The organism is Devosia sp. 2618, assembly GCF_040546815.1.
Taxonomy (GTDB): Bacteria; Pseudomonadota; Alphaproteobacteria; order Rhizobiales; family Devosiaceae; genus Devosia.
Genome location: NZ_JBEPOO010000001.1, coordinates 3,603,510 through 3,718,852 on the forward strand (window position 1 = coordinate 3,603,510; position 115,343 = coordinate 3,718,852).

General features: G+C 59.4%; 97 protein-coding genes, 1 tRNA gene and 5 pseudogenes (2 of these 103 cut by a window edge). 53 read left to right on the forward strand and 50 right to left on the reverse strand.

The window, feature by feature from the left end; all coding sequences use genetic code 11:
* A protein-coding gene (locus ABIE28_RS17830; RefSeq protein WP_354065262.1) for a CoA-acylating methylmalonate-semialdehyde dehydrogenase crosses the window boundary here: on the reverse strand, positions 1–382 show its beginning. It extends 1,115 nt beyond the left edge of the window; only the first 382 of its 1,497 coding nucleotides appear in the window; it begins with the start codon at positions 380–382; its stop codon lies off the left edge, out of view.
* A 93-nt stretch (positions 383–475) separates the two neighbouring features.
* Between ABIE28_RS17830 and ABIE28_RS17835 the strand changes: the two genes are divergently transcribed.
* The gene (locus ABIE28_RS17835) at positions 476–1,378 is read left to right on the forward strand and encodes a LysR family transcriptional regulator (protein ID WP_354065264.1); all 903 of its coding nucleotides are present in this window, start codon (positions 476–478) and stop codon (positions 1,376–1,378) included.
* A 56-nt stretch (positions 1,379–1,434) separates the two neighbouring features.
* Here ABIE28_RS17835 and ABIE28_RS17840 read toward each other — a convergent pair whose 3' ends face one another.
* Genes ABIE28_RS17840 through ABIE28_RS17865 form a run of 6 tightly spaced genes read right to left on the reverse strand, consistent with a single transcriptional unit; the run spans position 1,435 to position 8,966 of the window.
* Entirely contained in the window at positions 1,435–3,240 is a 1,806-nt protein-coding gene (locus ABIE28_RS17840) for an ABC transporter ATP-binding protein (protein ID WP_354065266.1), read from the reverse strand.
* Positions 3,240–4,160 (reverse strand): ABC transporter permease, encoded by a 921-nt coding sequence (locus ABIE28_RS17845; protein WP_354065268.1) that lies wholly within the window; start codon positions 4,158–4,160, stop codon positions 3,240–3,242. The genes ABIE28_RS17840 and ABIE28_RS17845 overlap by 1 nt, the downstream gene beginning before the upstream one ends.
* Positions 4,160–5,137, reverse strand: coding sequence for an ABC transporter permease (locus tag ABIE28_RS17850; protein WP_354065270.1), 978 nt, complete (start codon positions 5,135–5,137; stop codon positions 4,160–4,162). The genes ABIE28_RS17845 and ABIE28_RS17850 overlap by 1 nt, the downstream gene beginning before the upstream one ends.
* On the reverse strand, positions 5,131–6,366 hold the full coding sequence (gene metC / locus ABIE28_RS17855) for a cystathionine beta-lyase (RefSeq protein WP_354065272.1): 1,236 nt from the start codon (positions 6,364–6,366) through the stop codon (positions 5,131–5,133). Before metC ends, ABIE28_RS17850 begins: the two co-directional genes overlap by 7 nt.
* Positions 6,367–6,377: 11 nt before the next feature.
* A complete protein-coding gene (locus ABIE28_RS17860) occupies positions 6,378–7,589 on the reverse strand; it encodes a M24 family metallopeptidase (RefSeq protein WP_354065274.1) in 1,212 nt (403 codons plus the stop codon).
* Positions 7,590–8,966 carry a transaminase gene (locus ABIE28_RS17865; protein WP_354065276.1) on the reverse strand — a complete coding sequence of 459 codons (1,377 nt, stop codon included), beginning with the start codon at positions 8,964–8,966 and terminating at the stop codon, positions 7,590–7,592.
* A gap of 255 nt (positions 8,967–9,221) precedes the next feature.
* On the opposite strand from ABIE28_RS17865, the gene ABIE28_RS17870 reads away from it, so the two are divergent.
* The 3 genes from ABIE28_RS17870 to argH (ABIE28_RS17880) all read left to right on the forward strand — a co-directional run bounded on the left by ABIE28_RS17870 (position 9,222) and on the right by argH (ABIE28_RS17880) (position 13,235).
* Positions 9,222–10,787 (forward strand): ABC transporter substrate-binding protein, encoded by a 1,566-nt coding sequence (locus ABIE28_RS17870; protein WP_354065278.1) that lies wholly within the window; start codon positions 9,222–9,224, stop codon positions 10,785–10,787.
* A 90-nt stretch (positions 10,788–10,877) separates the two neighbouring features.
* Entirely contained in the window at positions 10,878–11,693 is an 816-nt protein-coding gene (locus ABIE28_RS17875; protein ID WP_354065280.1) for an IclR family transcriptional regulator, read from the forward strand.
* Between the two features lie 45 nt (positions 11,694–11,738).
* Positions 11,739–13,235, forward strand: coding sequence for an argininosuccinate lyase (gene argH, locus ABIE28_RS17880; protein ID WP_354065283.1), 1,497 nt, complete (start codon positions 11,739–11,741; stop codon positions 13,233–13,235).
* Positions 13,236–13,376: 141 nt separating this feature from the next.
* On the opposite strand, the pseudogene ABIE28_RS17885 reads toward argH (ABIE28_RS17880), so the two are convergent.
* The 14 genes and pseudogenes from ABIE28_RS17885 to ABIE28_RS17950 form a co-directional block, all read right to left on the reverse strand.
* Positions 13,377–13,987 (reverse strand): annotated as a pseudogene (locus ABIE28_RS17885) (IS630 family transposase); the annotation flags it as partial.
* Positions 13,988–14,021: 34 nt separating this feature from the next.
* Positions 14,022–15,224 (reverse strand): annotated as a pseudogene (locus ABIE28_RS17890) (IS256 family transposase).
* Positions 15,225–15,281: 57 nt separating this feature from the next.
* Positions 15,282–15,623, reverse strand: a pseudogene (locus ABIE28_RS17895) (helix-turn-helix domain-containing protein); the annotation flags it as partial.
* An 87-nt stretch (positions 15,624–15,710) separates the two neighbouring features.
* Positions 15,711–18,578 carry an FAD-binding and (Fe-S)-binding domain-containing protein gene (locus tag ABIE28_RS17900; protein WP_354065287.1) on the reverse strand — a complete coding sequence of 956 codons (2,868 nt, stop codon included), beginning with the start codon at positions 18,576–18,578 and terminating at the stop codon, positions 15,711–15,713.
* Positions 18,579–18,626: 48 nt separating this feature from the next.
* Positions 18,627–19,997 carry a 2-oxoadipate dioxygenase/decarboxylase HglS gene (gene hglS / locus ABIE28_RS17905; protein ID WP_354065289.1) on the reverse strand — a complete coding sequence of 457 codons (1,371 nt, stop codon included), beginning with the start codon at positions 19,995–19,997 and terminating at the stop codon, positions 18,627–18,629.
* A gap of 14 nt (positions 19,998–20,011) precedes the next feature.
* On the reverse strand, positions 20,012–21,544 hold the full coding sequence (gene argH, locus ABIE28_RS17910; protein ID WP_354065291.1) for an argininosuccinate lyase: 1,533 nt from the start codon (positions 21,542–21,544) through the stop codon (positions 20,012–20,014).
* Positions 21,545–21,560: 16 nt separating this feature from the next.
* On the reverse strand, positions 21,561–22,985 hold the full coding sequence (locus tag ABIE28_RS17915) for a transaminase (protein WP_354065292.1): 1,425 nt from the start codon (positions 22,983–22,985) through the stop codon (positions 21,561–21,563).
* Between the two features lie 51 nt (positions 22,986–23,036).
* Positions 23,037–24,041: a glucose-6-phosphate dehydrogenase (coenzyme-F420) gene (gene fgd, locus ABIE28_RS17920; RefSeq protein ID WP_354065294.1), complete on the reverse strand. Its 1,005-nt coding sequence runs from the start codon at positions 24,039–24,041 to the stop codon at positions 23,037–23,039.
* Between the two features lie 22 nt (positions 24,042–24,063).
* Positions 24,064–25,263: a diaminopropionate ammonia-lyase gene (locus tag ABIE28_RS17925; RefSeq protein WP_354065296.1), complete on the reverse strand. Its 1,200-nt coding sequence runs from the start codon at positions 25,261–25,263 to the stop codon at positions 24,064–24,066.
* Between the two features lie 79 nt (positions 25,264–25,342).
* The gene (locus ABIE28_RS17930; RefSeq protein WP_354065298.1) at positions 25,343–26,107 is read right to left on the reverse strand and encodes a FadR/GntR family transcriptional regulator; all 765 of its coding nucleotides are present in this window, start codon (positions 26,105–26,107) and stop codon (positions 25,343–25,345) included.
* 12 nt (positions 26,108–26,119) lie between these two features.
* On the reverse strand, positions 26,120–27,292 hold the full coding sequence (locus ABIE28_RS17935) for a M24 family metallopeptidase (RefSeq protein ID WP_354065299.1): 1,173 nt from the start codon (positions 27,290–27,292) through the stop codon (positions 26,120–26,122).
* 3 nt (positions 27,293–27,295) lie between these two features.
* A complete protein-coding gene (locus tag ABIE28_RS17940) occupies positions 27,296–28,300 on the reverse strand; it encodes an LLM class flavin-dependent oxidoreductase (protein ID WP_354065301.1) in 1,005 nt (334 codons plus the stop codon).
* A gap of 29 nt (positions 28,301–28,329) precedes the next feature.
* Positions 28,330–29,241, reverse strand: coding sequence for a succinylglutamate desuccinylase/aspartoacylase family protein (locus ABIE28_RS17945; protein ID WP_354066479.1), 912 nt, complete (start codon positions 29,239–29,241; stop codon positions 28,330–28,332).
* A 56-nt stretch (positions 29,242–29,297) separates the two neighbouring features.
* Positions 29,298–29,510 carry a tautomerase family protein gene (locus ABIE28_RS17950; RefSeq protein ID WP_354065303.1) on the reverse strand — a complete coding sequence of 71 codons (213 nt, stop codon included), beginning with the start codon at positions 29,508–29,510 and terminating at the stop codon, positions 29,298–29,300.
* 316 nt (positions 29,511–29,826) lie between these two features.
* Between ABIE28_RS17950 and ABIE28_RS17955 the strand changes: the two genes are divergently transcribed.
* From ABIE28_RS17955 to ABIE28_RS18000, 10 genes and pseudogenes are all read left to right on the forward strand, one after another.
* On the forward strand, positions 29,827–30,816 hold the full coding sequence (locus tag ABIE28_RS17955) for an ABC transporter permease (protein ID WP_354065304.1): 990 nt from the start codon (positions 29,827–29,829) through the stop codon (positions 30,814–30,816).
* Positions 30,813–31,658 carry an ABC transporter permease gene (locus ABIE28_RS17960; protein WP_354065306.1) on the forward strand — a complete coding sequence of 282 codons (846 nt, stop codon included), beginning with the start codon at positions 30,813–30,815 and terminating at the stop codon, positions 31,656–31,658. Before ABIE28_RS17955 ends, ABIE28_RS17960 begins: the two co-directional genes overlap by 4 nt.
* Positions 31,659–31,775: 117 nt before the next feature.
* The gene (locus ABIE28_RS17965; RefSeq protein ID WP_354065308.1) at positions 31,776–33,314 is read left to right on the forward strand and encodes an ABC transporter substrate-binding protein; all 1,539 of its coding nucleotides are present in this window, start codon (positions 31,776–31,778) and stop codon (positions 33,312–33,314) included.
* Positions 33,315–33,452: 138 nt separating this feature from the next.
* Positions 33,453–35,357 carry an ABC transporter ATP-binding protein gene (locus tag ABIE28_RS17970; RefSeq protein WP_354065310.1) on the forward strand — a complete coding sequence of 635 codons (1,905 nt, stop codon included), beginning with the start codon at positions 33,453–33,455 and terminating at the stop codon, positions 35,355–35,357.
* Positions 35,344–36,243: a coenzyme F420-0:L-glutamate ligase gene (gene cofE / locus ABIE28_RS17975; protein ID WP_354065311.1), complete on the forward strand. Its 900-nt coding sequence runs from the start codon at positions 35,344–35,346 to the stop codon at positions 36,241–36,243. Before ABIE28_RS17970 ends, cofE begins: the two co-directional genes overlap by 14 nt.
* A gap of 81 nt (positions 36,244–36,324) precedes the next feature.
* On the forward strand, positions 36,325–37,266 hold the full coding sequence (locus tag ABIE28_RS17980) for a putative F420-0 ABC transporter substrate-binding protein (RefSeq protein ID WP_354065313.1): 942 nt from the start codon (positions 36,325–36,327) through the stop codon (positions 37,264–37,266).
* Between the two features lie 26 nt (positions 37,267–37,292).
* A complete protein-coding gene (locus ABIE28_RS17985; RefSeq protein ID WP_354065315.1) occupies positions 37,293–38,279 on the forward strand; it encodes an iron chelate uptake ABC transporter family permease subunit in 987 nt (328 codons plus the stop codon).
* Positions 38,276–39,064, forward strand: a complete 789-nt coding sequence (locus ABIE28_RS17990) for an ABC transporter ATP-binding protein (protein ID WP_354065317.1) — start codon at positions 38,276–38,278, stop codon at positions 39,062–39,064. Before ABIE28_RS17985 ends, ABIE28_RS17990 begins: the two co-directional genes overlap by 4 nt.
* 215 nt (positions 39,065–39,279) lie before the next feature.
* Positions 39,280–40,707 carry an NADP-dependent phosphogluconate dehydrogenase gene (gene gnd / locus ABIE28_RS17995; protein ID WP_354065319.1) on the forward strand — a complete coding sequence of 476 codons (1,428 nt, stop codon included), beginning with the start codon at positions 39,280–39,282 and terminating at the stop codon, positions 40,705–40,707.
* A 245-nt stretch (positions 40,708–40,952) separates the two neighbouring features.
* A pseudogene (locus ABIE28_RS18000) lies at positions 40,953–41,258 on the forward strand (integrase core domain-containing protein); the annotation flags it as partial.
* 337 nt (positions 41,259–41,595) lie between these two features.
* On the opposite strand, the gene ABIE28_RS18005 reads toward ABIE28_RS18000, so the two are convergent.
* From ABIE28_RS18005 to ABIE28_RS18045, 9 genes are all read right to left on the reverse strand, one after another.
* Complete coding sequence (locus ABIE28_RS18005; protein WP_354065321.1) at positions 41,596–43,653, reverse strand: AAA family ATPase; 2,058 nt, start codon at positions 43,651–43,653, stop codon at positions 41,596–41,598.
* Positions 43,650–44,180, reverse strand: a complete 531-nt coding sequence (locus ABIE28_RS18010; RefSeq protein ID WP_305581535.1) for a hypothetical protein — start codon at positions 44,178–44,180, stop codon at positions 43,650–43,652. Before ABIE28_RS18010 ends, ABIE28_RS18005 begins: the two co-directional genes overlap by 4 nt.
* On the reverse strand, positions 44,180–45,499 hold the full coding sequence (locus ABIE28_RS18015) for an SIR2 family protein (RefSeq protein WP_354065323.1): 1,320 nt from the start codon (positions 45,497–45,499) through the stop codon (positions 44,180–44,182). Before ABIE28_RS18015 ends, ABIE28_RS18010 begins: the two co-directional genes overlap by 1 nt.
* A 344-nt stretch (positions 45,500–45,843) precedes the next feature.
* A complete protein-coding gene (locus tag ABIE28_RS18020) occupies positions 45,844–46,167 on the reverse strand; it encodes a DUF736 domain-containing protein (RefSeq protein ID WP_254674042.1) in 324 nt (107 codons plus the stop codon).
* Between the two features lie 833 nt (positions 46,168–47,000).
* Positions 47,001–47,933 (reverse strand): DUF2493 domain-containing protein, encoded by a 933-nt coding sequence (locus ABIE28_RS18025; protein ID WP_354065325.1) that lies wholly within the window; start codon positions 47,931–47,933, stop codon positions 47,001–47,003.
* A 337-nt stretch (positions 47,934–48,270) separates the two neighbouring features.
* Complete coding sequence (locus ABIE28_RS18030; RefSeq protein ID WP_354065327.1) at positions 48,271–49,305, reverse strand: DUF7146 domain-containing protein; 1,035 nt, start codon at positions 49,303–49,305, stop codon at positions 48,271–48,273.
* Between the two features lie 115 nt (positions 49,306–49,420).
* A complete protein-coding gene (locus ABIE28_RS18035; RefSeq protein WP_354065329.1) occupies positions 49,421–49,837 on the reverse strand; it encodes a hypothetical protein in 417 nt (138 codons plus the stop codon).
* Positions 49,838–49,923: 86 nt separating this feature from the next.
* A complete protein-coding gene (locus ABIE28_RS18040) occupies positions 49,924–52,005 on the reverse strand; it encodes a ParB/RepB/Spo0J family partition protein (protein WP_354065331.1) in 2,082 nt (693 codons plus the stop codon).
* 134 nt (positions 52,006–52,139) lie between these two features.
* Entirely contained in the window at positions 52,140–53,327 is a 1,188-nt protein-coding gene (locus ABIE28_RS18045) for a DUF932 domain-containing protein (RefSeq protein WP_354065332.1), read from the reverse strand.
* 180 nt (positions 53,328–53,507) lie between these two features.
* On the opposite strand from ABIE28_RS18045, the gene ABIE28_RS18050 reads away from it, so the two are divergent.
* The 16 genes from ABIE28_RS18050 to ABIE28_RS18125 all read left to right on the forward strand — a co-directional run bounded on the left by ABIE28_RS18050 (position 53,508) and on the right by ABIE28_RS18125 (position 71,076).
* Positions 53,508–54,305, forward strand: coding sequence for a hypothetical protein (locus tag ABIE28_RS18050; protein WP_354065334.1), 798 nt, complete (start codon positions 53,508–53,510; stop codon positions 54,303–54,305).
* A gap of 71 nt (positions 54,306–54,376) precedes the next feature.
* Complete coding sequence (locus ABIE28_RS18055) at positions 54,377–54,943, forward strand: hypothetical protein (protein WP_354065336.1); 567 nt, start codon at positions 54,377–54,379, stop codon at positions 54,941–54,943.
* A gap of 195 nt (positions 54,944–55,138) precedes the next feature.
* On the forward strand, positions 55,139–55,642 hold the full coding sequence (locus ABIE28_RS18060; RefSeq protein WP_354065337.1) for a hypothetical protein: 504 nt from the start codon (positions 55,139–55,141) through the stop codon (positions 55,640–55,642).
* A complete protein-coding gene (locus ABIE28_RS18065; protein WP_354065339.1) occupies positions 55,632–57,179 on the forward strand; it encodes a hypothetical protein in 1,548 nt (515 codons plus the stop codon). Before ABIE28_RS18060 ends, ABIE28_RS18065 begins: the two co-directional genes overlap by 11 nt.
* Before the next feature lie 126 nt (positions 57,180–57,305).
* On the forward strand, positions 57,306–58,157 hold the full coding sequence (locus tag ABIE28_RS18070) for a hypothetical protein (RefSeq protein ID WP_354065341.1): 852 nt from the start codon (positions 57,306–57,308) through the stop codon (positions 58,155–58,157).
* On the forward strand, positions 58,150–58,737 hold the full coding sequence (locus ABIE28_RS18075; protein ID WP_354065342.1) for a hypothetical protein: 588 nt from the start codon (positions 58,150–58,152) through the stop codon (positions 58,735–58,737). The genes ABIE28_RS18070 and ABIE28_RS18075 overlap by 8 nt, the downstream gene beginning before the upstream one ends.
* A 2-nt stretch (positions 58,738–58,739) precedes the next feature.
* Positions 58,740–60,416 (forward strand): type IV secretion system DNA-binding domain-containing protein, encoded by a 1,677-nt coding sequence (locus ABIE28_RS18080; RefSeq protein ID WP_354065344.1) that lies wholly within the window; start codon positions 58,740–58,742, stop codon positions 60,414–60,416.
* A gap of 104 nt (positions 60,417–60,520) precedes the next feature.
* Positions 60,521–63,106, forward strand: a complete 2,586-nt coding sequence (gene mobF, locus ABIE28_RS18085) for a MobF family relaxase (RefSeq protein ID WP_354065346.1) — start codon at positions 60,521–60,523, stop codon at positions 63,104–63,106.
* The gene (locus ABIE28_RS18090; protein ID WP_354065348.1) at positions 63,096–63,296 is read left to right on the forward strand and encodes a hypothetical protein; all 201 of its coding nucleotides are present in this window, start codon (positions 63,096–63,098) and stop codon (positions 63,294–63,296) included. The genes mobF and ABIE28_RS18090 overlap by 11 nt, the downstream gene beginning before the upstream one ends.
* 115 nt (positions 63,297–63,411) lie before the next feature.
* Positions 63,412–65,211, forward strand: coding sequence for a recombinase family protein (locus tag ABIE28_RS18095; RefSeq protein ID WP_354065350.1), 1,800 nt, complete (start codon positions 63,412–63,414; stop codon positions 65,209–65,211).
* Between the two features lie 112 nt (positions 65,212–65,323).
* Positions 65,324–65,575, forward strand: a complete 252-nt coding sequence (locus ABIE28_RS18100) for a hypothetical protein (RefSeq protein WP_354065352.1) — start codon at positions 65,324–65,326, stop codon at positions 65,573–65,575.
* A complete protein-coding gene (locus ABIE28_RS18105; protein WP_354065353.1) occupies positions 65,572–66,843 on the forward strand; it encodes a relaxase/mobilization nuclease domain-containing protein in 1,272 nt (423 codons plus the stop codon). Before ABIE28_RS18100 ends, ABIE28_RS18105 begins: the two co-directional genes overlap by 4 nt.
* Before the next feature lie 15 nt (positions 66,844–66,858).
* Positions 66,859–67,362, forward strand: coding sequence for a hypothetical protein (locus ABIE28_RS18110; protein ID WP_354065354.1), 504 nt, complete (start codon positions 66,859–66,861; stop codon positions 67,360–67,362).
* Positions 67,362–67,589 carry a hypothetical protein gene (locus ABIE28_RS18115; RefSeq protein WP_354065356.1) on the forward strand — a complete coding sequence of 76 codons (228 nt, stop codon included), beginning with the start codon at positions 67,362–67,364 and terminating at the stop codon, positions 67,587–67,589. The genes ABIE28_RS18110 and ABIE28_RS18115 overlap by 1 nt, the downstream gene beginning before the upstream one ends.
* Entirely contained in the window at positions 67,586–68,980 is a 1,395-nt protein-coding gene (locus tag ABIE28_RS18120; protein ID WP_354065358.1) for a type IV secretory system conjugative DNA transfer family protein, read from the forward strand. The genes ABIE28_RS18115 and ABIE28_RS18120 overlap by 4 nt, the downstream gene beginning before the upstream one ends.
* Before the next feature lie 128 nt (positions 68,981–69,108).
* A complete protein-coding gene (locus ABIE28_RS18125; RefSeq protein WP_354065360.1) occupies positions 69,109–71,076 on the forward strand; it encodes an endonuclease NucS domain-containing protein in 1,968 nt (655 codons plus the stop codon).
* Positions 71,077–71,080: 4 nt separating this feature from the next.
* Here ABIE28_RS18125 and ABIE28_RS18130 read toward each other — a convergent pair whose 3' ends face one another.
* Both ABIE28_RS18130 and ABIE28_RS18135 read right to left on the reverse strand, forming a co-directional pair.
* Positions 71,081–73,030 (reverse strand): UvrD-helicase domain-containing protein, encoded by a 1,950-nt coding sequence (locus ABIE28_RS18130; protein WP_354065362.1) that lies wholly within the window; start codon positions 73,028–73,030, stop codon positions 71,081–71,083.
* Complete coding sequence (locus ABIE28_RS18135) at positions 73,017–75,143, reverse strand: ATP-dependent nuclease (protein WP_354065364.1); 2,127 nt, start codon at positions 75,141–75,143, stop codon at positions 73,017–73,019. Before ABIE28_RS18135 ends, ABIE28_RS18130 begins: the two co-directional genes overlap by 14 nt.
* 204 nt (positions 75,144–75,347) lie before the next feature.
* On the opposite strand from ABIE28_RS18135, the gene dcm reads away from it, so the two are divergent.
* The 5 genes from dcm (at position 75,348) to ABIE28_RS18160 (ending at position 80,476) form a co-directional block, all read left to right on the forward strand.
* The gene (gene dcm, locus ABIE28_RS18140) at positions 75,348–76,559 is read left to right on the forward strand and encodes a DNA (cytosine-5-)-methyltransferase (RefSeq protein WP_354065366.1); all 1,212 of its coding nucleotides are present in this window, start codon (positions 75,348–75,350) and stop codon (positions 76,557–76,559) included.
* 2 nt (positions 76,560–76,561) lie between these two features.
* Entirely contained in the window at positions 76,562–77,014 is a 453-nt protein-coding gene (locus ABIE28_RS18145; protein WP_354065368.1) for a very short patch repair endonuclease, read from the forward strand.
* A gap of 1 nt (position 77,015) precedes the next feature.
* Complete coding sequence (locus tag ABIE28_RS18150; RefSeq protein ID WP_354065370.1) at positions 77,016–78,335, forward strand: MvaI/BcnI family restriction endonuclease; 1,320 nt, start codon at positions 77,016–77,018, stop codon at positions 78,333–78,335.
* A 23-nt stretch (positions 78,336–78,358) separates the two neighbouring features.
* Positions 78,359–79,423: a hypothetical protein gene (locus ABIE28_RS18155; protein WP_354065372.1), complete on the forward strand. Its 1,065-nt coding sequence runs from the start codon at positions 78,359–78,361 to the stop codon at positions 79,421–79,423.
* Positions 79,424–79,837: 414 nt separating this feature from the next.
* Positions 79,838–80,476: a GIY-YIG nuclease family protein gene (locus ABIE28_RS18160; RefSeq protein WP_354065374.1), complete on the forward strand. Its 639-nt coding sequence runs from the start codon at positions 79,838–79,840 to the stop codon at positions 80,474–80,476.
* Positions 80,477–80,496: 20 nt separating this feature from the next.
* Here the strand turns inward: ABIE28_RS18160 and ABIE28_RS18165 are convergent, their stop codons facing one another.
* Positions 80,497–81,135 (reverse strand): hypothetical protein, encoded by a 639-nt coding sequence (locus tag ABIE28_RS18165; RefSeq protein WP_354065376.1) that lies wholly within the window; start codon positions 81,133–81,135, stop codon positions 80,497–80,499.
* 269 nt (positions 81,136–81,404) lie between these two features.
* Between ABIE28_RS18165 and ABIE28_RS18170 the strand changes: the two genes are divergently transcribed.
* Together ABIE28_RS18170 and ABIE28_RS18175 are read left to right on the forward strand one after the other, a co-directional pair.
* Complete coding sequence (locus ABIE28_RS18170) at positions 81,405–81,728, forward strand: hypothetical protein (protein WP_354065378.1); 324 nt, start codon at positions 81,405–81,407, stop codon at positions 81,726–81,728.
* Positions 81,715–82,704, forward strand: a pseudogene (locus ABIE28_RS18175) (recombinase family protein); the annotation flags it as partial. The gene ABIE28_RS18170 and the pseudogene ABIE28_RS18175, both read left to right, overlap by 14 nt.
* Before the next feature lie 547 nt (positions 82,705–83,251).
* Here ABIE28_RS18175 and ABIE28_RS18180 read toward each other — a convergent pair.
* From ABIE28_RS18180 to ABIE28_RS18190, 3 genes are all read right to left on the reverse strand, one after another.
* A tRNA-Arg gene (locus ABIE28_RS18180) sits at positions 83,252–83,328 on the reverse strand.
* Positions 83,329–83,454: 126 nt separating this feature from the next.
* Positions 83,455–84,885 carry a sensor histidine kinase gene (locus ABIE28_RS18185; RefSeq protein ID WP_354065380.1) on the reverse strand — a complete coding sequence of 477 codons (1,431 nt, stop codon included), beginning with the start codon at positions 84,883–84,885 and terminating at the stop codon, positions 83,455–83,457.
* 45 nt (positions 84,886–84,930) lie between these two features.
* A complete protein-coding gene (locus tag ABIE28_RS18190; RefSeq protein ID WP_354065381.1) occupies positions 84,931–86,352 on the reverse strand; it encodes an FAD-dependent oxidoreductase in 1,422 nt (473 codons plus the stop codon).
* Between the two features lie 231 nt (positions 86,353–86,583).
* On the opposite strand from ABIE28_RS18190, the gene rpmH reads away from it, so the two are divergent.
* From rpmH to yihA, 4 genes are all read left to right on the forward strand, one after another.
* On the forward strand, positions 86,584–86,718 hold the full coding sequence (gene rpmH / locus ABIE28_RS18195) for a 50S ribosomal protein L34 (protein WP_108396167.1): 135 nt from the start codon (positions 86,584–86,586) through the stop codon (positions 86,716–86,718).
* 23 nt (positions 86,719–86,741) lie between these two features.
* A complete protein-coding gene (rnpA, locus tag ABIE28_RS18200; RefSeq protein WP_354065383.1) occupies positions 86,742–87,137 on the forward strand; it encodes a ribonuclease P protein component in 396 nt (131 codons plus the stop codon).
* The gene (gene yidC, locus ABIE28_RS18205; RefSeq protein WP_354065385.1) at positions 87,134–88,963 is read left to right on the forward strand and encodes a membrane protein insertase YidC; all 1,830 of its coding nucleotides are present in this window, start codon (positions 87,134–87,136) and stop codon (positions 88,961–88,963) included. The genes rnpA and yidC overlap by 4 nt, the downstream gene beginning before the upstream one ends.
* 74 nt (positions 88,964–89,037) lie before the next feature.
* A complete protein-coding gene (gene yihA / locus ABIE28_RS18210) occupies positions 89,038–89,682 on the forward strand; it encodes a ribosome biogenesis GTP-binding protein YihA/YsxC (RefSeq protein ID WP_354065387.1) in 645 nt (214 codons plus the stop codon).
* Between the two features lie 109 nt (positions 89,683–89,791).
* On the opposite strand, the gene ABIE28_RS18215 is transcribed toward yihA, so the two are convergent.
* The 7 genes from ABIE28_RS18215 to ABIE28_RS18245 form a co-directional block, all read right to left on the reverse strand.
* The gene (locus ABIE28_RS18215) at positions 89,792–90,187 is read right to left on the reverse strand and encodes a DUF1801 domain-containing protein (protein ID WP_354065389.1); all 396 of its coding nucleotides are present in this window, start codon (positions 90,185–90,187) and stop codon (positions 89,792–89,794) included.
* 1 nt (position 90,188) lies between these two features.
* Positions 90,189–90,896, reverse strand: a complete 708-nt coding sequence (locus tag ABIE28_RS18220; RefSeq protein WP_354065391.1) for a glutamine amidotransferase-related protein — start codon at positions 90,894–90,896, stop codon at positions 90,189–90,191.
* Between the two features lie 94 nt (positions 90,897–90,990).
* Complete coding sequence (locus tag ABIE28_RS18225; protein WP_354065393.1) at positions 90,991–91,236, reverse strand: hypothetical protein; 246 nt, start codon at positions 91,234–91,236, stop codon at positions 90,991–90,993.
* A 76-nt stretch (positions 91,237–91,312) separates the two neighbouring features.
* A complete protein-coding gene (gene msrB / locus ABIE28_RS18230; protein ID WP_354065395.1) occupies positions 91,313–91,807 on the reverse strand; it encodes a peptide-methionine (R)-S-oxide reductase MsrB in 495 nt (164 codons plus the stop codon).
* 183 nt (positions 91,808–91,990) lie between these two features.
* Complete coding sequence (locus tag ABIE28_RS18235; RefSeq protein WP_502913440.1) at positions 91,991–92,515, reverse strand: fasciclin domain-containing protein; 525 nt, start codon at positions 92,513–92,515, stop codon at positions 91,991–91,993.
* A gap of 279 nt (positions 92,516–92,794) precedes the next feature.
* Positions 92,795–93,514 carry an anti-sigma factor gene (locus tag ABIE28_RS18240; RefSeq protein WP_354065399.1) on the reverse strand — a complete coding sequence of 240 codons (720 nt, stop codon included), beginning with the start codon at positions 93,512–93,514 and terminating at the stop codon, positions 92,795–92,797.
* A complete protein-coding gene (locus tag ABIE28_RS18245) occupies positions 93,511–94,068 on the reverse strand; it encodes a sigma-70 family RNA polymerase sigma factor (RefSeq protein ID WP_354065401.1) in 558 nt (185 codons plus the stop codon). Before ABIE28_RS18245 ends, ABIE28_RS18240 begins: the two co-directional genes overlap by 4 nt.
* Before the next feature lie 190 nt (positions 94,069–94,258).
* On the opposite strand from ABIE28_RS18245, the gene argB reads away from it, so the two are divergent.
* Together argB and ABIE28_RS18255 are read left to right on the forward strand one after the other, a co-directional pair.
* Positions 94,259–95,161, forward strand: coding sequence for an acetylglutamate kinase (gene argB / locus ABIE28_RS18250; RefSeq protein ID WP_354065403.1), 903 nt, complete (start codon positions 94,259–94,261; stop codon positions 95,159–95,161).
* Positions 95,162–95,268: 107 nt separating this feature from the next.
* Entirely contained in the window at positions 95,269–95,934 is a 666-nt protein-coding gene (locus tag ABIE28_RS18255) for an outer membrane protein (protein ID WP_354065405.1), read from the forward strand.
* A 62-nt stretch (positions 95,935–95,996) separates the two neighbouring features.
* Here the strand turns inward: ABIE28_RS18255 and ABIE28_RS18260 are convergent, their stop codons facing one another.
* Positions 95,997–97,487 carry a DHA2 family efflux MFS transporter permease subunit gene (locus ABIE28_RS18260; RefSeq protein ID WP_354065407.1) on the reverse strand — a complete coding sequence of 497 codons (1,491 nt, stop codon included), beginning with the start codon at positions 97,485–97,487 and terminating at the stop codon, positions 95,997–95,999.
* Positions 97,480–98,112, reverse strand: coding sequence for a TetR/AcrR family transcriptional regulator (locus ABIE28_RS18265; RefSeq protein WP_354065409.1), 633 nt, complete (start codon positions 98,110–98,112; stop codon positions 97,480–97,482). Before ABIE28_RS18265 ends, ABIE28_RS18260 begins: the two co-directional genes overlap by 8 nt.
* Positions 98,113–98,370: 258 nt before the next feature.
* Between ABIE28_RS18265 and metK the strand changes: the two genes are divergently transcribed.
* The 3 genes from metK (at position 98,371) to ABIE28_RS18280 (ending at position 100,934) form a co-directional block, all read left to right on the forward strand.
* Entirely contained in the window at positions 98,371–99,627 is a 1,257-nt protein-coding gene (gene metK, locus ABIE28_RS18270; RefSeq protein WP_354065410.1) for a methionine adenosyltransferase, read from the forward strand.
* Between the two features lie 61 nt (positions 99,628–99,688).
* Positions 99,689–100,429 carry a tRNA (guanosine(46)-N7)-methyltransferase TrmB gene (trmB, locus tag ABIE28_RS18275; RefSeq protein WP_354065412.1) on the forward strand — a complete coding sequence of 247 codons (741 nt, stop codon included), beginning with the start codon at positions 99,689–99,691 and terminating at the stop codon, positions 100,427–100,429.
* A 121-nt stretch (positions 100,430–100,550) separates the two neighbouring features.
* Positions 100,551–100,934, forward strand: coding sequence for a winged helix-turn-helix transcriptional regulator (locus ABIE28_RS18280; protein WP_354065414.1), 384 nt, complete (start codon positions 100,551–100,553; stop codon positions 100,932–100,934).
* 44 nt (positions 100,935–100,978) lie between these two features.
* On the opposite strand, the gene ABIE28_RS18285 is transcribed toward ABIE28_RS18280, so the two are convergent.
* Positions 100,979–101,254, reverse strand: coding sequence for a hypothetical protein (locus tag ABIE28_RS18285; protein WP_354065416.1), 276 nt, complete (start codon positions 101,252–101,254; stop codon positions 100,979–100,981).
* A 258-nt stretch (positions 101,255–101,512) separates the two neighbouring features.
* Between ABIE28_RS18285 and ABIE28_RS18290 the strand changes: the two genes are divergently transcribed.
* The 6 genes from ABIE28_RS18290 (at position 101,513) to ABIE28_RS18315 (ending at position 108,977) form a co-directional block, all read left to right on the forward strand.
* A complete protein-coding gene (locus ABIE28_RS18290; protein ID WP_354065418.1) occupies positions 101,513–102,178 on the forward strand; it encodes an FAD-binding oxidoreductase in 666 nt (221 codons plus the stop codon).
* 259 nt (positions 102,179–102,437) lie between these two features.
* Positions 102,438–103,064: a ribosome maturation factor RimP gene (gene rimP / locus ABIE28_RS18295; RefSeq protein WP_354065420.1), complete on the forward strand. Its 627-nt coding sequence runs from the start codon at positions 102,438–102,440 to the stop codon at positions 103,062–103,064.
* On the forward strand, positions 103,065–104,666 hold the full coding sequence (nusA, locus tag ABIE28_RS18300; RefSeq protein WP_354065422.1) for a transcription termination factor NusA: 1,602 nt from the start codon (positions 103,065–103,067) through the stop codon (positions 104,664–104,666). It begins immediately after the preceding gene.
* 23 nt (positions 104,667–104,689) lie between these two features.
* Complete coding sequence (locus ABIE28_RS18305; RefSeq protein ID WP_354065424.1) at positions 104,690–105,391, forward strand: RNA-binding protein; 702 nt, start codon at positions 104,690–104,692, stop codon at positions 105,389–105,391.
* Positions 105,384–108,263, forward strand: coding sequence for a translation initiation factor IF-2 (infB, locus tag ABIE28_RS18310; RefSeq protein ID WP_354065426.1), 2,880 nt, complete (start codon positions 105,384–105,386; stop codon positions 108,261–108,263). Before ABIE28_RS18305 ends, infB begins: the two co-directional genes overlap by 8 nt.
* A 111-nt stretch (positions 108,264–108,374) precedes the next feature.
* Positions 108,375–108,977, forward strand: coding sequence for a YcxB family protein (locus ABIE28_RS18315; RefSeq protein ID WP_354065428.1), 603 nt, complete (start codon positions 108,375–108,377; stop codon positions 108,975–108,977).
* Between the two features lie 136 nt (positions 108,978–109,113).
* Here ABIE28_RS18315 and ABIE28_RS18320 read toward each other — a convergent pair whose 3' ends face one another.
* The gene (locus ABIE28_RS18320; protein ID WP_354065430.1) at positions 109,114–109,740 is read right to left on the reverse strand and encodes a L,D-transpeptidase; all 627 of its coding nucleotides are present in this window, start codon (positions 109,738–109,740) and stop codon (positions 109,114–109,116) included.
* Between the two features lie 241 nt (positions 109,741–109,981).
* Here ABIE28_RS18320 and ABIE28_RS18325 point away from each other — a divergent pair, with 241 nt between their 5' ends.
* Positions 109,982–110,545 (forward strand): hypothetical protein, encoded by a 564-nt coding sequence (locus ABIE28_RS18325; RefSeq protein WP_354065432.1) that lies wholly within the window; start codon positions 109,982–109,984, stop codon positions 110,543–110,545.
* Positions 110,546–110,598: 53 nt separating this feature from the next.
* Here ABIE28_RS18325 and pnp read toward each other — a convergent pair whose 3' ends face one another.
* From pnp to ABIE28_RS18340, 3 genes are all read right to left on the reverse strand, one after another.
* Complete coding sequence (pnp, locus tag ABIE28_RS18330) at positions 110,599–112,746, reverse strand: polyribonucleotide nucleotidyltransferase (protein WP_354065434.1); 2,148 nt, start codon at positions 112,744–112,746, stop codon at positions 110,599–110,601.
* Positions 112,747–113,276: 530 nt separating this feature from the next.
* Positions 113,277–113,546, reverse strand: coding sequence for a 30S ribosomal protein S15 (gene rpsO, locus ABIE28_RS18335; protein WP_354065436.1), 270 nt, complete (start codon positions 113,544–113,546; stop codon positions 113,277–113,279).
* A gap of 134 nt (positions 113,547–113,680) precedes the next feature.
* Positions 113,681–115,343 carry the 3' portion of a sensor histidine kinase gene (locus ABIE28_RS18340; RefSeq protein WP_354065438.1) on the reverse strand. The gene runs 23 nt beyond the window's last position, so 1,663 of the gene's 1,686 nt are visible here — the last part of the coding sequence; the start codon falls outside the window, past its right edge — the gene reads right to left on this strand; its stop codon occupies positions 113,681–113,683.

Consider the following 115,343-nt stretch of genomic DNA (forward strand, 5'->3'; position numbering starts at 1 on the left):
CGGCGCCGTCGGTGAATTCGCCCTTGAGCAGGTGGGGCGCGCCGGCGACGAATTCGGACACTTCGAGCCCTCGCAGGATGTCTCCCTTGGAATCCTCGACGGTCTTGCCATGCTCGGCGCTAAGCAGTTCGGCCAGTTCCTGCATGTTCTGGTTGATCAGGGCGACGAAATTGAAGAAGACGCGCGCCCGCCGCTGCGGATTGGTCGCTGCCCATTTGGGCTGCGCAGCGGCGGCCGAAGCGACGGCGACGTCCAGATCAGCCTGGCTTGCCAGCGCCACGCGCGCCTGAACCTCGCCGGTGGCCGGGTTGAAGACGTCCTGAAACTCGATCGAGTTGCCGCTGGTTTCGACGCCATCAATGAAATGTCCGATTGTGCGCATGATAATCCTCCTTGGCTGGAGGGGATAATCGCCCTATATAAATCGCACATCAACGCAATCATTTGCGTATCCGTTGTGCAGAAAATAAAGCACATGAACTGGGACGACGTTCGCATCTTTCTCGCCGTGGCGCGCAACGGGCAAATTCTCGGGGCGGCGAAAGCTCTCAATCTCAACCACGCCACGGTGTCGCGCCGACTGGCTGCGCTGGAACAGGCCATCGGCAGCACGCTGATCATGCGGCGCACCAACGGGACCGAACTCACCGCCCAGGGCGAGCAATTCCTCGCCCATGCCGAGGCCATGGAAAGCGCCAGCCTAGCGGCAGCGGAGGCCGTGGACAACAATAGCGACATCGAGGGCATTGTGCGCATCGGCGCTCCCGATGGGTTTGGCGTGGCCTTCCTCGCGCCCCGGCTGCATGAACTGGTCGAGCGCCACCCTATGCTGCGGATCGAACTGGTGCCGGTACCGAGAGCCTTCTCGCTCTCGCGGCGCGAAGCCGACATTGCGGTGACACTGGAACGCCCCCGCGAGGGCCGATTGGTGGCCCGCAAGTTGACCGATTATTCGCTGGGGCTTTATGCCTCGCGCGCTTACCTTGACGCTCACGGAACGCCGTCCAGTCTCGACGACCTGCGCGCGCACCGGCTGGTGGGATACGTGGAGGACCTCCTCTACACCGCTTCGCTCGACTATACCTCAGCGTTCAGCGCTGAATGGCGCTCACAGATTGCCGTTTCCTCGGCCATGGGGCAGACCGAGGCCGTACGCTGGGGCGCAGGCATCGGCATTCTGCATGCCTTCATGGCCAGCCGGGACAAGGAACTGGTTCGCCTCCTACCCGAACACTCCCTCAAACGCGCCTATTGGACCGTGCTGCACGAGGATTTCCGGAACATGAAGCGGTTCACCCTTGTCTCCGACTTCCTCACCGAGATCGTGTCGAGAGAGAGTCTTCTTTTTAGCGGATACAGGGAACAGGTTGCGTCCTAGGCCTGTCGATTGAAGAATCGCTTGCAAGCTGTCAGTTCGCGCGCTGATGCTACTGGTTAAAAACTACGATTAGCACTCTCTAGGACGAAATGACCTTCGCCGACTTGCGTACAGACAGGCCGGTCTTGAACCCAATCTAGCGGCTTTATGGTTGAACGGATTTCGTCACCCTCGGTTACTCGCCGTACAGAGCGACGACTGGGATCCGGGATTGGGACGGCGTCGAGGAGACGACGCGTATAAGGATGAGCGGGAGAGGAGAAAACGCTGTCCTGCGGACCAATCTCGACGATCTCTCCCAAATACATCACCGCAACGCGATGACTAAAGCGTTCGACCACCGCCATGTCATGGGAAATGAACAGATAGGACAGACCCCTTTCCCTCTGGAGTTCTGCCAGGAGTTCCATGACTTGCGCCTTGACGGACACATCCAGCGCTGAGACGGCCTCATCGGCCACGATCAGCTTCGGCTCCAGCATAAGGGCCCGGGCTATGCAGATGCGCTGGCGCTGGCCGCCAGAGAACTCGTGCGGAAAACGGTGAAACATCTCTGATTTAAGCCCGACCCGTTCCAACGTGGCGACCGCTTTGTCTTCGGCATCCTGCCGTGACCCCATACCATGCGTCAGAAATGGTTCAGTCAGGGCGGCGCCGATGGTCATGCGGGGATTGAGGCTAGACACAGGATCCTGAAAGATTATCTGGACCTTGCGGCGATAGTCCTTCATTTCACGTTGGCTGAGCGATGAGATGTCCCGCCCGTCCACTTTGATGCTTCCGGCAGTCGGTTCGAGGAGGCGCATGACCAGCCGCCCCGTGGTAGACTTCCCACTTCCCGACTCTCCCACCAGACTCAATGTTTCACCCGGTGCAAGGTGAAATGACACTCCCTCCACGGCATGCACGCGACCACCCAGGCGCCTGAGCGGTCCTCCACGAACTTCGAAGCGCTTGGTCAGATCGCGGACCTCCAGCAATGGCACAGCCGACTTGTTCGGCTCTGGTACTTGAGGCAAGCTTGTTATCGGTTCGCTCCATTCGTCATCGTTTCCGGCAATCTCGCTTTTGCCAAGTCTGGGAACAGCAGAGAGCAGGGCACGTGTATAGGGATGCTCGGCATCTCGAAATATTTCGGCCGTCGCTCCTTTCTCGACGCAGGCGCCGTGATACATCACCATTGTCTGATCGGCGACTTCTGCGACCACACCCATGTCGTGCGTGATGAACATCACGGACATGTCGTACTCGGCCTGGATTTCCTTGATGAGCTCCAGAATCTGCGCCTGTATAGTCACGTCAAGCGCTGTCGTAGGCTCATCGGCAATCAGCAACCGAGGATTTGTCGCCAGCGCCAACGCAATCATGACCCGCTGGCGCATACCACCGGAGAACTGGTGCGGATAATCATCAAGGCGATGCGACGCGGCAGGTATCCGGACGCGCTCGAGCAGTTCAACCGCCAACTTCCTCGCCTCTTGCCGTCCCAGCTCAAGATGCTGCCGGATTGTCTCGACCATGTGAAAACCAACGGTGTAAACCGGGTTGAGACTGGTCTCCTGAAAGATCATTGCGATGTCGCGTCCGCGTATCCGCCGCATCTCTTGATCTGGAAGCGTCAGCAGATTTCGCCCGTCAAAAGTGACCGTGCCCGACGTGCGGCTTTTGCCTCGCGGCAATAGGCCCATCACTGATAGCGCGGTAATACTCTTGCCTGATCCGGATTCGCCGACAACGGCCAGCGTTTCGCCCCGCGCGATAGAAAACGAGATATCGCTGACGATCGGCCTCCAGCGCCCGGAGACAAAAAGCGAAGTGCTCAGGCGGTCAACGACAAGCGTGGGCGTTTTCTGTTGCGACATCACTCATCTTCTCCACGTGGATTGACAATATCCCGAATTCGGTCGCCGACGAGATTGATGGACAACACCGTCAACGCCAGGGCGATGCCCGGATAAAGTGTGACCCAGTACTGGCCCGACAGCATGTACTGGTAGCCATTGGCGATCAGCATGCCCAAGCTGGGTTCGTTGACCGGCACGCCCAGGCCAAGGAAGGACAGGGTCGCCTCAAGGGAAATCGCGCGCGCCACCTGCATCGTGGCGACAACGATGAGTGGTGGCATGCAGTTGGGCATCAGGTGCCGCGTGATGATTTTCCACCATGGCAGCGCAAGGCAGTGCGCCGCCTCGATATATTCGCGTTTCATCTCGACCAGTGCCGTGGCACGGGCCGTGCGCGCATAGGTTGCCCATTCAACGATGATAAGAGCCAGGACGACGTTGGTGATGCCCTTGCCCAGCACCGCGAGGATGATAAATGCCACCAGGATTGTGGGGAATGAAAGTTGCAGGTCGACCAGCCGCATGATCAGGGAATCAGTGCGTCCCCCCGCAAATGCCGCAAGCAGTCCCAGCAGCGTTCCTATCAGCGCCGCGATCAGCGCCGAACCGATGCCCACTATCAGCGATATTCGCAATCCGTAGAGGATCGCCGACCACATATCGCGGCCCTGTCCGTCGCTCCCGAGGATCAGCATCGTGCCAGCAGCGGACTGAGATCCAGGAGGCCGCATGCCGTCACGGAAGTCGATTTGCATCAGGTCGTATGGGTTTTGCAGCGACAAAAAGTTGGCAAATACCGCGCAGAGAACGATGATGCCGAACATTATGAGCGCCAGAACAGCAATCCTGGAACGGCGATAGTTCCGCCAGTGGCGCTGCCAGGTCGTCTCTGGTGTGGAGGGAAACGCTTCAAACAGTGTCGATGGATCGGCTGACATCACGCCTTCCCTCCCGCCACCCGCACGCGCGGATCAAGCAAAGTATAAATTAGGTCTACAATCAAATTGATTGTGACAAAAAGCACAACAATTACAACCAGATAAGCAACTATTATCGGCCTATCAAGTATATTTATGCTATCCACGATCAATTTTCCCATACCCGGCCAATTGAAGATGCTTTCGGTGACTACGGAAAATGCGATGACTGACCCGAACTCCAGCCCCACCACAGTCACGATGGGGATCATGATGTTCTTGAGGACATGGACGCCCACAACCCTCCTTTCTGTAAGGCCGCGGGCCCTGGCATAGCGCACGTGGTCGAGCGGCAAGGTTTCCCTTACGCCTGCCCGCGTCATTCTGATCAACAGAGCAATCTTGAACAAAGCCATCGTCGTCGCAGGCAGGATCATGTATCGCCAGCCATCGACACTGAGGAAAGACCACTGCATTCCCAGAACGGAGACCGTGCTGCCACGCCCACTTGACGGCAACCAACCTAGGGCCACCGCGAAAACCATGATCATGAGCAGGCCGATCCAGAAGGTCGGCAGCGAGAAGCCGATTATGCTTCCGGCCATCAGCGTCTTGGACAAAGCCGATTTCGGACGCAGCCCGGCATAGAGACCCAGTGGAATTCCGACCAGGATTGCCAGGGTCATTGCCGCAATCGCCAGTTCCAGGGTAGCCGGCAGACGTTCCAAAATGACCTGTAGCGCAGGCCGGTTGTACACGTAGCTATTGCCGAGGTCGCCGCGCAGCAGCCCCTTAAGGAACTCGACGTACTGAACCCACAGAGGCTGATCCAGGCCAAGCTCTCTGACGATCCGGGCGCGCTCGATTTGGTCAGCGTCGGGAGAGATCAGGATGTCTACGGGATTGCCAATAACATTGATGCCGAGGAATACGATAACCGTCATCACCAGCACGACTAGCATCGCCTGCAATATGCGTTGCCCGAACCAGATTAGCATTTCACGTCTCCAGTTTGACTGACCACCTCTTCACGAACGCCGGCAACCTCCGGCCGCAATTGTTCCAGCAATTTGATGAGATCGGCCATTAGATCATCTTCGCGTTCGAGCCCGATGCTGACACGGAGATATGGACCTTCGGATGTGTCGGTCTGGACCGTTCTCAGACCGGCCAGAGACATCGGAGCAAGGATGCTGTGCACGCCTCCCCAGGACGCCCCGATCGAAAATATGCGAACCGCGTCCAGCGCTTGGGCAAGACTGGCTCGGAACTCACGTCGAACAACCACGGTGAAGACGCTGCCGGCACCGTTATAGTCACGCTGCCAGAGATCGTGGCCGTTGAATTCTGGCAGGGCGGGATGGAGTATCGCCTCAATTTCCGGTCTCTCCCGCAATTTAGTGGCAATACGAAGCGCCACCGCGCTGGAGTGGGCAAGGCGGACTGCCATGGTCTTGATTCCACGCAGCACGAGAAGCGCGTCGTCAGGCGATACGCCCAAACCGAACAGCTTAAACGTCCTCTTCAACTGCTCGAAGAGCGCATAGTCCCGAACGGCCACCGATCCCATCAAAAGGTCAGAGTGCCCTCCAGCATATTTTGTCAGAGCCTCGACAGAAAAATCCGCTCCGAGCGCCAGCGGCTTGAGATAAAGCGGCGATGCCCAGGTATTGTCACAGCAAACCAGGGCACCTTGCTGATGCACGCTGGCGACGATGGCCGGGATGTCCTGCATCTCCATCGTCGTCGAGCCGGGCGATTCTACCAATACCAGCCGGGTGATCGGCGATAGCCATTCCGTGATTTTGCTGCCGACACAGGGCGGATAATACGTCACCGCAATCCCCATACGAGCAAGATGAAAGTCGGCAAACTCACGCACGGGAGGATATATCGTATCCGGGATCAGCACCTCATCGCCTGCATTCAGCACCGTCTGCATGACGAGCACCAGAGCCGAGAGGCCTGATGGCGTGACCACTGCCCGCACGCCACCCTCCAAGACAGCGATCTGTGCTTCGAGCATACGCACGGTCGGCGTGCCATGCAGCCCATAGCTGTAGGCATCCGGCCCTTTGTCATTCCGGCGTGCATAGGCTTCACCGCTCTCGAATGCGATGGTTGAGCCACGATACAATGGGGGACTGAGGCTTTTGAAGCCGCCCATATCCGGTTTTGGCGGATGGACGCATAGTGTTTCGTCTGCGGACCAAGCATCGTCCGTCATCTCGGTTCCTCTCATTGGCACTCTGCCATGCCCGAAGTCGCGTGCAGATCGAGCGGCCCAGCGCTCAACGGCAGTAAACCCTCTATGGTAACAGCCACCATGTCTTCTGCCATCATGCCGCCCCACCCCTCCCGATACAGAGGTGTCTCGATGCACAGCACCATGCCTGGCTCGATCGGCACATGGGAATTCGGTCCTATCAATGGATATTCATTGATCGTCACGCCAATTCCGTGGCCACAATGATGACGCTGGTAATCGGCTATACCGCTGTCTCGAACACGTGCCATCATGGCCTGGAAGACGGCACTTGCGGTCACTTGCCCTCGCAGAACTTCGCGTCCTGCATCCAATCCTTCCAGCAGCGCGCCGAAAAGCATCTCCTGCTCTTGGTCGGACTCGCCGACCACCACGGTTCGCGCCATATCGGCCCAGTAGCCGTGATAGCTGGCGCTGAGATCCATGCGAACCAGATCGCCCTGTTCGAAAGCGCGTGGCGTCGCGAACGCGTCGACATTGCCCGAACGAAGACCTGACGTTATCGCCAGCGACCGAGCAACACCGCCACGGCTGGAAACAAGTCGGGCGATTTCGCCGGAAATATCGAGTTCCGTAGCCCCTTCCCGCACCAATCCTCTCGCGAGAGTGAGGCCCGCATCCAGCATGGCAGCTGCCTGGCCGAGCAAATGGATTTCCTCGGGAAATTTAAGCCGGCGTGCTCGTGGAACGGCGTCGGTTGGCGCGATCACCTGACCAGGCCGGAGCATGCCGTCCAAATTCAAGGCGAGGGCCTTGGTTCCCGTCGAGTCGATGGCAAGGCGGGGGGCAGGAGCAAAGTCGGCCAGCACCGAGCGCAGTGCCGCATCGAATTCGGCGTGAGCGCCCACCGAACGCATGCCCTCTTGCTCGCTCCAAAGATAGAACTCTCCGTAAGTTACGATGTCGCAAGTGCTGCCCAGCACTTCCCGAGCTGCCGCGAGATCACCCGCAGACGTGACGAGAACAACCCGATCGCGGCTCGCGACCACTCCCACCCGATAATGTGGGGACATGTCTGCCATCATGGATCGATAGCCGGAAATATACCGGCAATTATCCGGATCCAAGGATAGCAGGACATCGAAGGAGTCTTCTGCAAAAAGCCGATCCAGAATCTTGCTGCGCAGACCCGACCAATCCTTTATCGGACCTTCTCCGACCTGCCCCTTTTCCCCTATAATCATCTATTGGGCGACCACCGCTTCAATTGCTTGCTCGACCAACGTCAGGTGCGCCGTGACATCGGCCTCTTCGAGCAGCGGGCAAAACAGCGACGTGCAGTCCCAGCCGCTCATCAGCACGCCGCGATTGGCCAGGAAAAACCAAAAAGCCTCATGCACCTTGGCGCGCGCCTCAGCCTGTGCATCGGACACGGAAATCGTGCCGGATGCCGGAGGGGCCGGATCGAACCAGAACGCGACGCGGGCACCCAGGCGCGCGACATGCCACGGTAGATCAAGGCGCGATATGACCGCTTGCACGCCATCGGCATATCGGCTCGCCGCCGATGTCATGAGCGCATAACTATCCTCGGTAATGATCTCGCTCAGCGCTGTCTTCATGACATGCGTGCTGAGCGCGCCGCCCGCCAGGGTGCTCCCCATGACACGGCCATCATAACCCGCCACAGCCTGTGCTACCGCGTCGGTCATGCCATACATTCCGATAGGAAGGCCGCCGGCCGCCCATTTACCCATGGTGAGAATATCGGGTTCGAGACCAAATTCCTGCGTGAAACCGCCAGGACCGGCAACAATGGTCTGTGTCTCGTCCACGATCAGCAGCGTATTGGTGGCACGGGTTATTTCACGCAGCCGCCGATGGAAATCTGGGCTCGGCATGACAATGCTGCGCCGCGTTGTAATCGCGGGCTCAACGATGACGGCCGCAACCTCACGGGACCGAAGCAACCTTTCCGTCGCCTCGATATCGTTAAACTCGGCCACGACCGTGGTCGAAGACACGTCGAACCCATTGCGTGACACCCCATCGGGAGCAACGACCTGACCTCCATCAAGCACCGCATGGGTCTCGTCGAGCGATCCGTGATAAGTGTTGTTGAAGACGAGAATCTTCTGGCGGCCGGTTGCAATCCGTGCAAAGCGCAAGGCGAACCTATTGGCATCCGCCGCAGAAAGGCTGAACTGCCAGATTGGCAGTCCGAACTTCTGTTGCATGAGTTCGGTAACCTGGACATGGTCCTCGGTCGGCCAGTCGCTCATTAGGGCCCGATCCAACTGCTCGCGCATTGCCGCAACTGCCTTGGGATGCCGGTGCCCGAACAGGGCCGCTGAACCAGAAAGCGAAAAATCGGCATAGGAGTGACCGTCCACATCGGTCAGGCGCGCCCCGTTGGCCTCGGTGATGAAAATCGGAACCGCAGAGGGGAAATGATTGACGCGATAAGTGGGCGTACCATGCAGTTGGGTCTTCTTGGCGCGGTCATGCAAGCGACGGCACTCCTGATGCCCGGCATACCAATGGGACTGCTCGGCTTGGAGCATGGCGTCGAGCCGCCCCTCGTCCACTGAAATGCTTGCATATTCTTGACGGTCTGACACGGCCCATTACCTCCTGGAAAGCCGGGACGCATCGAACCCGGCATTACATTATGTTCCTATAAATGGAACAATGTTCCTCAAAACAATATTTGAGCTATTTGTGAGCGTCAAGCAGGCCTGGCTCGTTATTTTGAAGAAGCCGTCAATACCATCGCATTGACTCGTCGGTCGCTAAGGATACAATAGGAACATTGTTCCATTTATAGGAACATTGTAGGGGAACTCACGAGGAGAAGAAATATGAGGGTAAGATTCTTGCGGCGTACCATTGCCCGCGCCCTGCTGGCCGCAACAATAGGCACCGCTGCGATTGGCATCGGTTATGCGGACGATCTGTCGATAGCTGTGAAAGGGCCCATTACCAGCTTCGATCCGCACTACCATCTCACCGTCTATAACAACGCGATGGTCATGCACGTCTACGAGGGCTTGGTGGGGCTGGATAACGACAACCGGCCAATTCCTCGCTTGGCTGAGAGCTGGTCGATCATTGACGAAAATACTTGGGAATTCAAACTGCGCGAGGCGACGTTTCACAACGGAGCGCCATTCACGGCGGACGATGTAAAGTTCACGTTTGATCGGATCAATTCGATCACAAACAGTCCCGGTTCCTATATTCCCTACATTCGGCAGGTCTCAGAACTCGAGATTGTCGATCAGCATACGATCCGCTTTCACACGACAGAGCCGTTTCCGATGATGATCGACTACCTCACGCAAGTACCCATCGTCAGCCATACACTGGGAGAAAACCTGGATTCTCCGTCCTTCCGCAACGGCGATGTCGTGGTCGGCACTGGGCCCTATCGCTTGGTCTCCTATGCCGAGAACGATCGCGTCACCCTGGTGCGCAACGAGGAATACTGGGGATCGTCCCCTGCCTACGAGAATGTCAGCTATCGCATTATGCCCAATGATGCCGGTCGCGTTGCCGCCTTGCTGGCCGGAGATGTCCAACTCGTGGATGCCGTGCCCTCCGCCGATTTGGATCAGCTCTCCAGCAACCCGGATATCCACGTCACGTCAAAGCCCGCCAAGCGCATCATTTTTATCGGCCTCAACCAGTTGCCCACGGGCAAAGCTCCTCAGATCGTCGGGCCGAATGGAGAAGCGCTGGACACCAATCCCTTACTGGACGTCCGAGTGCGCAAGGCACTTTCGATCGCCATCGACCGCCGGGCCATCGTCGAATTCATTATGAAGGGTGAAGCCGTCGCCAACGGGCAGGTACTGCCGCCGGACAGTTTCGGCTATAATGAGGACCTGCCTCCTCCCGCTGCGAATCCCGAAACCGCCCGGGCGCTGCTCGCCGAAGCCGGCTATCCACATGGTTTCCGCATCACCCTTCATGCCCCTACGGACCGCTTCGTCAATGGGCCAGAAATTGTCCAGGCCGTGGCGCAGATGTGGGCACGTATTGGCGTGCAGACCTCTGTGGAGACCTTGCCTTATGCAAACTACATTCCCCAGATCAATAACGCTGCCTACCCCACATTTCTAATGGGCTGGTCAAGTGTCAGCAATGAAAACTCGCTCAACGCGATGCTTGCCACCTGGAATCCGGAAGAGGGTCGCGGCTCGACCAATCGCGGCCAATATTCCAACCCCGAAGTGGACGATTTGATCACCAGGATACTTTCCACGGTGGATGAGGGCGCTCGCGAAGAGCTGATGCATAAGGTGCAGGCAATCGCAGCCGAGGACGTAGCTTTTATTCCGCTTCACATTCAGACCTCGGCCTGGGCCTCCTCCGCCGATGTCCACTATGACGCCCGCCGCGATGAAAAGACCTATGCAATGGATGCACGTGCCGAGTAGCATCGGGCATTTTAGGGAGGGCCCGGGCAGACGGGTCCTCCTCCACTTTCCCTGCAACCGCTTGAATTTTTTGCGAACGCCGAGAACACAATGACCTCCGTGACAAGCAGCCAATCCCTGGAGCGTGGGCTCATGATCCTGGAACTCGTGGATCAGGCGCATGAACCTCTGGGCATCCGCGAAATCGCTCGGCAAACCGGACTTTCCACCTCAATCGTTCAGCGCATCGTCAATACCTTTGCCGCTCATAATTTTCTACGTCAGGACGAAGCTACGCGGCGCTATGTCATCGGCTACCGGGCCTTCAGCCTAGGCAGTGGGGTCTTGCAGAAAGACCGGCTGCTGATCCTGGCTCAGGAACAGCTGCATATGATTTCCCAGACTTATGAACTCAACGGATATTTGGGAACGCTGCACAATGACCGCGCGCTTTATCTGCTTTGCGTTCAGTCGCCCGGCCCCGTTGCCATCAGGAACAATCCGGGAGAGCTGGCCTACTTACACAGCACGGCGATGGGCAAGGTTCTGCTGGCCGATCTTGACGACACCAGCATCCGCTCCATCCTCTATTCCGGCCCCCTGTTCAAGGCGACGCCGTCCACCATTGTCGAGCCCGAACGGATCATCGCCCAAGTCAAGGAGATCCGTGATCGCGGTTATGCCAGCGTCGTGGACGAGACCATCCTCGGCGTTGTTTCTGTCGGAGCCCCCATCCGGGACGTGACCGGTCATGCGCGCTCGGCCATTAGCGTGGCCTACGCGGAGCGCTCCTCACCGCATCTGTCTATTGAGAGCGTGGCGCCCATCGTCGTTTCTGCGGCCGAGAAGATCTCCCGCGAACTCGGTTGGGACGCTCGCGTCCAGTGGCCAGGTGCTGTCCGGCATCGCGGTACGCTCCTGGCCTGACACTTAGAACCCATTTCCATATTGGCGCCCCCAAAAAGGTCAACCATGTCTAAAACCATTGATGACGGAACGCGATTTGGCTTTTCCAGCAAGCCCAAGGCTGCCGAAATATCGGAGCTCAGCCGCTATAGTGGTCCGCTCTACTCGCTGCCTGATGTAACTTTCGATCATCAGGTGGATCTGCATGTGGCTCACGCGCTCATGCTGCACAAGCAATCCATCCTCACGCAGTCAGAGACGGTCACGATCCTTGAGGGTGTGTTTCATATTGCCCACCGAGCGCAGAGCGAAAGCAACCTGAAAGGCTATATGGCTTTCGAGAATGCGCTGGTCGAGCACATCGGGCTGGTTGGCGGCAAACTTCATATTGGGCGTAGCCGAGACGACATGGCCAACGTCTACAATCGCATGTTCTACCGGGCGCGCATCAATGCGCTTAGCGAATCTATCGACGCCTTCCGAACCGACCTGGTCGGGGTGGCCAAAGCTCATCTTCATACGCCGATGATGGTCTATACTCACACCCGGCAGGCCCAGCCGATCACCTATGCCCACTACCTGATGGCGCATGTGGAGGCTTTCGGCAAACACCACGAGCGTTATGAGTCGCTCTATAATCGCGTCAATCAAAACCCATTGGGCGCCGCGGCGTCTGCGGGCACCACCTGGCCGCTGGATCGTCGATATACGACCAGGCTTCTTGGATTTGACAGTTTGGTGGTCAATACCGTGGAGGGCGTTGCCGGATGGGATCATATCGCCGAGTTTTCAGGCGCAAATGCCATATTGATGGCAGGCCTGTCTCGTCTGGCGCTGGAGATGACCTTCTGGCAGACCGATGAGTTCGGGCTGATCGAACTGGATGGCGCCTTCACGGGCAGCAGCAGCATCATGCCCCATAAGAAAAACCCAAATGTACTGGAGCATGTGCGTTCCATGGCCTCCAAGGCCCTGGCTGATCACACTGGCATCATATCATCGCTCATCAGCATTCCCTATCAGCACACGTCGACTCGTCACGTCCTCGGCACCGACTCGCTGGATGGTGTATCAGCCAGCATAGCGGCAATGGCTGGCGCTATACGAACCGCCACCCCGAAGGTCGCTCGGATGATGCACCATCTTCAGGACAGCTTTGCTGCGATGACGAACCTGGCGGACATTCTGGTAAAAGAACTGGGGATTTCATTTCGTGAGGCGCATGACATTGTCGGCGACATGGTGGTGGACAATGTCGAGCACGGCAAGAACATCGCGCTGATCACGCCGCAACTAGTCAACGTCACCGCCAGTCGCGTCTTGGGCAAGCCTGTCAGCATTGCAACAGACCGGCTGCTGGAAGCACTCGATATTGTCGTCAATATTGCCAACTCAGACCTTGAAGGAGGGCCCGCGCCCTCGGCAGTGCAATCGCACATATGTGAGGTCGAAAACGACATATCTGCCTCCAGCCTGCGTCGTTCGAAGCGAGAAGAACGCCTGGCTGACGCGGCTGCGGACCGCAAAGCCGAGTGCCTCGCGCTCGGTATTCGGGTTCCCTGATGTTCTTATAAACAGCGATCCTGCAAGGCTCGGGTGTCCGTTCCGAGCCTTGGAAGCAGCAGGAGCAACAGGCGCGAATGTCGATGACGTCCCTTGGCGATCACCCTGCAGATTAGAGCTTAGGTCTAGAGCGTTTCACGTTTAGGTGGCCCCGTATCCTGCGTTTGCGATGTAGTTTGCACACTCGGCTGGCTCGATTGTCTGAACGAGCTGGCCAATATGCCGCCAGGTGTCTTCTAGGGTGCGGCGCTGGGCCATGCGCATCCAGTGCTTGATCTTGGAGAAGGCCTGCTCGGTGGGGTTGAGATCGCGGGAGTAGGCCGGCAGATACCAGAGCCTGGCGCCTCGTGCGCGGATGGCACGGCCGATCTCGATGGCTTTGTGGCTTTCCAGATTGTCCATCACCACGATGTCCCCAGGACCGATCGTTTCGAGCACTTGCTGGTCGATCCAAGCACGGAAACTCTGGCCATTGATCGGACCATCAAAGACACAGGGGCGACGATACCGTCTGCGCGCAGCGCCGCCACGAAGGTCATGGTGCGCCAGTGGCCATGGGGTGCGTAGCCGCGCAGCCGACCGCCCTTTGTGCCCCAACCGCGGATCGGGGCCATGTTGGTCTTGATCCAGGTCTCGTCGATGAACACAAGATGGTTGGGGTTGAGATGAGGCTGGATGCTCTTCCAGCGGGTGCGCCGCCGGGCGATGGCGGCATGGCCCTGTTGTAGCGCGAACAGGACTTTTTTTTGGGACTGTCTGATTTTTTGTGCGCGAGGCCTGTCTTCGTCAGTGGCTGACGAACCTCTCGCCGAAGATCACGGCGAATTGGGTTTAGCCTCGACCCACTCCCGCAGGCCCTTTCCAGTCCTGGGCGGCGTTGTTGAGAACCAGATATAGCAGCTTCATGGCCGCATCGTCATTGGGGAAGTGTCCCCGGGTTCGCACAGCGCGCCGCAGCTTGGAGTTCAAGGCCTTGATGGCGTTGGTGGTGTAGATGATCCGGCGCACGCTTTCAGGAAAGGCGAAGAACGGGACGACGTGCTCCCAATTGCGCCTCCAGCTGAGCGCGATCGCCGGATAGCGCTGACCCCAATAGCCGGTCTCGAGCTCTTCCAGCGCCTTCATCCCGGCCTGGGCGTCCTTGGCCCGGTAGATGGCGCGCAGCGCCGGAACGACGGGTTTGCGATCCTTCCACGACACGAACTCGAGCGAATGGCGGATCAGGTGCACGATGCAGGTTTGAACCACGGTCTGCGGGAACACGGCGCTGATCGCCTCGGGGAAGCCCTTGAGGCCGTCGACCACGGCGATCAGGATGTCGGCGACGCCGCGGTTCTTCAACTCGTTCATCACCCGCAGCCAGAACTTGGCGCCTTCGGTCTGCTCGATCCAGATGCCCAATATCTCCTTGGCGCCATCGGGCAGGATGCCGAGCGCGATGTAGACGGCCTTGTTACGCACGAAGCCTTCGTCCCTGATCTTGACCCGGATCTCGTCGAAGAAGACGAGCGGATAGACCCCGTCGATGGGCCTGTTCTGCCATTCGGCCACCTCTTCCAGGACCGCATCGGTGACGGCTGAGATCAGGTCCAGCGACACGTCAATGCCGTACAGTTCCTCCAGGTGGCCGCGGATCTCGCGTACGCTCATGCCGCGCGCATACATGGAGATGATCTTGTCATCGAACTCGGGGAAGCGACACTGATATTTGGCGATCAGCTTTGGATCGAACGTGCCGGTCCGGTCCCGCGGGATCAAAAGCTGCAGCTTCGAGGTGCCCGTCAGCACCGTCTTCTTCGAATGTCCATTGCGGCGATTGGCAGGGCCATCGGCCTCCCGTTCGTCGTCCAGGTGCTCGTCCAACTCTGTGTTCAGAATGCGCTCGGAAAGCGCCTTCTTCAGATCGTCGAGCAGCCCGTCACGGGAAAATACCTCGTTCGGGTCGCGACCGGCGAGCAGCCGGTCCAATACGTCCTTCTCAATTGCCATGCGATGATTCTCCTTCTCATCATCATGGCCTCACGCACAAAATCCCTGACAGTCCCCTTTTTTAAAGCTCAGCCCCTCGCGCCGCATGAAAAGCCACACAGCATTGTGGGACACCTTCACTCCGCGTACCGCCAGTTCGTCCTTGAGGCCGTGCAGCGTCAGGTGCGGGGTCAGCGCAATCCGCTCCAGAATGAAGGCCCGGTGATCGGTCAGAACCGGACGGCGATGATCGCCCATCTGCCCAGGCGCAACCGAGCCCGTCTGTCGATAGCGCCGGCTCCACTTGATGGCCGACGACACCGAAACACCAAAACGGCTCGCCGCCTCGTGGCAGCTCTGCCCAGTCAAAACCGCAGACACAACACGTTCACGAAGATCAGTGGAAAGAGGTCCCGACATTGATGCTGGCCTCCACTCCAGCATCAATTTTGAATCACAAATCAAACCTGACGGGAATCCCCCGAGTCAACTTCACGGTGAAACGCTCTAGCAGCCAGACAACGCATCGACGACCAAACTCATAGGATGAACGGCCTTGGCACTGCCGAAACGCTTGACCTGACACCGGCAGGAAAAGCCGGTGACCAGAACATTGTCCTTCCCAGCCGCCGCATCGGCCCATCCGGCGTCGAACAGGTTTCGGGACATGGCCTGATGCCGCTCCTGATGCCCGAACAATCCCGCCATACCGCAGCAACCTGTCGAGACCGGACAAACGGGCAATCCGATCGCCGCAAAAACATCCACCCAAAGCTGCAATGCATTCGGCATTGTCGCCACTTCAGTGCAATGCCCCATCAGTTTTCCGCCCGAGATCTTTGTCGCCTTTGGCCAAAGATCGCCTGCTGAAAGGCGATTTGTCAGAAATTCCTGAGCCAGAAGCACTGGCGGCGTGGAGGGATCGAGATGAGTATATTCCTGCCGCGTCAGCAGTGCGAAAGCAGGGTCGACGGCCAGAAGCGGTAGCCCGATGGCATGCAGCCGCTTCAGCGCTCGTATCTGCTGGCTGGCGCGGGCAAGGTAGCGCTGCCTCAATCCCAAAACATGAGATGATTTTGCACCGGGCGGCAAGGTCACGAGCACTGGCGAATAGCCCAGCAGGTCCAGACCCGCACACACAGCACGCACGGCCTCCATATCGAACAAGGTCGTGAAAGGATCCGCAAGGATCAGCACTTTTCCGGACAGGTTGTCGAGGGCCGTATCCATCCATCGGTGGACGCCATAGCCGAGACCATTCAATCTGCCCGCCGAAATCTCTGGTAGGTCACACAGGCCGAACATGGCTGCAAATCCTTTCCCCGCGACCGCCATGCCGGCCCGCGCCAGCGGTCGGATGGAATCAATAAGCGGCGCTCCAGCCTCCAGCAGCGTGACAAGATGATCGCGCAAAGGCCGCCGACGCTCGCGGTAATAATGCTCGAGAAACATCGACTTCATGCTTGGAATGCTGACCTGGACCGGGCAACTGCTGGCGCACGCATTACAGCCAAGGCAGGTGTCCAGGGCGTTGAAGAGGTCCTGCTCCTGATCGGGCGCCGCCACGTTGCCGCGACGCTGGCTGTCTCGCCATTGGCGAAGTCCATCGGCGCGCCCTTTCGGCGACTGGCGATTATCGCGCGTGGCCTGAAAAGAGGGGCACATCGGCATTGTGCGAGCAGAGCCCAGACAAACACCATTGCCATTGCAGTGAAAGCTCTTCTCGAAGTCGTCTCCCTTTGCGTTACCTCGCCGGAACGGCAGGTCGGTAATGCCTAGAAGCGGCTTGTCCAGAACCACCAGCTTGCCCGGATTGAATCGCTCCAATGGATCGAATGCTCGTTTAACGGCCTGCATGGCGGCATAGGCAGTCTCGCCAACGAAATCCGCCAGATAGGCGCCGCGCAGACCTTTGCCGTGCTCGCCCCAGAAAATCCCGCCATGAGCCTTGCACAACTTGTAGACGGCGTCGGAAACCGATCTGAACACCGCCCGGTCGGCAGTCTCGTCCAGGTTCAGTGCAGGGCGAACGTGCAGACAGCCCACATCGCTGTGCCCATAAATGCCATAAGCTAGCCCGTTCTTGCGCATCAGCTCGTCAAAGCCATCCACGAAAGCCACTAGGTTCTGGACCGGGACGACACTATCCTCGATGAAGGCGACGGGACGTCGGGCCCCATCGCGCTTGCTCAAAAGACCCACGGCGGCGGCCCGCACGTTCCACAGGCGTTTTTGTTCACTTGAACTATCTGCGATATGGGTACCGACCGCACCCTGCATTTTGCTAGCAGCCGAGTTGAACGCCGCAACCTGCCGATCAAGCACCGCCTGGTCGTCGCCAGCGAACTCGACAAACATGTGCGAGACCGCCTGGCCAGCCCCACCGCGCACCGCTTGTGGCAGCGCGGCCGTCAGCCCGGCCTCGCGAGCCATGCGCGCCACCCCCTCGTCCATCAGCTCGACAGCCAGAGGCTCAAAGTCTAGGATCTTCACGCTTGCCGCGAGCGCCAGCCGAAAGCTCGAAAACGCCACGACGATCAACCGCTTGTGTTTCGGTACGGCGACAAGACGCACTCGAATGCCGGTGACCAATCCCAGCGTGCCTTCCGCTCCCAGAAACAGCCGCCACCAGTCAAGTGTGCTATCATCGGGTCGCGCGCGCTCAAGGTCATATCCGGTGAAACGACGATTGAGACGAGGCGTATGGGCAATCAGCTCGTCCCGGCCGGCATCACAGCCCGCGGCAAGCCGCGACAGCAATGGCGCGGCCCATTCCGGCGCGGCTTCGCAACTGGAAAAGGTCTGACCACCTTCGAGGACCACCTTCAGCCCCAGAACATTGTCACTCGTCTTGCCGTAGATGCGCGACCCCTTGCCAGAAGCGTCAGTGCCGACCATGCCGCCGACGGTACAACGGCTCGCCGTGGAGGTGTTTGGGGCAAAGAAAAGCCCTGTCCCCGCGATCGCCGCATTGAGCTCGTCCAGCACTATGCCGGGCTCGACATCGGCCCAGCCCTCTTCGATATTCACAGCAAGAATCCGCGTCATGAAGCGCTGGAAATTGACGATCACCCCACGATTGAGGCTCTGTCCGTTCGTTCCGGTCCCCCCGCCTCTCGCGGTAACTGGCACATGACGAAATCTTGGCTCGGACAGCACGCGCATAAGTAGAGCGACGTCGGCTTCGTCGCGGGGAGCCACCACAAGATCAGGGGTCAACTCGTAGACGCTGTTGTCCGTGGCCATAGCCGCGCGAGACACGTGGTCCCGCGAAACCTCGCCGCGCAAACCGCGCTCGATGAGAACGCCCCCGAGCGTCTCAAACACGCTGTCGCGGTTGTTTCCTCCACTTTTCACCTTGTCAAGTTCAACCATCGTACTCAGCGCACCGAAATCCCGCAGGGCTAAATGGAGAGGCCGCGATCAGGACGTCTGACTGCGTATCGCATCCATACAGCGGTCGATGGAACTCTGCTGAATGCGAGCGTAAACGCTAAACTCGTCATGCGCCGACCGCCCCAGCGCCGCCTCGAAAACGCTGCGTGCGGAGATTGCTCCATAATCCTTTCCACCTTGGGATTGGAGGTTGGATTGGAATATGCCCGCAGCGCTGACCGGCAGAAAGTCCTCGTAGATGATCGGGGCTGTATCAATTACCCCCTTGGCCACCAAAGTCTCGAGATCCAGGCCGACCAGACCTTTCAACGTCGCATTCGGGGCGATAGTATAGCGGAAATAGGTCAGTCCCTGCCGACGCATCTCCTCATAGTCGTCGGGGAAAGAGGAGAATACGTCCGCAAGCACGCTGTTATAGTTCTGGCCGGCTCCCTCATTGGTTTGCTTCCTCGCGCGATCAAGCAGGGCATCGTATAACTGACGACCTTTGAGTGTCAGCGCGGCACCTCTCTGCTCGATCTCGCCGAAACGCGCAGTATGCCCGCCAACACGTTGGTCGTCGTCGATAAAGACCACGGGTTCTTCAAGCGCCTTGAAGCTGGTCTGGCGGAGCAGGATGGGGCACCGCCGCCGAGGAGGTCCCTCGATACTCTCCTTGGGCACAATGCCCCTTTCGGGCATCAAAGCCTGCACGGCGTCTATATCCAGCGTTCTGGGAGTCAGGTGATTGATATGCGGGCCCTTGAAACTCACCACATCGGCAATCAGTCGGTGCGCATCATGTAGGGCCTTGTATGTTGCCTCGTCGACATTCGCCTTGCCGTGCCACCTGAAGGTCTCAAGCGCCTCACGCGTAAATTCCTCTGCATGCTCGATAGAAAAGCCGCCATCGGTTTCCCATTGGCGCGTCAATTCGAGGGCACGAGCCGTAAAAATCTTCCGGGAATCGAGGATGGCTTGGGCCCGCGCCCTAAGGCCGGCGTCTTCGATAAGCTCCAGGCGCAGCAGCGATGTAAATACGCGAAACGGATTCTGCGAGAGATCTGACTCGGACACCGGACGAAATGCCGTGGAATGGACAGGCACTCCAGCCACCGACAGGTCATAATACCCAACCGGCTCCATACCCATGACAGCAAAAATGCGAGCAATCTCCGCCAGCTCCTGCGCCGTCCCAAGGCGGATGGCTCCGTGGCGTTCAATATCGAGACGGTCGAACTCGCCGGCACGCTTCATCTGTTCCAGCACTTCTGGATGGGTGGAAAAGACTTCTGCGTTGACGTCCCTCACCAAGGTCATGAGCGTGCCATACTGGGGCACCTCCGACCTATACATGTCGGACATGGCACGCGAAAACATGGTGCGAATGGTACTGGCAGATACGAAGTTATCATCCACAGTATGTGTCTCTCTTATGATTTGGACATGGAAGGGCGGAGAAGTGCGACTTGATCAAGTCTCCGCTCGGCCGCCAGTTGCAGGCCTTCCGCCAGCGCAGCAATCCGCCTGTCGCAGTCGGTCAACTGAGCCTTCACCAGATCGATATGGCGCATAACCGCCTGCGGTCCCGGTGCCCCCACGCCCGTCAAGGCATCCACGGCGGCACCGCTGTCGAGGATCTCACGCACAGCATCGTCGCTGATCTCGAGATCACAGCCCGCCACATCGAGCGCGGTGTGACGCACCATCGCCGCATCGATGCCGCGCTGGTCCCGGCCTGAAGAAACGGCGTCCACAACAAGAGTTGCCACGACTTCATGTGATATGCGGAAAGGCAGGCCGAACGTGCGGCTGAGATAGTCGGCGAGACTGGTCATCATGCCGAAACCCTCATGGGAATTTTGCAGCATGCGATCAACATTCGGTGTCAGGGTGGAAATCATCCCCGCCATGGCATCGACACTGGCAATGACACCATCGATGGCGTCATCACGCACGACATGCCGAGTCGAAATATGTTGGTAGGGGCTGAGCGTCAGCGAGGACATGAGGCTCATGTGGTCCCCCAGCACCTTGGCCGAGAACGAGCGGATGAATTCCAGGATATTGGGGTTCTTCTTATGCGGCATCAGGCTGCTGTTGCCAGTGTAACCCGCATCTATATCGATCAGCGCGAATTCGTCGGACTGCCAGAAGGTCAACTCGTTTGCCAATCGCGCAAGGCTGGCCATGAGGATGGAGTTGGCCGATGAGAATTCAGCGATGTGATCCCAACCCGCGACGCCCTCGAGCGTATTGATCACCAGACCATCAAAACCCAGCAATGACGTTGTCAAATCGCGGTCCAGCGGCCAGATCGTGCCGGCAGATGCCGCCGATCCGAGCGGATTGAGATTGATGCGCTCATAAGCACAAAAGTACCGCTCGATATGCTGTCCCAACGACTCCGCCTGCCCCATCAAGACATGAGCCAGCGTGACGGGCTGCGCCTGGCGATTGTGCGTATAGGCCATCGTCACGGTGCGCAGGTGTTGACCTGCCTTTCCGACCAGGACTTTCCGGAAGGCATTGAGCGACTGGACGAGAGCGATGATGCGCGAACGATAATGCATCCGGTTTGCGCAATTGGCCATGTCGTCTCGACTCCTGCCGGTATGCATGGCACCGCCGATAGGCCCGACCAGGTCAATGAGCCGGCTTTCGAAGGTCATGTAGTTGAGGATGGAGCGATCCTCGACGGCTACCTTTTCAAGCTCGGAAATGCCTGAAAGGATTAAAGCCGCGTCCGCAGCGCTGAGAATACTCTGCCTTTCCAGCATAACCACATGCGCTTCGTGAATGGCCAGCTGGTGCTCGAAAATTTCATCACCCAACGCATAAAGCGGCGCGATGTGGCGAGAGAGCCGCTGAATTTCCGGCGCTCTCGGCTTGCTAGTGAGACCGAACCTCGTGCTGTCGCGATGCGGATGGGCCATCTGTTCCTCAGAACCCTTTTCGGCAGGCATTACTCATTCCGCCACTTCAGTTGAATGTGAGCTTGTCCATGGCTTCCACGATCAGGTCGACATGGGTCTGCACGTCTTCTTCCTTCAGAAGCGGACAGAAGATCGACGTCGCGTTCCACGGGCTGATCAAAACGCCCCGGTTCGCAAGGTGCAGCCAGATGGCCCAGTTGATCAGAGCCCGGCCTTCCGGCTGCCCCGGAGGATCGATCTGTTCTACGGTACGCGGGATTTCGGGCTCGAACCCAAATGCGACCCGTGCGCCGAGGCGGACAACATGCCAAGGCAGTTTTCGACTGCTGATATGCCCGCCGATGGCTTGCTCGTAGCGGGTGGCCGAAGAAATCATCTGGCCGAATACGCTAGGCGTCATAACATCGCGCAGGGTCGTGGACATGACATGCGCAGTCATTGCGCTTGCCGAGAGGGTGCTGCCCATAACTCTGCCACCATAGCTTTCGATGGCGTCGGCCACTTTCTCAGTCATGCCATACATACCCATCGGAAGGCCGCCTGCAGCCCACTTGCCCATGGTCAGCATGTCAGGATGCAAGCCCGCTTCGCGGGTATAGCCTCCCGGTCCGGCTACAATGGTCTGCGTCTCGTCCATAATCAGCAGCACCCCGGCCTCAGCGGTGAGCTTGCGCAGCGCTTCATGAAAGCCCGGATCGGGATGGACCATGGACCGTCTTGTGGTGACGACCGGCTCCACAAGCACTGCGGCCACGTCGCCGGCGGCCAAAGCCCTTTCCACACTCTTGATATCGTTGAAGCACGCAGCCCTCGTCGTATCTTCGATATCGAAGCCATTTCTCAAAACACCCGACGCGAGCTCTATCTGGCCGTTCTTGAGGATGGCGTGAGTTTCATCGAGCGAGCCGTGGTAAACGTCGCTGAATGCCACGATCTTTTGCTTGCCGGTGGCTATGCGCGCCAGCCGCAGCGCAAAACGATTGGCGTCGGATGCAGAGAGACAGAATTGCCAGTATTTCAGTCCAAAACGATGCTGGAGGTGCTCGGTGACATGCACCGCATCCTCGCTGGTCCAGTCACTGATAATGGCGCGATCGAGCTGCTCCTTGATGGCTGCGACGATGGCCGGGTGGCGATGTCCAAACAGGGCCGCAGAACCCGATAACGAGAAATCGATATAATCGTGACCATCGATATCCTGGATCCTCGCCCCTTCGGCCCGCTCGAGCACGACGGGGACGGCAGGCGTGATATGATGGACCCGGTAGGTGGGCGCGCCATGTAGTTGGCTTCCCCGCGCGCGCGCATGATAGGCCGCACCTTTGGGACGTTCGACGGCCCATTTGTTCAGCTCGGCATCAAATACTTCAGCAAGACGCTCAGGATCTACGCCCATTAAGGATACGGCGCCAGCAATATTAGCTTGTTCCAATTGCTTGGACGAAAGAAGGCTCTTGGAGCGAATTTCCACTTGATATTCCTTTGATTTATCTGGCGCCAGATCTGCCGGCCGCGCCTCTGTTCACCCGAAGGCCTTGCGCAGAGCCGGTGCGACATCCCTGGCGAAAAGCTGGAGAAACTTGCTCTGGTCGTGTCCGGGCGCGTGGAAAACCAGATGCGTGAAGCCCATTTCTACGTATGGCCGCACGCGTTCGACGCATTCCGCAGGGTCAGTGGTCACGATCCAACGCTTGGCCGCCCGCTCGATCGGTAGTGCATCGGCAAGCCGTTGCATCTCAAGTGGATCTTCGACCGACAGTTTTTCCTCGGGACTAAGCCCCAGCGCCGCCCAGAAGCGGGTATTCTGCTGAGCGGCCTCCAGATCGTCGTCATAGGACAACTTGATCTCGATCATGCGCTCGACAGCGGTGCTGGGTCTGCCTGCCAGATCCTGTCCCGCGAGAAGGTTCGGCAGGAGCGTTTCAGTATAGAGCGAAGTGGGCTTGCCGGAGGTACAGATCAGCCCGTCCCCGACGCGCCCCGCATACTTGGAAATCATCGGCCCGGCACAGGCGATGTAAATCGGCACCATCTCCTCGGGACGGTCATAAATGGTCGCATTCTCAGTGCGATAGAACTCGCCTTCGAAAGTGACGCGTTCCTCGGACCAAAGCTTCCGTATCAGGGTTACGGCTTCGCGCAGCCGCGCAAAACGCTCCTTGGCATCGGGCCATTCTATGCCGATGGCGGGCACCTCGTTGAGGGATTCCCCCGTTCCGATGCCCAGGATGATGCGCCCCGGCGCCAATGCACCGATGGTGCCGAAGGCCTGGGCGACCACCGATGGATGATAGCGAAAAGTGGCAGTCAAAACGCTTGTGCCGATCTGCACGCGATCGGTGCGGGCGGCAAGGGCCCCAAGCCAGGCCAGCGACATGGGAGCGTGGCCCCCACTATGCCGCCAAGGCTGAAAGTGGTCGCTTACAAAAACCGAGTCAAAACCCTGTTTCTCTGCCAGAATGCTAAAATCGAGCAGTTCCCGTGGTCCGAACTGCTCAGCGGAAGCCTTGTAGCCAAGCTTGAGCACGCTGATATCTCCCTCTAATCGTTCAGATGGTTTCGCTTCTTGCGACCGACGAGGCACTTACTCCGACGATCGACTGATAACGTTCGGGGTCGGTGGCGCCCTCGGTATTGATCAGGAGCACGCGTGAGGACGCGTTCAGTCCGAGTGCATTGGCCACATCGCGATCCGCCATCGCCCTCGAAAGACCAGCCAGTCCGACACATCCGCTTTCACCCGAAACGATGGCCATGTCCGATCCATGCGGACGGGCCAACGTGTTCATCGCGGCCAGCGCATCTTCCTCTTCAACCGTCATGAAGGCGTCGGCAGTCCTTTCCAGGATTCGCCACGCCACCAAGGAGGGCTCGAAGCATTCCAGCATGGCCATGATCGTCGGCTCGCCGCTGCTGATCTGTATCGGACGTCGGGCCACAAGACTTTGGAACAGGCAATCCGCCCGCGAAGGTTCAACCACGATGACGCGCGGTCTGGCCTCTCCGAACAGCGCGTCAAGTGTCCCCGAAATACAGGCAGCGATGCCGCCTACGCCAGCCTGGACAAACACATGCGTGGGGGGGCGCGGCAGTTGCTCCAGGGCCTCAAGCAGAAGCGGCGTATAGCCTTCCATGACCCAGCCCGGAACCTCTTCATAGCCTGGCCAAGATGTATCGGACACGATCGACCAGCCATTCTCGAGACAAACACGGGTTGCCTCCTCTATCGAGGCGTCGTAGTTGCCATCCACGCGAATAACCTCGGCGCCAAGCATCTCCAGCGCCACAATCCGCGCCGCACTCACACCGGCATGAACGAAAATCTTGGCCTGTGCGCCCAGAATGCGGGCTCCGGCAGCGACTGACTTGCCATGATTGCCGTCTGTGGCACAGCCGAAAGTCATGCCGCTGGCCCGCTCCCGGAACTCGGGCGAATGCCACTCCTCGATCGAAACGGGGCGCCCCGTAGCCTGGGCAGCGGCGGCGATAGCCGTCCTCACTACCGCATAGGTTCCGCCCAGTGCCTTGAAGCTGCCAAGGCCAAAACGCGTGGATTCGTCCTTGATAGACAGTTGCTCTATTCCCAGTCGGTCAGCCAGACTTCGCAGTTGAACGAGCGGTGTGGGCGCGTATCCATCGCGGCTTTCCGCAAAGGTCCGGGCCTGGGAAAGGGATTTTGCTGTAAAATGCTCGCCGTCCTGGGGCAGAAGCGCTGAACCGTAGGCCGGGAGTTTATTAAGGGCGAACATAGGGCCTCGATTAGGCAAGAGTTATGAGCCCGATGGACAAAGCCATCGGCCAGGAACCGAAGGAATCGGATCGGATGCTTTAGCTTGTGGGGCGACGGCGGCTGAGGGCCGCCTCGACCACCTTTGTTTCCGTCACCTGGTTGAGCGTGTCTTCAAGATTGAGCTTCCGTCCAACTTCTCTGAGATGCTGCCGCATAAGCTCCCGCGCCAGCTCCGGCTGACGACTGGCGACAGCGTCGAGAATTGCCGAATGGTCGTTGTAGTCGTCCTGCGACGTATCCACGCCGGATTCATCGAAGAACTCCACTATCCACGAGGTAATTCGCTGCAGGCTGCGGCTGTGGGTTGCCGCCACCAGATGGAGGTGGAAGCCTATATCTTCCGGGGCAGGGCTACCGTCGCTGCCTGCCAGCCCTTCAACGTCAGCACGCAGTTTCAGCAATTCCTCCGCCGTAGCCCGCTTTGCCGCTATGGCCGCAACTTCCGGTTCGATCAGCAGACGCAGCTCGAGCAAGTCCTGGGCAGCCATTTTGCGCAACTGCTCATAGAGGTCCTCGTGCGACCCGACCCGGCCGTTGGGAACCGCCGTTACGAACGTACCGGTGCCTCGACGCAATTCAAGGACGCCAAAGGCAACCAGCTCGCGCACAGCCTCCCGGATGGCGGAACGGCCAACCCCGAACTGTTCTGCCAGCTCGAATTCGCTCGGCAGACGATCACCAACCTTGAAATTCCCGCCCGAGAGCGTTTCATACAGCTTGTTCACCACTTCGGCAGTGATGGAACGGCGCGCAGACGCTTTGCTCGGCATCGCCTTCCCTCCGCGTGTTTTATCCTCGCCCATCACCATTGTCCCTCACTGGCCTGCGCGCAGTATAGTGCGCGCCGAAGTGGTCAGCCGCTCTGGGCCACTGGCACCCACAAGCACCGTTTCGCTAACAGCGATCCCGCCTGCCGAAAGATACATATGAAAGGTCGAGCCTGCTTCGATTACCCATTCGGAAGCTCGGGTGAACGTTCGCACGAAATCACTGATGCGCGACATTCTGGGCATCCCGTAAAGTCCAAGAACGTAGCCGGTCACCCCGTTGAAATTCGGGCGAAGTCCGGATGCGTCGATCAGGTCGCGTGCAGCGGCATCCACATCACGGGCATGGTTACCGGCGCGCAGCAACGCGAATTGGGCATCCTGCGCCTTTAACAACATGTCCAGCGCTGCCCGTTGTGCAGTGGTGGGTTCGTCGAGGCAGATCGAGCGCATGAGGCGGGCACTATAGCCTCGATACTCGGGCAGCAGTTCAGCATGGACGACGTCACCCCGCTCAAGGACATGGGTATCGAGCGTCGCATGCAGCCCCGATTTCTTCCCGGCCGAAACCGGTCCGACATGCGCACAACTCGCGCCGTTTTCCATGAAGGACCCGGCTGCGATCGCAACCAGATCGCGTATGCTCATGCCAACCTGCGCCTTTTGCGCCAGCTGCGCCATAGCGATGTCTACGATTGCTGCGGACCGACGCATATAGCCGATCTCCCGCTCTGTCTTGACCACCCTCACGCCTCGCACCATATCGGCGCAGTCAACAATCGGACCGAGGCCCGCTGTCAGTTGGGCATGTCGCCTCACCGTCAGCGCCTGTGACGCAAGGTCGAGGCCCACCCGGAGACGCGTAGCATTGAACCTGCCCAAGGCGGAAAGCACTGCGCCAGTAGCGTCTTCATGGTCACCGAAGCTGACGCAGTCTCCCAGATCCAGAGATGCTCCCAGGAACATTCCGGCATCCAGTTCGCGCATCACCATCAGCGGCGTCGCCTCGAGCGGCAGGAGATAAGCCTGATAGCAGGTTCCCGCCAGGCTCACTCCGGTGAGGTAATAAATGTCCTCGACGCTATCGACGACCAGCAGATCGCAGCCCGCTGCAGACATGGCCGCGCGCACGCGCTGGCGACGAGTGGCATACTCACCTGCGTCGAACGGCTCGGGATCGGCCGGCATGACTTTCATGTTCTCAAGCGCTGTCGCAGTCATCGGTTACCTGTCCAGCAAGGGCGCAACGCGCGTGGCGAAATCTTTCATCTGCTGTCTTGCGAAAGCCAGATCCTTGACGCCGTGGAAGTTGAAATCCAACACCATATAGTCAGCGCCTGCCGCGAAGGTGCGTCGGATCTGCTCAGCGCACTGCTCGGGACTTCCCCAGACGACGCGACCATCCGGTTTGAGCAGGTTGGGATCGTCCTGCATGCTTGCAAGTTCGCTCGGCATCACCTGATTCATTCGGCCCATGAGCAACGGCCTGATCTCGCGCTCCAGCCAATCCTTGTCATCGGAAACCGTTACGTAATTATAGGCGATGATGTCGAGCGGCCGTCCAATCGTGGTTGGCGTAGCCCTGATGGCGGGTACGATCTCTTCGACCAGTTCCTCGGGAGTGGGGTTCATCATGAACAGGCCAGTAGCCCACTTGGCGGCGCGCTTGAGCGCTTTGAGGCTCCCGCCATACCAGAAAGGCAGCGGATCCTGCAGCGGTCGCGGCTCCAGCACCAGATCCTTGGAATCCCAGAATTTGCCCGTCTCCGAGATAGGCTCCCCACGCCAGAGCTTGTTGATGACGTCGAGTGCTTCATTGGAGCGCGGCACGCGCTCTTCGAGCGTGGAGCCACCAACCTGCATGTCTTCCTTCCACCAACCGGTGGCGGCGCCGGCAATCAGCCGCCCCTCTGAAATGACGTCAAGCGATGCGAAGTGCTGTGCCCACACAAACGGATGATGTACTGGCAGAAGCACCGAGTTGAGGCCTAGCCGAATGGTCTTCGTCCGCGCCGCATATAGTGTCAGCAGAAGCAGGGGATCGATCATATACTGATTGGGAATCGTCGAATGCATGCGCCGGCGCGGCAGCGTGAAATGCCACGGAAGATGAACCGAATCAAAACCGTAGGCTTCCGCCTCCTGTGCCATATCGACCAATCCGTCGACGGACGGACTGTCCGGCCCCCAAGGAAAGACGTAAGCGCCCAGCTTGTTCATCAGCGACATGAATAAACCCTTTCCGGCCAACCGGCCGCCTAGTTCTGCAATTCCGAAAACACGACGATCACGCGGTCGCCGGCATGCACCGCATTGGTGGTGCGCATCGTTCCGATAATCCCGGCACGTTCAGCACGCACCACTTCGAGATCGTCCCCAAAATCATCAACGACGCGCCCAACAACCGTGCCTGGACCGACGGTTGCGCCGAGGCCGAGTTCTGCAACGAAATAGCCGGATCGATTTACCCGGATATCTGATGGCTCGACGATTCTGCTTTGGTCGGCGACGGCACCGACAGCCTTCTCCGACACCCCGAGATGTCCGAGCACCGTCAGGCACCGCCAGATTGTCTGCTCGTAAAAGTCGACGCCATCCGCGCTCGCTGAGCCCAGACCCCCGACCTCTCCCTCCAAACAGGGCACACCCGCCGACAGAGCCGCCGCCACCAAAAGCCCCGATGGCCAGTCGGTGTGCTGAACGAATGGAAAACCCAGCTGCATTGCCACATCCAGGCTACGCGCCTGAGCCAGCCCCGGCATGGCTCCATATTCGATATGGGGAACGATGGTTCCAGTCTTGCTCCAGGAGTGAAGCGAATAGAAAAAGTCCGCCCCCCGCACAAGATCAAACAGGGCGGCGGCAATCCGCTGCGAAGGCGTGCCGGCAGGATTGCCTGGAAACACACGATTCAGATCGGTCAGGTCCGGTGGAAAGCGCCGATCAACCAAGGCCAGAGACACCGGATTGGCCGCCGCGATGATCACGACACGACCCTTTACCTGCTGCGGGTTCAATGCCCGCGAAACACGGTGAAGGGCCAGCACAGCCTCGTACTCGTCTCCATGCAAACCGCCCATGAGCACGAGCGTGGGGCCGTCAGCATCTCCAACAATCACCTCAACCGCAATTGAGGTGTCGAGCGCGCCGCCGCCCGCCCCGACCGGCACACGCAAGCGATGACGACCCGGAGCGGCGGGCAAATCAGCGAGAGACCGAGGGACCATCATGGCTTGAGGTATTTCTGGGACTTTTCGTCATCCAGGCCATACGTCCCATGTACGTTCCAGTTCTCCACCGGCAGTTCCTGGATCGTCACGTAGACGCGCTCACGCATGCACCCGGCATGCTCCGAAAGCGCATCGGCAATTGCATTGGTAAGGGCACGCTTCTGCTCGACAGTGCGACCCGGATACATCTGGATATTTACAATAGCCATTCTTCACCTCTTGCCTTAACGCTACCGCCATCTGACGTCAGATGTCAATGATGAAAATATCGCCACCATGCATTCCTTATAGGCACGGTTTTGAGAAGAAACATCGCAAGCACTGATGCTCATAACGCGCAAAAAGTTATCTAGTTATATCAATATTTTGATATCGCACATTATCGCGTTGAGCGCCCTTGGCGCCAATGATTTTCAGGAATCGCGCGAAGGATGATTGACAAACCCCGCGCTTATCGGGAATTATTAGACATCTGATGTCTTGGTCGTAGTTGTGCCTTTCTCCCAAGCTGGAGTGCCCGTATCCGTGCTGTCTTCTGCTGTTTTCATCGTCCGCCGTCTGCTACAGGCAGTTCCGCTGCTGTTCGCAGTGATGACGACAATGTTCCTGCTGCTCGAGCTGGCGCCCGGCGACCCCATTCAGGCCATGGTCGGCGAATTCCCCGTCACGCCGGAATATCGCGCTCAGCTCAACGAGCGCTTCAACTTCGACGCGCCGGTCTGGGAGCGCTACATCAGCTTCATCGGCAACGTCGCGACGTTGAATTTTGGCCATTCCTTCGCCAATTCGCGCGACGTGACCGCGCTCATTCTCGAGCGCATTCCGAACACATTGCTGCTGACGGTTTCGGGTCTGGTCTTTGCGGCGATGATCGGGATCTTCATGGGCGTGCTTGCCTCGACCTCCAAAAGCCCGTTTGGGAGAACGTCGATCAGCACGCTCGCGCTGGCCGGCTACAGTATGCCAGCCTTCTGGATGGGGCAGATCTTCATCATGATCTTTGCCCTCTGGCTCGGATGGTTTCCCGCGCAGGGCATGACTGACCTGCGTGCGAGAAACGTCGGCTTCGACCACTTGCTGGATGTGGGTATGCACCTGATCTTGCCCGCGGCCGTGCTTGCGCTTCGGGAAGTGGGGATCATCACCCGCATTACCCGCGCTTCGATGCTGGACGCAATGGGGCAGGACTATATCCGGACAGCCCGCGCCAAAGGCGAGCCCGAACATAGTGTGATCTGGGGCCATGCCCTGCGCAATGCGCTGCTGCCGGTGGTGACAGTGATTGGCTACGGTTTCGGCTTTGCCTTGTCCGGCTCCGTGCTGGTCGAAACGGTGTTCGGTTGGCCGGGAATGGGCCGCCTGCTCTACGATGCGATCGCCATGCAGGACAATGCCGTAATTCTCGGCATCTTCTTCTTTATCGCCTGCACTGTCGTGCTGGCCAATGCGCTGACCGACCTTCTCTATACCTGGCTCGATCCCCGCATCGACCTTCGCAAGGGGGCATCCAAATGACCACAGCACCGACAATTGCAAGACGCTGGGAGCTTTTTCCAGTAGCGCCCTCGACCATCATCTGTGTTTTCATTTTGGTTGTCTTCGCGGTCGCTGCTGTCGCCAGTCCATGGATTTCTCCGCATGATCCATCGCTGGTCACGCGAAACATCCTGCAGCCACCCTCGTCCGAACATTGGTTCGGCACCGACAATTTGGGCCGCGACGTGTTCAGCGGTGTTTTGCGTGGCGCCAGCAATTCGATGGTGATCGGCGCGTCCGTCGGCCTCATCGCCTTCCTGATCGGGGTGACGATAGGCTCGTTCTCGGGCTTTGTCGGTGGACGGGTCGATGCCGTTTTCATGCAGGTGGCCGCCTTCTTCCAAGTGATGCCGAGCTTCATCCTCGCTCTGGTGGCGGTGGCGATCCTTGGACGAAGCACTGTGCTGGTCATAGCCGTGCTCTCAATAACTCAATGGTCCGATCTGGCGCGCATCGTGCGTGCACAATACCTGACCATCAGAAGCTCGACCTATGTGGAGGCCGCCCATGCTGCGGGGCTGAGCAAGCTGCATATCGCGGTTCGCGAAATCCTGCCCAATGCCATCTCACCAGTTATCGTCGCCGCCACACTTAATGTCGGCAGCGCCATCCTGCTTGAATCCGGTTTGAGCTTCCTCGGCCTGGGCGACGCAAACAATCCCAGCTGGGGCGAAATGCTGAACCGCGCCCAGCCCTACCTGTCGCGCGCCTGGTGGATGAGCGTTTTTCCCGGAGCGGCCATCTTTTTGGTGGTGGTTTCAATCAACTTCATTGGAGACGCGCTGAACCACGCCCTCGATCCGCAGAACCGAGCCCGATAGGCGAGCCCCACCTGGCCTGCCACAAGCACACAAGAAGAGCGGCAACAAACCGCCGTCAACTGTGACAAATGGAGAATTAAATTGGGAATAAGCAGAACTTACAAACTTGAGGGCGCTTTGCTCGCAGCGCTTCTGTGCGCCGCCTCTGGAACGGCGCTCGCACAGGACGTCGAACCCAAAGATGGAGGAACGGCCATCTTTGCGGTGAGCAACAATCCGGCGCACCTGAACGGTGCCATCTCGACCAATCCAGAGATTCAGCGCACGGCCATGGCACTCCTAGAAGGCCTGACCTATGTTGGCGGCGACATGCAGCCAAAGCCCGAACTTGCCGAATCTTGGGATATTTCCGATGACGGCAAGACGTATACTTTCCATTTGCGTCAGAATGTGACCTGGCATGACGGGACCCCGTTCACCTCTGCCGATGTCAAGTTTGCCATCGAACAATTGGCGCCGCTCAAAAGCACCGGCAAGGCCCTGCAGGAAATGATCGAAGCGGTGGAGACACCCGACGATCACACGGTAGTGGTCAATCTCAAACAGCCTTTCCCATCTATCCTCGTCATCATGTCCGACGATTCCGTGCCGATCCTGCCCGCCCATCTCTACGAAGGCACGAATATCTCGGACAACCCCCACAATCTGGCGCCGGTTGGCACCGGGCCATTCAAATTTGCCAGCATGACACCCGGCGCTCAAGTCGAGCTCGAACGCAATGAAGACTATTGGGGTGGCCGCCCCCATCTCGAAAGACTGATCTTCACAGTCGTTCCCGATGCCGGCTCGCGCCTGACCAGCTACCAGTCCGGGGGCGTCGACTATCTGTTCGGCTCCTTCGTTGACCTGGGAATGGTCTCTCAGTTTGGCGCCGTACCCGATACCGAAGTCAATGCCGCGCGAAACCTGCCGGCTAACATGGTTCTGATCTTCAACACCGAACGTAAGCCCTTCGACGACAAGCTGGTGCGCCAGGCACTGTTCCAGGGCCTTGATCGGGAGCTGATGGTGGCGGCCGCATACGACGGCCAAGCTCAGGTGTCCGCCTCCATCATCCCAAGGGCCCTGCAGCCCTTCTACTCCGCCGAGACGGATTATTCGGAGATCTACCCGTTCAGCACGGAGGCGGCCCGTCAGGCTCTCGAGGCAGCGGGGGCAGCCGATCTGACGGTCAACATTTCTTTCCGCCCCGACCTGGCTTCGGCACCGCAGATAGCCGACGTGATGAAATCGAACTGGGAGCAGATGGGGGTCACCGTAAACCTCAGGCCGGAAGAATTGGCAGTATGGCGTGAAACGGTTTTCACCAAAAAGGACTTCGACGTTACGCTGCTATCCTATGGCAGCTATGGTGATCCGGTGCTCGGAATTCAGCGCGTTTATGTCTGTGTCGCGGATGACCCGCAGATGACCTACACCAACCCGTCAGGCTACTGCAATCCAGAGGTGGATGCGATGTTCTTCGACGCCGCAACCCGTAGCAGTCCTGCGGACCGCGCCATACCCTATGCCGAGGTGCAGAAGGTCTTGGCAGACGACCTGCCTTCGGTTCCCCTGGCCGACAATTCCAAGCTGGATGTGGGCAACAGCGCCCGCCTCGGTGGGCTGGACGAATTCTTCCAGTCCTGGGACTTCAGCGTCCTTTGGGCTCGATAACACACTCCAGTGGCGGGCCTCGGCCCGCCACTCCTACTTGATCCACTGGGTCCGACACAATAAGGATACCGGAGGTCTGCAGCCACTCATCGCGTCTTGCGCGACAGGCTGGGGCAGATCTGCCGGGCAGGAACGTCCATGAACGGAACAACGCCAGACAACGCGGCCACGCCACCGAATGTAGTTGGCGAGGGCATCCAGGCCAACGCACGCCCACGTCCACCAATCTTGAAGGTCGAAGGTCTTTCCACCGCCCTGCGGACTTCCCGCGGCCTTTTGCCTGTCGTGCACGACGTCAGCTTCACGGTCGAACCGAACCAGACCGTCGCCGTGGTTGGCGAATCCGGCTCCGGCAAGAGTGTCACCGCCTTGTCGCTCATGCGCCTGTTTGCGCCGCAACTGGCCAAGATTAGCGGACGCGCCGAACTCGAGGGGCGCGATCTCCTGTCGCTCACCGAGACTGAGATGCGCACCATACGCGGATCGCGCATTGGAATGGTCTTTCAGGAGCCCATGACCAGTCTCAATCCGGTGATGACCATCGGCCAGCAGATCGGAGAAACCCTCAGGCGACACAACGGCATGGCGGCCTCCGCTGCCAGAAGCGAAGCAAGAGCCCTTCTCGACAAGGTGCGCATTCCATCGGCCGACAGCCGCCTGGACGACTATCCTCACAATCTTTCGGGCGGGATGCGGCAGAGGGTCATGATCGCCATGGCACTGGCCTGCAAGCCCAGCCTGCTCATTGCTGACGAACCCACAACCGCTCTCGATGTGTCAATACAGGCTCAGATACTGGACCTGCTGAAATCTCTGCAGGAATCTGACGGCTTGGCCGTGCTTTTTATTACTCATGACATGGGCGTGGTCGCAGAAATCGCGGATCGCACAGTGGTGATGCGCCACGGGCGGGTTGTCGAGGACGACAGGACCGAAAACATTTTCAAGGCCGCACAGCATCCCTATACCCAATCCCTGATGGCTGCCGTGCCCAGGCTCGGGGCCATGCGCGGCAAGGCAATGCCAGCTCCCTTCCTGGAGCTGAACGCAGAGACGGGATTACCCAAGGCGGGGATTGACGACGCACGCCCGAGTCTGCCCCCCGACACCGATATAGTGCTCAAGGTTGAAAACCTCTCCACCCGCTTTCCGCTGCGCAGCAGCGGCGTGCTGGGAAGGATCAAAGGCAGGATCCATGCAGTAGAGAATGTCTCATTCGATCTGGCCAAGGGAGAGACGATCGGGGTCGTGGGTGAATCCGGGTGCGGCAAGTCCACGACGGGCCGCTCCATCATGCGCCTCGTTGAGCCGGACACTGGCAGCATCCTCGTCGGAGGCGTGGATTTTCGCAAGCTCAAGGGAAACAGGCTGCGTCAGGAGCGAGGGGCTATCCAGATGATCTTTCAGGATCCCATGGCCAGCCTGAATCCGCGTGTTCCCGTGGGTCAGATCGTGGCTGCTCCCCTGCTTGCTCACGGCCATTCCGATTCCTACTTGGTGCGGCAGAAGGTTGAGCAGGCGCTTGCCGATGTCGGACTGACGGCAGAAATGGCCGATCGCTATCCGCACCAGTTTTCAGGCGGGCAGCGACAGCGGATCTGCATTGCGCGAGCGCTGGTGGTCGATCCGAAGGTCATCGTTGCTGACGAAGCGGTATCGGCCCTGGACGTTTCGATCAAGGCACAAGTGGTCAACCTGTTGCTGGCTTTGCAGCAGCGCCGACGCCTATCCTATGTCTTCATCTCCCATGACATGGCGATAATCGAACGGGTCAGCCACCGGGTCGCCGTCATGTATCTGGGCGAAATCGTCGAAATCGGACCGCGACACGCGGTCCTCGACAACCCGCAGCACCCCTATACAAGGCGCCTCATGTCGGCGGTACCGATCCCCGACCCCGCGCAGCGTGGTCAGCGGCACCATGTCGTCGCCGATGACCTCAAAAGCCCAATTCGACCGCCCGATTACGTAGCCCCAGTGAGGCGTTACATAGAGATCGCGCCGGGCCACCTGGTCCAGGAGACGACCGATGAGTGGCGTTGAGATGCTTCTGCTGCATGAGAGGTCGAACAGCGAGCAAGAGCCCGAAGGTGGCATCGTCCAGTTGCGTTCCCCGTCTCGACCGGAGGCCAGGGTTCGAGAGGACGGTCTTCCTCGACCCGCTCGGCCGGTGGCCGACCTTGCATTAACCGCGCTTCACAACCTCCCGGACTTCTCCCCCGGAGATCCGCTCGGCGACATCCTCGCCGACGCATTGGCGGATTTTGCGCCATTTGATTCCGGCGACGTGCTGGTCATCGCCCAGAAAGTGGTGTCGAAGGTCGAGGGGCGCCTTCGACAACTGGACGAAATCGCCCCACAAGCGCAAGCTACGGAACTGGCCGAACACTTGAAAAAAGATGCAAGGCTGGTCCAGGCGGTGCTCGATGAATCCCGGCGCGTCGTCCGCGCGGAAAACGGCGTCCTGATCGTGGAGCATCGGCTCGGGCTGATCATGGCGAATGCCGGCATCGATCAATCCAACGTCATGCAGTCGGACGGCGGCACGATCCTGCTCCTGCCGGACGATCCGGATGGCAGCGCTGCAGCCTTGCGTCTCGAGATTGCGCGCCATCTCGCAACAGCGCCTGCCATTGTCATTGCCGACAGCATTGGGCGCCCCTGGCGTGAAGGCGCGGTTGGCACGGCCATAGGTGTTTCGGGGCTTCCGGCGCTGCTCGATCTGCGGGGCAACGACGATCTCTATGGCAGGAAGCTGCGAGTGACCACGGTTGCCCACGCCGATCAACTGGCGGCTGCCGCGTCCATCCTCATGGGACAAGGCAAGGAGGGGATACCGGCCGTTCTTATGCGTGGAGCCTATGCGCGAGGCCCCGCGGGAGCCATGTCCGACCTAATCCGACCCAGCGGGAATGATCTCTTCCGATGATGCCTGTTCTATAGCTGCATAAACGCCAGCCGCCTCAACCCGACCTCAACGCCGCCATGCGCGGCATTCAAGAAGATCGACATGCGTCCAATCCTTTTTTCATTCCTGTTTCTGGGTCTTGCTGGAACCGCAACACATGCCTCGACCGATTATCCTCTAGTCATCGACAATTGCGGAATAGAGGTCACCTTCAGTCAGCCACCGGAAAAGGCCATCGCCATCAAGTCTACATCGGCGGACTTGCTGCTTGAACTTGGGCTTGAGAGTCACATTGCCGGTGTCGCCTTCCTCGATGAACCGCTCGAACAACGCTGGGCCGCAGCGTCCCGCGAGCTTGCGGTGATCTCTGATAAACTGCCGTCGCAGGAGGCGGTTCTGGCGCTGGAGCCGGATTTCATCTATGGCGGCTGGGAAAGCAACTTTGCTCTCGACGGCGTAGGGGAACGGTCGGCCTTGGCGCGTTTGGGTGTTAACTCCTATGTTTCCCCGGCAGCATGTCGATCGCTGAAACCCGCGACGCTCACTTTTGAAGCGCTATTTCATCAGATCCTGGAAATGGGCGCGATCTTTAACGTCACTGACGTCGCTGCCGACCTTGTTGCAACGCAACGTGCGCTTCTGGATTCCATTCAGCCGGACGAGCGAGGCCTTACCGCTGTCTGGTATTCCTCAGGCGTGAAGACGCCCTATGTGGGTGCAGGCAGCGGGGCACCGCAGATGATTTTGAACACGATCGGACTGCAGAATATTTTCGCCGATGTAGACGAGAGCTGGTTTTCGACCAGTTGGGAAATTGTGGTCGACAGCAATCCCGACCTGATCGTTCTGGTGGATTCGACGTGGAATTCGGCGGCCCAGAAGAAACAGTTTCTTGCCGAAAACCCTATAACCAGTCGCTTGGATGCCGTCATCAACGAACGCTATCTGGTCATCCCATTTCCCGCGTCCGAAGCAGGCATTCGCAATGCCGGGGCCAGCGCCGACATGGCAAGGCAGTTGAGCACAATACCCGCCACACCATGATGGCGTCGGGACGGTACAGGATTGCATTGGCAGCGCTCGGTTTTGTCCTGCTTGCCAGCATTGTCATCGGTGTCACGGTAGGCGCTGCAGACATCAGCGCGCGGGAAGTGTGGTCCACTGTCGGGTTCCGTCTGGGCCTCCTGGCCGAAAGTGATGTCGGCGACCTGCGGCAAACCATTGTCATTGACTTGCGTCTGCCCAGACTGATCACTGCCGCGTCAGTGGGGGCGGGCCTCGCACTGTGTGGCACCGTGTTGCAGGCATTGACACGCAATCCGCTCGCCGATCCTTATCTTCTCGGTCTCTCATCGGGTGCTTCGCTTGGCGCCGTCACTCTCTTGACCCTTGGCCTCGGGCTACTGATGCCTTTGGGCGCCTTCCTCGGCGCCTGCGCGGCCATCACGTTGACCTTGGCAATAACCAGCTTGTTGGGCGGGCTTTCACCGGTCAGGGCGGTCCTATCCGGCATCGCCGTCTCTGCCCTTGCGTCGGCATTCACATCTCTGTTGATTTTCTGGTCCGCAAGTGGAGACGCCTATCGAGAAATCCTCAGCTGGCTGGTCGGATCACTGAGCGGCGCGCTTTGGTTTGACGCATGGCTGACCTTGACCGCCTTGGTTGTGTTCAGCCTCCCCATGATACTGTCTTCCCGGTCGCTCGATGCATTGGCTTTCGGCGACAGATCGGCCGCCGCCCTTGGTGTGAATGTCGGCATCCTGCGCTGGGTCATGTTCGCCAGTACCGCCATGTTGACGGGCCTGCTTGTAACGGTCGGCGGCGCTATCGGCTTTGTCGGCCTCGTTGTGCCTCACGTCGCCAGACTGATCACTGGCAACCAGCATCGAAAGCTTCTGCCGCTTTCCCTCCTTTTGGGCGCGCTGTTGATGGTGTTCACCGACACCTTGGCGCGCAGCCTGTTCACCCCTCGCGAATTGCCGGTCGGTGTCATAACCGCCATTGTTGGGGCACCCATATTCCTTCTCGTGCTCGTTAAATATCGACGGCTGACATGAGCAGCGACCTGATCATCGACAATCTGTCCGTTCAGACCAATGGCGTGACACTCGTCCGCTCGGCGTCGGCCATTGTACCCGCTGGCAAGCTGACAGGGTTGCTCGGCCCGAATGGTGCCGGCAAATCGACGCTGATGCGCGCCGTGCTTGGACTAACAGCCGTCCACGCTGGAAGCGTAAGGTTTGGCGATCAAGATCTGCTCGCCATGCCAACGGGCAAGCGAGCACGCCTCGCGGCGCTTGTTGAGCAGGAGGCTGGTTCTGAGGTCAATCTCACCGTGGAAGAGGCCGCCCTGCTGGGCCGGATCCCTTACCAATCCAACTGGCAACCAGGGCCTTCGCCGGACGACTTCGCGCGTGCGCGGTGGGCTCTGGCGGCCGTCGACATGACTAGCTTCGCTACGCGCCCGTTTGTCAGCCTGTCTGGCGGGGAGCGCCAGCGGGTGCATATTGCCAGGGCCCTGGCACAGGAGCCAAGGCTTCTGGTCCTCGACGAACCAACAAACCATCTTGATATAAACGCGCAGCTATCCACGCTGCGACAACTGCGAAACCTGGCCAGAGAGGGCAGGACAGTGCTTGCGGCCATGCACGACATCAACCTTGCAGCCGCGTTTTGCGACGAGCTGATCATAATGAGCAGGGGAGCGGTCGTGTGTGCAGGTGTTCCCCATAGGACATTAAATCCAGAACTCATAAAGGCTGTGTATGGCGTTTCCGCAATCATGTTGCGGCATCCATCGACCGGCCGACCGTTGGTTGCATATGAGCCTTGCGATGATTGAGGGGTTGGGCTCATTCCCGAGGCCAAGCCCTACGTACCCGCGTAACAAAAAGGGCGCTAAGTCGGCAGCACGGTCACAGATCGCAACACTGTTGCGATTGGAGCATGGGGCATTTCCGAATTTGTTCCGCTCAACGAATTGTCGGCGGGTTCACACCGCCGAAATCTGCTTCATTTCGAAGCAGTGATATCCCTTTTTCGAGGAGGTTAAATCAGATGAATTCTAATGCAACAGCGGATATTGGCCTTATCGGCCTGGCGGTCATGGGTTCCAACCTCGCCCTCAATATCGCCGAAAAAGGCTACACCGTTGCCGTTCACAACCGTTCGGCCGGGCGCATCGACGAACTCGTCGAATTGGCCAAGGCGCAGGGCCTCGACAAGAACACGATCCCGAAATACGACCTCGCCGAATTCGTGCAGGCCGTAAAGGCTCCGCGCTCGATCATCATCATGGTCAAGGCCGGCCAGCCGGTCGACGACATGATCGAGCAGCTCCTGCCGCATCTGTCGCCGGGCGATGCCATCATCGAATGCGGCAACTCGCTCTATACCGACACGCAGCGCCGCTTCGACTACCTCAAGCCCAACAATATCGGCTATCTCGGCGTAGGCGTTTCCGGTGGTGAAGAAGGCGCCCGCCACGGCCCTTCCATCATGGTGGGCGGCTCCAAGGAACAGTGGCACAATGCAGAAGCGGTGCTTACCGCCATCGCTGCCAAGTTCAACGGCGAAAGCTGCTGCGCCTATCTCGGCGAGGGCGGCGCGGGCCACTTCGTCAAGACCATCCATAACGGCATCGAATATGGCGACATGCAGATGATCGCCGAAGTCTATGGCGTGATGCGCGATGGGCTCGGCATGAATGCTGCCGATTGTGCTGAAGTCTTCAAGGAATGGAACAAGGGTCCGCTCAATTCCTACCTGATCGAGATTACCGGCCACGTCCTCGCCGCTATCGATCCCCAGACCAACAAGCCGCTCGTCGATCTCATCCTCGACAAGGCCGGCCAGAAGGGCACCGGCATGTGGTCCGCAGTTGTCGCCCAGCAGATGGGCGTACCGGCTACCGCCATCGAAGGCGCCGTTGCCGCCCGTTCGCTCTCCTCGCGCAAGTCCGAGCGCGTCGTGGCCGAAGGCATCTATGGCAAGCCCAACCGCGCCAAGACCAACGTGACCCTGGCCGATCTCGAAAAGGCGCTGCTCGCCGGCAAGATCGTCTCCTACGCCCAGGGCTTCGCCGTCATCGCCAAGGCGTCCGAAGAATTCGGCTGGTCCCTGCCGCTCGCCACCATCGCGAAAATCTGGCGCGCCGGCTGCATCATCCGCTCGCGCTTCCTCGACCAGATGAGCTCGGCCTATGAAAAGGGCGGCAATACCAATCTGCTGGTCGTGCCCGATTTCGTCGCCATCATGAAGGACAGCCATCCGAGCCTGCGCAAGGTCGTGGCCGCAGCCGCCATCGGCGAATTCCCGATGATCTGTCTGTCTGCCTCGCTGAGCTATTTCGATAGCTACCGCCAGGCTCAGGGCACCGCCAACCTCATCCAGGGCCAGCGCGATTTCTTCGGCGCCCACGGCTTCGAGATCGAAGGGCGTGGCGGGGATCTGCACGGGACCTGGCCCAGCACGCTGGGCAGGTAAAACCTGTTGCCGCTGTTTTGTCGGCGAGAATGGAGTGCATAGTGGCCGGCGCATTGGTAGTAATTCTTGCGGTTCTTCGCAGCGGCAAGGGCCAGGAATGAGGCGGCGGTCATAGCCAGTCTCCTCAGCAGTGTGGTTATGCAAACCAATGTTGAGACCTCAGACCTGTTCTGGCTACCCGCTGCGTGATGTGTGACCGCACGGCTGGCCAAACCCATCCGCAGTCTTACTTCCAGCCGTGCTATGGCCAGGACTTCATCGCCAAAGCGGTGCGGAATGGAGAGTAGCGATCGGCGCAAAGACCGCTTCCATCGAGCCGGGCAGTCCTTGAGAGAACGGCTACTGCGAGAGCTTCAACTCCAAGTTGCGCGACGAACTGCTCGACGGCGAGACCTTCTAAATCATCGCCGTGGCCAAGGTCGTCATCGAGGAATGGCGGCGCTACTACAACACCGAACGGCCGCACTCATTCACTCGGCTACTGACCACCGGCACCGGAGGCCATTATTTGGCCGGCGACACCACGCGGCTCTGCGCCACCATCTGTCTAGACTAGGGGATGGCCCGAAGCCGATCATGCTTTAAGAATGACACTTGTTTAGCCCACCGTTTGGGGCAGGCCAATGCCCCACACATCAATCAGTGCGTAATCTCATTACTGAAAACCTGCTAGAAGTTAGGAACAGGACGCCGCTTACGCTGTGCATCAAAGGTGCACAGGTGTGCGTTCTTCAATTTGCTTCGAAATGCGTCTGTTTGCGTCAAGTTGCGTCGAAGCGCGTCACGCAAAAGTGGCGGGAACGAGGGATTCGGGGCCGAGGGATCGATGGAATTATCCAGATCTATCGTGGACAGCGTCAGCTACGTTGTCGTCCGGATCGGATGAGCTCACTCCCCGACAGCCTGGAGAGCGCTACGCAGCACGCCGACCGGCATCGGTGGGACATCCGCAGCCGTTAGGACGCTCGTCGCGCCCTCGTGCCCAAGATCGATGTCGTATCTGCGGCCGGGCTCGCTGGTCGTGCTCACTAAGCGCCGGCAAAGCAGGTCGGCAAGCGCCGGGTCTTCGACCGCGCATATGATCTGGCGGCGGTCGAGGCGAAGGGCCGCCAGTACTTCGACGAGATGAAGCGCGCGGAAATCGTCGATATGCTGGACCGGATCATCGAGAAGGAGTGAGCGCCAAGGCGTCCAGGCGCGGGCTAAGTGAACCGACAATAGGAACGCCAGTCCCGCCGCACGTCGCTGGCCGGAGCTGAACACGAATTGCGGGTTCAGCCCGTCGCCGACCTTCAGGCTCAGGAAGCGTTTCACATCGCCGCGGATGCTGTAATCGATGGTCCTCCAATCCGCATGCGGTCTCAGACGTTGATAGAGTTCATTGAGCAAGGGGCTGATCTGAGCCAGCCTTTCATCGATGATCTCGGCGCTGACGCGCTTTACCGCCCGGTCGATCTTGCGGGCGCTGGTTGCGGCGGCCTGTGACTGGCCGACGACATCGGCGAGCTTCTCGATGTCCTCACGCAGAACTTCGATGGTTTTCTCGATCGACGCCATGCGCGACACCGACTGGGACGCCTCCAGAACGATCAGGGCGCGCTCGAGGTTGATCAATCGGTCGCGCTCGGCCGTTACATGGCTTTCGAGCCCGTCCGGGTCAGAAAGGAAGCGCGGATCTATCCCCCACCGGTCGAAAAACGCGGCATAGGTCTGTTCAGCCTCTCGCAAGGCGTCCTCTTCGGCTTGATGGCCAGAAACCTCACGCTCGACCATGGTGAAGGCGGATGACGCTTGTCGCGCCTGTTCACTGGCCGCAGCCATTCTCCGGCGGGCGTCCTGAACCCCGGAGGCGAGGCTCGAAATCCGCCGACGCGCTGCTTCCACGCCTGCGGCGAACTCCGCAGAGGTTCGTTGGGCCGCGCAGAGCGGGCAACGGTCCTCATGAACGCCAAGGCGCTCGCCGTGCTCGACCAGAATGGCAAGCGAGGCTGCGATCGCATCCGCGTCCTCTTCTCGGGCGAGCAGCATCTCGGCGGCGGCAACGTCCGCCAAAGCGACGCCTTGCGCCTCCCTTGTCGTTTCAAGCCCGGCCTTCGCGGTTTCCCGCGCTGTTACCGCATTGGGCGCCTGAAAAGCCTGCTGACGGGCGAGCAGAACCCGACCGGCCTCCGCCGCTTCAGCGCTGCGGGCGGTTCGCGTCCGCCCGTCTGCAAGCGCGCCGCGAGCGGCTTCAAGGCGGAGCACCATCTCGGTGGGCGCATTCGGCACGGCGGCGCCCACGATCTCCAACGCGGCAGAGACATCGCCTGAGCGGCTAAGCGAGGCTTGGATTTCCGACTGCTGGGTCAGACGCTCGCCCAACGTGGCGCGCGCATTCTCATAGGCGGCTTCATTGCGGGCGTGAGAGGCATCGGCGGCGGTGACGACATCCCTGGCCTTCGCAGCCGCCTCTGAGCCTTCGAGGGCGCCGAGGGCCGAGCGAACGAGATCGAAGCGTTCGGTCTCGGACAGATCGAGACTGAGGGCAGCGATCCATTCGTCGCGAATGATGGAGGTTCGGGTCAGCTGTCGCAGCGCATCCTCTGGCACAGGTCCGCTGCACAAGGCCGCCTGGATTTCTTCCGGCGACACATCGGCACCGCTCTCGCGGGTCCGGGTGATCTTGAATGGCTTGCCCTCGTCACTAATGAAGGCAGCGGTGACATAGTGAGCTTCCGGTTCGCCGGCGCCGCGCCACCACAGATAATCGGCGAGGCTTTCCTTGGCGGCCTTCTCGACGGCGTACTTTTCGATCAGTCCGGTGATGGCGAACTCGACGGCGTCGCACAGGGTGCTCTTGCCGACGCCGTTGCGGCCGGTGATGACGGTGAAGCCGCCGCCGAAATCGATCCTAGCCTTGTCTCGGAAACCACGGAAGCCGCAGACCTCTACATAATCGAGCTTCATGATCTGGCTCCCAAAATGCGAGCGACCTCCACAGCCGGCGTTTCGTTGAGAAAGGCGGCTACGGCGTCGGCGGGAACGTCCTTTAAGCGGCTGCGGAGGCGGTCTTCGAAGTTGGTCGCACCGAGGAGCGGCTGCGCGCGGAGCCCTATTAAGGGCAGCAACGCCCTTTCGACGTCCTCCGCCGTTGTCACGGCCGTGCGGGCGATTTTTCGGGTGAGTGTGAAGTCTTCCTCTATCCGCTCGATGGCGCGGGCCAGCGAAGGTGCACGCTCGGCGGTGAGTAGCACCGAATAGACATTCCAGGCCTTGATGCCGGCTCCTCGCAGGGACGCGGCGTGGCGTGCAAGGCTAGTCTTTTGGCTGGCCTGCCAACCGGCCATGAGCGCCTCCGCGTTTACGAAGACGTGGACGAAGCCCATGAGGGCGGCGCTCTCGAAACAGGTCACGGGGCCACTCGGCCCTGACCAGGACCAGGTTTCATATTGTGCATTGCGAAGCACGATTTCGGCTTGGGTCGCGATATCCATCAGATGTTCAGCTCCGCGCGTGCGCCGTTGACGTCAAACCAGTCTCCGGCGGCGGCCGGACGTATGAGATCGCCGGTCCGCCCACCCCGGATGACATTGCTGGGAAGACCGAGATCAGTTGCGCCCACGGCGACCACGATTTCGGAGGTGACGGCCACGGGTGGCTCGATGAATTTCGTTCTAAGCGAACCGAGGATCGCCTCGGCGCCATTAATGACCCGGATGCTGCGACCGTTCAGTTCGTACCCTTCGGGAAGCTGGGTGGCGCCAGCCTGGCGCAACAAGAGATGAAAATATCCAAGCGCCTCCACATTGCCGGGGCGAAGGCGTGTGGCCGGCTGTACAGCAGGGATGCCTTCGGCATCCCGGCGCAGCCCGTAAAGGGTCTCGCTGTCGAAATTGGCGATCTGGAGCCAGTCCGGGTGGCATTGAACGCCCGTCGTCTGTTCGAATACGGCCCGGCCCGCGGCCAGAACCTGGCGCAGATAATTCAAGGAGAACGTCCTGCGCAGTTCATCGAGCACGTCCGCGCCGGATTCGCGAACATGCTCGAAATGAACGTTGTCGGCATGGGCGACCTGCCAGAGCTGGGGCGCCTTTTCTTCCAGGGTGTCCGTCGGCGAGAGATCGACGACTGTGACGGAGAGCGGCTGCACGTCCGCAAGGGCGCCGCCGATCACAGCGTTGAGATATTCCCAGTCTGACCAGAAGCCGACGACCAGCAGGTCCTTCTGTCGCAGGTTCGCTGCCATCCAGGTTTTGCTGCGTTCGATGCGGGCCGAGATAACGGGATCTTGGAGTTGGGAGGGGGCCCACACGGTCGACACGGGATCTCGCTGTGCGCATCCATGAAATTTCAAGAGCGGGGCTTGGCGCGCTGCATCGACATTGGCCTCATCGCCATCGAGGGAGCCTCTGAAGGCAGCGCCGTAATCCCAGGCCCGGCGTTCGATGAGGATGTCGTAGTTGCTAGATATGCCCGCGACGGCAGCGCGTATGATCAGAAAATCGGCGATTGCGGCGTGACCGGGATTGTACGGTCGCGCAAAGGCCGGCCATGGCACCAAATGCTCGATGAAGACGGACTGGAGCGTATTGGTTGCCACGAAGTGTTCGGCCAGCGCCTCGAGATTGTCACGCAGCGCGATATCGCAGGCGGGATCGACCTCGAGCTGGTATTTGTCAAAACATCGTTCTGCTACGGTGCGAGCCGATGGTAGGCTGCTGGGCGGCGCCATCGATAGGCCCGCGCCGCAGACCACCAGAAGCCGGCCGGCATTCATCGATGCGAGAAGTCGCGTTAGGATCTCCGGACTCAAACTGCATTCCCCCCGACTACATAATGCTATTACCACCGGATCCGAACCTGCCGGCGGATTTTCTCTCGGTTACCGCAAGCAATAATTGCGGTCACCGAGAATGTCCGTTCTCGATTACTATTGGTCAAGAGCGGGTAGGCCCTGTTGGGCTAGACTAAGCCGAAAAGCTTGGCGATGGCGGATGGCTGCCTGTAGGAGTTCGCGATTAGATCCTAAGCGAGCCGCTTGGTTAGCACAGACCACCACACCTTTGATGCCCTTCACTTTCCATGTCGCCATGCTTGTCGCTACGCGCTTGTCCTTGAAAGAGGAGCCCGCCCAGTTGCGGGGGGCTCTCTAATTCCTTATTCGCTGCGGCGGGCAGGGCGAGACCAGATGAGGCTGTGGGTGTCACCGTCCTCATCCTCGAAGAGGTTGGCATAGATGGGATTGGAGAAGCTGGGATCGTCGACCTTGAGGCTCAGATAGTTCCTGCCTTCGTTGGACGTCTTGGACCAGGCGGCTCCGATTTCTGCGCGACCGACGAAGACGCGGTGGCTGGGTGCATTTTCGCCAATGGCCCGAGTGTCGGGGGCGATGCGGACATTTTTAGCCTGAACCGAAAGGGTGAGGATTTCGCCGGTGAATTCGTTGTTGGCGGTGGATTTGAAGGTGCCGATGGTTGCCATGATAATCTCCTTGATTTTCCTACGAGCCCGCCCCTTGCGGCCTCGATGGCGATCGAAGGGCCGAAGACGATCGACGGCGCACCCGCAGGGGAAACGGGAGAGGAGAGCTTTCTTGTCTTTCCGCGAGGAATGCCGGCCCGCGCCGGCAGGGGAAGAAAGCTTGACGACGCTGTTGCGCCATAGGCGATCGAAGCGCAGCTGATCTTCGGCCAGATCAGCCCATCGAAGAGGCCGGATGGGAGCGGACTTGTCTTCGGGAAAGCTCAAGGAGGCTATGTCAGCCACCCTGCGCCATGGAACCGCTTCACGGATTAGCGGCGTGGATCACCTTCGGTCAGGTTTTGAAACGCCTTCGATTCGACATTGGCACCGGAGAACATCCCCATAGACTTCGCTCTATGGCGATCCAGGTCGCTGTTTGGTACCGGATTCCAAAAGACAAAAGAGGGTATTGCGCAGTCATGTTACGCTGGCCGGGGTTCCTCATCGCGCGCGCCAAGTCCGGTATGGGGCAGGTTACCTGCCACCGTTGATGACAGTTCAGTTGGCCCATGGAAATTTCACAGAGCGTCCTGGTCTCTGGCGGGGGCCCCTTCCACCGACCACAAGATGCGCCGCGATAGTTGGCATGGAGATAGACCAGGTCGTAAGGGGGCCAGACGAATTCGGGATGATGCTGGTCAGTCCGGTCGTGGTGGGTGCCGGTACATTCAGGGACGCTTGCAGCCGTACGCCGAGCTATGAGCTCCTGGCTTGCGTGAAGCCAGGGCAGCAGTGGCATGCTCATTTGCTAGGCTATCCCCGCCCTGTGGGCGGCGCTCCTAGGGTGGCGCTTACGCGCCACCCCGCTTGCGGCAATCGAAGAGTTTGATGCCAAATTTTCTGGCCTTGTCAGCCAGGTTGTCCTGGATGCCGGTGCCCGGAAAGACGATGACGCCGATCGGCAGGATGTCGAGCATGGCGTCGTTGCGCTTGAAGGGCGCGGATTTTCCGTGCCGGGTCCAATCGGGGGCAAAGCCAATCTGCTGGACCTTTCGCGTGTCGGCCCATTTGCCGGCGATGAATTCGGCTCCCTTTGGCGATTTGCCATGGATGAGAACCATATCGGGGTGCTTGGTGTGAACCTTGTCGAGTAGATCCCAGATGAACTGGTAGTCGTTGAAATCCATGCCACCGGTCAGCGCTATCTTGGGACCGGGCGGAAGCAAGAGTTCGGTGTCGACCCTATGGCGAGCGGCCAGAAAATCGCGGCTGTCGATCAGGCTGGCGGTCATGGTTTTGCGGTTCAGCATCGAGCCCGCGCGCGGTCGCCAGGCCGAACCGGTCTGGTGTTCGTAGCGTTCGGCGGCCTGGTCACGCATCAGTTCGAGGGCATCGCGGCGTTCGGACAGGGATTGTCCCGTGGAGACAAGGTTTTCCAGTTCGACCGATTTGACCTCGCTGCCATCCTGCTCTTGCTGCAGCCGGCGCTGGTTCTGCTCATTGTCGTCGAGCTGGCGTTCAAGGCGGGCAGCAGCGCGATGGAACGTGTTGACACTCGACCAGAGCAATTCAGCGAGATCGGCATCGAGCGCAGTGTCGGCAAGACCGGACGCGAGAGCATCGAAGATATCGGTGACGACGCCGGCGAGAATGTTGTCTTCGGGAATTGGTCGAGGATCAGCCTCGTCGCCGGAAGGGCGCCAGCCATAAAGCTGCAACTGGCTGACAATATGATCGGTCGAAGAGGAATGATGGTGCGGTTCGATCGCGTCGTGTTCTCGCATAATGTTGCTCCGTCGGTTCGACCGCGACCCTCGCGGCCTTGATGGCGACAAAGCCCATGACCGGGACGGAATGGCACCCCAAGCGCAGCGCGGGGCCGGAGCGACAGCGCAGGATGGCAGAGGCCAACTATTTTGTTCGCGCTGGAACGGCGTCGCTATCGATCAACATTGTCGCCAAAAATCGCGCGCCGCCGGAAAATAGTTGACCATCGCCATTGCCGGGCCGACCAGGCCATGGGCCGATCGCCCTCTGCAAGGCCGGGTCCGCGGCTCCTACCGACGGGCCAAGAGAATGTGATGACCATGAGAATGGAACCACTGTCTTTCCCTTGCCGTCCTATTCCGTCCCGCGAAGGTAGCGAATGCGGTCGCGACGGAAGAGTTGCTCCCCGACCGATTCCCGAAGCGCCTGAATGCCGAAGCGCCGCAGGTCATCGTTGAAGTCGGCCAGGCCGGGCGACAGAACGATGGGTTCGATCCCGGCCCCATGCGCGCGGTCAGCGAGATGGTGGCAGACATTGGCGCCGACCCGGTCATTGTCGCGAATGATGTAGAGCCGCCGAAGGGATGGCGGGAACAGGATGGCGGCGAGGTGAGCGGCCGACAAAGCTGCAGCCATGGGCATGTCAGGCAAGACGCATCTGAGGGATAGGACGGTTTCGATGCCTTCGCCTGCTGCCATGACGGTGCCGGCCGTGCCAAAGCGGACAGCGTGACCCAGAAGATCGCCCATTGCGCGGCGCGGCGCGGCGATGGGCGCCTTGTCACCGCCGTCATTGGAAAGCCAGGTGCGATGCGCTCCGGTTTGCCTTCCATGAAGATCGCTGACGGCTGCGATCATGGCCGGCAGGGTTTGGCGCGAGCCGCCGCCGTCGGGGCGGTAATAGCAATGGGAATGGAAGCGCAGGGCACTGGTACCATGCAGCACGGTGATGGCGCGTTGACGAAGGTAGGTTTCTGCCAGGGTGCCGAAAATGGGCTGCGCCATGTTGAACAGGCGCCGGGACGCATCGGGTGATCCAATAATGGTCGGGACGCTCCTTGTATCTGAGGACGGTGCCGCTTCGCTTTCCGTAAAATTGAGAAATCGCAGTGCCTCATCGACAACGTTCCTAAAGTCGACGAGGCTCGTCGATTCCCGGATAATATCGAGAAGGTCGCCATGTTCAGCGGCGGCGGCATCGGTCCATTTGCCGGCAGCACCTTTCCCGGTGTGGGGGCCGACCAGGCGCACGAACATCGAGCGCCCCGGCGTGTTGCGGGCATCGCCGACGATCCAGTATTTGCCGGAGCGGCGACCATTGGACAGATAGTACCGGCAAACCGCCTCGGCCCGCTGGCCAAGGCGAATGGAAAGGTCAGCCGCCTTCATGTCGGACCATCACTGCCGCTGGCCGGCAAAAAACCGTCCGGATCACTAGGATTGGGCGGCTGATAATGCGCATAGGGCTTGCCTTCTGCCAGTGGGCTAGAATGATCGGGAATGTTCATGACTTCCGGCCTGCCTTAGCCAATTGACGGACCAACCAGCCATGGGTGTCATTCCAGGCCAGGGTATCGCCGGTGGTGAGGTCAAGAACGAGAGCGCCGCCGCCGAAGCTGTGCAGCATGGGTTTGGTGCAGACATGGGCCCATTCGAAACCCCAAGGCCCGGTGAGCCCGAATTCCTGCGCACAGCGCCGGACAAAGCGGATCACCGCCCCGGTATCGCCGGACTGCGAGGCGGAAATCCGCAGGCGGTATTCGCCAGGGCATTCATCCACATTGAGATCAAAGCCGTCGCGGAACGCGGTCTCATTGTCCGAGGCCTCCGGGGACTCCCTGTAAAATTGCCGGGCGCGAAGCAGGTTTGCCGGGAAGCGCACATCGAGTTCAGTGGCAAAGAGCGTCAAGTGGTCGGCCATCTGGCCCTCCAAAAAGCAAAAGCCCGGCAGATGGCCAGGCGAGAAAAGGGGGCGGGACGGCCGAGGCCGTCCCGCTGATTGAGAAATTACTCGGCGGCAATGGGATGAACCGCACGATCATCATTCGCGCCCGGCTCGTCGAGGTCGTCGCCGACCGCGGTCTCGAACTGGCCGGCACTGTCGCTGTCGCTCTCGAGCACCGGGTCCGCGGCCCCGCTGCCACCCACAGGGCGGAGCACCTCGGGCAGCCAGTCGGAGCCGGCGAGCAGGGTTTCGGCTTCGGTCGCCATGTCACCCTTCTTGAGATGGGCTATGCGGTCGGCGGCGCGCTGGCCCCTGGCCTCTGTAACGGCCTGCAGAATCCGGCCCTTGGTGACCCGGGCCAGATAATTCATTGCGGTCGGTGCCCAGAGTTTGGTCATGTCGAGCTCGACCGCCTGGGACAGGCGGTCGGCATGAGCAATCACGCCGGGCCGGCGGTTCCAGGTTTCGTGAACGGCATTGACGGATAGACTGACGGCATGGGCGAACAGCGCTGACCGGCTATCGGCATCCCACTCGCCCAGGGCGTCCCAAAGGTCCCCGGCGTCTTCCGGCAGCGTCTTGCTCCAACCGTCATGCCGAGCGCGAATGACTTCGGCGGCGGCACTGTCCTGCAACCCGGATCCTGCGCCACCGAAGTTATTGCTGCGCAGATCAAGCTCGAGACAGGTCTCGGGGGCGTGGTGGTAGAACGCCTTCAGCACCAGGGCGTGGAGTGTTGCAAGCAAGGCAACATCGGGGCACGCGCCCAGAGCATAGCGCAGACCAAGCGTGCGATGGGCCGTCAGCTCCGTGAGCAGTTTGTCTGAGATCGGCGCCAGGCCATCGTCATCCTCGGCGTCAGGGGATTCGATGACCGCAGACATGGCGGCAGCCGAGGCGGCCTCGTTGCCCTGCCCAATCTCACCGCCGGTATCATCATCACCGTCCGCTACGGGTTCGTCCTCGGGCTTAACATAGCCGCTTTCGATGCGCAGGCGGCCGTCGCCGGTGATGCTGATGAAGGCGCCCGCCTGGGCAACCTCCTCGGGATCATACTGCGTCGGCCGATCCTCGAAACCGGCGAGCGCCGTTTCGAGTTCGGCGAAACGCTCGTCCACCAGGTCAGGGAGGTCGTGGTCGCTGCCCTGATACTCTTCAACAAGATGGTCGTATTCGACTTGGAGCGCGGCCCGGGCAGCTTGTTCTTCAGCAGTCAGCGGCACCGTTTCGCCATGGATGCGGCGGAGGCCATAGGTGTGGCCATAGGGAAAGTCGGTGGCCACCTGCACCCATTTCCAGCCTTCCATGGCAATCGGCTGGGCGCATTGCTGGAGCTTTTCGACAACCAGCCGGTCGAGAAGGGAAGCGTCCTGCAGCCAGCCGCCGTCATCGGATTCGAAAAGGTCCCGCAGCACTGTCCCACCGGCTTCGATATAGGCACCGACACCAACGAACTGTGCCCGCTTGTCCGAGGCCCGCACGGCACCTTCGGTCAGCATTCGCCGGATCGAATAAGGCGACTTGTCGTAAGATGACTTTACGCGCTCGAAGACCTCCTCCTGCCTCCCATGATCACCGGTGACCGTGAAGGCCATGAGCTGGTCGAGGGACATGGCGTCCTCGGCATAAGCGTCGAGCAGGACCGGCGAGGCGGCGGCAAGCTTGAGCCGCTGCTTGACCACATTGAGCGAAACAAAGAACGCGGCGGCGATCTCTTCCTCGCTCTGGCCTTTCTCCCGCAGCGTCAGAAAGGCACGAAATTGGTCGAGCGGATGCAGCGCCTCCCGGTGCACATTCTCAGCCAGGGAATCTTCTTCGGCGATGCCACCCTCGCGAACCAGGCAAGGTATCAGCGCGTCCTTGGCCAGACGCCTTTGCTTGACCAGCAGTTCGAGCGCCTGGAAGCGGCGGCCGCCGGCTGGAACTTCATACATACCGGTTTCGGCGCCTGCCTCGTCATTGACGGGCCGGACGTTCAGGCCCTGCAGCAGGCCGCGCCGGGCAATATCTTCGGCCAGTTCCTCAATGGAAACGCCGGCCTTGTTCTTGCGGACATTGGCCTGGCTCAACACGAGCTTGTTAAGAGCAATGTCCCGCGAGGCGCTGAGAGCGATCGCGGGCTGTTTCTTGGCGGTCTTTGACATTGAACATACTCCGTGACGGGCCGCCGGGAGCCTCTCTCCCGACCTTGGACCGGTCACGACCAAGGGCGCCGCCCTCTATCTCTGAGGACGGCGCCGCGAATGCAGAAACCCGGATTGAACCGGGAGCGTCACACCTAATCGAGAAGCTTCTTGGCCTTGCCTTCGAGATCGAGCCGGACATCCTGGTGCGGCCTGTCGCGGGCGATGCGGGTGATGCCCTGGACAAAGTCAAAGACGGATTCGGGTTTGCGGCCTTCTTCGACCAGCACGGTTTCGATGATCTTTGCCGTCTCGGCCTTGGAAAACCCGCGTTTCCGCAGGAAATCGGTGCGGTCCTCATCGTTGCGGGCGACAATCTGCTGGCGCGATGCCTTGATACCGTTGGCGAAGGCCATGGGCGAGGAATTGGCAAAGCGGGTCAGCGCCGGCGCGGCTTCATGGGCAAAGCGGGAGGCGGCATACTTGGAATGGCGGATGGTGATCTCCTCAAAATCCTCCACGCCCCAGAGGTTCCGGTTCTGGCAGACGGCGCGGAGATAAAACGACGCGATGCCCAACGTCTTGGCGCCGACTTCCGAATTCCAGCAATAAAAGCCGCGGAAGAACAAATCCGGCTCGCCATTTGGTAGCCGTCCGGCCTCGATAGGATTGCGGTCATCGACGAGAAACAGGAAAACATCCCGGTCGGAGGCATAGAGCGTGGTCGTGTCTGTCGCGATATCGACATCGGGATTGTAGATGCCGCTTGACCAGTCCAGCGCCCCCGGCACTTTCCATCTGGTGTCGCCAGTACCGTTGCCAGCGATCTTCTGCACCGCTTCCACCAGTTCGTGGTCGTAGATGCGGCCATAGTCGGGGCCGGTCACAGCGCGCAGCTCGACCCGGCCATCCGTGGTTTCCAGGGTCTTGATTTGTTCGGCCCGATGGCTGCTGAGGCCATATTGCAGATTGATGGCAGCCAGCGGCGCCGGAAGCTGCCGCAGATAGGCGGCGGGCGCGCCGACCAGGTTGGACAATTGCCCAAAACTCCAATGCGTGGGCGCCGTAGGAGCGTCCTCGCCTGGCAGGATCAACGCCATATGCTCCGGATTATCGCTGCGGGCTTCCACGCGGATCGCCGCGCTCGCCATCGTTCGCGTCCGGCTTCGCTCAGCCCGCCCGCGGACCGAGGCATAAAGCTCGGACAGGGACAGGTAGCGCTGATCATCGGGGCGGTTGAACCATTCCGACGATACGCGGCCCACCCGCTCGCCACGACTGACATCGACACGATAACCGCCGCGCGCTCGAGGGGCGGCATCCAGAATTTCCACATTGCTCATTGGTCTGCTCCAGACGGTGGCGGGAGACCCTCTCTCGCCCTAACCTGTCACCCTCTGAAAGCCGGCCTCGACCTCTATCCACACGACCACAAATGCGGAAGGAGGGCTCCGAAGCGGGCTAGATACGACCATCGACGCATGTTAGATTAATTCAGATACTAAAGCTTCTCCGAGATCGACATGGAATTGGACATATCTACGCTGGCCGGGCGGGTCGCAGCGCGCATGGCCGAACTAGGGCTCTCGCAGGCTGATATCGCCCGCCGCGGTCGCTTCAATGCCACCTTCGTCTCCGATCTTTTGCGCGGCAAAAAACTCACGCTGCACGCGGGTAATTATGGCCGCCTGGCAAGGGCCCTGCTGACGACGCAAGCCTATTTGCAGGCAGGAACCCAGCCGTCCGAGGCCGAAATCGATCGCATCAAGGCAGAGGTGGGATGGCAACCGGAAGACGCGCCCGTCGAGCCGGAACTCGGCCCGAACGCGGTCGCTGATCTTGACGCCATTGCCAGGCATCTTGCAGATCAGATCACGTCTCGCGCCGAGATCAAAAAAGCCGAGGAACTGGGCAGGTTTCCGGTCTATCGGTCGGGCGGTCGCTTTGATGGCGGCAGCATTGTCGAAAGCTTCCCCCTCTACCACCTGACGCTGCCGATCAAAGTCCAGGCGAAAGGACTTTATGCCGTCGCCATCTCCGACACGACCATGTCTCCGCGCTACGAACCGGGCGAGTTGGCTTACGCCCACAAGGCCGCCATAGCGCGCCCCAAGGACTATGTGTCGATCCTGGTCAAAGGGCGGGTGAACTATCGCGACGCGACTATCGCCTATATCCGCCAACTGGTGCACGAAAGCGCCGACGAGGTCATCGTCCGGCAGATTTCTCCCAGCGTGGAAACCCGCTTTGCCCGCGACAGCATCGAGGGAATCCATCGGGTCGTGTTCGCTGGCGAACCGATCGAAAATATCGGCTTTTAGTTTCTGTTTACCATCTTAGATCAATTCAGATATAGAAGATTTTGTTTCGGCCTATGAAGCGGTCAATGCCAATGGGTGGCATCGACAAGGAGGCCGAGATGGTCAATTTCTGTTTTTGCCGTGAGAACATTCTCGCAAAGTACGCGCCGCTTCTGGATGCGTCGATCCAGGAAGACGATCCCCGCTATGACGACTACATGATCGTCATGGGGACCGAGTTCCGCGCGGAGGCTTATGCCAGCCAGGAAGCGCGCGATGCCAGGCTCGGCCCGGCAGGCGAGCACATTGAGTATGTCCCCGTGAGCCCTGAAGACGTCGCTGCCGTCGAATATCCATTGTGCCGGATGGCCATCGGCCCGGCACTGAATGACGACGACTTCGAACGCGTCGCTTCCGCTGTGCTGGGAGCCGCCATCGATTTCGACGGCGCCGAAGATGCCAGCAGCCTCCACCTGGACGTCGTCATCGCCCGCACCGAATACCTGGTGCGCTCCGTCGGCCCGTCCGGTTTGCCCCAGGTGAGCTGGCGGCCTCTTTTCGAGCCCTGTGATCCTCAGGATGACCAGAAGCTGGAACGTGAAACGGCTTGCTGGCTGCGGGGCTTTGTTGCCGGCCACTTTGCTCTGATGGTGCATTAGCAACAAGCGAGCCGGCCCGATCTCGTTGGCAATCTCGGGCGGTCGGGCACTTCCTGCCCTGGCTGCCCGGGGCTTCCGCGACCAGCCCCCCCTAACCATCAGGCCTGCAACACGCTTTTCCCGCCAATCCTGCCACGCCCAGGGGCCTCTAGCCCATCTAGGCTTCACGCTTCAGGCAGTCGACGACGTCAGATCATGGACCAAGACACCGAACTCAAGAACGGCGCTGCAGCATTTGCCCGGACCCTGGTGGGACCGGCGGGGCGGATTTCGTTCGACATCACGGTTGGCCAGCATCTCGACTGGTTTTCAATGGCGCTGGCGCGCGGATTATCCTGGCACCAGATCATCGAACTTCTGCGGCGCGCGGGTGTCACCCGTGACGATGGACGGCCGCTGGCACGGGGGCACCTAAGCGCCGTCTATTCGCGGCAGCGGCGCAAGGTTCACCAGCAACCCCCGGGCAAAGCGGTCGAGGCACCGCCGGCTATTGGGGCCCGACCGCCAAAACCTCCGTGGCAATGGCACCCGTCGTCCGCCCGCTCCCGGCCCGCCTCTTTGACACAGAAGGTGCAGCGCGACCCTGAACCAGCGTCGGGTACCCGCCCGACGAAACAGACCTCAACACCCAACAATTCTGCGATCCGGTCATTCATGAACCGCGCTGCAAAACAAAGGAATGGAAACAATGAACGCTGAAATCTTGTGGAGCAATATTGTCGACCGCGCCCAGCCGGACGAGCATCTGGCTTTCGTCACTGCGGTCGTGGCGCGCCTCGCCGCCGAGTTTGACAACACGGGACAGTTGCCCGATCCGCTAAAGTTCCACGTCAGCCAGCGCATGAATGCCGGTCCAGAACTTGCGCTTCACCCCATCGGTGAAGTTGGTGCCAAATTGGTCATCATGGCCGACCTGCTGGCAGACAAAAAACTGTACGGCCGCTTCCACGTCGCCGCCAGTAACTTTGTTGACGTGCAGCGGGAGGATATCGCGGCTGGTCGCATTGTTCCTCCCGAACCCGGACTTCTCTTGAGCTATGACGGCCTTCCGGCCTTAGTGATCGGCGGTGACGGGAAACGGCTCGTCCTCAAAATGGATGGCTTTGAACGGGCGCTGGTCGGCTTGACGGCCGATGTTCCCGGCTTGTGGGATCGCGTCCTCCGGGCCGGGGGTACAAAGGTAGAGGAAGCGCAGGAAGCGGAAGCAAAAGTCCGCAACCGCAATGAGGTGGGCCAACGCCGCCACGACGGCGCCCTCCGTCGCGCAAAACTGCAGGAACGGCAGGAGCGCAACGGCCCGATCGGCCAGCTTGGGCTTACCCTCCCGGCCGCGACCTTTCTCCCAACCCCGATGGTTGGTGGTCTGGGTCCAGTGTCTGGAGATGACCTCCTGCTCGTTCCCATTCAAGGGCGTAAAGAGACGCCGGGCGCCTACCCGCCACGCAAGATCGTCGACCGGCTTCGCGCGGGTCTCGCTGTTCAGGCTATCCTGGCCGATTGCGGCCTGCGTGCACTGCTGGGAGATCGGACCCGCGCCCGAGACGAACTGCAGAAGGCTTTGCCGCGCACGAGCGCACATCTGCGCGACATCGGGACTGGGCACCTTGTCGTCTGGACCGAATTCGACAATGTCGAACAGGTCGAACACTGGGCCAAAGCCAAATATGCCGGCCACCCCAAGATCCGCAATCTCAATGCCATTCCTTTGGATGGTGAACTGGCGCCGGTAACAATCCTCTCGCGCGCCCTCAGCCATGCCGAACGTATCGTCGTGGCGTACGATCGCGCCGAGCGCGAACCGCCCGAACAGGCGGCCAGCATCATTGCCGAGGCCTATGCGGAAAGTCCGCACACCAACCTGGGCCTTGATGATCTGTTCCAGATCGCCGTGCTTGGCAACATCAACCCGCTCACCTTCTGGCCACGATCCCATGATGATCATGCCCTACCATTCGAAGCCGCCAGGATCGCGGGGCGTGTGCAGGCCGGAGCCAAGGTGACGGTGCCGCCGCACATCCAGGACATTTTCCGCGAAGCGCTCACGGATGGGCCCAGTCGGGACCAGCCGGACAGTGACGCCAGTATCGTGGTGGCGCTCAGGCGTCTGGTTCAGGCGATGGCCGACCTGATCGGGCCGGACAAGTTGCTGCGCGCACTCTCGGACTCTGCCGGCACCGACCAGCACCTGGTCGTTGCGCGCAAAACCCGCAAGGTCTCGGTGACTTCGGACGACTAGAGAGGGGCCGAAGGCACACCGACCTTCAACACTTTGATATGCAAGCTCTTTTCCGCCTCAATCGTTTCGGACCGATGAGGCGGAAAATCGGAAAGGCTGAAGGCTCCACCAACCTAGGAGCCGACGATGACTACTCCTTCTTCCCTTCTCTCGGCGAGTGCGCTGACGCCTCCGATCGGCATCGTGCTCGATGCCGATGACGGCGGTGTCGGCAAGACCCATACCGCCGTCCAGTTCATCACCGCCTTCCGCCTCGCCGGCTATCCGCTCGACTTGTTCCAGCTCGACAGCAAGCGCACCCTGGCGGAAAAGTCGGGCGAGAGCGTCACCAGCCTGCTGGTTCCCGACCGGCATGACGTCAATGCCGACGCGGTAACCGGGGCCGATGTCCTGGCACCGTGGTATCGCGCCGCAACGGCCATGCCCGAGACCGGCCGCTCGTGCCTTCTTGAAGTCGGTGGCGCCCTGTCGCCGGTCTATCATGAGGCGATTACCGATTTCGATCTTGAGGAAGATATCGACCTCCTGGGTCTGGGCATCGTGACCGTCATCGTCACCAAGGCGGGTGGCGACGCCGCCTCGCAGCTGGTGCGCGTCGTGCGCCGCACCGAGCGCAACCTGCCGGGCAGCCCCATTATCGTCGCCCGCAACGAAATGGTCGGCTCGCCGATCACTGCCGCGGCCGAGCTCGACAAGGGCTTGCGCAAGCAGGTGCTCGACGTCTTTGATCGCTATCCCTCGATCCGCCTCCCGCGCCTCAACCCCCGCACCATGGTGCTCTATGAGCGCCTGCCCGTCCTGCCTTCGACGGTCGTCGGCTGGCATGCGGACAATTACGCCGAGGCCCTGCGCCAGACCGGCAAGCCGCGCGACGAGGCCAAGCGCTTCGTGCGCGACGTGGCGGCCTGGACCGGAACGATCCAGGAGGAGCTGACCCGCGTGATGCCCTTCCTCGCCGGGGAGAGCGTCGATGCCTGATCTGGAAAAGTTCAAGACCTCGGTGGCGGCAATCGCCCGGGACGCGAAAGAGGAGACGGGCGCATTCATCGCCCGTCTCAAGTCGCTCAGTGCCGAGGAGTTTCTGCGCCTGTCACGCCACGATGTCGAACGGCTGAGCCTGGCCCAATATATCGACGTCGCGCGGGCCATCGCGCCCGACATCCTGCCGATCGCCGCAATGCAGGCGGCTGATCCTGAGCCAGACAAACCTTCGTTCAACTGGACGCCCCGCCGGCTCTACGCCATTGCCATCAGCGCCAGTATCGCACTGGGTCTTGCCGGGTTCCTGGCGGCACCGATTGTGACCGAAGCGGTGTTCGACGCGCCGCTCGTCCGCTCCCAGACCGTGCTGGACTGGCCGGCCTGCCGCCGGCTCACGGCAGAGGTCGATGGCTGTGTCTATCGCCCCACCCAGGACCTGTCCTGGGAATATGTCGCCGCCATGCTCGAAATGGATCGCAACATCCTTCACCGCAACAATGCGCATCTGCCCCAAAACATGGTGCCCCGGGCCAGCCAGTTGGTTATCTGGCGCTATCAGGGCCACCTGGAGAATTGATGATGAACAAGCTTGAACTTGCCGAGTACGAAGTGGTCCCCCTGACTCCGGCCATCTTCCGCGCCGCCACGACGGCGCTGTTGACCGGTTTCATTCTCACCCTGGCGTTCATTTGCCTGCCGCTGTCCGGCTGGCAGGCCGACCAGCCGGTCACCGTGACCGCGCCCATGCTGGTCGATGCCCTGATGCGCCTCATCCCCTGGCGTGGTCTGGGCTGGCTCGACTACGACATTGCCGACCAGGTTCTGTTCCGCCTTTGCGGGATTGGTACCGGCATGGGCCTTGCCGGCCTGGCCGGATTTGCCATCGCGCGCACAGCAACACCGGCAGTGGATAGCCGCCAGCACTATAGTGGGCGGCGCCTCATCTTCGGCAAGGCTGCAGCAAGCGGCGCCAATGCCGAGATCCTGGCCAAGGCCGGCAGGCGAAAGCAATGGATGCCTGAGCTCGCGCCCGGTGTCGCCTGGCCGCGGGGCTGGCAGGTTCTCAATCTGCTGATCCTCGGGGCGATCGGCTCGGGCAAAACGCGCATCCTGCTCAAGCTGCTGGAAGGACTGCTCATGCAGGCCAAGCAGACGAGCCGCGATTTTGGTCTGCTCGTCTACGACGCCACCAGCGAAATCCTAGCCGGATTGCCCGTCGACAACGAAGACATTGCTGTCATTTCCAGCACTGGCCGGTCGCGCTATGGCTGGGCCATGAGCCGAGACATCCGCACCATCGATGACTGCGAATCCGCAGGCGCCCAGCGCGCCCTCTCGACAAAGGAGAGTGGCATGTGGCAGCACGGCGCCGCTACGCTCGACGCCGGCGTCATGGTTGAGTGTATGCGTAGCCATGAATACTGGTCCGCGCCGGAGCTTTACGCCATGTCGCTTTCCGATCCGCTCTGGCTCAAGCAGCAGTGGGAATTGCACTATCCTCCCGCGGCAGGGCTGATCGAAGTGGATGCTGCGGGCGACCTGTCCAAGACCACCGTGTCGCTGTTGATCACCTGGCGCATCAACGTCCTGCGCACTCTGCGTCCTTTGGCCGAGGCCTGGAACGACCTGCCGCCGCAACGTCAGTTCTCCTTCGCCGAATGGCTGCACGGCACCGGCAGGCAACCCCGCATTGTTGTCCTGCCCCGCAACGGACGGCACCCCCGCATTTCGGCAGGCTGGATTTCCATGGCGATCGACGCCATTGCCGGTCATGTCGGCGATCCTGACCTGCCGGTCAGCCAGACCAGGTTGCGCACCATTGCCCTTGAGGAGGCGCCAACCCTGGGCATGCTGCCGCGCTGGCCCGAAATCCTCGATACCGGCAGAAACAAAGGCCTCTCGACCATTGCCGTTGCCCAGGACCTGACCCAGTTCCGCTCGGCGTATGGCGAGGTTTCTCGCTCGATCCTGCAACGGTTCCGCCTGAAAATCATCTGTGAGCAGACCCCCGGTCCGGATGCCAGGGAAATTGCCCAGCAATGGATCGGCACCCGCCAGGTCCGGGACTGGAAGTCCGCAAGGGTTGTTGACGGCAAAACCGTGCCCCCGGATCCGCAGGAGGTTCCCGTTATCCCCGAGGAGCATCTTTCCGACCGGCTTGGGGTTAGCGGCGGCGCCGTCCATGCCGTTCTTGTTGGCCTGAAACAGATCTACCGGCTGGAATGGCCGATCACCGTCTGGGCGCGTCGTCGCTGATACAGACAACCATCTGAAATCGCTGAGATTTCCTCGTCCAATCCTTCCTCCAAAAGGCGAGAAAATCAGGGATATCTAAAGGGCCTCCACTGGGGGCCCTTTTCTTGGTCGCTACATTCGCCGTCATCAAATCGTCGTCCTATTACACCCGTCAAGCCGCGGCAGCCGCACTTGACTATTACGCTGCCGACGACAGCGCCGGTATCTGGCTGCGCGGTCACGACGCCTTGGGCATCGCCGCCGGCCAGATCGTGCGGGCCGACGACTTCGACCGCATCTGCGCCGGGCTCGATGCCACAGGGAAGCCGCTGACCAAAGCAGGGGGCGGCCCCCGCATGCTGGGCATAGACGTGACCCTATCCGCGCCCAAGGGGTTTTCCGTCAAATTCGCATGCTCCCACGGGGTTCTGCGCCAGGTCTTCGCGGATATCGAGCAGGATGCGCTCGAAGACGTGGTTCGGCTGGTGGAGCAGGAAATTTCCCTGGCCCGACGCGGTCACAATGGCAGCCGTCGTGAACAGGCCAGTTTCGTTGCCGCCGCTTTCACGCATTCCGAGGCGCGTCCGGAACGCCATGCGGATGGCGTCGTCTTCGCCGATCCACAACGTCATCATCATCTCTGCATACCCAATATTGCCGAACGCGAGGATGGCACTTGGGGTGGCATCGACTCGGTTGCACTGCGCAGCTGGAAAAAGGCACTGGGCGCGGTCTTCAGGCTGCGGCTCGCCAGTGGGCTGCAGGCGCACGGCTTCACCATTGAGCACGCCGATGACGAATGGAAGTGGTCGATTGCCGGTGTGCCAGAGACCCTCACCAAATACTTCAGCGCTCGCCGGGCGACGCTGGAAGAAGAGTTGGCCGAGGCAGGACTGACCTCCGGTCAGGCGCCGGCTCTCGCCGCTGCGATCAACGCCACAGACCGCCGCACCAAACAGGACCTGAGTCTGAACCAGCTCACCGAACAGTGGCACGCGTCGGTTCGGGGTCTCGGCTTCGACCCCGAGCAGATCGCCCTTGCAGGACGGCAGGTTGAGCAAGAACCCGCCGATTTCAATGGAGCACGGAAAGAGCGCCTCGCCACTGTCCCGGAAAAACTGACCGAATACCAAGCGACCTTCTCGCGCCGCCAATTGATCGAAGTCAGCGCTAACACCCTCGTCGGCACCGGCGCGACGCTCGATGACGTCATTGCCGGTGCCGATGATCTCGTCGCCCGGAACAGCGTTCTTGAACGCGCCGAAACACGCGACGGGCCCGTTTACTCCACACCCCAAATGCTGGCGGCTGAGCGCGCCTTGGTGAACCTGGTGCGGCGCAATGCACAGGCCCGCGTGGTCGGTCCCGACCGGAGCGCCAGGGACGAAATGCTCGCCATTTCCGGCCTGAGTGCCGAGCAACAGGATGTGGTGCGCGCCGCCACCAGCGGCGCCAGGTTTGTCCTCGTCCAGGGCGGTGCCGGGACGGGGAAATCCACGACCCTGAAAACCGTCGCCAAGACCTGGCAGACTGCAGGTTATCAGGTGAAGGGCGCCGCCGTGGCCTGGCGCCCCGCTAACATACTCGGCGCCGATCTCGACGTTGAATCCCGCGCCATCGACGCCTGGTGCAAATCCATCGCCATGGGCAATCAGCCCTTCGGGGAAAAGACCTGCCTGATTGTCGAAGAGGCCGGCCTGCAAGCCACGCTGCAGACGCTCCAGCTGCTCGAGGCAGTGGACCGGACCGGCGGCGTGGTGGTGATGGTTGGCGACGAGGATCAACTCGTCCCCATCGGCGCCGGTCATGCCATGCGGCTCATGCGAGAAACGATCGGTGCCACCCGCATTCACACCGTCGTCCGCCAGCGCGAGGCCTGGGCACGGCAAGCTCCGAAAGATTTCGCGCGTGGTAAGGCCGAAAAAGCTCTGACGGCCTTTTCCGAGCATGGCCAGATCGCATTTCAGGATAGCCCCCGTGCGACAGTAGAGGCCGTGGCCGATCACTGGAATGAGACCACGAGGACCGCCCCGGCCAAAAATGTGCTGGTGACGGCCAAGACCAATGCCGAAGTGCGGGCCTTGTCTGCCGCGATCCGCAATCGACTGCGGGAGCGTAGCGCGCTCACCGGGTCCGACTTCCAGATCGAAGCCGCGGATGCCTCCGGCAACCGGCACATACTGCGTCTCGCCATAGGCGATCAGGTGCGGTTTCTGCGCCGCCATGACGGACTCGGTGTCGTCAATGGCACCGAGGCCCGGATCGTCGCCATCGCACAAGACAAGGCCGGAATCATCCGGATCGAGGCCGAACGGGACGGGCAGCGAATCAGCTTTTCACCCAGCGACGTCGCCGATACCAAGGGCCGGGCCCGGCTCGCTCACGCCTATGCCGCAACGCTGTTCCAAGCGCAGGGTCTGACTGTTGACCACACCCTGGTCCTGCTGTCCGCTCGTTTTGACCGGCACGATGCCTATGTCGCCTCAAGCCGGGCGCGGGAAAGCACCCAATTCTTCATCGATACGCGGACCCTGGATGGCGAACGCGAGCAGGATGCCTCGCTCGCCTCCGGTGAAGATCGGGACCAGGCGAGGATGACCCATCTGGTAAACCGGCTCGCCCGCCAGAGCATCAAGACCAACGCCCTCGACTACAACCCCGAGAACGAGCCCGCACGGGTGCGGCCAAAAGGGCTTGACCATGAGCTCTAGCCGCCCGTCCGCGCCTAGACGGGCAGCAAAGCCACCCCGCAAGGTGCGGCCGCCGCGCCGCCTCCCGCGCGCACCGCGGGAATGGGAGCTGGTCGATCAGTTGCCTTCAGCCCTGCCGATCACACAGGCCGAGATCGAGGTGCTCGACAAAATGCTGGGCGCCCAAATCGACGCCATCCTCAAGGGGTAGACACATGTCGTTGGCGAAAAAATTTCTCTTTGTTTTGCATAGGCTTAGCTTGCACGGACGGGCGTTAGATGCGACGCTGCGGATAAAATTCCAGACGATCGGGAGACGGTAAGACATGGCGTTCGGAAGCAAAGCCAATAACGTTGTACTCAATACCGCGGCCGCCCCCTTGCGGGCAGCGCTCTACCTGCGCGTCTCGACGGGCCGGCAAGCCAAGCATGACGTGAGCTTGCCTTCTCAGCGCAAGCTCAACACAGACTTCTGCGAGCGTGGCGGCTGGACCGTCGTTGATGAATATGTCGAACCGGGGCTGACCGCCACCGACGACCGACGCCCGGCGTTTCAGGCCATGATCGATCGTGCCTGCGACCCCGACCATCCCTATGACGTGATCGTCGTCCATGCGTTTTCTCGGTTCTATCGGGACGGCGCGGCTATGGAACTGGTCATCCGGAAATTGCGCAAGCACGGCGTCGAAGTCGCCTCGGTCACCCAACCTAGCAGCGACGATCCCTCAGGCGCCATGATCCGCCAGATCATCGGCATTTTCGATGAATATACCTCCAAGGAAAATGGGCGGCAGGTGACGCGCGCCATGACCGAGAATGCCCGCCAGGGGTTCTGGAACGGCGCCGCGCCGCCGTTGGGCTACACTATCGTCGAAGCGGAACGCCGCGGCCAGAAAATCAAGAAGAAACTCGCTATCGATCCGGTCGAAGCTGAAACCGTGCGGCTGATTTTCCGGCTGTATCTGGAGGGCGACCCGGCCACGGCCAAGCCGCCCATGGGTATCAAGGAAGCGGTAAAATGGCTCAACAGCCACGGCTATCGCACCAAGAAAGGCGGCACCTTCGGTGTCGGGCCAGTCCATCACATCCTCACCAACAAAGCCTATGTAGGGCGCTGGCACTATCATTCGCGCAATTCTAAGTCCGGTGGGAAACACCCCGCAGGCGAAGTCGTCGAAGTGCCGGTGCCGGCCATCATTGAGGATTCCGTGTTCGCGGCAGTCGAGGCCAAGCTCGCTGCCAACAATCCTCGCGTCAGTCCGGTCCGTGCCGTCAGCGGCCCGATCCTGCTCACCACGATCGCCACGTGCTCCCATTGCGGCGGCGGCATGACCCAGCGCACAGGCACTTCGTCCACCGGGCGCGTCTACGCCTACTACACTTGCGCCACCCGCGCCCAGAAGGGACCGACGGCCTGCAAGGGCAATACGATCCCTATGGCCTATCTGGATGACATGGTTCTCAAAGCATTGAATGAGAAGCTGTTCGCGCCGGAACGGTTGGCCGGCCTGCTCACCGCCATAGCTGCCAAGCGCTCAGAGCGCGCGGAAGCTCATAGTGCCCGGCTTGTGGCGCTGCAGGTTGAGGCCGACACTGCCAAAGAGCGGCTGCAACGTCTCTACGCATTGGTCGAAGACGGCCTTGCCGAAATGGATGACCTGCTGCGCGAACGCATCACCATGCTGAAAGCCGACCGTGAGAAGGCGCAGGCCGCCCTGGATCGGGCGCGCCGGGAGGTCGGCGGCGAAGCAGCGCTTGACCCCGAAAAGATCGCCGCCTTCTCCAGGCTGATGCGAGGGGTTTTGGAGAACGCCGACAACCCGACGCGCAAGGCCTATCTGCGTTCTCTGCTGACCGTGGAAGTCGGTCCGGAAAAGGTCCGCATCATGGGCAGCCGCGAAACGCTGTTTGCCGCCGCCAATGCCACCGATTCTTCAGGTGAAATAGTTCAGTTTTCTGGACTGAAATGGCGCGCCTCGATGCCGAAACCTCGAACGAACTGTTTGAGACTTTGGCTGAATGGAACGCTCATCTTGCGCACCGGAAATCACATGATTTCCCGGTGCCGCCATGTCCGTAGCGCCATCCTTCAACAAAACCGCTGCGGCTCCCCGGCTATCCGCTAAACGTCCCGCACCCTTTTCGATAAGACTGAGCGATACTGACCGCGCCCGCTTAGCTTTGGAGGCTGCAGGCGCTCCGCTGGGCGCATATATAAAGTCTAAACTCCTTGATGGGATGCCTGCGGGGCGCAAGCGCCGGAAGGTCCTGACCATAGAGGACAGGGAGGCGCTTGCGCGGGCACTGGCGCTGCTTGGTCGCTCCGATCTTCTGCGCTCCTTGCAGGACATGGCTCGCGCTGCCGAAATCGGCGCGCTCGTTATCACCCCGGAAACCGAAGCCGAACTGCACGACGCGATTGTCGCCGTACAGGATATTCGCAGCGCCATTCTGGAAGCCCTCGGCCACCGCAATGGAGGCTGGGCATGATCCTCAAAGCCTCACAGCGCGGCGCCGGTCAGGATTTGGCGGCGCACCTGATGAAGATGGATGACAATGAGCATCTGTCTGTCCATGAGCTGCGGGGCTTTGCCTCCGACACTCTGCATGGCGCTTTCCGCGAAGCGGAGGCGATCAGCAAGGGCACGAAGTGCCGCCAGTATCTTTTCTCACTGTCACTCTCTCCGCCTTCCGACGCCCGTGTGCGGGTTGAAGACTTCGAGGCTGCCATCGAGCGCATCGAAAAACGCCTCGATCTGGAAGGCCAGCCGCGCGCGATTGTCTTCCATGAAAAAGAAGGCCGCCGCCATGCGCATTGCGTGTGGAGCCGCATCGATGCCGAGACGATGACGGCGCGGCAGATGTCCTTCTTCAAAACCAAGCTCACCGGAATTTCCCGCGACCTTTACCTCGAACATGGGTGGACCATGCCTCAGGGACTTCTCGATGCGTCCATGCGCGATCCGACCAACTTCACCCTTGCCGAATGGCAACAGGCAAAACGGCAAGGCGTCGATCCCCGCCTGATCAAGCAGGTTGGACAGGCCTGCTGGAAAGGCGCGGATTCCTTCAAAGCCTTTACGGGCGCTATGCAATCGCACGGCCTGCATCTGGCCGCAGGGGATCGGCGCGGCATCGTGGTCGTCGATTATCAGGGTGAGGTTTATTCGCTCGCCCGCGTCCTGAACTGCAAGGCGCGCGATATCGAAAAGCGCTTCTATCTCCCCGAGGATTTGGACGGGGTCGATCAGGTCAAGGCGGATATCGCAAAGCGCATGACGCCCGCAATCCGGCGTCATATCGAAGAAGCCAGAAAGGCTTTCGAAAAGCGCTCTGCCGAGCTTGGCGAGAAGAAAGCCGCGATGACGGACGCGCACCGCACGGAACGCGCGGCGCTCAACACCCGGCACACCACGCAATGGGAAATGGAATCCCGCGAACGGGCCGCGCGCCTGCCAACGGGCCTGCGGGGGCTGTGGCATCGGATCACAGGAAAATATCAGGAAGCGCGCCGCACCAATGAACTGGAAGCGGAAGGCACGCGACTGCGTCATGCGCAGGAACGGCAAGACCTGATCGATGTGCAGCGGGAACGCCGCGCCGTCCTTCAGGCGGAATTCAAAGACCTTCGAAGCGCTCAGGCGAAGCAGCTCCTAGAGCTGCGCGGCGATATCGGGCGCTTTCTCAAATTCACGCGGCAACACCAAACGCAGGCCCGCTCGCGTGAACATTCCATCGGCCTGCGCCTCGATTTTTAAACAGGGAGTGTTACTATGAACAACAATAATTCCGAAGTGAACGGCACGGTCATTGCCCTCACACTGGTCGCCGTCGGCTTCGCCTACATGGCCATCTTCGCTGTTGCTTTCCTCTCGCTCTATTCGATCTTCATGAGTTTCGTTGCGTTCCGGGCATGGAACAAGCCGTTCAAATTCATAAAATGGATGATCTACCCGGCGGAAGCCCGCGCCTATGTCTATAGCGGCATCGCGGGCGCGTTCGCTGCGCCGTTCCTTGCTGCTCTCGCCAGCAGCATGTGGAAGTTCCGTATCGAAGATCAGTATATCTGGATGATCATGCTGGCGGGCTACGGCATCGCCTCGAATATCTCCGCATGGATCACGAACCAGATGGAGGCAGATATCATCGCGGACTATCACGCGAAAAATCCTCCTCCCGTTATTCCTGCAGAGTCTGCCCCGAGCAATGACAACGACAAGGATGCGCAGCAAGCCTCCTTTGAGTTTGCAAGCTGGGACGATGAGGAAAAGCGCTAGTGCGCCAGCTCTCTGAAATCTTCCAGTTCCTCTGGATGTTTGAATCCCAGCATCACCAGCGTCTCGCATGGCGGGACGCTGAGGAAATGCGGGTAGCCAGAGCGCGGGCAGAGTCCCGCGCCGAGGCACAGCAGAAAAGCATGATGAATGCCAACCCGAGCGGCGAGCTTGGTCACTCGGCTTTCAATGATGAAGACGCTTTGCGCAAATCTGGATTGATCGAATGAAGAACCCCAGCGAGTACAAAAACCTGCGCAAAGGCATTGAACTCGGCTTCTTTAATGGGAAACCGATTGTCTATGATGGAACCGAACCTGTCGCCATCGATGCGCAGGCGGGTAAAGGAAAGCTCACGCGTTTTCTTGGTCCCAATCTGGTGTCGCCACGCACTGCCCATCTAACGAAAATCATCACAGACCCGAAAGACGCAGAGCTTGCGTGGGTGTCCTGGAAAACGCTTGAGCGGCAAGGCTACCGCGTCCGTTTCATCAATCCCGGTAATCTCTATGGCTATCCATCCGATAGCTACAATATCAGCACCCGCGTTATCGAGATTGCGGCGCGGCCTGAAATGCTCGGCATACTGAATGAAGCCGCCTATGACGCAGCGAGCTATCTTGTCCCCATCGATCCAAACCCTGCGCATCGCTGGATCGGGCAAGGCACGCGCACAGCCTTCGCGCTCTATAATACGATTACGGCGCGCTTTCCGTCTGAACGCTGGCCCTGCACACCGGGCGGGCTATGGGATTTCTTTGGACGCTCGGCGGATGAAATTGCCGATGATCTTCTTCTCTGGGCCAGCGATAACCGCATGGAAAATCATTCAGGCATGTGCAGGCAGATTGCGGGCCTGACTGCTTCAACTGACCAATGGAATGCGTATTCCTCAATGATTATTGAGCGCCTGCAAGCTTTTCAGCCCGGCGCTGCCGCCCGCCGTGTGACAGAGTATAACTCGTTCGATCCTGCTGAGATGAAAACCACGCCCACGGCGCTATTTATCATAGGCTCGGCAACATCAGACAGCAGCCGCACCTTTGTCGGCGCGATGACAGCGGCAATCGTGCAGCGGTTTGTGACGGCGCATGGCCCATTGCGCGCGCTGGTGGTGGGCGAAGAATGGGGCCAGCTCTATGTCTCCAACTTCCATGAAATCCTAACGCTCTACCGTGAGGGCGGTATCAACTTTCTCGGCGTATTCCAGAACGCCGCTGCGCAGATTGAATCGCGCTACGGGCGTGAAACTTCGCGCCTCTGGAAGAAAGCTGTCGCGCATACCCTTTATCGCGGCCTGCCGGACGATCAGACGCTAAAAGATATTGAGCACCGCTCAGGCAAAACCTCGGTGATGGTGCGCGGCTTCAACGTGAACAATAATCAGGTCAATGGCTCCGGTGACAACCTCGTGGAGCAATCCCGCCCGCTCTTGCAGGTGGAAGATATTCGCGCGGCCACAGGTGGTAGCAAAGCCTTGCTGGAGTCCCGTGATCAGGGGTTTTTCACGGTGGAAATGCCGAATTTCTGGGAGCGGCCGGAACTAGAAGGTCTTTTGCGCGACGTACGTTGCAAACCAGAAAAGCACAAGTGGCTCGAAAGAAATACCAGAACAACATGAATTAGCATTGCCCGGATTAGAAAATCCTAATCAGTATCAACACGTTATATCGAAAGTTGGCGTTATTTTATAGTTACAGCCTCAAAGTCTATTGGTAACTTGACGGCTAAACAGATGCTGGGGGATCCATGTTAGAAGCGCCATTAAGAGACCTACTCGCGACACAAATTGCCATCCTTGAAGATGGACTTGAGGTTATTGAGATTGAGCAATACCTGCCAAGTACGATCGGAACACGAAGTTTCATAGATATCCTGGCAAGGGATAAGCGTGGCCGTTGGGTACTGATCGAACTCAAAAGGAGTGACGCGGCCGCGCGCGACGCGATACATGAAATACACAAGTACGTGGAGGCCGTTAAAAGCCATCTGGGGGCGCGGGATGATGAGATACGCACCCTAGTTGTTTCAACAGACTGGAAGGAATTGCTCGTTCCTTTCTCGCGTTTTTTTCACGACACTCCTATCTCGATTCTCGGCGTAAAGCTCACAGTCGATGACGCAGGGGGCGTGCTTTCAGCAGAGAACGTTGAACCGCTACCTTTCAACGCCGGGCGCGTACTTTCACCTTGGCATGAGATCAGCCTGTACTCGAGCCATGAGCGACTGTTGGAAGGTATCGCCAGCTATGATTTCAGTTGTAATGCCAAAGGCATCAAAGATTACATCATGTTAGAGATGGTTGCGCCGGATGGCTTTTACGATCGTGCCGTCTGGGCGCTCGTTCACAACCTAAATGTAAACAGAGAACAACCGAATCCTCCCTCTGAAGCAGATCTGAACAAAGCTCGTGATGAATTGGAACGCCTTGAGCACATGATCTATTTTGTTCCGCAATTACAAACAGCCGAAGAGTATCTGGACATGATGTCGGCAAGCCCTGATTTGTATGAAGAAGCTCAGGGGTTTTTTGAACAAATGGAGGGAGATGAGCTTCTGAACTCGCTCCAGGGCTATGCCTTCGACGCAGATCCTAGAGTGGACCGCGATCATTTCGAAATTGGCTATCCAGCGAAATTCAAAGGTACGCTACTCGAAGATGAAAAGTGGTCTATAAAACACGTACATAGACGGGGTGCATTCGCCCGAAATACGGTACTGACCGACGATACAATTTTAGGAGAGATTGCCGGTGAGGCCGGTACATCAGGTCAGGGCCTAAAGCGCTCCATATTGCTTTCTGACCGTGCCGAGCTGAGTCAGCTTATCAAAGATCTTGGGGAGGCTCTTCCTAATAACCCTGTGTGGGAATCTTCACTCAAAGCACAGCTGCAGGAGGCAAAAGAGGAGTTTCCTGACTGCTCGGCAGACATTTCTGTATTCGCACCATCCACAGGAATTATCACATTACTTTTTGCTACATCTAAGGACGATGGCGTCCTTTACGTCCCATCATATTCTTTGGTCGTTCGTAATGGCGATGCGATATCGAGAATATATGTTGGAGAGCTGTCAGGATCAGATAACGATGCACGCTCGCCCTCTACGTTTCTTGACATCATCAACAAGTATTATGGCGGAGATATAGGTCTTCTCACCATGTCAATGACGTGGGGTGGGTACGAAGCCCGGGATATCGACATTCTCGACGATCTTGGTCTCATATATTCCAGCTTCCGATGTGACTTTTCTGGTGATAACCGCCAGATAATGCGCATGGTGAATGGCCGCTGGAAAGCGGCCAACAACACCGCGCCGCTTGCTGCATTCAATGGGTACCTTGAACGCAATAGCGATCTCATCCGTACCATCTATTATAAGCTCGCACCCCGAACCGGGCCGATATGCGATGGCAGTTCAGCTGATAAAATGCTGGCAGAGCTGGTGGACGATGAAAACGTCGCCAGAGGTAAGTATTACGAGGGTGGCCCGGAGCAGTGCGACCTTTGCCTCATACCTTTAGACCACGAAACATATGCCTCTGACGGTCGCGTTGATGGAAAAGCAGCCTGGGCAAACATGTGCGCTGACTGCACTGTTTATCATGGCGCTGGCATCGCATGGGGAACCGGACAGCTATATCGAAAAGAACCAGATGGGCGCTGGCTGCAGGTGGCCGGAGGTCCTCCCCCGGGTGAAGGGGAGGATAGCCTCTAATAGTTTAGGCCGCTGCTGCGGGCTCGCGTCCGGCCGCTAGCTGCCGAAGATCCTCGATGCTCCAGCCAAGTGCAACCAGGGCGTCAAGCTGTGGTTGCGTGCATTGGTCACCGGGGATGGCCAGACAGAGCAGGTCTTTAGGCCGCGTTATTCCAACGAACAAAGTCATAAGAAGTTTTGGTATCGATGCCTTGTTGCGTTCCTGCCCCGTGAGAGAAAGTAGTGGCAAGGCCTCTTTCAGATCAAAAAGCTGGTTAGTGCTCGTCGTGAGCACGAGCGTTGCATCATGGGTTTCGCCTTTGACCCCATGGATTGTATTCATGGTTATATTCAGCCGTCGTTCACCTTCGACATACTCAAAGACGTTGCTCCGTGTGGATTGGGTGGCGTTGGTGGGAGAAAGAGTATCATTCCAGAACAGAAATTCGTCAGCAGCGCCTCCTGCTCCTGTAGGCAGGATGGTCGCGAGAGACGATACGAGCGCGGCGGTCGCTGCAGGCCAGGTCGTCTGCTCCGGAACTGCCCCCATGCACAGGTCTCGCACGACGCCGAGTAAGACGGCGGAGCTGTCGCTTTTCTGCTCATCAAGTTCCCGGATCAAGGTTCTTTTGCTGATCGTTTCACCTGAACGCAGCTTGCAGCTATGAGAGTGAAGAAAAGCAAAAACACCATCCCACAACGCAGGAGCCGCCGCGTGAAGACTTTCGTGTTCCAGGGCAAGCGCCCTAGCTCGCCGGACATAGCCAATAAGAGACGGAAGCGCTGCCAGCTTACTGGTGTGAGTAGCCTCAAATCCGTCCCAGTAGTCACCAATGTGACGCGGTAGCTTGGCCCCAGAGCCTGTCTTTCGGCATCCTACTGCTTTTACGACCAGTTTGTGATCCCTGTCTTGAGGGAATTGCTGCAGTACCAATTTTCCAAATGCTGGCATGACGCTGCTGATCGTAGCATCGTCAAAAAGGAAGATGGTGTGTGCTTTTTCGGTCCTCTCAGGATTCCCTGCGATTATCTGTGGCAAGGTCTTAGTGAGTGTCGAAGCCGCGGCGGCGATGTGTGCTCCAAACCTTCTGCTGCCTGCCAGATCGATATAGCCGTTCGAGGGAAAAGATGACGGGGTCAACTCCCGATCGTCGTCAAATATTCCCTGATTACGATCTCCAAAGCGCTGCACTGCAGACCGCCCGCCGAAAGCAGCCATAACGACTTGTTCCTGCAAGTCATCTGTATCCTGCATCTCATCGAAGAAGACGGCCGGAAATCGAGTACTGACGATATCCCCTAATGGCGGCATGTCACGTAAAGCCCTTTGAGCAAAGGCCATCATGTCGTCAAACCTGAATATGCCGTCTTTCGCCAGATCCCACTTGAGTTCGTTAAATGCAGCGAAGGTAGGTGTCCCGGTGCGAGGGATGGTTCCGTCGCACGTCAGATCCAGGTCTGGACCTGAAAAACGCAGGGTACTGATGATCTTTTCGGCGCTGTTCTGATGTTTCTTCAGATGGTTCCCCGCGTGCCAGTACTTCCGATTGCCGACCAGTCTTTTGGCTGCTGCGGCGAAGCGGCTGTCGTCCACAATGCGCGGATGCATCCCCAAGCCACGCAAATACGGGAGAGCCAAAAACTCGTGTGCAAACGACTGAATGGTTCCGATGAAATGCGGATATCCAAGCAACGCGCTGGCCGTTGGGTGCGATGCAAGTTGCTTCTCGATCTCTTCGCGCGCGACATTCGTATGTGAGAGGACGCACATTCCCCGGCTAGGGTAGGGCCATTGCTGACTTAGAATGGCCAGCTTCGCCACCAGCAAAGTTGTCTTACCGCTGCCAGGCGCTGCCTGAATATCTACCGACGAGCGCTCTTTTAGAGCACGTTTTTGTTCATCTGCGGAGAAATCGCACTGGAGAGCGGTTTCTGTCGACCGAATATCATCGTCTGTTATCTCAAACGGAATCATCGGCTACTTCCTGCGGCAGTGGCTCGGTGACGTATTCTATTGCTTCAACAAGATACTTAGGCAGGCTCTTCGCCAGCACTGCTGGATCAATTTTCTTGCGCTCTAATTCATCCGCCAGAAATTGTGCCGTTTCGGCTTTCGACGCGTATTTCTCATACAAGGGTTTATAAACAAGCGCAGCGATTTCAGCCGCTGTCTTGCCCTCCTGTTTCCAGCTTGCCAATTTTTTATCTGCTAATTTGCAGGCAGCGATTGCTCTATCTTGGGGCAGCGGCCCACCGCGAGATTTTGACTTGGCAGCCAGCACTACGGAGCGCCACAGTTCACCTTCCAGCCCACAAAGGGCAAGATCATGCTCAAGAGTCCAGCCTGGGGACACAAAAGTTTTTACTGCACCACCGTCTCTCGCTCTAAGGGTATCCTCCTGAGCTTTGAGCTGGTCAGCGGAGAATTCCTGATCAAACTTTGGTGGAGGACTACCCCCACTTTTAGGCGGTTTGGATGCAGGGACATAGGTGTTCGCCTCCGCCGGGGGAATGTCACGGTCCGCAACGCACGCCACGGGGATTGGAATGCGCTTATCATCCTTACGCTGAAAAATTCGAGAATAGCGGAAGAGGCCTCTGTGCCCGACATTCACTATCGAGACGCCATACTTGGAGAACGAGCGGCCCAAGGCCTGCGCAATAGCAGGCAAAAGGATATTTTCGCCGTCGCCCTCTACCACCATGACGGCTTTGGCAAAGAACAGATTGGCCTTGGTTGAATCAAGAAAACGCCGAAGGAAAGAATAGTCAGAAGCATCGAGTTGTGTGCAGTCCGAGGACAACGAGAATGCCTTGTGACCGGCAATAAGGGTGAGCGCCCCTACATCAATCTTTGAAGCGAGAACAGGACTGTGTGTCGTAACTAAAATCTGGACACGCCCCTTCGTCAGAGACGTTGAATCAGCAAGGACCTCCGTATTAGCTTCAGTTGCTTCAGTTGCATTAGTACCTTTTGCAACTCTGACAGTTTCTACACCTTCTGCTTCCTCGTCCGCGAGATCCGCCTCGCCCTCTGTGCCATCGTGGGCAGGAGACTTCTTTTTGGCCTCGGTATCAGGCGCAGATGCACGTAATTCCAGCATTTCCATTAGCCGCAGTTGCATTTGCGGGTGAAGGTGCGCTTCGGGCTCTTCAATGAGTAACAACGGCATTGTGTCGGACGCACCTAGCAACAGCAGTTCTGTCGCCATGAAGAGGACGTTGTTCAATCCAAGACCACGCCGGGTTGGCAGATCGGCTCCGGTATGCGGGCCTAGCGAAAGCTCCAGCTTTTCAAGTATTTGCTGCAGATCAGCGCTACGTGCGACGGATATCGCCGCCGTGAGGATTTCTGTACCCAAAGAAAGGTCGGTCAGAAACTTCGTGTTGATGTCGTTGTGAACGCTCTGAACAACGGTGTTGTTTTTGATCAGATGCTCCGCCTGCTTCATGATCCCCACGAGCGTCGTAGGTGACACTGCAGGCGTTCCCGGAACTGTCTGCACCCAGTCGCTGATTGCCTGCTCTGCGAAATCCGGGTGAGATTTAAGGATCTGCGACAGACGCGAGTTTTTCCCTGCCGTAAGCTCTCCCTCGGCATCGCGAAGTGGCTTGAGATATGTGCAGCGTAGAAACTCCCGAAGTGCACCCTCAACCGTCGGCCCTCTCAAATCAGCGCCAGCACGAAAGACCACGCTTGCACGGCCGCCTTTGGCGCCCGGTCCTGTAATCTGCCGACGAGCGATGAGTGAGATGCAAAGGGACGGTTCCTCGCCCTCCTCTATGGTCAAATATTCAAGAAAGGCGGCCTGTTGCAAAACACTCAGTTCTTTGAACGTCGCAGAAATCGTTAAATGGTCTGCGCGCTCCGCCCCCCGGATGTGGAAATCATCGTCCGTTAAACGATGATAGTCCTGGCTTGTCGTCCAGAGGAGATGGCGGATGGCGTCAATGATAGCCGTCTTTCCCGAGTCATTCTCTCCGACAAGCAGGTTAAGTCCGGACGTCAGTGTAAGGTCCAGATCTTCTCCATTTGCCACGGAACCGAACGCGCGAAAATTCTCAATCTTTAGATTTGCCAGAAACATGTATATCCCCCTGACGCAGATTATATCGCTCTATAGTTGAATCGCACTTCCCTGAAACAAGTTACCCACATCGATACCGATTAGGCCTGTATCGGCAGAGTCCAGCGATCATGTGCATGGATCACAATTCCCACTTGTTCCTTTTTTGTTCAGATGACATCATGTCAGAAATCGACCCAGCGATTCACGCTGAGAAAGGCTTCCATGTCATCGTTTTCCGACCTCCGCCTCCAGGCTGGCCTGACAATTCGGGAAGCCGCTCAACAACTTGGCTACACTGAGCGCCAGATTTACCGTTTTGAGACCGGAGAGGCAGAGCCTCGAAAACATGTCCTAGAGCTTTTGAAGATGATGGCCCGTCCGGAAACCTCAAATACGGGCTTTACATTCATCGACCTTTTCGCCGGGATTGGCGGTCTGCGCCGGGGCTTTGACGCTATCGGCGGGCATTGCGTCTTCACCTCCGAATGGAACAAGTTCGCCCAGCAGACCTATGCCGCTAACTTCCGCGATAATCGGCCCATCGATGGCGATATAACAAAGGTGCCGACTGACGATATCCCGGACCATGATGTTCTGGTGGCAGGCTTCCCCTGTCAGCCCTTCTCCATCGCAGGCGTGTCAAAGAAAAACTCTCTGGGCCGAAAGCACGGATTTCTGGATGAAGCGCAAGGCACGCTGTTTTTCGATGTCGCCCGCATTATTCAGGCAAAGCGGCCTGCGGCGTTTCTCTTAGAGAACGTCAAGAACCTGCAAAGCCATGATCGTGGCCGCACGTTTGAGGTCATCATCAAAACGCTGCGCGACGAACTTGGCTACAATGTTCATTACCGCATCATCGACGCCAAGCACTTCGTGCCTCAGCACCGTGAGCGTATTGTCATCGTTGGCTTCCGCGAAGATGTACCATTCTCATGGGACGATCTGAGCCTGCCGGAAAAAGGCTCAGTAAGGTTGCGCGAAATTCTCCACCCCGAAGATGGCAGCGAGAACCTTGAAGACCCGTACACCATCGGTCCGAAAGGCGCTGTGAATCCCAAATACACGCTGACTGACAAGCTCTGGCTGTACCTGCAAAACTACGCCGCCAAGCACAAAGCGCAAGGAAACGGCTTCGGCTTCGGCCTCGTGACGCCAGACGATGTGTCGCGCACCCTTTCCGCGCGGTACTACAAAGATGGCTCTGAAATTCTGGTGAGCCGTGGCAAGAACAAAAACCCGCGCCGCCTCACGCCCCGCGAGTGCGCGCGCCTCATGGGATATCCGGATGATTTCCGCATCCCGGTTTCTGATACCCAGGCATATAAGCAGTTTGGTAATTCCGTCGCCGTGCCCGTTTTCTGTGAAGTTGCACGGATAATGCTTCCGCATATCCAAGCCATCATCAGTGCGCGGGGTCAGCGCAAGGCAGCCTGATCGTGACCGATGTTCACGACCCGCAAACCCGAAGCCGAAACATGGCTGCCATCAAAGGCAGCAATACGAAGCCTGAACTGCTGGTTCGCCGCGCCCTGCATGCGGCAGGCCTGCGCTATCGTCTTCATGTGAAAGACCTTCCGGGCAAGCCGGACATCGTTTTCCCTAAGCATAGGGCGGTTGTCTTCATTCATGGCTGCTTCTGGCACCACCATGATTGCCATTTGTTCAAATGGCCTGCGACCCGTCAGGAGTTTTGGGAACAGAAAATCGGCAGAAACGCAGAAAATGATGCGGCAGCGATCCGCAGGCTGGCGGATCAGGGCTGGAGAGTTGCCATCGTATGGGAATGCGCCCTGAAGGGCAGAACCCGCCTCGACTATAAGATTTCTATGCAAACCCTTGCTGCGTGGGTAAAATCTGACGAGTCTTTGCTGACCATCAGGGGGGAATAGTTTGGCTTCATCGTTATCAGAACTGCTACAGCTCTTTGTGCAACATGGCGCAGACAGAATCTACGCCAAGAAGCTGGCACCCAATGATAACTCGAAGAACCAGATTTACCTTGGCGGCGGCTTTGGTGCCCTGAACATTATTCCTCACGGGGAAATCTACACTGACACGCGGCAGATGGCTGGCAGCAAGCAGGACCGTCCCAAGGCGTCTGTCAGCTTCTTCTGGCTCGATGAAAACGGGCGACATGCAGCGCCTAACGCGCAGCTCATCCTTTATCCCGACTATCCCGAAGTCCGCATGTCCGGCTTCCTCCAGGGCTGCAAACAGGCCCCTTCTCACCTGCTGACAGTGCGTGATGAAGGACGCATTTTATTCTTTGGCATGACAAAGCAAGGTGAGGTACTCGGGTACGCTGTCGGTCCTGATCATGCCATCGCCAATGAGATCAATGCGGGACAGTGGCAAAGCGTCGGTGTCTTCATCGAGCTGCCGACAACACCTGAGAACAAGCGCAGTCCCAAAGAAATTCTGCTTGCTGAGCTTCGCCGCATCTACGAACTGAACTGGATTGCTTCGCAAAAGCTTGCCGCTGATGGCCGGAAGCTTCCCTACTCTGCACGCAATGGCGGCGGCTACACGTTGGAAGCCGAACTGGGTATCACCCCTAACGGCTACTCAGAACCCGACTTCATGGGATGGGAAGTCAAACAGTACGGCGTGAATAACTTCACGAAGTTTCTTCCAAAAACCCCTGTAACGCTGATGACGCCCGAGCCCACTGGCGGCGTCTACAAAGAGCTTGGGGTCGCTGAATTCCTGAGGCGTTACGGCTACGCCGACAAGAGCGGCAAGCCTGATCGGTTCAATTTTGGAGGCGTTTATACCTGCGACAAAGATTTTCACGCCGACACTGGCCTGAAAATCATGGTCGAAGGCTATGACAGTGCGACGGGCAAAATAACCAATCTGGAAGGCGGCATTTCACTGGTAAGCCGCACGGATGATATAGCGGCCACATGGTCTTTCAAAGGCATGATGGCACACTGGAACAGGAAGCATGCACAGGCGGCCTATGTTCCTTCCCTGTTCCGCACACCGCCGCCAGAGTATTCATACGGCGCGCGCATTCACTTGTGCGAACAGACAGACTTCCTGCTGTTCCTGCGCGGTTTTAGTACTGGCGCTGTCTACTATGATCCGGCTGTGAAAATTGAGAACGCGTCATCTGCCAACCCTGCGATTAAGCGCAGGAGCCAGTTTCGTATAAAGCACAACCAGATCACCCAAATGTATCATCGCAGCGAGGTCATTCAGCTGTGATCCTGATAGAGTCAGATGGGGTTATGTTTTCTTCTCTCCCAGATTTACCTTGGGAGGATCTTGGTGAAATTGGCAGCCATCTTGCCAGCTCAGCCACGCTTGTCCCCGGCTATCCTCTGCCAACAGAAGCGGCGTTCTCTCCAATCGATCTTTTGCAAGAAAAGGTAGCTGGGCGAAAAAGACTGGTAATCCTTCCCGACCGCAACGTCGTCTCGAGAATGGCAAGGATTGCACAGGACGGAATTTCTTATCCTCCCTGCCAATTCACTAGATTGGCAACGATGATAATGGCCTTCGCGCAAGCGCTAGACATAGAAGTGGAACCATCAATAGCGTTCCACGAGTTGGCGCATAGAAACGGAAATGAGGAGGCGCAGGAAGAATTAACTTGGTTTCGCGCCGCTGACGAATATCAAGTCCAGGCATGGATAGACATGGCAATGGGCAGGATTGATCGTCTGCCTCTATCAAGTCCTAGCGCCAAAGAGGAGCTAAACCTTGCTAAGCCCTTAAAGCGATGGCGGTGCAACTATCTCGCGGCTCTGAAAATTTCTTCGTTATCGCTCACAAATATGTCAGCAGCCGAGCGAGTGGAGAGATTGCTTGAGTGGATGGAGGAGGATTTCATATTCGCTGGTCCCGCTGCCGTTTACGCCGTCAAGTATTTCTCACCGAATGGCGTTCAGAGGCGAATGATAAAGCATCTCAGGTCGCCCAGCCGAGATCGCGCACTGGCTGGCATTAGGAATGCAGCATGGGATATGACCTATATTAGTGATTTTGTTGACAGAATTAATAAGACTGGCCACAACACACAAAATATACTAGTGACAAGCGACAGAGCATTGGCTGATGTAGCAGAGTTGATTGTTCAGTATGCTTCGGTCACAGACCAAGAGGAAAATCTTGAGGATGGCCTTGCCACATGGTGGCCTGAACGCGAGGCACGAATAATTTCTGCACAACTGGTACGCCTCGCTCATATCGCAACGACACGCCCGCCACCAGAATATCCGGGGGAAAGCACAGCTCCTCTCACAGACTGGATTTCAGAGGCAGAAGAGCGAATGTGGAAGTGGGCGCCCTGACCTATGGGCCTGATTTCAATTTCCTTCAGTTAACGGCATCCAACCGGCGGACGGTTGGTCTGGTGTCCAGAGGGCAGGAATGCTCTTTGGTCGTCTCCATGGACGATATCCATGGCGCGGGTCCCAAGGGCGGCGGACGCCCATGGTTGTGCTCCATCGGCAATTACGGTGGTCAGGGTGAGGTCCTGGACAGGGCGGAACGCCCTCCATCCAAGCGCGATACAAACGGCGACGTTTGAATGGACCTGATGAGGCTCAATGCCTCAGATGGGCCACGGCTTGGGGGATGCAACGGGGGCGCGCAGCGGCCCCCTTGCCAAGATTGCGGTACTACACCGCACATCTTGCACTTCCTACAAATGATGGCCCGAAACCGCAGTGGCCCAATTCTGCGCTGGCATGATATGCTTTCGCATGACTCAAGACCGTCCCACCGTTCTGGAAATTACCAATGGCCTCAGCACGAAATCTGACAAGATCAGAGCGCTGGCCAAAGCAGGCTATCTTCGGACGGAAATAGCGGAGCTTTTGGATATCCGCTACCAGCACGTCCGCAAAGTTCTTGTCGATGCGGGCATCACCGACGGGCTTCAAAAAGAGGTCGAATTCGAGCGAACACCTGTTGCTGTTGAGGTGGACGAAGAGGTCACCTCCCCCACCTCCTGGGAGGTTTTGTTACGCGCGGGCTTTATGTTTCTCGGTGAATGGCTGCCTGAAGGCGATGGTGAACTTCGCCTGGACGCCAGAGCGCCCTCAGACTCTGGTGTCTATGCATTCATCGTGGACGATGTTGTCAGATATATCGGCCTTACTCAGCGAGGTCTTCATGCTCGCCTGGAGGGATACCGACGCGGACATGAACGCCAGAAAACGAATGCCCGAGTAAAGGCGCTCATTGCGCAATCACTCGCGGAAGGCAAGCGCGTAAAAGTGCTGGTCGCGACGCCTGAGCCGATGGCCTGGAAAGGGCTACCCATTATGACAGCCGCAGGCCTTGAGGCAGGGCTGATCTCGATGATTCAGCCGGAGTGGAATATCCTCGGCGTACGATAGAAGAGTGCCACCACGCAATCTCAGTTTTTCGGCTTTATACGCTCCCGCATCAGCTTCTTCAGCCGCGCCTCGGACTTTTCGAGCATGACCTGATAATCCGCGATCATTTTACGATGATAGTCCGGGTTCGACTCCATCATCCCCCTCATTTGCCGAATGGATCGCATGAGCATCAAACCCTTAGCTCGGTGATGCCAGATGTCGAGATTTTCAGGGTCGCGATTGAGCGGCCCCGTGATTTTGACGGCCAGCTTGATCTCATTGAATAAGGCTGTCGGCGTCTGGTCCGGGTTCTCAGCTAGGAACAGGATTTCTGCGAACAGATCATGAGCCGTTTCCTCGGAGGCACCATGCAGACGAGGCAAAAGCCGCTCAAGCTCTTTTAGTGTGCGGCTGCTGGCAAAGGTGTAGCGCGCATCGGAGCTCGCCAGCCAGTCGAGATACTCCTTGGGGTTTGGATAGTAGCGGATATCGGTCAGGCGCTTCCTGATCAGCGCATAGAGCTTGAACACGGTATTGGGCGCGCGTCCGCCGCGCTTAGGAAGCGCGCGCAGCGCCTCGCTTCCGGTGAGGCCTTCCGCATAGGCCTTGATCATCTTCTCGATCTGATAATCGGAAAGCCGTTGCCCCACGAGGTAGCGGCCTGCACCCTTTGCCATATCTTCGCGCCCGGCGCTTCACTTGCAACTTTTGCCCAAGGACTAGCGCGGAAAAGTTTAGAATTTCCCGATGTTTAGCGGCGATGCGCGCACCCAAAAGCTGCCGTCAGCTAAGAAGCCTCGACTTGATTTTGTAAATTTCAGGTCTTTATTTCGTAAATTAGAACAAGCACTTGACCGAGATAAAAGGAATTTATTCCTTGCTTGTTCTGCATTCGTTCTATATTCTAACCCATCAAAACATCGCTCAATAAGAAAGGAGGCCACCGATGTTGAATAAAGGACAAATCGGCCTCTCTAAGGAGGCTACCCCTTCCCCTGAGATCGCCGCAGACTTCGCTAGGTACAAAGCCGAGCTGGCGGACCTCGATATGTCCGAGGAGCAGCAGGAGGAATTCCTGCGCACGCTCTGGGACATTCTAAACACCATGGTCCGCCTCGGCTTCGATGTCAGCAGCTTTGATCTCTGTGGGCAACTTCAGCACGGATTCAATGAGTTGGCCGCACCCGACTCGCGCGATGTAGACTCCATGCAGGCAATCGGCATGGAGCAGACGAGCGAGCAAAAGGAGGCGCGCAATGGCAACGAATAAGGCAGCAAAGAAGACAGGCGGACACGATAAGCAGGCAGTCATTTACTGCCGCGTGTCCTCGATCAAACAAGCCACCGTGGGCGATGGCCTGCGTAGCCAGGAAACGCGTTGCCGCGACTACGCCAATATGAAGGGCTACGAAATCATCGCTGTGTTCAGCGATGATGTTTCAGGCAGCCGCGTTGACCGCCCCGGCATGAAAGAGATGCTGGCCTTCACACGAAAGCGCCGCGCGGTTGGCACGATTGTCCTGATTGACGATGTATCGCGTCTGGCACGCGATCTCTCCGCGCACCTTAAGCTGCGCGCGGACATTGCTAATGCAGGCGGCGTTCTTGAATCCCCCTCTATAGAGTTTGGGGAAAGCTCAGACTCTCTGCTGATCGAAAACCTGCTCGCTTCTGTTTCGCAGCATCAGCGTCAGAAGAATGGTGAGCAAACCAAGAACCGCATGAAGGCCCGCGTTCAGAATGGCTATTGGACCATGCAGGCCCCGGCAGGTTATCGCTATCAGCGTGTCAGCGGACGCGGCAAAATGCTCGTGCGCGACGAGCCTGCGGCCTCCGTCGTGATTGAAGCGCTGGAAGGTTTCGCGTACGGGCGGTTTGAAAATCAGGCTGCCGTACAGCGTTTCCTTCAAGACAACCCCCTCTTCCCCAAAGACAAGACCGGACGCATCGTGCATCAGCGCGTCGCCCTTATGCTCAATCAGCCGCTCTATGCTGGCTATCTGCACATGCCGAGTTGGGACATTTCTCTCCGGCAGGCGCAACATGAGCCGCTGGTGAGCTTTCAGGTCTATCAGCGCATTCAGGAGCGGCTGGCAGGGGGCGTTTACGCGCCGCGCCAGCAAAACCTCAACGAAGATTTCCCGTTGCGGGGCTATGTGGCCTGCGCTGATTGCGGGAACCCCTTCACGGCCTGCTGGTCGAAAGGGACGCACTCAAAGCACCCTTATTATCTTTGCTCCAAGCGCGGCTGCATCAGTTATGGCAAGTCGATCCGCCGGGCGAAGATCGAGGGCGAATTTGAGGACATCCTGAAATCCCTCACCCCAAGCGAATCCTTATTCAAGCTCGCAACCATGATGTTCAAAGACCTCTGGGATTCGCGCCAGGCCCGCGCCACGAGCGAAGCCAAGGCGTTGAAATCCGAGCTGGTTAAGGTTGAAAAGCAGGTTGATCAGCTTCTTGAGCGCATCCTTGAGGCCAAGGTGCCGAGCGTCATTGCCGCCTATGAAAGCCGCATCCAGACGCTGGAAGAGCAGAAGGTGGAAATCGTGGAACGGATGCGCGATTCCGGTCGGCCTAAAAACACCTTTGACGGTTCACTTAGAACGGCGCTGTCTTTTCTCGCAAACCCTTGGAATCTGTGGGGTTCGGGGCAGCTTGAACTGCGCAAAACAGTGCTCAAACTGGTGTTTGCCGACCATCTGACCTATTCACGTTCAGAAGGTTTTAGAACGGCAAATTTTACCTTACCATTCAATATGTTAGCAGCGATTTCCGGTGATAAAAAAGGAATGGCGCGCCCTAAGAGATTCGAACTCCTGACCCCCAGATTCGTAGTCTGGTGCTCTATCCAGCTGAGCTAAGGGCGCGCACTGCCGGTCGAGACCGGCTGTTCAGACGGAGCGGAAAGCTCAACTGCCTGAAGCGGCGCAACCCATACATGGGTGATCCGGGGTTGGCAAGCGCGTGTGACAGTTTTTGTGTGGGAGTTTTGGCTATTGGCTCAATAGCAGGGCCGAAGGCAGCCACAGGTCGAAGCGCGTGCCGGTCGGTTGATCGACAAAGATCAGCCGTCCGCCGTGGGATTCACTGATTTCGCGGGCGATGGCGAGACCGAGGCCGGTGCCGCCAGCGCGAGCCGAGCCTTCAAACGCGACGAACAAATTGTCGCGGGCCCTTTGCGGCAGACCGGGGCCATTATCGCTGACGGAAAGGGTCACGCCCTCGGAATCACTGGACATCGACACCGTTACCTGCGGCGCGGTGACGGCAGAGCCGGACGCTTCAAGCGCTTCGCGAGCGTTCTTGAGCAGGTTGAGGAAGACGCGGCCCAATTGGGCGGCATCGACATTGAGGGTGAGGGTTTCGGCGATCTGGTTGCTGAACACGATGCTGGGGTGCCCGACGAGGCGGGCATCAAAGGCGGCGTCTTCAATCAGACCGCGCATTTCGACCGGCACCATGACCGGAGGCGCCGCCGATTCGCGGCCATAATCGAGTACCGACTGCGCAAAGCCGATGGCGCGATCGAGTGTGGTCACCAGACGCGGGGCGAGGCGCTGCACTTTTGGATCGTCGAGCGTTGCCACCTGATCGGACAGCAATTGTGCTGACGTGAGGGTATTGCGCAGGTCATGATTGATCTTGGCGACGGCCAGCCCCAGATCGGCCAGGTGGCGGCGCTGGCGCAGCATGGAAAAGAGATCTGATTCCATGGCCGCCAGTTCGCGCTCGACGATGCCGATCTCGTCGCGTCGCGCCGAGGGCACGATGACGAGGCTGGCGTTTTCGGGGGCTTGTCGGAAGGCGAGAATATTCTGGGTCAGTCGCCGGACCGGATAAATGAAGAGATAGCTGGCGAGCAAATAGAGCGCGACTGCGGTGATCGCGGCGATGGCCAGCGAGACGATGCCGATCTGGCGGGAATAGTCGAGCATGTCCTGCCGTAGCGGGCGCTCGCTCATCAGCAGCTCGACGAGATTTTCTTCGATATCGCCCTCGCCGACGATGCGCAGGGTTCGACCGGGGCCGGCAAACAGCGTGTCCATCGCACCGGCAATCAAGGTCATGATATCGCGCTGGCGCATGTCGGCGGTGACGACCACATCGGGCGTTACAGGATTGGCGAGCTCGATCAGCTGGCTTTGGCCTTCACGGCGGTAGACGATGGCGTAGGCGCCGGCGGAGGTCAGCAGACGGTCGGTCAGATCACGCGGGACGGCCATCACATCGGGCACAGCGTCGAGCACGCGCGCCGCCACCACACCGACGCGCAGGCGGTCGTCGAGCCAGCTCGCCCGGAAATTGGCAAGAGAGGGGAGATAAACGACGATTTCGACCAGAAGTATCACCGCGCTGATGGTCGCGATGAGCTTGATCGATAGGCCCGATAACCAGCTGGGCAAAACTCTGCGTTCGGCTTTCATCTCCGCTCATTATATGGAAACGCGAGGGTGGCGTAAGCCCCCGCGTCACGCCATCAGGCGGCCAATGACGGGAATTCGGGCGATCCCCTTGCCAGCAGGTTGCTGGGACTGAAATTGCTCAGCCAGATCGACCAGCGTGGCGGCAATGCTTGGCTGCGGCAAGGCCAGCCGATTGAGGCTGCCAAGCGTCGTGCCAGATGTCGCGGCGATGGAGAGCAGCGCGATCAGTTCGCTGGCGCCCAGGCCGACGGCACCGGCTCCGATGATGGTGCCCTTATGACCCGCGAGGAGTTTCACCGTGCCGCCCGCAGCGCCAGCGGCGCGGTCGGTTTCGTGCTCGGCCAGATTGCTGCGGAGGATGGTCTGGCCGCTGCGAAGGGTTTCTTCCTCAAGCAGGCCGGTTTGCGCGAGAGCGGGCTGGGTCTGGACGAGGCGCACACTTTGCGCAGGCTCTAGGCGACCATTGCCGAGGCCTGCCAGGCGCTCAATGAGGAGGCTGGCCTGTCGGTCGGCGATATGGGGCTGATCGGCGCCTGCGGCGCCGCCAAGGGCCGTGATGCGGTTGCTGGACGTCTGGCCGTCGGTATCGAGTTTCAGAAATTGCGGCCGGGACGTTTCAAAGCGCAGCTTGGCCTTGTCGAGCAGGCCCGCGTCGAGCAGTGGCTGGCGGCCCATGGCGACGAGAATATGAGAAGCATCGAGCGCGTCCTCGGCGCCGTCGCGCAGAATCGCCACGCCGATGCCCTGCTTGCGCGGATTGATGGCGGTGACGACGCTGTTCTCGAGAATCGCCACGCCTTCATTGCGCAGGTGCTGCAGCAGGATGGCGACGAGTTCGGGATCAAAGCCGGTCAGCAGACCGTCCTGCGGCACCACCGTGACCATTGAACCCATCCGGCGATAGGCCTGCGCCAGTTCAAGCGCGGCCGGGTCGCCGCCGATCACCACCAGGTGGCTCAGCTTGCGCAGATTATCGGCAATGGTGTCGGGCGTGAAAAAAGCGATCTGGTCGAGACCGGGCAATAGGGGAGCGACGGGCTCGGAGCCGGTGGCGAGGGCAAACTGGCGGGCGCGGATGGTGGTTTCGCCAATGCGCAGGGTTTGCCGGTCGATGAAAGCGGCTTCGCCGATCAGGATCGTGATGCCCAGCGCCTTGAGCCGCTCATGGTCGTCGCGCGGCGCAATGGCCTCGGCGATGGCAAGGCTATGGTCACTGATATTGCGAAAGTTGGGCTTGGGCTCGGCATTGTCGAGGCCGACCTGACCGGCGCTGCGGATGGCTTGTGCGCGTTCGGCAGAGGCCATAAAGGCGGCGCGGCGCAGGCGAGCGGCAGGATGATCATTGTCATCGCTAGCGCGCGGCAGCAAAACCACGCTGAGGCCGCGCTGACGTGCCTTTACGGCAAGGCTGATGCCGACAGCACCAGCGCCGATGACGCAGAGGTCTGGTTTGAGGATGTCCGCCATTACCGCCAGCAGCCAGGAGAATGCCCGAGCGACTTATGGGGCGATATCGCGACGAAGACAACCGGCATCGGGCAATGAGGAAGTGTCAAGCGGCGCGTTGACTTGGTCCAGAGTTTTCCCTATAGACGCCACCAACCCGCACCGTGGGCGCCCAGCGCTTGATGTGTGTCCGAAATTCTTGCTTTTAGCAGAGCCCAACTAGAGGAACCGTGCCCGGCGCGGTTTGATGTCATGAAGCGTACATACCAGCCATCCAAGCTCGTGCGTGCCCGTCGTCACGGTTTCCGTGCGCGTATGGCCACCAAGGACGGCCGTATCATTCTGAACCGCCGCCGCAACCAGGGCCGCAAGAAGCTCTCGGCCTAAGGTTACCTGGCCGGATGACGGCCATGGAGCAGCCGACCAAGCCTTTGCGCCGGCTCATCAAGCGTTCGCAGTTTCAACGGGCTGCCCGGGGCAATCGCGCCGGGCGCTCTGCGTTTGGACTGCAGGCGGTGCCGACCGATATGGTCGAACCGGGTGTCGGCTTCACCGTCACCAAGAAAACCGGCAATTCCCCACAGCGCAATCGCATAAAACGCCGTCTTCGCGCGGCTGTGACAGCATGCGCGCGTGACTTTGTTCCTCACCATGACTATGTGCTGGTCGGACGAAGGGAAGCGCTGAGCGAACCCTTCGCCAAACTGGTTGCCGATCTGGGCGCGCTGCTTGTGCGCGTACACAGCCCAGCATCCACCGATCAGCGACATTCTTCCGGCCGCGGCCCACGGAAACCCAGACAATGACCGACAATCGCAATGTGATCATCGCCATCGTACTCAGCATGGTCGTGCTGTTCGGCTGGCAGTTCTTCGTTGCCGGCCCACAGCTTGAGCGGGCACAGCAGCAGGCACAGATCGTCGCTGAACAGAAGGCCGCGAGCGACGCGGCCCTGGCCACGCCGGCAACTCCTGGGCAGGCCGCTGCAACGCCAGCGCCAACCGGCACCGCGACCTATGCCACGCGCGATGAAGCCATTGCCGCCAACCCACGCGTTTCCATCAACACCGATGATCTGGAAGGTTCGATCAACCTGACCGGCGCGCGGATCGACGATCTGCGTCTCAAGAGCTATCGCGAAACGGTTGATCCGGAATCGCCGATCATCACGCTGCTGACCCCATCGGGCGTGCCCAATGCCTATTTCGCTGAAGAAGGCTGGGTCCCGGTTGCTGGCGCAAATATCGTTGTGCCAAACGGCCAGACCGTCTGGGCTGTCGAAGGCGCCAACACCACGCTGACGGCTGCAACCCCTGTGACCCTGGTCTGGGACAATGGCGCGGGCCTGATCTTCCGCCGCACCATTTCGGTTGATCAGTTCTATCTCTTTACCGTCAGCCAGACGATCGAGAACACCACGCAGGGCGATGTTGCGCTTTACCCTTACGCCCGCGTCATCCGCCACAATACGCCGCACGTCGCCAACTTCTTCATCCAACATGAAGGTCCGCATGGCGTTCTGGGCAGCAACAACCTGATCTCCAAGAAATATACCGACCTGCAGAATGACCGTCAGGTCACCTATGAAAACACTGCGGGCTGGCTTGGTTTCTCGGACAAGTACTGGGCAACGGCCGTGATGCCGCCAGCCGGGACGTCGCTCAATGCGCGTTTCAACTGGTCCAATGCCGGCGGTTACGACGACTACCAGACCAGCTATGTCGAAACGACGCCTGTCGTGATCGCCGCCGGCGCGACCGCCGTGCGCGAGAGCTATCTGTTTGCCGGCGCCAAGGAAGAATCGGTCATCGCTGCCTATCAGACCGAGTTCGGCTTTGACCGCTTCGACCTGCTGATCGACTGGGGCTGGCTGTGGTTCATCACCAAGCCGATGTATTACCTGCTGTCGTTCCTCAATGGCATTATCGGCAATTTCGGTGTCGCCGTTCTGGCCGTGACCGTTATCGTCAAGGCGATCTTCTTCCCGCTGGCTAGCCGCTCGTACGCCTCGATGGCTGCGATGCGCCGCGTGCAGCCGGAAATGAAGTCAATCCAGGAACGCTTCAAGGACGATCGTCCTGCCCAGCAGCAGGCGATGATGGAGCTCTACAAGAAAGAGAAGATCAACCCGCTCTCCGGATGCTGGCCGATCCTCATTCAGATCCCCGTGTTCTTCGCGCTCTATACCGTTATCTTTATCAGCCTCGACATGCGCCATGCGCCGTTCTTTGGCTGGATTCAGGATCTGGCGGCGCCAGATCCAACCAATATCTTCACGCTGTTCGGCCTGATCCCATGGGATCCGACCGTGGTGCCGCTGCTGGGCAGCTTCCTGCACCTCGGCATCTGGCCGGTCATCATGGGCATCACCATGTGGGTCCAGATGAAGCTGAACCCACCGCCACCAGATCCAACCCAAGCGATGATCTTCAACTGGATGCCCGTCATCTTCACCTTCATGCTGGGTGCATTCCCAGCGGGTCTTGTGATCTACTGGGCTTGGAACAACACCCTCTCGGTGACCCAGCAGTGGTTCATCATGAAGCGCCACGGCGCAGAGGTGAACCTGCTCGGCAATATCCTGGACAGCTTCAAGAAGAAGCCCAAGCCAGCTGAAACCACCAAGTCCTGATCGCCAAAAAGCACAGGAACTGTTATTGCCCGCCGGACCACTCCGGCGGGCTTATCGTTTGAAGGCAGACCATCATGAGCGACATTGATTATTCGCCCGACATCATCGAACGCGGCCGGCTGCTGTTTGCGCGCCAGTTCCTGTTCGTCAAAGGCTGCGTGCGCATTGCCGACCTGCCGCCCATGGACCGGGTCGAGATCGCCTTTGCCGGGCGCTCCAATGTCGGCAAGTCGAGCCTGATCAATGCGCTGGTCGGGATGTCGGGCCTAGCCCGTACGTCCAACACGCCGGGCCGCACGCAGGAGCTCAATATCTTTGAGAGCCAGAGCGAAAGCCTGCGCATCGTCGACATGCCCGGCTATGGCTATGCCAAGGCGCCAGAAGACAAGGTGCGGCAGTGGACCAAGCTGATCCATCAATACCTGACCGGCCGCGCCACGCTGCGCCGTGTCTATGTGCTGGTCGATGGCCGCCATGGCCCCAAGGACAATGACCTGACCGTGATGAACGAGCTGGATCGTTCTGCGGTGAGCTATCAGATCGTTCTGACCAAGGCCGACAAGCCCGGCAAGGAAGAGCTGGACAAGGTGATCGCTGCTACCAAAGCCGCGATCCTCAAGCGCCCTGCCGCCCATCCGCACGTGATCCTGACCTCGTCGGTCAAGGATGTTGGGCTCAAGGAATTGCGCACTGAAATTGCGATGCTGCTGGAAAGCTAACCGCCACGACCTCGTGGTTCGACAGGCTCACCATGAGGTCTACTGTTAAGGCGCCACTCCAGTAGAGCTCATCCTGAGCTTGTCGAAGGACGAGGGCTTGGCACTGGCGTTACCGCGTCGTGCAGGCGACCCAGCGGCGGAGGATGTCGGGCAGGGATTTGGACTTAGCCGCAAAATCCTCGGCATCCTTGAACGTCACCACACCTCGATCCGGCGCGGCCCAGGACAAAATCTTGTCGGGGTCTTCGAAGCGGAAGAAATCGTCGGCACCGGCCTTGGCGCCCCGATGGAGGATCAGCTGAACGCGATCGCCGGGGCTGAGCCGCATGGTGATGCGGTCGTCGGCGCCCAAGCCATAGCTTGGCGCGTTCCACTTGATGCGTTCGCTCAGACCGGGCACGGCATCAAGGATCAGATGATGAAGCGCGATCACCTCGGACTTGCGCGTGTGCTGCAGGCTATCGAAGTAAAGATCGAGGGTAGACCACTGTTCGGCGACGGCCATGTCAGCGCCCTTTGAAGAACTGCCCGATATAGCCCGCAACTTCACCGCTGTCGCTGCGCTTGGCAACTGAGGCAATTGCCGTATCCACCACTTCGTCAGGGGCTTTGCCGCGCCGCAACTCGGCCAGCGCTATGGCATAGTCGTCGTCAAATTCAGGGTGTGGCTGAAAACTGATGGCCGCGCCATTGTGATAGACAAGCCCGGCATTGGGGGTGAAGTCAGAGGCCATGAACACCTCGGCCTCTTTGGGCGGGGTGATCACCTGATCCTGATGCGAGCAGGCGACGGCCAGCGACTGCGGCGCGGTGCGCATGAAATCGGGACGGGATTTGACGCGATAGGTGTGCCGACCAAGGCCCCAGCCCTTTTCCGACAGCCGCACATCGCCACCCAAAGCGTCGGCCATGATCTGGTGGCCAAAGCAGACGCCCAGCATCGGCGTGCGACGGCCATAGGCTTCGCGGATGAAGGCGCGCAGGGGATTGAGCCACGGCAGATCGTCATAGACGCCTGCCGCAGAACCGGTGATGACGATGCCATCGAGCGAAGCGGGATCCGGGAACGGCGCCCCGTCGGACACAGCCACCATGTCGTAGGTAAAGCCCTGCCCCGTTGCATCAAACATGGTTTCAAACATGCGCCGGTACGGGCCAAATTGGTCGCGCAACGATGCCGGTACATCCCCGGTCTGGATGATGGTCAGTTTCACAGGCGCTCTCCGCTTCTGCACCGGGCCAGCCTGCGCGCTGGACGGGCGCATATCAACGACCCAGGATATGGGAACGGTCTATCCCAGACAGGGGCTAGTTGTGAACGGTGAGTTTGATGGCTTTTTCCACGCCGTGCTCGGTGACATTCACCCAGCGGGAAAACGGCGCCTCATTGGTACTGGCGGCGATCATTTCATCGACATAGATACCGCGTCCGGCAAGCCCTCGACGCGCTGCCGCCGGCAGCAACCCGGACATGACACGAACCAGACCGACGGGAACGGAAAACCCCGTCTCGCGCTTGCCCTCTACATATTTATCAACACTGACCATCATCATGGCAAAGCCCCCAGAGCATATGTTCCGGGCACATTTAGGCAGCGCGCGTGACAGCCGCAAGGCGGCCTGACTCAAATCAGGCCGCGACGAATTTCAGCGCGACGCCATTGATGCAGTAGCGCAGGCCGGTCGGCTTGGGACCGTCGTCGAAAACGTGGCCCTGGTGGCCGCCGCAATTGGAGCAGTGGACTTCGGTACGGGTCATGAAGAGGCTGTTGTCGACCGTGGTGCCGAGCGAGCCTTCGATGAAGGTGTAAAAGCTCGGCCAGCCGGTGCCGCTGTCGAATTTGGTATCGGAGGCAAACAGGGCCTGGTCACAGCCTGCGCAATGGAAGGTGCCGGAGGCATGTTCGTCATTGAGCGGCGAGGTGTAGGGCACTTCCGTGCCTTCGTGGCGCAGCACGTCATAGGCAGCCGGATCGAGCTTGGCCTTCCACTCGGCGTCGGTCAGCTTGAACGGGAAGTCGCCTTCGGCGGCGACTGTCTGGCCCATGGGGCGCAAGAAGGCGAAGGCGCTGAGCGCGGCGACGGCGGTGCCACCGAGAAGCAGATTGCGACGGCTGATAACCATTCCTCTTGGCCTTTCAAAAGTTGCCCCGCGCCCCCGCTCCGCGGGAGGTACACGGGCGGTCGCGCGGGGCCTGTATGACGTGCACTCTATATGCTTGGGCAAGGCGGTGACACGTCAAGTTATGGTGAGGGACTCAGGGGGCTGCCTCCCTCGTGGCCCCCGGTGAACCGGGGGCCGGCAGAATTACATCTTTGGGGTCAGAACCTTGTCGATGACGTGGATCACGCCGTTCGACTGGATGACGTCAGCGATGGTGACATTGGCCACGGTGCCGTTTTCGTCGGTCACGGTGACCTTGCCGTCCTTAGCTTCAAGCGTCAGCTTGCAACCGCCAACCGTGTCAACGACGTGCTTGCCGCCATCGGCGTCAACCATCGACACGATATCGGTCGAGAGGGCCTTGGCCGCGATCACGTGACAGGTCAGGATCTTGGTCAGCATGTCCTTGTTTTCTGGCTTCAGCAGATTGTCGACCGTGCCAGCTGGCAGGGCGGCAAAGGCTTCATTGGTTGGGGCCAGAACGGTGAATGGGCCAGGGCCCGACAGGGTATCGACAAGACCGGCAGCCTTGACGGCAGCGACCAGCGTGGTGTGGTCGGCAGAGTTGACTGCATTTTCAACGATGTTCTTGTCGGCGAACATGGCGGCGCCGCCAACCATTGGATTTTCCTGGGCGAAAGCACCACCGATCGAGGCGACGGAGATCATTGCGGCGACGGACAGAGCACGGAGAGAGAGGTTCATTTGTTCGTTCCTTCCTGTATTTCGTTCCCATTGTTCGGCTGGGACATGCGAAGGAACGGGACCTTTTTTGGTAAAGTTTCAGGTGATGTCAAAAATAACGGATTTTATTCCGATATATTTTCAGAACACGCAAAAATCGTATCGGAACAATTATTTATGCAGAATTGCCGCCGACCTTGGAAGGTCGACGGCATAACTTTGCATTTTTAGATAAATTCTTGCGATTACAGTGATCTAACGCCGTCAGATCTCCGTAACGGCACCCTTGGCGACGATTGGGCCATGCGGCGTGCCATCGGGCGAACCGCCAGCCTGTTCGAGCGTAATGGCCAGAACCGAGCCCTCACCCCAGCCTGCCATCACCTCAGGCGAAATTTTGACTTCGCTGCGCTGATTGACCGGAATGACGCCCATCGAGACAGGCGCATTGTCACCCTGGATGGCCCAAAGTTCGAAGTCCTTCTGCGGCACTGCTTCGCCCGACAGAGCGGTCAGGCGGACATTGCCAGCGCCATCATAGAGTGCGACGAATTTGACGTTGCTGCCCTGTTCTTCGAGCGCGGCCACCAGCTGGGTGGTGAGCGCACCGACATCGGGCGCGGGCTGCATGACGTTAAAGCCCACGGCAGCGATCGCCACCGCCAGCGCACCGGCGGCAATGCCGCGCCACACCATCAGGCTCTCCCAGAACGAGGTCGTCGTCCGCGACTTCAGCACATCGCCAAAGGCGCGCGCCTCGATGGCCGCATAGAGATGGCCGGGAACCGGGGTTTCTTCAAATTCAGCATTGAGGGCCGCAAAGCGCGACACCCAGAAATCGCGTTCAGCACGCAAGGCCTGATCGTCCTCAACCAGGCGACCGATGCGTTCGTGTTCGTTGACCGAAAGCAGTCCGAGGACATACTCGGCCACGAGGGCGTTGCGCCCTTCAAAGTCTTCGCCGATGTCATCGATCGTGCTCATGCGGTCAGACACTCTTTCAGCTTGATGAGGCTCCGGCGTAGCCAGGTCCGCATCGTATTGAGGGGCACGGCATAGCGGCTCGCCAGTTCCTCGTAGCTATAGCCATCGAGGTAGGCACCGCGCACCGCGTCGGCACGATCGGGTTCGAGCGTGCCGAGACATTTCTCGATCTGGCCTTTTTCCTCGCTATCCTGGGCAGCCCGCTCCGGGGAGGGGCCAGCATCGGGAATTTCGAGCGCCACATCGATATCGTCGGAAACCGGACGACGGGCCCTCAGGATGTCGAGTGAGTGATTGCGCGCCACGGCGACCAGCCAGCTAATCGGGCTGGTATTGCCTGCCACATATCGATCTGAACGCTGCCAGATCTTCACATAGACTTCCTGAATGGCCTCTTCGGCCTCCGAACGATCTCTCAAGATACGCAAGGTCACGCCAAAGAGTTTCGCGCTGGTGCGTTCGTAGAGCGTTCGGAATGCGGCGCGGTCACGAAGCGCACATCGCGAGATCAGATCGGCGATCTCCTGTGACGGTGTCGTCTGTGTGGTGGACATAAAACTAGCGCGCCTCCCCCCGGATGCCGCACCCTCGCCTCAGTTGGTGCGATCGCGACGATCACACAACGCAACACAATAGGAAATGGATCAATGCGCAATTGCCGCAGAAGCGTCTTTTCCTTTCCGCATTGATGCTCTAGACCCGTTTCGGTCTTTCTACCTGCTTGCCAACAGAATGGGTCCGTCCATGACTGATCAGACTTCTTCGACCGACCGGTTCAGCCACGACGCAGGGATTCTTGCGCAGGCGCTCCCCTATATGCAGCGCTACGAGGGCAAGACCGTCGTGGTGAAATATGGCGGCCATGCCATGGGCGACGCCCAGCTTGGCCAGGCCTTTGCACGCGATATCGCGCTGCTCAAGCAATCCAAGGTCAATCCGATCGTGGTGCATGGCGGCGGGCCGCAGATTGCGTCCATGCTGGCCAAGCTTGGCATCGAATCCAAGTTCGAGGGCGGCCTGCGGGTCACCGATGCGCGGACCATGGAAGTGGTCGAGATGGTCCTGGCCGGCTCGATCAACAAGGAAATCGTGGCGCTGATCAATGCCGAAGGCGAATGGGCCATTGGCCTGTGCGGCAAGGACGGCAACATGGTTTTTGCCCAAAAGGCCGTGAAAACCGTCAAGGACCCGACCTCCAATATCGAAAAAGTGCTCGATCTGGGTTTTGTCGGCGAACCGGTCGAAGTCGACCGCACGCTGCTCGACTTGCTGGCGCGTTCAGAAATGATTCCGGTGATCGCTCCGGTCGCGCCGGGCCGCGACGGCAATACCTACAACATCAACGCCGACACCTTTGCTGGCGCGATTGCCGGCTCGCTCGGCGCCAAGCGCCTGCTGTTTTTGACCGACGTCCCCGGTGTGCTGGACCGTAACGGCAAGCTCATCCCAGAGCTCAGCGTGCGCGAAGCCAAGGAGCTGATCGCGGATGGCACGATTTCGGGCGGTATGATTCCCAAGGTTGAAACTTGCCTTGAAGCGCTAGACAATGGCGTGGAGGGTGTCGTGATCCTCAACGGCAAGATGCCACACGTCGTGCTGGTGGAGCTTTTCACCGAGTTCGGCGCGGGTACGCTAATCGTTCGCTAACCAATTTGCCGCAACACCACGATTTGACACGGGTGTGGCCTATTGGGCATAGCCCGATGCTAACAAGTCATGGCAAATTTTAGCCATTGTGATCCGAGGGATAGAGTATGCGTACTGACATCAAATTGGCGGCCGTTGCACTTGCAGTGGGTTTTGCGGCTCCAGTGGCGTCGGCACAGGCCCAGCAGATCATCGCGCCAATGGTCAACAGCTCGTCCTACCAGGCCAATTACTCCGCTTGGGATGGCTTCTATCTCGGCGCACAGGGCAGCCTGATTGGCATGAAGAGCCATGAAGCAAGCCCTGTCCTGCCCGGTCCTGAGCAGCTGCTCGGCGACATTGGCGGCAGCGCCGGCATTTTCGCGGGTTACCGCTATCAGCTCAACGACTGGTTCGTGCTAGGCGTCGATGCCGAACTGAACAATGTCGCGACCCAGTTTGAATTCAGCGGCAAGAACTATGGCGCCCTCAAGTGGGACGCTGCCGTTCGCGCCACGCTGGGCTATCCAGTTGCCAACAACGTGCTCGCTTACGCGACCGTTGGTTATTCCTGGGGCCGCTTCGACCTGTCGCCCGGCTACAAGTCGGACGACGCAGTGTTCACCGCCGGTGGCATCCAGCTGGGTCTGGGCGTCGATATGATGGTCACCGAAAACATCATGGCCCGCCTGAACGCGACCTGGACCCATTATGGCGTCAACGACGTCATCAATGGCGGCACCAGCGAGCCAAGCAATGCGGTTGTCCGCGCTGGTCTGGCCTGGAAGTTCTAAAACTTCAAAAAATTCAGTGAATCAAAAAGGCCGCCCAATGGGCGGCCTTTTCATTTGGTCGATCAAACTTCGACCATCGTGTGCTGGGCGGGGGCGCCATGGCCCGGCGCTGCCTTGGGCCGTTTGAAGAACGGCGCCAACAGCATGACGAGGGCAAAGCTGCCAACCACATAGAGCAGCGCAAGGCTCGACGCGCCGGCGAAGGCTGCATGCGGCGTACCACCGTTGGCAAAGCCCGTGCTGAGGTTGGAGAAGAACAGCTCGCCGATGATGGCGACACCGAGCGCACCGCCAACCTGCTGGAACGCCTGCAGCGCGCCCGAGCCCGATCCGGCATCGCGTTGCGGCACATTGGCCAGCACCAGCTGGAACAACGACGAGAAGCCCAGACCCAGACCAACGCCGGCAATCAGCAGCGGCGGCAGGAAGGCCCAGTGGTCGATGCTGTCGGTGACGCCAGCGATGTAGAAGTGCAGCCAACCGATACCAAAGGCCAGCATGGCCCCTGCAACTGACAGGCGCGCGCGCAGATAACGGGCGCCAAAGCGGCCGGCGATCAGCGAGGCGATCAGTACACCCACGGAGAACGGGGTGTTGGTCAGACCCGATTCGAGCGGGGTGAAATTGAACCCACCTTGCAGCAGCAGCGAAATGACCATGAACATGCCGGGAATGCCCGAGGCAAAGATGGTGACGACCAGCGCGCCGAACATGAACTGACGGTTGGCGATCAGGTCAAAGTTCAGCAATTGCGGAGCGCCGATGGCGGCGCGGCTGCGGGTCCACAGCACGAAGGCGACCAGCAGAGCGAGACCGGCAACGATCATGGCAAAGGTCCAGACCGGCCAGCCATAGGCACGGCCTTCAACGATGGGGAACACCACCGCCAGAATGCCAAGCCCGAACAGGCCAATGCCGACATAGTCGTTCTTGATGCCGGCATGACCCGGCAGGCGTGGAATGAGGAACCAGCCAGCGACAACGGCCGCGATGCCGAAGGGAATGTTGACGAGAAATATCGGCTGCCAGGACAGACCAAAAAGGTTTGCCGAGATCAGCAGGCCGCCAACGATGGGGCCACAGACCGAGGCGAGACCAGCCGACAGACCGAACAGCGAGAAGGCCTGACCGCGCTCATGGGGTGGGAAGGTAACGGTGGCGATGGCCAGCACCTGCGGCGTCATCATGGCGCCAGCCAAGCCCTGAATGACGCGCGCGCCGATCAGGAATTCGATATTGGGTGCAAGACCGCACAGCGCCGAAGCGACCGTGAAGCCTGCAACGCCCCAAAGGAACAGCGTCGTGCGGCCGAGGATGTCGCCCAGCCGCCCGAAGGGCAGCAGGCCCAGCGCGAAAGCCAGAATATAGGCGGCAATGACCCATTCGATCTGCGTGTCGGTGGCGCCAAGACCATCGCGCATCGATGGCAGCGCCACGTTGACGATGGTGACGTCGATCAGGTTCATGAAATTGGCGAGGAGCAGAATAAACAGCGCCACCCAACGGCGCGGATCGGGAGCGGCGGGCGCCCCGGACTGGTGAGTATCAGACATGGGAATTTCCTTGCGATGAATTTGGTCGTGCGATGAAAGCGCGCTCGAGTTCGGCCATCACGTGGTCGATCGAAACGCGAAATGAGGTCCACTGGCGCCAGTAGTCAGACAGCGCTCCGGTGGTGATGAGGGCAGCGGCGGCGGGGTCGAGGTCGCTTCGGAACGAGCCGTCGGCGATGCCGTTGGTAAAAATCTCGGCGAACTGTCGGCGCCAGAAATCGTAGAGCGGGGTCATGATATCGGCGACCGCCGGATCTCGACGGGCCCGCTCAACCATCTCGGTCAGAACGATAATCAATTCGGGTGTATCTTGGACGGTTTCGCGAAAATCGGCGAATTCGAGCCGCAGTTCTTCGAGTGCCGTGCGCTTGACGCGCGGATGGCGCATAGCCTGTGCCTTGAAATCATGGCGCAGGCTTTCGGCGACCAGGGCGACCAGCGCCTCCTTGGAAGGCACGTGATAGTGCAGCGTGGCGATATTAATGCCGACCCGGGCCGCGATATCGCGGGTGCGCAGGCCTTCAAGGCCTTTTTCGGCGATGATGGCGCGCGCCGCCTGGGCGATGGCAATGCGGCGCTCGTCGCCGCTCTCGCGTTTGTTGGGGCAATTTGTGTCGATGGTCATGGCAGCGGCGCAATCCTTGGCATTGCGCCATCTACACCCGCGCGATCACCCAATCAATCATTTGATTGAGAGAGACAGCCATGCATGGCACGCATTGATCACCGACCGCGGGCGGCGACGGGTAAGCTGTACTCATAATTCGTAACCATACATATCAAGCTTTCTTTATATCCGCCTTGACCGGAACGACGCCCAATGTCACAAACCCTGCAGAATTGCTCATTTTGAGCCTTTTTCTGCATATTCAGGGGATTTTTCGTGGCCCGGTCTAGCTATCTGTTCACCTCGGAATCGGTTTCTGAAGGTCATCCCGACAAGGTTTGCGACCGGATTTCCGACGAAATCGTCGATCTGGTTTTCCGTGAAGCCAAGAAAACCGGCATGGATCCATCGCAGGTTCGCATCGCCTGCGAGACGCTGGCGACCACCAATCGCGTGATCATCGCGGGTGAAGTGCGCGTGCCGGAAACCCTTCTCAAGAAGGACAAGGAAGGCGAGATCCTGCTGGACGCCGCCGGCCATCCGGTGGTGAACCCATCCAAGTTCAAGTCGGCTGCGCGCAAGGCGATCCGCGCCATTGGCTACGAGCAGGCCGGCTTCCACTGGAAGACAGCCCGCATCGACGTGCTGCTGCATGGCCAGTCGGCCGATATTGCACAGGGCGTTGACGAAGCCGGCAATAAGGATGTGGGCGCTGGCGATCAGGGCATCATGTTTGGCTATGCCAGCCGCGAAACCCCGGAACTGCTGCCCGCGCCAATCTATTACGCGCACAAGATCTTGGAAAACCTCACCATTGCCCGCAAGGCCAATCATGGTCCGGCCGGCAAGCTTGGCCCTGATGCCAAGAGCCAGGTCACTGTGCGTTACGAGGACGGCAAGCCCGTCGGCGTGACCCAGATCGTGCTCTCGACCCAGCATCTGGATGAGAACCTGACCTCGGCCGACGTGCGCGAGATCGTTGAGCCGTATATCCGCGAATCCCTGCCAGCAGGCTGGATCGACGCGCAGACTGTCTGGCACGTCAATCCAACCGGCAAGTTCGTGGTTGGTGGCCCCGATGGCGATGCCGGCCTCACCGGTCGCAAGATCATTGTCGACACCTATGGTGGCGCAGCGCCCCATGGTGGCGGCGCGTTTTCGGGCAAGGATCCGACCAAGGTCGATCGCTCGGCAGCCTATGCCGCGCGTTATCTGGCCAAGAACGTGGTCGCGGCCGGTCTTGCCGATCGCGCAACCATCCAGCTCAGCTATGCCATTGGCGTAGCGCAGCCGCTGTCGATCTATGTCGACCTGCATGGCACCGGCACGGTAGATGAAACCGTGGTGGAACAGGCGCTGAGCAAGGTGATGGATTTGACGCCGCGTGGCATCCGCACCCATCTCGATCTCAACAAGCCCATCTATGCCAAGACCTCGGCATATGGCCATTTTGGCCGCAAAGCGGGCCGTGATGGCTCGTTCTCCTGGGAAAAGACCGACCTCGTCGCCGCCCTCAAGGCTGCGGTGAAGTAAGCTCAATCTGTTACGTCTGGCTTGATGGCAGTGTCATTTCCGCTTTCGCGGGGATGACACTGTGGTCTATACGGCCCGCATCATTGCAGAGACCGTCATGACCGAACACCAGCACCCCAAGACCCGCTCCGGCGAGCAACGCGCATTTTTTGGCCGGCGCTCCGGCAAGAAATTGCATGGCGGGCAGCAGGCGGTGTTTGACGCGACGCTGCCGGCGCTCGAGATCCAGCTGAGCGGTCGGCTCGACCCACGGATGCTGTTTCCCGAGGCCGACAAGATCATCGTGGAAATCGGCTATGGCGGCGGCGAGCACCTGGCGCTTGAGGCGGGCCGCAACCCGCAGACCGGCTATATCGGCTGCGAAGTGTTTACCGGCGGCATCGGCAAAATGGTGCAGGCCATTGCCGAGCAGGACCTGCGCAATGTGCGGCTGTTCACCGATGATGCGCTCAAATTCCTCGTCGAACTGCCGGACGCTTCGCTCGACGAGGTCTATCTGCTTTATCCCGATCCCTGGCCAAAGACGCGTCACCACAAGCGGCGTTTCGTGTCGCCAACGACGCTGACGCAGTTGGCGCGGGTGATCCGGCCGGGCGGGGTGTTTCACTTCGCCACCGATATCGAGGACTACGCGAACTGGACGCTGGCCCATATCGTGCGGGCGCCCGAATTCATTTTCGATCCGGAACAGCCGGGCGATTGGCACAAGCCCTATCCAGGCTGGGAAGCCACACGCTACGAGCAAAAGGCCCGTCGCGAAGGCCGTATGATCAGCTTTTATTTCAGCTTCATCCGGCGCTGACTGGCGCGCTGCGGCGAACAATGCGTTTTACGCATAGCTCGAAGTTTCGGCCAAAACGCCATTGGTGTGGCCATGTTTGGGACCCATATGCCTAACTCGCGATAGTTTTTCGAGGTTAGTCATGTCCGTAGCGTCAAAGCCCAAGCAGCACGAAAACGATGTGCTGATGGTGCGACCGGGGAAATGGTCCCTCACCGTCATCACGCTGCTGCGTTCAGGCACTCTGCGCTTCAGCGAACTCAAGCGCGTCGCTGATGGCATCTCGCAAAAGACGCTGACCGTGACCCTGCGCGAGCTGGAACGGGACGGGTTCGTGACCCGGACGATGTTTGCCACCATTCCGCCGCGTGTCGATTATGAATTGACCGGTCTTGGACAGGAACTGCTCAAGCTTGCCGACGGCATGCTGCTGTTTGCGGCGCGCAATGGCAAAGAGGTTCTGGCGGCCCGCGAGCGGTTCGACGCCTCGGGTGGTGAGCCGGTGATCCGGCTCGTCCATCCTTGATACGGGCGCCGTCGCTAAAGCGGCGGCGCCGTGGTTAGGCTGAATTACAGCGAAACGGGCTGCAGTGTGCCTGGCGTAAAGAACTGCATGGTCTGGGTGCCGTCATCGCGGGTCACAAAAGCGCGAACGAGGCCATTCCACTCTTCAACCGAGCTGACATTGACGCCCTGCTGGCGCAGCTGGGTGACGATGGAGTCTGCAACCCAGTCCTGAGCCTGATTGTTTCCGTCGCCAAAGATGCCGGTAGCGGCAAAGGTTGGGGCGGTCACGCCGAGCATAGCAACGGTGGCGACAAGGGCGATAGCTGTGGTCTTGATCATTTTGGTGTTCCTTTCGTTTGAACACACGGGAGATGATCTCGACCAGCCCAAGCCTCAAGTGACGATTTCGTACATTTCTGCTCTTGAAGTCTGGGGCTTCGTTGCGACGGTTTTGTTATGGAAATCAAGGGTTTCTGGGGAACCCTGGTTTCTCTGGCGCCACTACGTATCATCGATGTAACGATCAGGAACGACGTGGCTTTGCGACCGCTGGAACCAATCGCGCGAGGCTGACTTGATGATGCAAAGGAGCCTGCCATGCCCACTCGCGTCCAGATTTTGAAGACTGAAATGGTGACCCACAATGTGCGCCATTATCGCGTCGAAAAACCTAAGAATTTTCATTTTGCACCCGGACAGGCCACCGAGATCAGCATCGACAAGCCGCAATGGCGTGACGAGAAGCGCCCTTTTACCTTCACCTCGCTGCCCGACGAGCCAACGCTTGAGTTCACCATCAAGAGCTATCTCGATCATCCGGGCGTCACGAGCGCGCTATGGGGCTGCGAGGCCGGTGACTATCTGCTGCTGCGCGATGTGTGGGGCACGATGCAGTATAAGGGCGTGGGGACATTTATCGCCGGGGGCGCTGGCGTCACCCCGTTCATTGCCATCCTGCGCAGCCTCAATGCGCAAGGCGGGCTTCAGGGAAATCGGCTGATCGTCTCCAACCAGACAGAGAAGGATATCATCCTGCGCGATGAGTTCGAGACGATGGATGGGCTTGAGACATTGTGGACGGTGACCGGCGATCCCAAGTCCAAGCTGTTGCAGGAGCGGATCGATACCGGGTTTCTCAAGGAACATATCGCGGATTTCGGGCAGAATTTTTATCTCTGTGGGCCCGATGCGATGGTCAAAGACTTGCGGACGTCGCTGGAAGCGCTGGGCGCGGATGTGTCGGCGGTGACGTGGGAGAAGTAAAGTTTGCTGCCACGCCCTCGTGGTTCGAGGCTCGTGAAGAACTCGCACCTCACCATGAGGGCTGATGGAACATTGAACTAAGAGTAGTCCTCATGGTGAGGCGGGAACGTAGCGACCCTCGAACCAAGAGGGCGTGGCACAGTCCGCACCCCAACCCTTGCGGCTTGAGCCATTGCGGGTTATATAGACGCCAACATCTCAGCAAGTTTGCAGAGTGGGAGCCTCCCGGCCCCGCTCTTTTTTATTACCCGAAGGACCGATGAGCTTCGATCTCACCGAAAAACGCTACATCAAGGAAACGGGCTTAGAAGCCCGCGTTTCTGCCATTGTCGAACCAGTGGCCAATGGTCTGGGCTTTGCACTTGTCCGGGTGAAGATCACCCAGGAAAACGGCATGACCCTGCAGATCATGGCCGAGGACGAACACGGCCGCTTTACCATCGTCAATTGCGAGGCGCTGTCCAAGGACCTGTCGCCGGTGCTTGACGTGGAAGATCCGATCGACCGCGAATATCACCTTGAAGTCAGTTCCCCCGGCATCGACCGGCCGCTGGTGCGCAAGCGCGATTTTGCGGCCTATATTGGCCACGATGTCCGCATCGAACTCAGCGACATGATCAATGGCCGCAAGCGCTATCGCGGTTTCATCAAGTCCGTGGACGACGAGGCGGTGACCATCACCCTGCCCGACGCCCCGACCGGCACCGATCCTGACCATCGCCTGCTGTTTGCCACTATTGGCGAAGCAAAGCTGGTGATGACCGACGCCTTGATGGAAAAGGCCCGGCTTGATCAGGAAGCCCACCCCATCGACGACGACGAGACCGAAACGGTCGAATACGCCGAAGCTGACAACGACGACGAATCCTCCGAGGAGACCAAATAAATGGCCGTTAGCGCGAACCGCCTTGAGCTGTTGCAGATCGCAGACGCTGTCGCCCGCGAAAAGTCGATCGACCGTATGGTTGTGATTGAAGCGATGCAGGACGCCATGGAAAAGGCTGCCAAGGGTCGCTATGGCGCCGAGACCGAGATCAAGGTCGAGATCAACCCACGCTCGGGCGAAACTCGGATGTGGCGTCTGCTTGAAATCGTCGAGCAGGTCGAAGAGACCAGCCGCCAGATCGATCTCAAGCATGCCCAGATCAAGTCGCCGGAAGCCAAGGTCGGCGATTTCTTGACCGAGCCTCTGCCGCCAATGGAATTTGGTCGTATTGCTGCGCAGTCCGCCAAGCAGGTTATCGTGCAGAAAGTGCGCGATGCCGAGCGCGAGCGCATGTATGACGAATACTTCAACCGCATCGGCGAAATCGTCAACGGCAGCGTCAAGCGCGTCGAATATGGCAACGTCATCGTTGATCTGGGTCGTGGCGAAGCCATTATCCGTCGCGACGAGCTGATCCCACGCGAAATGTTCCGCTATGGCGACCGCGTCCGCGCTTACGTCTATGACGTGCGCCGCGAACAGCGTGGCCCGCAGATTTTCCTGAGCCGCACCCATCCGCAGTTCATGGCCAAGCTGTTCATGCAGGAAGTGCCCGAGATCTATGACGGCGTGATCACCATCCGCTCGATCGCGCGTGATCCAGGTTCGCGCGCCAAGATCGCCGTGACCTCGTCCGATAGCTCGATCGATCCAGTGGGCGCCTGCGTTGGTATGCGCGGCAGCCGTGTGCAGGCCGTCGTTGGCGAACTGCAGGGCGAAAAGATCGACATCATTCCATGGACCGACAGCATTGCCGACCTCGTGGTCTCGGCACTGCAGCCGGCCGATGTGGCCAAGGTTGTTCTCGACGAACAGTCCGAGCGCATTGAAGTCGTGGTTCCAGACGAGCAGCTGTCGCTGGCCATTGGCCGTCGTGGCCAGAACGTGCGTCTGGCAAGCCAGCTGATCGGTTGGGATATCGACATCCTCACCGAGCAGGAAGAAAGCGAACGCCGCCAGAAGGAATTCACCGAACGGTCCAGCCTCTTCATGGCTGCCCTTGACGTGGACGAGATGGTTGCCCAACTATTGGCTTCGGAAGGCTTCTCCTCGGTCGAGGAACTTGCCTATATCGACGCGAACGAAATCGCTTCCATCGACGGCTTCGACGAAGAAACCGCCAGCGAAATCCAGAACCGCGCCACCGAATACCTGGCGGCCATTGATCGTGCCCATGACGAAGAGCGCAAGGCGCTTGGCGTTGAGGACGAGCTTTACGAAATCCCGGGCCTCACCGCTGCCATGCTGGTTGCGCTGGGCAAGGATGACGTCAAGACGATCGAAGACTTTGCCGGTTGCGCTGCCGACGATCTGATCGGCTGGAGCGAACGCAAGGATGGCGAAACCAAGCGCTTTGAAGGGACTTTCAAGGATTTCCCAATCTCGCGCGAAGAAGCCGAAGACATGATCCTTCAGGCCCGCATCAAGGCTGGCTGGATTAACGAGGAAGACGCGCCGCCTGTCGAAGATGCAGAATTCGCATCCGACGAGGCAACGGCTTAGGCCGTTTCGGAGCGAGGGACCAGATGGCCCGGCGCGAAGAAACGAGCAGGATGTGCGCACTGACACGGGCTGAAAAGCCCGTGGCAGAGCTGATCCGTTTTGTGCTTGGACCAGACGACGTGCTGGTTCCCGATACGGATGCCAAGGCCGAGGGCCGTGGCGTCTGGCTCAGCCTCAACCGCGATCTCGTGGCTGAGGCGGTCAAGAAAAAGGTCTTTGCGCGGAGCCTCAAGACGGAGGTGAAGCTGCCGGACGATCTGCCTGGCCTGACCCAGCTGCGGCTCGAACAGCGCTATCTCAGTGCGCTGGGCATGGCCCGCAAGGCCGGACAACTCACATTTGGTGCCACCAAGGTGCGCGGCCTGATCGATACCGGCGCGCTGATTGCGCTGATTACCGCCACCGATGCGGCTGAAGACGGACGCAGCAAGATGGTGGGGCCCCTCAAGGCCCTGCATTACGCTGCGGCGGAAGAGGAAATCGAAGACTTTGACGTGCCCCATTTCGAATTGCTCTCCTCAGAGCAAATGGGTTTGGCACTCGGCATGGAAAATGTGATACATGCTGCCCTAACGAGAGGGGCGGCAGCCCAAGCAGCAGTCGAAAAGGCCCGTAGACTGGCCCTTTTTATTGCTAAACCGACGGAAAAGGACACCGACCGCGCAGCGGTTGACGGTGACCTTTTGCCCGAGGCCACCGACGAAAGACGCGAGATACATGGCTGATAACGACGACAAGCGCACCGATGACACTGGCGCGAAGAAGACGCTGACATTGAAGGGCGGCCCAGGCCTGGGCAACCGTCCGGGCATGTCGCGTGGACCTTCGCGATCAACTGTGGTCGTCGAAAAGCGCACGCGCCTGGTGCCCAAGCCCAACGCGCCAAGTGCGCCGCATCGGCCTCAGCCGAGCGCGAGCCCATCGCAGAACCAGCGTCCTGCTGGCGGTCGTCCGCCACAGCAGCAGCGTGCACCGCTGGGCCTTTCGGCTGCAGAAGCCGAAGCCCGCCGCAATGCACTTGCTCTGGCCGGCGCGCGCGCTGCCGAAGATCAGGAACGCTTTGCCGCCGAGGAAGCTCGCCGCGTCGAGGAAGACAACCGCCGCCGTCAGGTGCGCGAAGAAGCCGAGCGCGCTGAAGAAGCGCGTCGTCAGGCCGAAGCGCCAGCACCCGAACCAGTGGTTGCAGAACCAGCTGCCCCTGCCCCAACTGAAGCTGCCGCTGTGCCTGCAGCTCCAGCCGCAGAGGCGAGCGCTGCTCCAGCGGCAGAACCTCAGGCTGCCTTTACGCCTGCATCGCAGCGCAACCCTGGCCCGTCCAGCGTTCGCGTCGTTGCCGGCCGTCCTGGCCAGCCACCCCGTCCGGTTCGTCCGGCAGGTGACCGCCCAAGCGGCAATACGCGTCCGGAAAGCGAACGCGGCGCCAATGCCCTGATCAAGCCCGGCGCCGCGGCCGGTGCTCGTCCAGGCGCAGCGCCCGGTGCCCGTCCTTCGGGTACGGCTGGCCGTCCAGCTGGCGATCGTCGTCCGGCTGGTGCCGGCATGGCGCCGATTGGCAATGTGCCACCCGCAGGTCCAAACGAAGCCGACGGTCGCAAGATCCGTACCGGTTCGCCTTCGGTTCGTCCGACCACGGAAGCTGAACTCGAGAACGCCCGTCGTGCCTCGCGTGCAACGCCAGAACGTCCAACGCGCCGTGGCCCGAACGACGCCAATGCCCGTGGCCGCCTGACGGTTTCCAGCGCAACCACCGAAAACGATCGCGATAAGGGTCCATCCCTTGCCGCCATGCGTCGTCGTCGCGACAAGAAGATGGGCCGCAACCAGCAGGATGCGCCAAAGCTCAGCCGCGAAGTCGTGATTCCAGAAGCCATCACGGTTGCCGAACTGGCCAACCGTATGGCCGAGCGTTCCGTGACCGTCATCAAGATGCTGATGGCGCAGGGCACGATGGCAACCATCAACGACGTCCTTGATGCGGACACCGCAGAGCTGATCGCAACCGAGCTTGGCCATACGGTCAAGCGCGTTTCGGAAGCTGACGTTGAAGAAGGCCTGTTCGATATCGCATCGGACGATAAGGCCGAGGATCTGACCGATCGTGCGCCAGTCGTGACCATCATGGGTCACGTCGACCACGGCAAGACCTCGCTGCTGGACGCCATCCGCAATGCAAACGTCGTGTCGAGCGAAGCCGGTGGCATCACTCAGCATATCGGCGCGTACCAGGTGGAGCGCAACGGCGCCAAGATCACGTTCCTGGACACCCCAGGCCACGAGGCGTTCACCGCCATGCGTGCTCGCGGTGCCCAGGCAACCGATATCGCCATCCTCGTGGTGGCGGCAGACGACAGCGTGATGCCGCAGACGATCGAATCCATCAAGCATGCCAAGGCTGCTGGTGTTCCGATCATCGTGGCCATCACCAAGATGGACAAGCCATCTGCCGATCCGCAGAAGGTGCGTACCGAACTGCTGCAGCATGAAGTGTTCGTGGAAACCATGGGCGGCGACGTGCTCGACGTGGAAGTCTCCGCCAAGACCGGCGAAGGCCTCGACAAGCTGCTCGAAACCATCCTGCTGCAGGCCGAAGTGCTCGAACTCAAGGTGGCCCGTGATGGCCGCGCCGAAGGTCTGGTCATCGAAGCCAAGCTTGATCGTGGTCGTGGCGCCGTGGCAACGGTTCTGGTGCAGCGCGGCACTCTGGCCATCGGCGACATTCTCGTCGCTGGTACCGAGTTTGCCCGCGTTCGTGCCCTGATCAACGACAAGGGCGATCAGGTCAAGGAAGCCGGTCCATCGGTTCCTGTCGAAGTGCTCGGCTTTACCGGCGTGCCAAATGCGGGCGACCGCTTCTCGGTCGTCGAAACCGAAGCGCGTGCTCGTGAAGTCACCGAATATCGTCAGCGCGCCATCCGTGAAAAGACGGCTGGTGGTGGTGCAACGAGCCTTGAGCAGATGATGAATCAGCTCAAGATCGCCGGCATCTCCAAGTTCCCGCTGATCATCAAGGGCGACGTGCAGGGTTCAGTCGAAGCGATCGTTGCTTCGCTCAACAAGCTCTCGACCGACGAAGTGTCGGCGCAGATCCTGATGAGCGGCGTGGGTGGTATCACCGAAAGCGACGTGACCCTGGCTTCGGCATCGAACGCCATCGTCATCGGCTTTAACGTTCGTGCCAACAAGCAGGCCAGCGATCTCGCGACCCGCGACGGTATCGAAATCCGCTACTACAACATCATCTACGATCTCGTGGATGACGTGAAGAACGCCATGAGCGGCCTGCTCAAGCCAGAACGTCGCGAAACCTTCATCGGTTACGCACAGATCCTCGAAGTCTTCCAGATCACCAAGGTCGGCAAGGTTGCCGGTTGCCGTGTTACCGAAGGCATCGTGGAACGTGGTGCGGGCGTCCGTCTGCTGCGCGACAACGTGGTTATCCACGAAGGCAAGCTCAAGACGCTCAAGCGCTTCAAGGACGAAGTCAAGGAAGTGCAGACCGGCCAGGAATGCGGCATGGCCTTCGAAAACTACGAAGACATCCGCGCCAACGACGTCATCGAATGCTTCCGCGTCGAGACCGTCCAGCGCTCGCTGTAGGCCTCACCAAGCTCAAATCAAAGCCACCGCGCCAAACCGGCCCGGTGGCTTTTTTTATGCGCAAAGATGCTGCTAACCTGATCGCTCCCGCAATCCGAGCGAGTTGAGCTGTTGACGATCACCACCTCCCCCGACGTCGAACTCCGTTACGTTCCAGATTTCAACGACCTGATGGCGGCCAGCACCCATTTACGCACGCGCCGATACCCTGCAGGTGCACGCGTCAAATTCAGTGCGATCGCCTTTAGCCTTGTTGCTGTCGGCGCAGCTTTGGCAGTCCTGGCTGATATCGCCCTGCGGCGCGCCGTGCCTGCTGTTCCCAACTGGATTGGCATGGTGGCTGTGCTGGCTCTGACGGCCCTGCTCTATGCCAAAATTTTGCAACCTTGGATGCTGCGTCAGTCGGCGGCGATCATCCAGACGGCCCGCAAGGCAGGGCCGATGCAGTTTACGAGCGGTGCGGAGGGGATGCGGTGGGCAGACGGCGACATCGACTTCCAGCTGCGCTGGAGCGGCGTGGAGGCCATTTATGGCACAACAACTGCCTTGGCCTTCATGAGCGGCGCTATCGCGCTGGTGCTGCCCTATTCGGCGTTCTCAACGACCGAGGCGCGACGGGACTTCGTCGAATACGCCCTGTCCGCCATTCCAGCCGATGCGGCGAGGGTCAGCCGGGCCGATAAATCCCTACAGGCGCTGTTGGCGGCGCAATAAAAAAGCCCGCTCGATGAGCGGGCTTTTCAATTTGGCGGCCGGACCAGTGTCGCGGCAGCAGAAAACTTTGTTTCGGTGACTACGGATTCCGAAACAAGGCGTCCCACTGCCGCGGCATTGGCCCGGCACCGGTTCCTTAGTTGATCACCACGACACGAGCGCCAACCGGCACGCGCGCATAGAGATCAATGATGTCCTGGTTCATCAGGCGGATACAGCCCGAGGAAACGTTGGTGCCGATGGTGTAAGGCTCGGTCGTACCGTGCAGGCGGAACAGCGTATCGGCGCCGTTCTTGTAAAGGTACAGCGCGCGCGGACCAAGCGGGTTGGTCTCGCCACCAGGCAGACCGCCTGCGTAGGGACCATAACGATCCGGCTCGCGAGCAATCATCGACTTGGTTGGCGTCCAACGTGGCCATTCAGCCTTGCGACCGATGGTGGCCGTGCCACGGAACACCAGCGATTCGTTCTTGCCGACGCCGATGCCGTAGCGCAGCGCACGGCCGCCTTCGAGCACGAGATAGAGGAAACGAGCGGGCGTATCGACAACGATGGTGCCGGGACGCTCGGTCGTTGCGTAGGGCACTTCCTGGCGCCACCACTGCGGATCAACGCGACGCAGATCCATGGCCTGAACCGGATAGGGTTCGCCAAGCACTGCGCCATACATGCGCTGGTAATAGGGGTCGATTTGCGGCTCCTGGACCACGGGAGTCCGTGTCGAGGAGCAGGCAGCCAGAGCGACCGCGGGGAGACCGATCATAAACAAACGGCGAGAGAGCAAGGTAAATCCCTAAAATGCGGGTGACGCAAATCGAATAATGCGGCCAATGCCTAAGCCTCAGCCAGGAGGTCCGCTAGTGCAGGAAAGCCTCACTTGGAAAACGGCTGGTAAACATCCCGGTTCCTCGCAAGAATGTGATGAATTTCCAATGTTGCAAGCCGGTCACAGTAGCCGTCTCCAGAGCCTGCCAATATCGCCCCGAAACCTTGGTGGGGCGACCATGAATACCTCAGAAATTCCTCTCTATGTGCAGCTTGTATCGGGCATCATTCTGGGCGTCGCGCTGGGTAATCTACTCAGTGGCGCGGCGCGATTCGTGCAGCAGCCGCACAGCTACAAGCTAAATTGGCTGCATGGGCTGTGGATCGTGTTCATCCTGGGCTCCATCATGGTGTTCTGGTGGGAAGAGGCGCTTAGCTTTCACAATGTCGAGTGGACGTTCTGGCTCTACATGTTCCAGGTCGCCTATTGCGCCACGTTCCTGTTCATGACGGCGGTGCTGCTGCCCGATGGGGTCAAGGATTTCGGCAATCACTACGAGTATTTGATCGCGCGGCGGCACTGGTTCTACGGCTCGCTGATCCTGAGCTATGTGCTGGGGATCGGCAATTCGCTGATGAAAGAGGGCTGGGACGACCTGCTGGTTGACCCCAGTTATGTGATCATCAACGCGGTGCTGCTGGGCCTGCTGGTTGGTGCGATGCTGTTCAACAGGCGCTGGCTGCATCTGACGGTGGCCGGGATCTTTGTGGCCCTGATGATCGCCACGATGTTCTTTGAATAGCAAAAAGGCCCGGATTGCTCCGGGCCTTTTCATTTTCTCAGATCGCTTCGCGCTTATTCAGCGGCTGGAGCTTCTGCGTCCTTGGCGACTTCCTTGCCGGTTGCCTGATCGACAACCTTCATGGACAGGCGAACCTTGCCGCGCTCGTCAAAGCCAAGCAGCTTGACCCAGACCTTGTCGCCTTCCTTGACCACATCGGTGGTCTTGGCAACGCGGGCTTCGGCCAGCTGAGAGATGTGCACGAGGCCATCCTTGGCGCCGAAGAAGTTCACGAACGCGCCGAAATCGGCGGTCTTGACGACGGTGCCCTGATAGATGGCGCCGACTTCAGCTTCGTCGGTGATAGAGCGGATCCACTTGATGGCCGCTTCAATCTGGCTACCGTCCGAAGATGCGATCTTGATCGTGCCATCGTCTTCGATGTTGATCTTGGCGCCGGTCTTTTCGACGATCTCGCGGATCACCTTGCCGCCGGTGCCGATCACTTCACGGATCTTGTCGGTCGGGATCTTCATGGTCTCGATGCGCGGAGCGAATTCGCCCACTTCCGAACGGGACGAGGTGATGGCCTTGGCCATTTCGCCCAGGATGTGGATACGGCCGCCCTTGGCCTGCTCGAGGGCGATCTTCATGATCTCCTCGGTGATGCCAGCGATCTTGATGTCCATCTGCAGCGAGGTCACGCCTGCTTCAGTACCGGCCACCTTGAAGTCCATGTCGCCGAGGTGATCTTCGTCGCCGAGAATGTCGCTGAGAACAGCAAACTTCTCGCCTTCAAGGATCAGGCCCATGGCGATACCGGCAACCGGACGTGCCAGTGGCACACCGGCATCCATCAGTGCGAGCGAAGTGCCGCAGACGGTCGCCATCGAGGAAGAGCCGTTCGATTCAGTGATCTCGGACACGATACGGATCGTGTAGGGGAACTCTTCGACCGAAGGACGGATCGGGTTGATGGCGCGCCAAGCGAGCTTGCCATGACCGATTTCGCGACGACCGGGTGAACCCATGCGGCCAGCTTCACCAACCGAATATGGAGGGAAGTTGTAGTGCAGCAGGAAGTTCTGCTTGTGGGTGCCTTCGAGCGAGTCGATGTACTGCTCGTCTTCGCCGGTGCCCAGTGTTGCAACGACCAGCGCCTGGGTTTCACCACGGGTGAACAGGGCCGAACCGTGGGTGCGGGGCAGAACGCCGACTTCCGAAACGATCGGACGAACTGTCGAGAGATCACGGCCGTCGATGCGGAGGCCAGTGTCGAGCACGTTCCAGCGAACGACCTTGGCCTGCAGGTGCTTGAACACTGCGCCAAGTTCTTCATTGCTGTAGGTGCCAGCTTCGATCTGGGCAGCGAACTGTGCCTTGACCTTGGCCTTGGCTGCGTCAACGGCAGCGTAACGGGCTTCCTTGGCGGTGTTCTTGTAGGCAGCGCGCAGGTCAGCTTCGATGAAAGCGAGCATTTCGCCTTCGAGCGCCGAGTGATCCTCAGGCTCGTAATCGCGGGCATCCTTAGCGGCCAGTTCGGCCAGCTTGATGATGGCCTGGATCACCTTGCGGCTTTCGGCATGACCAAACATCACAGCGCCGAGCATGACCTCTTCGCTCAGTTCCTTGGCTTCCGATTCCACCATCAGAACGGCGTCTTCGGTGCCGGCCATGACGAGATCGAGCTTGGATTCGCTGCGACGATCAACTGGCAGGTTCAGGACATATTCGCCATCGACATAACCAACGCGGGCAGCGCCGATTGGGCCCATGAACGGAATGCCCGAAATGGTCAGGGCAGCGGAGGCTGCGACCATGGCCAGCACGTCCGGATTGTTTTCCATGTCGTGCTGCAGAACGGTGATGACCACCTGGGTCTCGTTTTTGTAGCCTTCAGGGAACAGCGGGCGGATCGGACGGTCGATCAGGCGAGACGTCAGGGTCTCGTTCTCGGTCGGACGGCCTTCGCGCTTGAAGTAGCCGCCTGGGATCTTGCCGGCAGCGAAGTACTTTTCCTGGTAGTTGACGGTCAGCGGGAAGAAGTCGATGCCGGGCTTCGGCGACTTGGCGCTAACAACAGTGGCGAGCAGGACGGTTTCGCCCAGGGTGGCGAGCACTGCGCCATCGGCCTGGCGGGCCATCTTGCCGGTCTCGAGCGTGAGGGGCTGACCGCCCCAGTTGAGCTCGACCTTGTGGTAGTCAAAATTGATCGTGGACATGTGTCGTCTTTCCATTCTGCCGACTGAGCGGTAACGCAGGGGCGTAGGTCATCCCGCGAACTCATTCGGTGCACCCGCACCTGGCCCTGCACCCCATGTGCAGCCCAAGCTCAAAATCAGGCGCTGTTTACGTCTGGCAAAAGACGAAACATGGGCAAGACAACAAGCAGCTCCCCAAACCAGTTTGGGAATGCCTCACGAGATCAAAACCACAGAATGATTTTGCGAGCGTGAGGCGAGAGGAGCGGCCAATAATCCTGCCATGCTCCGGCATCCGCCGGTCTACGCTTTGAGACTGTTCGCAAATTTTACTGCGTCGGCCAACTGTCGGCGTTTTCTGCGACAACCGGCGCTCACGTACAGACGTACGCTCCGCTCCGGTCCTCGAAATTCACCGCCATTTGTCTCGCCACAGCGAATTTTCAAACGGTCTCTTTTTCGTTCTCTCGGCCGGACCAAATAACGGACCGCCAAAAGAGCGAAAGCGGCTGCGGAGGCTTGCCCCGCAACCGCTCGTTGGATGCGCGCTATTAGCGGCGCAGACCGAGCTTTTCGATCAGGGTCTTGTAACGGCTGTCGTCGACCTTCTTGACGTAGTCAAGCAGGCGGCGGCGGGTCGAAACAAGCTTGAGCAGACCGCGACGGGAATGGTTATCCTTGCCGTGGCCCTTGAAGTGTTCGGTGAGGTTGGCAATGCGTTCGGACAGGATCGCAACCTGGACTTCTGGCGAGCCAGTATCGTTGGCCTTGGTTGCGTATTCCTGGATCAGTTCGCTCTTGCGCTCTGGGGTAATCGACATCGGACTATCCTTTCAAAAGGGAGGATTGGGTCGCCCCGGCCGGGATGTCGTCCAGGCGGGGCCATTAAAGCCTTGAGCCCCAAAGGCCCAAGACAGGCGTGCATATAGTGCAAAGACGCCGATAATGCCAGAATTTATTCCGCAGCCTCGCTCTCCTCGGCGTCGGGGACCCGGATCGGATCGATGGCGGCCATCGGAACGGAAAAGCGCCATTCCATGCCATTGTCGTGGGAAATGCGCTCGACATCGGCGCCAAGCGAGCGCCCGACCATGGATTTGAGCACCGTGGTGCCAAAGCCAACGCGGTCGCCCGGATCGAGCCGCCGCTGCACGGTTTCGCGCCAGACAAAGTCCAGCCGCTCATTGGCGACGGTCCAGGTGACGACCAGACGGCCGCTATCATCGGCAAAGGCGCCGTATTTGACTGCATTGGTCGAAAGTTCGTGGGCGGCCATGCCCATGATCTGGGCGGCGTGCATATTGAGCCTGACTGGGGGACCATCGAGCACCACGCGCGAACCATCCGGCGGGCTGAACGGGGCGATCTGGCTTTCAACCAGTTCGCCCAGCAGCACGCCGACACGGCCATGCGCCAGCAGGAGGTCAGTAGAGCGCGCCAGCCCCAGAATGCGCCGCTCGAAGGCCTGCACATAGCTCGAAACATCATCAGCGCCACGGGCGGTTTGCTTGGCCATAGCGGTGATGACCGTCATCTGATTTTTGGAGCGATGGGCCACTTCGCGCATCAGGAAATTGACTTCGCTTTCGCTGGCCTGCCGACGCTGCGATGCCAGCTCGATAGCCTGACTGACCTCGGCAATCTCGCGCACCGGATAGTTCTTGGCGGCGACGACCTCGCCCTGCCCCAAAAGCCGGGCATCGCGGGCAAGGCCACGGACGGAGACACCGATAACGCCACTGAGCCAGATCAGGCCGGCCGAAATCAACGCGCCCAGAATGACACCGCCAATGACCAACCACATCACCGCGTCCATCAGCGGACGACTGATCACCGCTTCAGGTGCCCAGGCGACCAGCCGCCAGCCGGTCAGCTGCGAACGCTGCACTACGACGCGGACGGGTCCGTCATTGGTCTGGGCCTGTTGCCAGCCGATAAACAGCGGCCGCGCCATGGCGTCGAACCGGTCAAACAGCGAGCCGATTTCGCCAACACCGGTGGTTGCTGCAATGATGCGGCCGTCATTGTCGAGCAGGGCGGTTTGCCAGCCTTCGGGGAGACGGTTGGCGACCAGCGTATTGTCGAGATTTCCGGCCGACTGGTTGAGCGCTACGATCTTTTTGCCGAGTGCGCCAAGATCGATCGGCATCAGGATATTGTAGACCCACTGCTTGGAGACCGCGCCAAACACCATGTCGGTCACGACGATCTCGCCGCTCGCAAAGGCTTCCTGGGCGGCCTCGGGGTCGGCCGTTCGCACACGCGGCGCGTCATAGGGCTGACGAGTACTGAGGATGGTCGTGTTGTCGGGATCTATGACAAAAAGATTGGTGCCCGTGCCAGTCAGCGCCAGGACGGTGCGATCGTAGAACGATTTGAAATCGCCCTCGTGGAAGGAGGGGCTGGTGGCCAGCACCCGCAGGGTGGTCACATTGGCGTTGATCTCGCGCTCGACGCCCTGCACCAGCGAGCGCGATGTCGCCAGAATCAGCGTTTCGAGCGTGGCTTCCTGTGCATCGTGATTGCGCTGCATCAGAAGACCGGCAAACACGAAGCTGGGAACGAGCGTGATCAGTGCGATCGCCACCAGATAGTGGCCGATCGGGCGTCCGCTCAGC

What these genes read in the sequence shown, in the direction of transcription:
- ABIE28_RS17835 (WP_354065264.1), top strand. Translation starts at nt 476, where the DNA reads ATGAACTGGGACGACGTTCGCATCTTTCTCGCCGTGGCGCGCAACGGG.
- ABIE28_RS17840 (WP_354065266.1), bottom strand. Translation starts at nt 3,240, where the DNA reads ATGTCGCAACAGAAAACGCCCACGCTTGTCGTTGACCGCCTGAGCACT.
- ABIE28_RS17845 (WP_354065268.1), bottom strand. Translation starts at nt 4,160, where the DNA reads ATGTCAGCCGATCCATCGACACTGTTTGAAGCGTTTCCCTCCACACCA.
- ABIE28_RS17850 (WP_354065270.1), bottom strand. Translation starts at nt 5,137, where the DNA reads ATGCTAATCTGGTTCGGGCAACGCATATTGCAGGCGATGCTAGTCGTG.
- metC (WP_354065272.1), bottom strand. Translation starts at nt 6,366, where the DNA reads ATGACGGACGATGCTTGGTCCGCAGACGAAACACTATGCGTCCATCCG.
- ABIE28_RS17860 (WP_354065274.1), bottom strand. Translation starts at nt 7,589, where the DNA reads ATGATTATAGGGGAAAAGGGGCAGGTCGGAGAAGGTCCGATAAAGGAT.
- ABIE28_RS17875 (WP_354065280.1), top strand. Translation starts at nt 10,878, where the DNA reads ATGACCTCCGTGACAAGCAGCCAATCCCTGGAGCGTGGGCTCATGATC.
- argH (WP_354065283.1), top strand. Translation starts at nt 11,739, where the DNA reads ATGTCTAAAACCATTGATGACGGAACGCGATTTGGCTTTTCCAGCAAG.
- ABIE28_RS17900 (WP_354065287.1), bottom strand. Translation starts at nt 18,578, where the DNA reads ATGGTTGAACTTGACAAGGTGAAAAGTGGAGGAAACAACCGCGACAGC.
- argH (WP_354065291.1), bottom strand. Translation starts at nt 21,544, where the DNA reads ATGCCTGCCGAAAAGGGTTCTGAGGAACAGATGGCCCATCCGCATCGC.
- ABIE28_RS17925 (WP_354065296.1), bottom strand. Translation starts at nt 25,263, where the DNA reads ATGTTCGCCCTTAATAAACTCCCGGCCTACGGTTCAGCGCTTCTGCCC.
- ABIE28_RS17930 (WP_354065298.1), bottom strand. Translation starts at nt 26,107, where the DNA reads ATGGGCGAGGATAAAACACGCGGAGGGAAGGCGATGCCGAGCAAAGCG.
- ABIE28_RS17935 (WP_354065299.1), bottom strand. Translation starts at nt 27,292, where the DNA reads ATGACTGCGACAGCGCTTGAGAACATGAAAGTCATGCCGGCCGATCCC.
- ABIE28_RS17940 (WP_354065301.1), bottom strand. Translation starts at nt 28,300, where the DNA reads ATGTCGCTGATGAACAAGCTGGGCGCTTACGTCTTTCCTTGGGGGCCG.
- ABIE28_RS17950 (WP_354065303.1), bottom strand. Translation starts at nt 29,510, where the DNA reads ATGGCTATTGTAAATATCCAGATGTATCCGGGTCGCACTGTCGAGCAG.
- ABIE28_RS17960 (WP_354065306.1), top strand. Translation starts at nt 30,813, where the DNA reads ATGACCACAGCACCGACAATTGCAAGACGCTGGGAGCTTTTTCCAGTA.
- ABIE28_RS17970 (WP_354065310.1), top strand. Translation starts at nt 33,453, where the DNA reads ATGAACGGAACAACGCCAGACAACGCGGCCACGCCACCGAATGTAGTT.
- cofE (WP_354065311.1), top strand. Translation starts at nt 35,344, where the DNA reads ATGAGTGGCGTTGAGATGCTTCTGCTGCATGAGAGGTCGAACAGCGAG.
- ABIE28_RS17980 (WP_354065313.1), top strand. Translation starts at nt 36,325, where the DNA reads ATGCGTCCAATCCTTTTTTCATTCCTGTTTCTGGGTCTTGCTGGAACC.
- ABIE28_RS17990 (WP_354065317.1), top strand. Translation starts at nt 38,276, where the DNA reads ATGAGCAGCGACCTGATCATCGACAATCTGTCCGTTCAGACCAATGGC.
- gnd (WP_354065319.1), top strand. Translation starts at nt 39,280, where the DNA reads ATGAATTCTAATGCAACAGCGGATATTGGCCTTATCGGCCTGGCGGTC.
- ABIE28_RS18005 (WP_354065321.1), bottom strand. Translation starts at nt 43,653, where the DNA reads ATGAAGCTCGATTATGTAGAGGTCTGCGGCTTCCGTGGTTTCCGAGAC.
- ABIE28_RS18010 (WP_305581535.1), bottom strand. Translation starts at nt 44,180, where the DNA reads ATGGATATCGCGACCCAAGCCGAAATCGTGCTTCGCAATGCACAATAT.
- ABIE28_RS18020 (WP_254674042.1), bottom strand. Translation starts at nt 46,167, where the DNA reads ATGGCAACCATCGGCACCTTCAAATCCACCGCCAACAACGAATTCACC.
- ABIE28_RS18025 (WP_354065325.1), bottom strand. Translation starts at nt 47,933, where the DNA reads ATGCGAGAACACGACGCGATCGAACCGCACCATCATTCCTCTTCGACC.
- ABIE28_RS18030 (WP_354065327.1), bottom strand. Translation starts at nt 49,305, where the DNA reads ATGAAGGCGGCTGACCTTTCCATTCGCCTTGGCCAGCGGGCCGAGGCG.
- ABIE28_RS18035 (WP_354065329.1), bottom strand. Translation starts at nt 49,837, where the DNA reads ATGGCCGACCACTTGACGCTCTTTGCCACTGAACTCGATGTGCGCTTC.
- ABIE28_RS18040 (WP_354065331.1), bottom strand. Translation starts at nt 52,005, where the DNA reads ATGTCAAAGACCGCCAAGAAACAGCCCGCGATCGCTCTCAGCGCCTCG.
- ABIE28_RS18045 (WP_354065332.1), bottom strand. Translation starts at nt 53,327, where the DNA reads ATGAGCAATGTGGAAATTCTGGATGCCGCCCCTCGAGCGCGCGGCGGT.
- ABIE28_RS18050 (WP_354065334.1), top strand. Translation starts at nt 53,508, where the DNA reads ATGGAATTGGACATATCTACGCTGGCCGGGCGGGTCGCAGCGCGCATG.
- ABIE28_RS18055 (WP_354065336.1), top strand. Translation starts at nt 54,377, where the DNA reads ATGGGTGGCATCGACAAGGAGGCCGAGATGGTCAATTTCTGTTTTTGC.
- ABIE28_RS18060 (WP_354065337.1), top strand. Translation starts at nt 55,139, where the DNA reads ATGGACCAAGACACCGAACTCAAGAACGGCGCTGCAGCATTTGCCCGG.
- ABIE28_RS18065 (WP_354065339.1), top strand. Translation starts at nt 55,632, where the DNA reads ATGAACGCTGAAATCTTGTGGAGCAATATTGTCGACCGCGCCCAGCCG.
- ABIE28_RS18070 (WP_354065341.1), top strand. Translation starts at nt 57,306, where the DNA reads ATGACTACTCCTTCTTCCCTTCTCTCGGCGAGTGCGCTGACGCCTCCG.
- ABIE28_RS18075 (WP_354065342.1), top strand. Translation starts at nt 58,150, where the DNA reads ATGCCTGATCTGGAAAAGTTCAAGACCTCGGTGGCGGCAATCGCCCGG.
- ABIE28_RS18080 (WP_354065344.1), top strand. Translation starts at nt 58,740, where the DNA reads ATGAACAAGCTTGAACTTGCCGAGTACGAAGTGGTCCCCCTGACTCCG.
- ABIE28_RS18090 (WP_354065348.1), top strand. Translation starts at nt 63,096, where the DNA reads ATGAGCTCTAGCCGCCCGTCCGCGCCTAGACGGGCAGCAAAGCCACCC.
- ABIE28_RS18095 (WP_354065350.1), top strand. Translation starts at nt 63,412, where the DNA reads ATGGCGTTCGGAAGCAAAGCCAATAACGTTGTACTCAATACCGCGGCC.
- ABIE28_RS18100 (WP_354065352.1), top strand. Translation starts at nt 65,324, where the DNA reads ATGCCTGCGGGGCGCAAGCGCCGGAAGGTCCTGACCATAGAGGACAGG.
- ABIE28_RS18105 (WP_354065353.1), top strand. Translation starts at nt 65,572, where the DNA reads ATGATCCTCAAAGCCTCACAGCGCGGCGCCGGTCAGGATTTGGCGGCG.
- ABIE28_RS18110 (WP_354065354.1), top strand. Translation starts at nt 66,859, where the DNA reads ATGAACAACAATAATTCCGAAGTGAACGGCACGGTCATTGCCCTCACA.
- ABIE28_RS18120 (WP_354065358.1), top strand. Translation starts at nt 67,586, where the DNA reads ATGAAGAACCCCAGCGAGTACAAAAACCTGCGCAAAGGCATTGAACTC.
- ABIE28_RS18125 (WP_354065360.1), top strand. Translation starts at nt 69,109, where the DNA reads ATGTTAGAAGCGCCATTAAGAGACCTACTCGCGACACAAATTGCCATC.
- ABIE28_RS18130 (WP_354065362.1), bottom strand. Translation starts at nt 73,030, where the DNA reads ATGATTCCGTTTGAGATAACAGACGATGATATTCGGTCGACAGAAACC.
- ABIE28_RS18135 (WP_354065364.1), bottom strand. Translation starts at nt 75,143, where the DNA reads ATGTTTCTGGCAAATCTAAAGATTGAGAATTTTCGCGCGTTCGGTTCC.
- dcm (WP_354065366.1), top strand. Translation starts at nt 75,348, where the DNA reads ATGTCATCGTTTTCCGACCTCCGCCTCCAGGCTGGCCTGACAATTCGG.
- ABIE28_RS18155 (WP_354065372.1), top strand. Translation starts at nt 78,359, where the DNA reads ATGTTTTCTTCTCTCCCAGATTTACCTTGGGAGGATCTTGGTGAAATT.
- ABIE28_RS18160 (WP_354065374.1), top strand. Translation starts at nt 79,838, where the DNA reads ATGACTCAAGACCGTCCCACCGTTCTGGAAATTACCAATGGCCTCAGC.
- ABIE28_RS18165 (WP_354065376.1), bottom strand. Translation starts at nt 81,135, where the DNA reads ATGGCAAAGGGTGCAGGCCGCTACCTCGTGGGGCAACGGCTTTCCGAT.
- ABIE28_RS18170 (WP_354065378.1), top strand. Translation starts at nt 81,405, where the DNA reads ATGTTGAATAAAGGACAAATCGGCCTCTCTAAGGAGGCTACCCCTTCC.
- ABIE28_RS18185 (WP_354065380.1), bottom strand. Translation starts at nt 84,885, where the DNA reads ATGAAAGCCGAACGCAGAGTTTTGCCCAGCTGGTTATCGGGCCTATCG.
- ABIE28_RS18190 (WP_354065381.1), bottom strand. Translation starts at nt 86,352, where the DNA reads ATGGCGGACATCCTCAAACCAGACCTCTGCGTCATCGGCGCTGGTGCT.
- rpmH (WP_108396167.1), top strand. Translation starts at nt 86,584, where the DNA reads ATGAAGCGTACATACCAGCCATCCAAGCTCGTGCGTGCCCGTCGTCAC.
- rnpA (WP_354065383.1), top strand. Translation starts at nt 86,742, where the DNA reads ATGGAGCAGCCGACCAAGCCTTTGCGCCGGCTCATCAAGCGTTCGCAG.
- yidC (WP_354065385.1), top strand. Translation starts at nt 87,134, where the DNA reads ATGACCGACAATCGCAATGTGATCATCGCCATCGTACTCAGCATGGTC.
- yihA (WP_354065387.1), top strand. Translation starts at nt 89,038, where the DNA reads ATGAGCGACATTGATTATTCGCCCGACATCATCGAACGCGGCCGGCTG.
- ABIE28_RS18215 (WP_354065389.1), bottom strand. Translation starts at nt 90,187, where the DNA reads ATGGCCGTCGCCGAACAGTGGTCTACCCTCGATCTTTACTTCGATAGC.
- ABIE28_RS18225 (WP_354065393.1), bottom strand. Translation starts at nt 91,236, where the DNA reads ATGATGATGGTCAGTGTTGATAAATATGTAGAGGGCAAGCGCGAGACG.
- msrB (WP_354065395.1), bottom strand. Translation starts at nt 91,807, where the DNA reads ATGGTTATCAGCCGTCGCAATCTGCTTCTCGGTGGCACCGCCGTCGCC.
- ABIE28_RS18235 (WP_502913440.1), bottom strand. Translation starts at nt 92,515, where the DNA reads ATGATCTCCGTCGCCTCGATCGGTGGTGCTTTCGCCCAGGAAAATCCA.
- ABIE28_RS18240 (WP_354065399.1), bottom strand. Translation starts at nt 93,514, where the DNA reads ATGAGCACGATCGATGACATCGGCGAAGACTTTGAAGGGCGCAACGCC.
- ABIE28_RS18245 (WP_354065401.1), bottom strand. Translation starts at nt 94,068, where the DNA reads ATGTCCACCACACAGACGACACCGTCACAGGAGATCGCCGATCTGATC.
- argB (WP_354065403.1), top strand. Translation starts at nt 94,259, where the DNA reads ATGACTGATCAGACTTCTTCGACCGACCGGTTCAGCCACGACGCAGGG.
- ABIE28_RS18255 (WP_354065405.1), top strand. Translation starts at nt 95,269, where the DNA reads ATGCGTACTGACATCAAATTGGCGGCCGTTGCACTTGCAGTGGGTTTT.
- ABIE28_RS18260 (WP_354065407.1), bottom strand. Translation starts at nt 97,487, where the DNA reads ATGTCTGATACTCACCAGTCCGGGGCGCCCGCCGCTCCCGATCCGCGC.
- ABIE28_RS18265 (WP_354065409.1), bottom strand. Translation starts at nt 98,112, where the DNA reads ATGACCATCGACACAAATTGCCCCAACAAACGCGAGAGCGGCGACGAG.
- ABIE28_RS18280 (WP_354065414.1), top strand. Translation starts at nt 100,551, where the DNA reads ATGTCCGTAGCGTCAAAGCCCAAGCAGCACGAAAACGATGTGCTGATG.
- ABIE28_RS18285 (WP_354065416.1), bottom strand. Translation starts at nt 101,254, where the DNA reads ATGATCAAGACCACAGCTATCGCCCTTGTCGCCACCGTTGCTATGCTC.
- ABIE28_RS18290 (WP_354065418.1), top strand. Translation starts at nt 101,513, where the DNA reads ATGCCCACTCGCGTCCAGATTTTGAAGACTGAAATGGTGACCCACAAT.
- rimP (WP_354065420.1), top strand. Translation starts at nt 102,438, where the DNA reads ATGAGCTTCGATCTCACCGAAAAACGCTACATCAAGGAAACGGGCTTA.
- nusA (WP_354065422.1), top strand. Translation starts at nt 103,065, where the DNA reads ATGGCCGTTAGCGCGAACCGCCTTGAGCTGTTGCAGATCGCAGACGCT.
- ABIE28_RS18305 (WP_354065424.1), top strand. Translation starts at nt 104,690, where the DNA reads ATGGCCCGGCGCGAAGAAACGAGCAGGATGTGCGCACTGACACGGGCT.
- infB (WP_354065426.1), top strand. Translation starts at nt 105,384, where the DNA reads ATGGCTGATAACGACGACAAGCGCACCGATGACACTGGCGCGAAGAAG.
- ABIE28_RS18320 (WP_354065430.1), bottom strand. Translation starts at nt 109,740, where the DNA reads ATGATCGGTCTCCCCGCGGTCGCTCTGGCTGCCTGCTCCTCGACACGG.
- ABIE28_RS18325 (WP_354065432.1), top strand. Translation starts at nt 109,982, where the DNA reads ATGAATACCTCAGAAATTCCTCTCTATGTGCAGCTTGTATCGGGCATC.
- pnp (WP_354065434.1), bottom strand. Translation starts at nt 112,746, where the DNA reads ATGTCCACGATCAATTTTGACTACCACAAGGTCGAGCTCAACTGGGGC.
- rpsO (WP_354065436.1), bottom strand. Translation starts at nt 113,546, where the DNA reads ATGTCGATTACCCCAGAGCGCAAGAGCGAACTGATCCAGGAATACGCA.